Annotated in this window: 111 protein-coding genes, 6 tRNA genes, 3 rRNA genes and 1 pseudogene (1 of these 121 running past the window's edge); 44 read left to right on the forward strand and 77 right to left on the reverse strand. The window is 63.9% G+C overall.

The annotated features are described in order from the left end of the window. From HMPREF1224_RS24055 to tyrS, 13 genes are all read right to left on the reverse strand, one after another. A partial coding sequence (locus HMPREF1224_RS24055; protein ID WP_010793478.1) for a GTP-binding protein occupies positions 1–209 on the reverse strand: 209 nt, incomplete at its 3' end. An 84-nt stretch (positions 210–293) separates the two neighbouring features. Further along, positions 294–369 (reverse strand) — tRNA-Thr (locus tag HMPREF1224_RS24060). A 19-nt stretch (positions 370–388) separates the two neighbouring features. Further along, positions 389–462: transfer RNA gene (locus HMPREF1224_RS24065), tRNA-Gly, on the reverse strand. A gap of 26 nt (positions 463–488) precedes the next feature. Beyond that, positions 489–573 (reverse strand) — tRNA-Tyr (locus HMPREF1224_RS24070). A gap of 147 nt (positions 574–720) precedes the next feature. Then, a complete protein-coding gene (locus tag HMPREF1224_RS24075) occupies positions 721–1,425 on the reverse strand; it encodes an SPOR domain-containing protein (RefSeq protein ID WP_003118935.1) in 705 nt (234 codons plus the stop codon). A gap of 8 nt (positions 1,426–1,433) precedes the next feature. Then, a complete protein-coding gene (locus HMPREF1224_RS24080; protein ID WP_010793479.1) occupies positions 1,434–2,180 on the reverse strand; it encodes a pantothenate kinase in 747 nt (248 codons plus the stop codon). Continuing rightward, positions 2,177–3,115 (reverse strand): bifunctional biotin--[acetyl-CoA-carboxylase] ligase/biotin operon repressor BirA, encoded by a 939-nt coding sequence (gene birA, locus HMPREF1224_RS24085; RefSeq protein ID WP_003117986.1) that lies wholly within the window; start codon positions 3,113–3,115, stop codon positions 2,177–2,179. The genes HMPREF1224_RS24080 and birA overlap by 4 nt, the downstream gene beginning before the upstream one ends. A 161-nt stretch (positions 3,116–3,276) precedes the next feature. Beyond that, positions 3,277–3,392 (reverse strand): 5S ribosomal RNA (gene rrf, locus HMPREF1224_RS24090). A 144-nt stretch (positions 3,393–3,536) separates the two neighbouring features. Continuing rightward, positions 3,537–6,427 (reverse strand): 23S ribosomal RNA (locus HMPREF1224_RS24095). Between the two features lie 225 nt (positions 6,428–6,652). After that, a tRNA-Ala gene (locus HMPREF1224_RS24100) sits at positions 6,653–6,728 on the reverse strand. Positions 6,729–6,756: 28 nt separating this feature from the next. Further along, positions 6,757–6,833, reverse strand: a tRNA-Ile gene (locus HMPREF1224_RS24105). A 64-nt stretch (positions 6,834–6,897) separates the two neighbouring features. After that, positions 6,898–8,433 (reverse strand): 16S ribosomal RNA (locus HMPREF1224_RS24110). Together the 16S, 23S and 5S rRNA genes with 2 tRNA genes alongside form the textbook arrangement of a ribosomal RNA operon. A 539-nt stretch (positions 8,434–8,972) precedes the next feature. Beyond that, positions 8,973–10,172 carry a tyrosine--tRNA ligase gene (gene tyrS / locus HMPREF1224_RS24115; protein ID WP_003113167.1) on the reverse strand — a complete coding sequence of 400 codons (1,200 nt, stop codon included), beginning with the start codon at positions 10,170–10,172 and terminating at the stop codon, positions 8,973–8,975. A gap of 188 nt (positions 10,173–10,360) precedes the next feature. On the opposite strand from tyrS, the gene HMPREF1224_RS24120 reads away from it, so the two are divergent. Both HMPREF1224_RS24120 and HMPREF1224_RS24125 read left to right on the forward strand, forming a co-directional pair. Beyond that, positions 10,361–11,800 (forward strand): peptidoglycan DD-metalloendopeptidase family protein, encoded by a 1,440-nt coding sequence (locus HMPREF1224_RS24120; protein ID WP_003085274.1) that lies wholly within the window; start codon positions 10,361–10,363, stop codon positions 11,798–11,800. Between the two features lie 2 nt (positions 11,801–11,802). After that, on the forward strand, positions 11,803–12,894 hold the full coding sequence (locus HMPREF1224_RS24125) for an anhydro-N-acetylmuramic acid kinase (RefSeq protein ID WP_003113168.1): 1,092 nt from the start codon (positions 11,803–11,805) through the stop codon (positions 12,892–12,894). A gap of 53 nt (positions 12,895–12,947) precedes the next feature. Here the strand turns inward: HMPREF1224_RS24125 and erpA are convergent, their stop codons facing one another. From erpA to argC, 4 genes are all read right to left on the reverse strand, one after another. Next, positions 12,948–13,298: an iron-sulfur cluster insertion protein ErpA gene (gene erpA / locus HMPREF1224_RS24130; protein WP_003085254.1), complete on the reverse strand. Its 351-nt coding sequence runs from the start codon at positions 13,296–13,298 to the stop codon at positions 12,948–12,950. Positions 13,299–13,375: 77 nt separating this feature from the next. Beyond that, entirely contained in the window at positions 13,376–13,798 is a 423-nt protein-coding gene (locus tag HMPREF1224_RS24135; protein WP_003120826.1) for a bactofilin family protein, read from the reverse strand. After that, positions 13,799–14,518 (reverse strand): DUF6776 family protein, encoded by a 720-nt coding sequence (locus HMPREF1224_RS24140; RefSeq protein ID WP_003085249.1) that lies wholly within the window; start codon positions 14,516–14,518, stop codon positions 13,799–13,801. Further along, positions 14,518–15,552: an N-acetyl-gamma-glutamyl-phosphate reductase gene (gene argC / locus HMPREF1224_RS24145; protein ID WP_003113169.1), complete on the reverse strand. Its 1,035-nt coding sequence runs from the start codon at positions 15,550–15,552 to the stop codon at positions 14,518–14,520. The genes HMPREF1224_RS24140 and argC overlap by 1 nt, the downstream gene beginning before the upstream one ends. Before the next feature lie 290 nt (positions 15,553–15,842). Between argC and hemJ the strand changes: the two genes are divergently transcribed. From hemJ to HMPREF1224_RS24165, 4 genes are all read left to right on the forward strand, one after another. Beyond that, positions 15,843–16,265, forward strand: a complete 423-nt coding sequence (gene hemJ, locus HMPREF1224_RS24150) for a protoporphyrinogen oxidase HemJ (RefSeq protein WP_003113170.1) — start codon at positions 15,843–15,845, stop codon at positions 16,263–16,265. A gap of 16 nt (positions 16,266–16,281) precedes the next feature. Next, positions 16,282–17,250 (forward strand): NAD(P)H-dependent flavin oxidoreductase, encoded by a 969-nt coding sequence (locus tag HMPREF1224_RS24155; RefSeq protein WP_003085244.1) that lies wholly within the window; start codon positions 16,282–16,284, stop codon positions 17,248–17,250. Positions 17,251–17,371: 121 nt separating this feature from the next. Then, complete coding sequence (locus HMPREF1224_RS24160) at positions 17,372–18,454, forward strand: DUF805 domain-containing protein (protein WP_003085240.1); 1,083 nt, start codon at positions 17,372–17,374, stop codon at positions 18,452–18,454. A gap of 60 nt (positions 18,455–18,514) precedes the next feature. Beyond that, positions 18,515–19,315, forward strand: a complete 801-nt coding sequence (locus HMPREF1224_RS24165) for an SDR family NAD(P)-dependent oxidoreductase (protein ID WP_010793480.1) — start codon at positions 18,515–18,517, stop codon at positions 19,313–19,315. Positions 19,316–19,354: 39 nt separating this feature from the next. Here the strand turns inward: HMPREF1224_RS24165 and HMPREF1224_RS24170 are convergent, their stop codons facing one another. Continuing rightward, on the reverse strand, positions 19,355–20,836 hold the full coding sequence (locus HMPREF1224_RS24170) for an AAA family ATPase (RefSeq protein ID WP_003121853.1): 1,482 nt from the start codon (positions 20,834–20,836) through the stop codon (positions 19,355–19,357). A gap of 78 nt (positions 20,837–20,914) precedes the next feature. Here HMPREF1224_RS24170 and HMPREF1224_RS24175 point away from each other — a divergent pair, with 78 nt between their 5' ends. Then, a complete protein-coding gene (locus HMPREF1224_RS24175) occupies positions 20,915–21,253 on the forward strand; it encodes a histidine triad nucleotide-binding protein (protein ID WP_003085225.1) in 339 nt (112 codons plus the stop codon). 99 nt (positions 21,254–21,352) lie between these two features. Then, positions 21,353–22,000 carry a 2-polyprenyl-3-methyl-6-methoxy-1,4-benzoquinone monooxygenase gene (gene coq7, locus HMPREF1224_RS24180; protein ID WP_003085224.1) on the forward strand — a complete coding sequence of 216 codons (648 nt, stop codon included), beginning with the start codon at positions 21,353–21,355 and terminating at the stop codon, positions 21,998–22,000. Between the two features lie 54 nt (positions 22,001–22,054). Here coq7 and speD read toward each other — a convergent pair whose 3' ends face one another. Together speD and HMPREF1224_RS24190 are read right to left on the reverse strand one after the other, a co-directional pair. Beyond that, on the reverse strand, positions 22,055–22,849 hold the full coding sequence (gene speD, locus HMPREF1224_RS24185; RefSeq protein WP_003101641.1) for an adenosylmethionine decarboxylase: 795 nt from the start codon (positions 22,847–22,849) through the stop codon (positions 22,055–22,057). A gap of 319 nt (positions 22,850–23,168) precedes the next feature. Then, positions 23,169–23,591, reverse strand: a complete 423-nt coding sequence (locus tag HMPREF1224_RS24190; protein ID WP_003085219.1) for an OsmC family protein — start codon at positions 23,589–23,591, stop codon at positions 23,169–23,171. 271 nt (positions 23,592–23,862) lie between these two features. Here HMPREF1224_RS24190 and crp point away from each other — a divergent pair, with 271 nt between their 5' ends. Beyond that, on the forward strand, positions 23,863–24,507 hold the full coding sequence (gene crp / locus HMPREF1224_RS24195; RefSeq protein ID WP_003085214.1) for a cAMP-activated global transcriptional regulator CRP: 645 nt from the start codon (positions 23,863–23,865) through the stop codon (positions 24,505–24,507). A gap of 61 nt (positions 24,508–24,568) precedes the next feature. Here the strand turns inward: crp and trpC are convergent, their stop codons facing one another. The 37 genes from trpC to HMPREF1224_RS24370 all read right to left on the reverse strand — a co-directional run bounded on the left by trpC (position 24,569) and on the right by HMPREF1224_RS24370 (position 55,925). Next, the gene (gene trpC / locus HMPREF1224_RS24200; RefSeq protein ID WP_003113174.1) at positions 24,569–25,405 is read right to left on the reverse strand and encodes an indole-3-glycerol phosphate synthase TrpC; all 837 of its coding nucleotides are present in this window, start codon (positions 25,403–25,405) and stop codon (positions 24,569–24,571) included. Continuing rightward, on the reverse strand, positions 25,402–26,451 hold the full coding sequence (trpD, locus tag HMPREF1224_RS24205) for an anthranilate phosphoribosyltransferase (RefSeq protein WP_003085203.1): 1,050 nt from the start codon (positions 26,449–26,451) through the stop codon (positions 25,402–25,404). Before trpD ends, trpC begins: the two co-directional genes overlap by 4 nt. Position 26,452: 1 nt before the next feature. Further along, entirely contained in the window at positions 26,453–27,058 is a 606-nt protein-coding gene (locus HMPREF1224_RS24210) for an aminodeoxychorismate/anthranilate synthase component II (RefSeq protein ID WP_003085194.1), read from the reverse strand. 418 nt (positions 27,059–27,476) lie between these two features. Continuing rightward, a complete protein-coding gene (locus HMPREF1224_RS24215) occupies positions 27,477–27,707 on the reverse strand; it encodes a hypothetical protein (protein WP_003118930.1) in 231 nt (76 codons plus the stop codon). Then, complete coding sequence (locus tag HMPREF1224_RS24220) at positions 27,704–28,006, reverse strand: hypothetical protein (protein WP_003113177.1); 303 nt, start codon at positions 28,004–28,006, stop codon at positions 27,704–27,706. The genes HMPREF1224_RS24215 and HMPREF1224_RS24220 overlap by 4 nt, the downstream gene beginning before the upstream one ends. After that, complete coding sequence (locus HMPREF1224_RS24225; RefSeq protein WP_010793481.1) at positions 28,006–29,058, reverse strand: pyocin knob domain-containing protein; 1,053 nt, start codon at positions 29,056–29,058, stop codon at positions 28,006–28,008. The genes HMPREF1224_RS24220 and HMPREF1224_RS24225 overlap by 1 nt, the downstream gene beginning before the upstream one ends. Before the next feature lie 957 nt (positions 29,059–30,015). After that, positions 30,016–31,320 (reverse strand): IS1380-like element ISPa33 family transposase, encoded by a 1,305-nt coding sequence (locus HMPREF1224_RS24230; protein ID WP_010793081.1) that lies wholly within the window; start codon positions 31,318–31,320, stop codon positions 30,016–30,018. A 79-nt stretch (positions 31,321–31,399) separates the two neighbouring features. Next, the gene (locus tag HMPREF1224_RS45380; protein WP_155951714.1) at positions 31,400–31,609 is read right to left on the reverse strand and encodes a hypothetical protein; all 210 of its coding nucleotides are present in this window, start codon (positions 31,607–31,609) and stop codon (positions 31,400–31,402) included. Then, on the reverse strand, positions 31,609–35,262 hold the full coding sequence (locus HMPREF1224_RS24235) for a TipJ family phage tail tip protein (protein WP_010793483.1): 3,654 nt from the start codon (positions 35,260–35,262) through the stop codon (positions 31,609–31,611). Before HMPREF1224_RS24235 ends, HMPREF1224_RS45380 begins: the two co-directional genes overlap by 1 nt. Before the next feature lie 58 nt (positions 35,263–35,320). Next, positions 35,321–35,923 (reverse strand): tail assembly protein, encoded by a 603-nt coding sequence (locus HMPREF1224_RS24240; RefSeq protein WP_003113183.1) that lies wholly within the window; start codon positions 35,921–35,923, stop codon positions 35,321–35,323. 54 nt (positions 35,924–35,977) lie between these two features. Further along, positions 35,978–36,748, reverse strand: a complete 771-nt coding sequence (locus tag HMPREF1224_RS24245) for a C40 family peptidase (RefSeq protein ID WP_003113184.1) — start codon at positions 36,746–36,748, stop codon at positions 35,978–35,980. Positions 36,749–36,750: 2 nt separating this feature from the next. Further along, positions 36,751–37,446 (reverse strand): phage minor tail protein L, encoded by a 696-nt coding sequence (locus tag HMPREF1224_RS24250; RefSeq protein ID WP_010793484.1) that lies wholly within the window; start codon positions 37,444–37,446, stop codon positions 36,751–36,753. A gap of 7 nt (positions 37,447–37,453) precedes the next feature. After that, complete coding sequence (locus tag HMPREF1224_RS24255; RefSeq protein ID WP_003113186.1) at positions 37,454–37,795, reverse strand: phage tail protein; 342 nt, start codon at positions 37,793–37,795, stop codon at positions 37,454–37,456. Beyond that, positions 37,788–39,623, reverse strand: a complete 1,836-nt coding sequence (locus HMPREF1224_RS24260; protein WP_003113187.1) for a phage tail tape measure protein — start codon at positions 39,621–39,623, stop codon at positions 37,788–37,790. The genes HMPREF1224_RS24255 and HMPREF1224_RS24260 overlap by 8 nt, the downstream gene beginning before the upstream one ends. Before the next feature lie 46 nt (positions 39,624–39,669). After that, positions 39,670–39,924 (reverse strand): hypothetical protein, encoded by a 255-nt coding sequence (locus HMPREF1224_RS24265; protein WP_003113188.1) that lies wholly within the window; start codon positions 39,922–39,924, stop codon positions 39,670–39,672. Between the two features lie 29 nt (positions 39,925–39,953). Further along, positions 39,954–40,301, reverse strand: coding sequence for a phage tail assembly chaperone family protein, TAC (locus HMPREF1224_RS24270; protein WP_003113189.1), 348 nt, complete (start codon positions 40,299–40,301; stop codon positions 39,954–39,956). Positions 40,302–40,312: 11 nt separating this feature from the next. Beyond that, on the reverse strand, positions 40,313–40,807 hold the full coding sequence (locus HMPREF1224_RS24275) for a phage tail tube protein (RefSeq protein ID WP_003113190.1): 495 nt from the start codon (positions 40,805–40,807) through the stop codon (positions 40,313–40,315). 315 nt (positions 40,808–41,122) lie between these two features. Further along, a complete protein-coding gene (locus HMPREF1224_RS24280) occupies positions 41,123–41,380 on the reverse strand; it encodes a hypothetical protein (RefSeq protein WP_003118919.1) in 258 nt (85 codons plus the stop codon). Next, on the reverse strand, positions 41,377–41,739 hold the full coding sequence (locus HMPREF1224_RS24285) for a hypothetical protein (RefSeq protein ID WP_003118918.1): 363 nt from the start codon (positions 41,737–41,739) through the stop codon (positions 41,377–41,379). Before HMPREF1224_RS24285 ends, HMPREF1224_RS24280 begins: the two co-directional genes overlap by 4 nt. Further along, the gene (locus tag HMPREF1224_RS24290) at positions 41,736–42,365 is read right to left on the reverse strand and encodes a glycoside hydrolase family 19 protein (protein ID WP_003113192.1); all 630 of its coding nucleotides are present in this window, start codon (positions 42,363–42,365) and stop codon (positions 41,736–41,738) included. Before HMPREF1224_RS24290 ends, HMPREF1224_RS24285 begins: the two co-directional genes overlap by 4 nt. 32 nt (positions 42,366–42,397) lie before the next feature. Continuing rightward, positions 42,398–43,387: a phage late control D family protein gene (locus tag HMPREF1224_RS24295; protein ID WP_010793485.1), complete on the reverse strand. Its 990-nt coding sequence runs from the start codon at positions 43,385–43,387 to the stop codon at positions 42,398–42,400. 57 nt (positions 43,388–43,444) lie between these two features. Continuing rightward, positions 43,445–43,651, reverse strand: coding sequence for a tail protein X (locus HMPREF1224_RS24300; RefSeq protein ID WP_003101635.1), 207 nt, complete (start codon positions 43,649–43,651; stop codon positions 43,445–43,447). Then, positions 43,626–44,498, reverse strand: coding sequence for a phage tail protein (locus HMPREF1224_RS24305; RefSeq protein ID WP_010793486.1), 873 nt, complete (start codon positions 44,496–44,498; stop codon positions 43,626–43,628). Before HMPREF1224_RS24305 ends, HMPREF1224_RS24300 begins: the two co-directional genes overlap by 26 nt. 9 nt (positions 44,499–44,507) lie before the next feature. After that, entirely contained in the window at positions 44,508–46,745 is a 2,238-nt protein-coding gene (locus HMPREF1224_RS24310; RefSeq protein ID WP_010793487.1) for a hypothetical protein, read from the reverse strand. A gap of 169 nt (positions 46,746–46,914) precedes the next feature. Next, on the reverse strand, positions 46,915–47,259 hold the full coding sequence (locus tag HMPREF1224_RS24315) for a phage tail assembly protein (RefSeq protein ID WP_003085178.1): 345 nt from the start codon (positions 47,257–47,259) through the stop codon (positions 46,915–46,917). 14 nt (positions 47,260–47,273) lie between these two features. After that, entirely contained in the window at positions 47,274–47,777 is a 504-nt protein-coding gene (locus tag HMPREF1224_RS24320) for a phage major tail tube protein (protein ID WP_003085175.1), read from the reverse strand. 12 nt (positions 47,778–47,789) lie between these two features. Beyond that, positions 47,790–48,950, reverse strand: coding sequence for a phage tail sheath subtilisin-like domain-containing protein (locus tag HMPREF1224_RS24325; protein ID WP_003121848.1), 1,161 nt, complete (start codon positions 48,948–48,950; stop codon positions 47,790–47,792). A gap of 42 nt (positions 48,951–48,992) precedes the next feature. Next, the gene (locus tag HMPREF1224_RS0112180; protein WP_003118913.1) at positions 48,993–49,451 is read right to left on the reverse strand and encodes a phage tail assembly chaperone; all 459 of its coding nucleotides are present in this window, start codon (positions 49,449–49,451) and stop codon (positions 48,993–48,995) included. After that, on the reverse strand, positions 49,448–51,523 hold the full coding sequence (locus HMPREF1224_RS24330) for a phage tail protein (protein WP_010793488.1): 2,076 nt from the start codon (positions 51,521–51,523) through the stop codon (positions 49,448–49,450). The genes HMPREF1224_RS0112180 and HMPREF1224_RS24330 overlap by 4 nt, the downstream gene beginning before the upstream one ends. 1 nt (position 51,524) lies before the next feature. Next, on the reverse strand, positions 51,525–52,058 hold the full coding sequence (locus tag HMPREF1224_RS24335) for a phage tail protein I (protein WP_003129210.1): 534 nt from the start codon (positions 52,056–52,058) through the stop codon (positions 51,525–51,527). Beyond that, complete coding sequence (locus HMPREF1224_RS24340) at positions 52,051–52,938, reverse strand: baseplate assembly protein (protein ID WP_003085151.1); 888 nt, start codon at positions 52,936–52,938, stop codon at positions 52,051–52,053. Before HMPREF1224_RS24340 ends, HMPREF1224_RS24335 begins: the two co-directional genes overlap by 8 nt. Then, complete coding sequence (locus HMPREF1224_RS24345) at positions 52,935–53,261, reverse strand: GPW/gp25 family protein (protein ID WP_003085143.1); 327 nt, start codon at positions 53,259–53,261, stop codon at positions 52,935–52,937. The genes HMPREF1224_RS24340 and HMPREF1224_RS24345 overlap by 4 nt, the downstream gene beginning before the upstream one ends. Before the next feature lie 152 nt (positions 53,262–53,413). Further along, positions 53,414–53,971 carry a phage baseplate assembly protein V gene (locus tag HMPREF1224_RS24350; RefSeq protein WP_003118909.1) on the reverse strand — a complete coding sequence of 186 codons (558 nt, stop codon included), beginning with the start codon at positions 53,969–53,971 and terminating at the stop codon, positions 53,414–53,416. Then, positions 53,968–54,483, reverse strand: coding sequence for a hypothetical protein (locus tag HMPREF1224_RS24355; RefSeq protein WP_003113200.1), 516 nt, complete (start codon positions 54,481–54,483; stop codon positions 53,968–53,970). Before HMPREF1224_RS24355 ends, HMPREF1224_RS24350 begins: the two co-directional genes overlap by 4 nt. 21 nt (positions 54,484–54,504) lie before the next feature. Further along, positions 54,505–54,858, reverse strand: coding sequence for a phage holin family protein (locus HMPREF1224_RS24360; protein ID WP_003101619.1), 354 nt, complete (start codon positions 54,856–54,858; stop codon positions 54,505–54,507). Between the two features lie 459 nt (positions 54,859–55,317). Continuing rightward, positions 55,318–55,677, reverse strand: coding sequence for a PA0613 family protein (locus tag HMPREF1224_RS24365; protein ID WP_003118907.1), 360 nt, complete (start codon positions 55,675–55,677; stop codon positions 55,318–55,320). A 47-nt stretch (positions 55,678–55,724) separates the two neighbouring features. Then, the gene (locus HMPREF1224_RS24370; protein ID WP_003085132.1) at positions 55,725–55,925 is read right to left on the reverse strand and encodes a TraR/DksA C4-type zinc finger protein; all 201 of its coding nucleotides are present in this window, start codon (positions 55,923–55,925) and stop codon (positions 55,725–55,727) included. 457 nt (positions 55,926–56,382) lie between these two features. On the opposite strand from HMPREF1224_RS24370, the gene prtR reads away from it, so the two are divergent. After that, a complete protein-coding gene (gene prtR / locus HMPREF1224_RS24375; RefSeq protein WP_010793490.1) occupies positions 56,383–57,153 on the forward strand; it encodes a transcriptional regulator PrtR in 771 nt (256 codons plus the stop codon). A gap of 99 nt (positions 57,154–57,252) precedes the next feature. Then, positions 57,253–57,567 carry a pyocin genes transcriptional regulator PrtN gene (gene prtN / locus HMPREF1224_RS24380; protein ID WP_003113203.1) on the forward strand — a complete coding sequence of 105 codons (315 nt, stop codon included), beginning with the start codon at positions 57,253–57,255 and terminating at the stop codon, positions 57,565–57,567. Positions 57,568–57,883: 316 nt separating this feature from the next. Here the strand turns inward: prtN and trpE are convergent, their stop codons facing one another. The 10 genes from trpE to HMPREF1224_RS24430 form a co-directional block, all read right to left on the reverse strand. Continuing rightward, positions 57,884–59,362: an anthranilate synthase component I gene (gene trpE / locus HMPREF1224_RS24385; RefSeq protein WP_003085126.1), complete on the reverse strand. Its 1,479-nt coding sequence runs from the start codon at positions 59,360–59,362 to the stop codon at positions 57,884–57,886. A gap of 72 nt (positions 59,363–59,434) precedes the next feature. Then, positions 59,435–60,253 (reverse strand): phosphoglycolate phosphatase, encoded by an 819-nt coding sequence (locus HMPREF1224_RS24390; RefSeq protein WP_003099532.1) that lies wholly within the window; start codon positions 60,251–60,253, stop codon positions 59,435–59,437. Further along, positions 60,253–60,927, reverse strand: a complete 675-nt coding sequence (rpe, locus tag HMPREF1224_RS24395; protein ID WP_003085122.1) for a ribulose-phosphate 3-epimerase — start codon at positions 60,925–60,927, stop codon at positions 60,253–60,255. The genes HMPREF1224_RS24390 and rpe overlap by 1 nt, the downstream gene beginning before the upstream one ends. A gap of 123 nt (positions 60,928–61,050) precedes the next feature. Then, complete coding sequence (locus tag HMPREF1224_RS24400) at positions 61,051–61,881, reverse strand: ABC transporter permease (RefSeq protein WP_003099535.1); 831 nt, start codon at positions 61,879–61,881, stop codon at positions 61,051–61,053. 105 nt (positions 61,882–61,986) lie between these two features. After that, the gene (locus tag HMPREF1224_RS24405) at positions 61,987–63,234 is read right to left on the reverse strand and encodes an ABC transporter permease (protein WP_010793491.1); all 1,248 of its coding nucleotides are present in this window, start codon (positions 63,232–63,234) and stop codon (positions 61,987–61,989) included. Positions 63,235–63,347: 113 nt separating this feature from the next. Beyond that, complete coding sequence (locus tag HMPREF1224_RS24410; RefSeq protein ID WP_003099539.1) at positions 63,348–64,394, reverse strand: ABC transporter substrate-binding protein; 1,047 nt, start codon at positions 64,392–64,394, stop codon at positions 63,348–63,350. Between the two features lie 55 nt (positions 64,395–64,449). After that, the gene (locus HMPREF1224_RS24415; protein WP_003085109.1) at positions 64,450–65,559 is read right to left on the reverse strand and encodes an ABC transporter ATP-binding protein; all 1,110 of its coding nucleotides are present in this window, start codon (positions 65,557–65,559) and stop codon (positions 64,450–64,452) included. Between the two features lie 233 nt (positions 65,560–65,792). Beyond that, positions 65,793–66,827, reverse strand: a complete 1,035-nt coding sequence (locus HMPREF1224_RS24420; protein ID WP_003085106.1) for a polyamine ABC transporter substrate-binding protein — start codon at positions 66,825–66,827, stop codon at positions 65,793–65,795. Positions 66,828–66,955: 128 nt separating this feature from the next. Next, positions 66,956–67,588 carry a response regulator gene (locus HMPREF1224_RS24425; RefSeq protein ID WP_003085103.1) on the reverse strand — a complete coding sequence of 211 codons (633 nt, stop codon included), beginning with the start codon at positions 67,586–67,588 and terminating at the stop codon, positions 66,956–66,958. Between the two features lie 45 nt (positions 67,589–67,633). Beyond that, positions 67,634–70,027, reverse strand: a complete 2,394-nt coding sequence (locus HMPREF1224_RS24430; RefSeq protein WP_003142788.1) for a PAS domain-containing sensor histidine kinase — start codon at positions 70,025–70,027, stop codon at positions 67,634–67,636. 151 nt (positions 70,028–70,178) lie between these two features. On the opposite strand from HMPREF1224_RS24430, the gene HMPREF1224_RS24435 reads away from it, so the two are divergent. Further along, positions 70,179–71,240, forward strand: a complete 1,062-nt coding sequence (locus HMPREF1224_RS24435; RefSeq protein ID WP_010793492.1) for an alpha/beta hydrolase family protein — start codon at positions 70,179–70,181, stop codon at positions 71,238–71,240. Here HMPREF1224_RS24435 and HMPREF1224_RS24440 read toward each other — a convergent pair whose 3' ends face one another. From HMPREF1224_RS24440 to HMPREF1224_RS24450, 3 genes are read right to left on the reverse strand one after another with little or no spacing between them, the layout of a single operon-like run. After that, positions 71,241–71,999, reverse strand: a complete 759-nt coding sequence (locus tag HMPREF1224_RS24440; RefSeq protein WP_003099547.1) for a DnaJ domain-containing protein — start codon at positions 71,997–71,999, stop codon at positions 71,241–71,243. Between the two features lies 1 nt (position 72,000). Then, positions 72,001–72,675: an N-acetylmuramate alpha-1-phosphate uridylyltransferase MurU gene (murU, locus tag HMPREF1224_RS24445; RefSeq protein ID WP_010793493.1), complete on the reverse strand. Its 675-nt coding sequence runs from the start codon at positions 72,673–72,675 to the stop codon at positions 72,001–72,003. Further along, positions 72,672–73,688, reverse strand: coding sequence for an aminoglycoside phosphotransferase family protein (locus HMPREF1224_RS24450; RefSeq protein WP_010793494.1), 1,017 nt, complete (start codon positions 73,686–73,688; stop codon positions 72,672–72,674). The genes murU and HMPREF1224_RS24450 overlap by 4 nt, the downstream gene beginning before the upstream one ends. Positions 73,689–73,814: 126 nt before the next feature. Here HMPREF1224_RS24450 and lptD point away from each other — a divergent pair, with 126 nt between their 5' ends. The 12 genes from lptD (at position 73,815) to HMPREF1224_RS24510 (ending at position 88,411) form a co-directional block, all read left to right on the forward strand. Next, on the forward strand, positions 73,815–76,589 hold the full coding sequence (lptD, locus tag HMPREF1224_RS24455) for an LPS-assembly protein LptD (protein WP_003113209.1): 2,775 nt from the start codon (positions 73,815–73,817) through the stop codon (positions 76,587–76,589). Beyond that, complete coding sequence (locus HMPREF1224_RS24460) at positions 76,570–77,862, forward strand: peptidylprolyl isomerase (RefSeq protein ID WP_010793495.1); 1,293 nt, start codon at positions 76,570–76,572, stop codon at positions 77,860–77,862. The genes lptD and HMPREF1224_RS24460 overlap by 20 nt, the downstream gene beginning before the upstream one ends. Beyond that, the gene (gene pdxA / locus HMPREF1224_RS24465; protein ID WP_003117956.1) at positions 77,859–78,845 is read left to right on the forward strand and encodes a 4-hydroxythreonine-4-phosphate dehydrogenase PdxA; all 987 of its coding nucleotides are present in this window, start codon (positions 77,859–77,861) and stop codon (positions 78,843–78,845) included. The genes HMPREF1224_RS24460 and pdxA overlap by 4 nt, the downstream gene beginning before the upstream one ends. 115 nt (positions 78,846–78,960) lie before the next feature. Beyond that, positions 78,961–79,767 (forward strand): 16S rRNA (adenine(1518)-N(6)/adenine(1519)-N(6))-dimethyltransferase RsmA, encoded by an 807-nt coding sequence (rsmA, locus tag HMPREF1224_RS24470; RefSeq protein WP_003085087.1) that lies wholly within the window; start codon positions 78,961–78,963, stop codon positions 79,765–79,767. 36 nt (positions 79,768–79,803) lie between these two features. Then, positions 79,804–80,184 carry a Co2+/Mg2+ efflux protein ApaG gene (gene apaG, locus HMPREF1224_RS24475; protein WP_003085085.1) on the forward strand — a complete coding sequence of 127 codons (381 nt, stop codon included), beginning with the start codon at positions 79,804–79,806 and terminating at the stop codon, positions 80,182–80,184. Further along, entirely contained in the window at positions 80,184–81,035 is an 852-nt protein-coding gene (locus HMPREF1224_RS24480) for a symmetrical bis(5'-nucleosyl)-tetraphosphatase (protein ID WP_003099572.1), read from the forward strand. Before apaG ends, HMPREF1224_RS24480 begins: the two co-directional genes overlap by 1 nt. A 43-nt stretch (positions 81,036–81,078) precedes the next feature. Further along, on the forward strand, positions 81,079–81,411 hold the full coding sequence (glpE, locus tag HMPREF1224_RS24485; protein WP_003099577.1) for a thiosulfate sulfurtransferase GlpE: 333 nt from the start codon (positions 81,079–81,081) through the stop codon (positions 81,409–81,411). Between the two features lie 278 nt (positions 81,412–81,689). Continuing rightward, the gene (locus HMPREF1224_RS24490; RefSeq protein ID WP_003085078.1) at positions 81,690–83,612 is read left to right on the forward strand and encodes a PrkA family serine protein kinase; all 1,923 of its coding nucleotides are present in this window, start codon (positions 81,690–81,692) and stop codon (positions 83,610–83,612) included. A 100-nt stretch (positions 83,613–83,712) separates the two neighbouring features. Continuing rightward, on the forward strand, positions 83,713–84,984 hold the full coding sequence (locus HMPREF1224_RS24495) for a YeaH/YhbH family protein (RefSeq protein WP_003099579.1): 1,272 nt from the start codon (positions 83,713–83,715) through the stop codon (positions 84,982–84,984). Then, on the forward strand, positions 84,981–86,534 hold the full coding sequence (locus HMPREF1224_RS24500) for a SpoVR family protein (RefSeq protein ID WP_003099581.1): 1,554 nt from the start codon (positions 84,981–84,983) through the stop codon (positions 86,532–86,534). The genes HMPREF1224_RS24495 and HMPREF1224_RS24500 overlap by 4 nt, the downstream gene beginning before the upstream one ends. 94 nt (positions 86,535–86,628) lie before the next feature. Further along, entirely contained in the window at positions 86,629–87,135 is a 507-nt protein-coding gene (locus tag HMPREF1224_RS24505; protein ID WP_003085071.1) for a DUF4136 domain-containing protein, read from the forward strand. Between the two features lie 43 nt (positions 87,136–87,178). Continuing rightward, the gene (locus tag HMPREF1224_RS24510; protein ID WP_003117955.1) at positions 87,179–88,411 is read left to right on the forward strand and encodes a multifunctional CCA addition/repair protein; all 1,233 of its coding nucleotides are present in this window, start codon (positions 87,179–87,181) and stop codon (positions 88,409–88,411) included. On the opposite strand, the gene folK is transcribed toward HMPREF1224_RS24510, so the two are convergent. Both folK and folB read right to left on the reverse strand, forming a co-directional pair. Continuing rightward, a complete protein-coding gene (folK, locus tag HMPREF1224_RS24515) occupies positions 88,384–88,926 on the reverse strand; it encodes a 2-amino-4-hydroxy-6-hydroxymethyldihydropteridine diphosphokinase (RefSeq protein WP_003099585.1) in 543 nt (180 codons plus the stop codon). The genes HMPREF1224_RS24510 and folK overlap by 28 nt on opposite strands. Further along, a complete protein-coding gene (gene folB, locus HMPREF1224_RS24520; RefSeq protein ID WP_031628438.1) occupies positions 88,917–89,270 on the reverse strand; it encodes a dihydroneopterin aldolase in 354 nt (117 codons plus the stop codon). Before folB ends, folK begins: the two co-directional genes overlap by 10 nt. 83 nt (positions 89,271–89,353) lie before the next feature. Here folB and plsY point away from each other — a divergent pair, with 83 nt between their 5' ends. Next, a complete protein-coding gene (gene plsY, locus HMPREF1224_RS24525) occupies positions 89,354–89,923 on the forward strand; it encodes a glycerol-3-phosphate 1-O-acyltransferase PlsY (RefSeq protein WP_003085061.1) in 570 nt (189 codons plus the stop codon). Between the two features lie 78 nt (positions 89,924–90,001). On the opposite strand, the gene tsaD is transcribed toward plsY, so the two are convergent. Further along, positions 90,002–91,027: a tRNA (adenosine(37)-N6)-threonylcarbamoyltransferase complex transferase subunit TsaD gene (tsaD, locus tag HMPREF1224_RS24530; protein ID WP_003129196.1), complete on the reverse strand. Its 1,026-nt coding sequence runs from the start codon at positions 91,025–91,027 to the stop codon at positions 90,002–90,004. Positions 91,028–91,227: 200 nt separating this feature from the next. Between tsaD and rpsU the strand changes: the two genes are divergently transcribed. From rpsU to HMPREF1224_RS45940, 10 genes and pseudogenes are all read left to right on the forward strand, one after another. Beyond that, positions 91,228–91,443, forward strand: coding sequence for a 30S ribosomal protein S21 (gene rpsU, locus HMPREF1224_RS24535; RefSeq protein WP_003085057.1), 216 nt, complete (start codon positions 91,228–91,230; stop codon positions 91,441–91,443). Positions 91,444–91,512: 69 nt separating this feature from the next. Then, positions 91,513–91,962 (forward strand): GatB/YqeY domain-containing protein, encoded by a 450-nt coding sequence (locus tag HMPREF1224_RS24540; protein WP_003085042.1) that lies wholly within the window; start codon positions 91,513–91,515, stop codon positions 91,960–91,962. Positions 91,963–92,044: 82 nt separating this feature from the next. Then, entirely contained in the window at positions 92,045–94,039 is a 1,995-nt protein-coding gene (gene dnaG, locus HMPREF1224_RS24545; protein WP_003118894.1) for a DNA primase, read from the forward strand. A gap of 79 nt (positions 94,040–94,118) precedes the next feature. After that, complete coding sequence (gene rpoD / locus HMPREF1224_RS24550; RefSeq protein ID WP_003085035.1) at positions 94,119–95,972, forward strand: RNA polymerase sigma factor RpoD; 1,854 nt, start codon at positions 94,119–94,121, stop codon at positions 95,970–95,972. Between the two features lie 106 nt (positions 95,973–96,078). After that, positions 96,079–99,816, forward strand: coding sequence for an EAL domain-containing protein (locus HMPREF1224_RS24555; protein ID WP_010793497.1), 3,738 nt, complete (start codon positions 96,079–96,081; stop codon positions 99,814–99,816). A 16-nt stretch (positions 99,817–99,832) separates the two neighbouring features. Beyond that, positions 99,833–99,909 (forward strand) — tRNA-Ile (locus HMPREF1224_RS24560). A 153-nt stretch (positions 99,910–100,062) separates the two neighbouring features. Then, positions 100,063–100,197 (forward strand): annotated as a pseudogene (locus HMPREF1224_RS0112185) (integrase); the annotation flags it as partial. Between the two features lie 261 nt (positions 100,198–100,458). After that, positions 100,459–101,580 (forward strand): Fic family protein, encoded by a 1,122-nt coding sequence (locus tag HMPREF1224_RS24565; RefSeq protein ID WP_003117952.1) that lies wholly within the window; start codon positions 100,459–100,461, stop codon positions 101,578–101,580. 92 nt (positions 101,581–101,672) lie between these two features. After that, positions 101,673–102,008, forward strand: a complete 336-nt coding sequence (locus tag HMPREF1224_RS24570) for a nuclease-related domain-containing protein (RefSeq protein WP_010793498.1) — start codon at positions 101,673–101,675, stop codon at positions 102,006–102,008. Further along, positions 102,005–102,130: a hypothetical protein gene (locus HMPREF1224_RS45940; protein ID WP_255319218.1), complete on the forward strand. Its 126-nt coding sequence runs from the start codon at positions 102,005–102,007 to the stop codon at positions 102,128–102,130. The genes HMPREF1224_RS24570 and HMPREF1224_RS45940 overlap by 4 nt, the downstream gene beginning before the upstream one ends. A 204-nt stretch (positions 102,131–102,334) precedes the next feature. On the opposite strand, the gene HMPREF1224_RS45385 is transcribed toward HMPREF1224_RS45940, so the two are convergent. Further along, positions 102,335–102,478 carry a hypothetical protein gene (locus HMPREF1224_RS45385; protein WP_152959728.1) on the reverse strand — a complete coding sequence of 48 codons (144 nt, stop codon included), beginning with the start codon at positions 102,476–102,478 and terminating at the stop codon, positions 102,335–102,337. A gap of 99 nt (positions 102,479–102,577) precedes the next feature. Between HMPREF1224_RS45385 and impA the strand changes: the two genes are divergently transcribed. The 5 genes from impA (at position 102,578) to HMPREF1224_RS24595 (ending at position 107,449) form a co-directional block, all read left to right on the forward strand. Then, the gene (gene impA / locus HMPREF1224_RS24575) at positions 102,578–105,349 is read left to right on the forward strand and encodes an ImpA family metalloprotease (protein WP_031628440.1); all 2,772 of its coding nucleotides are present in this window, start codon (positions 102,578–102,580) and stop codon (positions 105,347–105,349) included. Between the two features lie 190 nt (positions 105,350–105,539). Further along, positions 105,540–106,154, forward strand: a complete 615-nt coding sequence (locus HMPREF1224_RS24580; protein WP_010793500.1) for a DMP19 family protein — start codon at positions 105,540–105,542, stop codon at positions 106,152–106,154. Next, on the forward strand, positions 106,144–106,491 hold the full coding sequence (locus HMPREF1224_RS24585) for an SMI1/KNR4 family protein (protein ID WP_003113222.1): 348 nt from the start codon (positions 106,144–106,146) through the stop codon (positions 106,489–106,491). Before HMPREF1224_RS24580 ends, HMPREF1224_RS24585 begins: the two co-directional genes overlap by 11 nt. A 13-nt stretch (positions 106,492–106,504) precedes the next feature. Further along, on the forward strand, positions 106,505–106,975 hold the full coding sequence (locus HMPREF1224_RS24590) for a hypothetical protein (protein WP_010793501.1): 471 nt from the start codon (positions 106,505–106,507) through the stop codon (positions 106,973–106,975). A gap of 15 nt (positions 106,976–106,990) precedes the next feature. Next, positions 106,991–107,449: a DUF6985 domain-containing protein gene (locus tag HMPREF1224_RS24595; protein WP_003084991.1), complete on the forward strand. Its 459-nt coding sequence runs from the start codon at positions 106,991–106,993 to the stop codon at positions 107,447–107,449. 9 nt (positions 107,450–107,458) lie between these two features. Here HMPREF1224_RS24595 and HMPREF1224_RS24600 read toward each other — a convergent pair whose 3' ends face one another. Beyond that, complete coding sequence (locus tag HMPREF1224_RS24600; protein ID WP_003084988.1) at positions 107,459–107,617, reverse strand: YqaE/Pmp3 family membrane protein; 159 nt, start codon at positions 107,615–107,617, stop codon at positions 107,459–107,461. A gap of 187 nt (positions 107,618–107,804) precedes the next feature. Between HMPREF1224_RS24600 and HMPREF1224_RS24605 the strand changes: the two genes are divergently transcribed. Further along, positions 107,805–108,320 carry a hypothetical protein gene (locus HMPREF1224_RS24605; RefSeq protein ID WP_003142767.1) on the forward strand — a complete coding sequence of 172 codons (516 nt, stop codon included), beginning with the start codon at positions 107,805–107,807 and terminating at the stop codon, positions 108,318–108,320. Here the strand turns inward: HMPREF1224_RS24605 and HMPREF1224_RS24610 are convergent. Then, positions 108,310–108,648 carry a carboxymuconolactone decarboxylase family protein gene (locus HMPREF1224_RS24610; RefSeq protein ID WP_003084980.1) on the reverse strand — a complete coding sequence of 113 codons (339 nt, stop codon included), beginning with the start codon at positions 108,646–108,648 and terminating at the stop codon, positions 108,310–108,312. The two genes, HMPREF1224_RS24605 and HMPREF1224_RS24610, sit on opposite strands and share 11 nt — an antisense overlap. 117 nt (positions 108,649–108,765) lie before the next feature. Here HMPREF1224_RS24610 and HMPREF1224_RS24615 point away from each other — a divergent pair, with 117 nt between their 5' ends. From HMPREF1224_RS24615 to HMPREF1224_RS24625, 3 genes are all read left to right on the forward strand, one after another. Next, positions 108,766–109,677: an AraC family transcriptional regulator gene (locus HMPREF1224_RS24615; protein ID WP_010793502.1), complete on the forward strand. Its 912-nt coding sequence runs from the start codon at positions 108,766–108,768 to the stop codon at positions 109,675–109,677. 177 nt (positions 109,678–109,854) lie between these two features. Further along, positions 109,855–110,208 (forward strand): DUF805 domain-containing protein, encoded by a 354-nt coding sequence (locus HMPREF1224_RS24620; RefSeq protein ID WP_003084974.1) that lies wholly within the window; start codon positions 109,855–109,857, stop codon positions 110,206–110,208. Positions 110,209–110,336: 128 nt separating this feature from the next. Beyond that, positions 110,337–111,011 carry an HAD family hydrolase gene (locus tag HMPREF1224_RS24625; protein ID WP_010793503.1) on the forward strand — a complete coding sequence of 225 codons (675 nt, stop codon included), beginning with the start codon at positions 110,337–110,339 and terminating at the stop codon, positions 111,009–111,011. A gap of 1 nt (position 111,012) precedes the next feature. Here HMPREF1224_RS24625 and HMPREF1224_RS24630 read toward each other — a convergent pair whose 3' ends face one another. Beyond that, positions 111,013–111,367 carry the final stretch of a hypothetical protein gene (locus tag HMPREF1224_RS24630; RefSeq protein WP_003118883.1) on the reverse strand. 800 nt of this gene lie beyond the right edge of the window, so 355 of the gene's 1,155 nt are visible here — the last part of the coding sequence; its start codon lies off the right edge, out of view; its stop codon occupies positions 111,013–111,015.

Raw genomic sequence — 111,367 nt, forward strand, 5'->3', positions numbered from 1 at the left:
TATTCAACGTGCGAGGTGTTGATGGTGATACCGCGGGCCTTTTCTTCCGGCGCGTTGTCGATCTGATCGAAAGCACGAGCGGAACCACCCCAGGTGTCGGAGCAGACCTTGGTCAGTGCAGCGGTCAGAGTGGTCTTGCCATGGTCAACGTGACCGATGGTGCCGACGTTGACGTGCGGCTTGTTCCGTTCAAATTTTTCTTTAGCCATGGAGACCATCCCCTTCAAGGAATTGAGCGGATCACGCTACCATTAGAACAAGGGCAGATATTTTCATATCTGCCCCTGGATAAATGGAGCTCATGAGCGGATTTGAACCGCTGACCTCACCCTTACCAAGGGTGTGCTCTACCAACTGAGCTACATGAGCGAAACACAAGCAACTTGACTGGAGCGGGTAGCGGGAATCGAACCCGCATCATCAGCTTGGAAGGCTGAGGTTCTACCACTGAACTATACCCGCGGAGCCCGAAGCTCACGCTTTTAAACTGGTGGAGGGAGAAGGATTCGAACCTTCGAAGTCTATGACGTCAGATTTACAGTCTGATCCCTTTGGCCACTCGGGAATCCCTCCAAACTGGTGGGCGGCATTCTCTACGTCTGCCACCTTGCTGTCAAGAGTTTTCTCTTAAAAAACCTGAACTTAGGTTTCAACAGCAACTTCATGGTAGGAGTCTTTCAGCCTTCCCCCTGCGAAGCGGGCGCCATTCTATGCAAACCATCAGGGGGATGCAACACCTTTGCACGACATTATTTGATGCTGCAATCCCTTGAAGTCCCGAGCCAGCTCCTGGAGCAGTTGCTCATCCACCAGACGCCGGCTGCCGGGTGCCACCCTTACCCAGAAATCACGCTGCCCGCGGGGCAATTCCTTCAGCTCCGCCTCGTAACCTGCCGTCTTGAGACGGGCCTGCGCACTTTCAGCCGAATCCCGCGCGGAAAACATCCCCAAAGAAATGCCATTGGCCAGCACTCCCTCGCCAATCAGGTAGCTGTCGATATTGCGCGCCTGAAGCTCCTTCAACTGACGAAGCGCAGCCTCCCGCGAGGCTAGCGGAGGAAGATAGACCCAGTAATCGACGCTCATCTCCCCACGGGCCTCGACCTCCGCCTCGATATCCAGGCCCAGCAGGCGCTGCTGCAACCTTCGGGCATCCGCCTCCTCACCGCCTCCGCCAAGATAGAGACAGGCCGACTCGGATGCGATCGACTCTTCGGCAGCCGGAGGCACACTCGGCGCCGGCACCTGCGATCCCGAGCGCGCCCTGGAAGCAAGGTTGCTCTCGGCCAACAGCAGAATGTTCTTCTGCCCATCCTTATAGAGTTCCAGCGGTGCGATTTCCTTGGCCCGTAGCGGGGATTGCTGCTGGTGCCAGACGTAGTAGAAGACGTTCAGGGCCAGGAGAAACAGGAAGAACCAGCGCATAGATCCTCTCACTCAATCGGGCAAGCCAGTGCCAGCCCTACGAAAACCAGGTCCGGCATGATCCGGGCGCCAGCCAGTTCGTCGCGAACCAGTTCGGCATCCCCACCCGTCAGGAATATTTCACAATCCGGACCGAGCAGCTCGCACGCCATGGCGTACTGCTCACGAACGAACCCCCTGAGCATGAGCAGACAACCCCGCTCAACCGCCTCGGCCGTGGCCTGCCCTGGCTGGAGACTGGCAAGCGCCCGACGGGCCTCTGCATCGTCGTAGCGGATACGTCGGGTATGGGTGCGCAACTGGCTTCTCATCAGGGTCATGCCCGGGCATATGTAGCCCCCCAGATGCACTCCATCCGCCGCGACCAGGTCAGAGGTGACCGCGGTCCCCAGATCGATGACCAGGCAGGCCTTCTTAGCCAGATGATGAGCCGCGACGAGGGCCAGCCAGCGGTCGAGCCCCAGGCGCTGGTAATCGAGATAGCCGTTGCGCACACCCGCCAACTGCTTGCCGGATGATGCAACCAGCGCCGAAACCGGGAACAGCTGCTCCAACCGTGCGACCAGTTGCGAGGTTTCCTGCTCGCTGCGAACGCTCACCAGGCGACAGGCTCGCACTGGCAGCGCTTGCTGCGACGTTAACTGTTCGACCAGGGCATCATCGGACTCCGCAAGGCCACCGGCGATCGACCGCGCCGCCCCCTCGATGACCCGCCACTTGATCAGCGAGTTTCCACAGTCGAGCTCAAGAATCATTGACGCAACCTCAAACTAAGCTCCCCTCCACTGAACCCCTGCTCCACGCCATCCACCTCGAGACGCAGCGCTCCTCGGCTATCGACACCCAGCACACGACCCTCGATGGAACTCAGAGCAGTCGAGAGAATGACCTGGGCACCCTGCCAGAGATTGCAGGACTCCCACTCCTCGCGACTTGCAGCAAAGCCTTCGCGCGAATGCCTATCGAGATAATCGGCCAACTGCCGATTGAGAGCAGAAAGCAGCCGCGAACGATCCACCAGCTCCCCCAGCGCTTCGCGCAGGGAGGTCCAAGGCTGGCCGATATCAGTGGCGGTCTTCATGTTGACGTTGATCCCTATGCCGATAACGACATGACACAGATCCGCGGGGTCGCCACTCAGCTCCAGGAGAATTCCGGCGATCTTCTTGCCTCCCTGCAGAAGGTCGTTCGGCCACTTCAACCCGGCGTCCCGGACGCCCAAAGACTCCAGGGCCCGGAGCACCGCGAGACCGACAACCAGGCTCAACCCTTCGAGCTCCCGAGCGCCCCCCCTGACAGTAATGGCCAGAGAATAATAGAGGTTCTCTCCGTAGGGACTGACCCAGGCTCGCCCGCGACGTCCACGCCCGGCAGTCTGCTGCTCGGCGACGATAACGAAAGGCGTCGAGGCTCCAGCCGCGAGCCTGCGCATGGCCTCGCTATTGGTCGAATCGACGGTGGGCATGATCTCGACAGGCCAGAGGCTGTCGATCTTCCGCGGATCCAGGAGACTGAGGGGACTCGCCAGGCGGTAACCCCGGCCACGCACCTTGTGGAACTGCAGGCCATGTTCAGCCTCCAGGTGCTGCAAGCGTTTCCAGACTGCACTGCGACTGATGCCCAGTACCGCCCCCAACTCCTCACCGGAGTGGAATCGCCCGTCTTGAAGTAGTTTCAGCAAGGTCTGCATAGACGCCCCACACTAGCCAGGCACGCATCATATAGAGGCACTTGCGCTTTGCCTACGAAAAGCCCTGCCGTATAGCTGCCTTTTCCCTGGATTTTCGCAGACTTTTCCGCACGCAAAAGCAAAACCCCTGGTCATCGCTAACCAGGGGTTTTGGGATAGGAGCTTGACGATGACCTACTCTCACATGGGGAGACCCCACACTACCATCGGCGATGCGTCGTTTCACTTCTGAGTTCGGGAAGGGATCAGGTGGTTCCAACGCTCTATGATCGTCAAGCAATTCGGTTGGATATCCGTTCGCTTGGGCTTACGTCTATCCGGATTCAGGTATGTGATTTCAAGGTGTTTTGCGGTTCATGCGAACTTTCGGTTCGTCGACTTCACCTTACAACACACAATCGTCAGATTGTTTGGGTGTTATATGGTCAAGCCTCACGGGCAATTAGTACTGGTTAGCTCAACGCCTCACAACGCTTACACACCCAGCCTATCAACGTCGTAGTCTTCGACGGCCCTTCAGGGGAATCAAGTTCCCAGTGAGATCTCATCTTGAGGCAAGTTTCCCGCTTAGATGCTTTCAGCGGTTATCTTTTCCGAACATAGCTACCCGGCAATGCCACTGGCGTGACAACCGGAACACCAGAGGTTCGTCCACTCCGGTCCTCTCGTACTAGGAGCAGCCCCTCTCAAATCTCAAACGTCCACGGCAGATAGGGACCGAACTGTCTCACGACGTTCTAAACCCAGCTCGCGTACCACTTTAAATGGCGAACAGCCATACCCTTGGGACCGGCTTCAGCCCCAGGATGTGATGAGCCGACATCGAGGTGCCAAACACCGCCGTCGATATGAACTCTTGGGCGGTATCAGCCTGTTATCCCCGGAGTACCTTTTATCCGTTGAGCGATGGCCCTTCCATACAGAACCACCGGATCACTAAGACCTACTTTCGTACCTGCTCGACGTGTCTGTCTCGCAGTCAAGCGCGCTTTTGCCTTTATACTCTGCGACCGATTTCCGACCGGTCTGAGCGCACCTTCGTACTCCTCCGTTACTCTTTAGGAGGAGACCGCCCCAGTCAAACTGCCCACCATACACTGTCCTCGATCCGGATCACGGACCAGAGTTAGAACCTCAAGCATGCCAGGGTGGTATTTCAAGGATGGCTCCACGCGAACTGGCGTCCACGCTTCAAAGCCTCCCACCTATCCTACACAAGCAGGCTCAAAGTCCAGTGCAAAGCTACAGTAAAGGTTCACGGGGTCTTTCCGTCTAGCCGCGGATACACTGCATCTTCACAGCGATTTCAATTTCACTGAGTCTCGGGTGGAGACAGCGCCGCCATCGTTACGCCATTCGTGCAGGTCGGAACTTACCCGACAAGGAATTTCGCTACCTTAGGACCGTTATAGTTACGGCCGCCGTTTACCGGGGCTTCGATCAAGAGCTTCGCTTGCGCTAACCCCATCAATTAACCTTCCGGCACCGGGCAGGCGTCACACCCTATACGTCCACTTTCGTGTTTGCAGAGTGCTGTGTTTTTAATAAACAGTCGCAGCGGCCTGGTATCTTCGACCAGCCAGAGCTTACGGAGTAAATCCTTCACCCTAGCCGGCGCACCTTCTCCCGAAGTTACGGTGCCATTTTGCCTAGTTCCTTCACCCGAGTTCTCTCAAGCGCCTTGGTATTCTCTACCCGACCACCTGTGTCGGTTTGGGGTACGGTTCCTAGTTACCTGAAGCTTAGAAGCTTTTCTTGGAAGCATGGCATCAACCACTTCGTCATCTAAAAGACGACTCGTCATCAGCTCTCGGCCTTGAAACCCCGGATTTACCTAAGATTTCAGCCTACCACCTTAAACTTGGACAACCAACGCCAAGCTGGCCTAGCCTTCTCCGTCCCTCCATCGCAGTAACCAGAAGTACAGGAATATTAACCTGTTTCCCATCGACTACGCTTTTCAGCCTCGCCTTAGGAACCGACTAACCCTGCGTCGATTAACGTTGCGCAGGAACCCTTGGTCTTTCGGCGTGGGTGTTTTTCACACCCATTGTCGTTACTCATGTCAGCATTCGCACTTCTGATACCTCCAGCAAGCTTCTCAACTCACCTTCACAGGCTTACAGAACGCTCCTCTACCGCGTCACTTACGTGACACCCGCAGCTTCGGTGTGTGGTTTGAGCCCCGTTACATCTTCCGCGCAGGCCGACTCGACTAGTGAGCTATTACGCTTTCTTTAAAGGATGGCTGCTTCTAAGCCAACCTCCTAGCTGTCTAAGCCTTCCCACATCGTTTACCACTTAACCACAACTTTGGGACCTTAGCTGGCGGTCTGGGTTGTTTCCCTTTTCACGACGGACGTTAGCACCCGCCGTGTGTCTCCCATGCTCGGCACTTCTGGGTATTCGGAGTTTGCATCGGTTTGGTAAGTCGGGATGACCCCCTAGCCGAAACAGTGCTCTACCCCCCAGAGTGATACATGAGGCGCTACCTAAATAGCTTTCGAGGAGAACCAGCTATCTCCGAGCTTGATTAGCCTTTCACTCCGATCCACAAGTCATCCCCTACCTTTTCAACGGGAGTGGGTTCGGTCCTCCAGTCAGTGTTACCTAACCTTCAACCTGCTCATGGATAGATCGCCCGGTTTCGGGTCTATACCCAGCGACTAAACGCCCTATTAAGACTCGCTTTCGCTACGCCTACCCTATACGGTTAAGCTTGCCACTGAATATAAGTCGCTGACCCATTATACAAAAGGTACGCAGTCACCTAACAAGTAGGCTCCCACTGCTTGTACGCATACGGTTTCAGGTTCTATTTCACTCCCCTCTCCGGGGTTCTTTTCGCCTTTCCCTCACGGTACTGGTTCACTATCGGTCAGTCAGTAGTATTTAGCCTTGGAGGATGGTCCCCCCATGTTCAGACAAAGTTTCTCGTGCTCCGTCCTACTCGATTTCACTTCAAAGATCCTTTCGCGTACGGGGCTATCACCCACTATGGCCGCACTTTCCAGAGCGTTCCGCTAAAATCAATGAAGCTTAAGGGCTAATCCCCGTTCGCTCGCCACTACTAAGGGAATCTCGGTTGATTTCTTTTCCTCAGGGTACTTAGATGTTTCAGTTCCCCTGGTTCGCCTCTTGCACCTATGGATTCAGTACAAGATACCTAGGTTATCCTAGGTGGGTTCCCCCATTCAGAGATCTCCGGATCAAAGTCTGTTTGCCGACTCCCCGAAGCTTTTCGCAGGCTACCACGTCTTTCATCGCCTCTGACTGCCAAGGCATCCACCGTATGCGCTTCTTCACTTGACCATATAACCCCAAGCAATCTGGTTATACTGTGAAGACGACATTCGCCGAAAATTCGCGCTTGAACTCGCAAATTTTACCTTGACTTGAATGATCACCAGTGAAAGAGATCATTCAGTCTTACTTCTATCACATACCCGAATTTTTAAAGAACAGTTCTGGTGCAAAGACCAGAAATCAATGTTCATCTACGAACATTCATTTCTGAGCTTTCGACGATTGTTTGGATGGTGGAGCCAAGGAGGATCGAACTCCTGACCTCCTGCGTGCAAAGCAGGCGCTCTCCCAGCTGAGCTATGGCCCCGTATCGGATCACGCAGCACACCAACAATTGGTGGGTCTGGGCAGATTCGAACTGCCGACCTCACCCTTATCAGGGGTGCGCTCTAACCAACTGAGCTACAGACCCAATCGTCTAACCAGTGAATCAAGCAATTCGTGTGGGAGCTTATGAAGAAGCTGAGATCTTCGATTAAGGAGGTGATCCAGCCGCAGGTTCCCCTACGGCTACCTTGTTACGACTTCACCCCAGTCATGAATCACTCCGTGGTAACCGTCCCCCTTGCGGTTAGACTAGCTACTTCTGGAGCAACCCACTCCCATGGTGTGACGGGCGGTGTGTACAAGGCCCGGGAACGTATTCACCGTGACATTCTGATTCACGATTACTAGCGATTCCGACTTCACGCAGTCGAGTTGCAGACTGCGATCCGGACTACGATCGGTTTTATGGGATTAGCTCCACCTCGCGGCTTGGCAACCCTTTGTACCGACCATTGTAGCACGTGTGTAGCCCTGGCCGTAAGGGCCATGATGACTTGACGTCATCCCCACCTTCCTCCGGTTTGTCACCGGCAGTCTCCTTAGAGTGCCCACCCGAGGTGCTGGTAACTAAGGACAAGGGTTGCGCTCGTTACGGGACTTAACCCAACATCTCACGACACGAGCTGACGACAGCCATGCAGCACCTGTGTCTGAGTTCCCGAAGGCACCAATCCATCTCTGGAAAGTTCTCAGCATGTCAAGGCCAGGTAAGGTTCTTCGCGTTGCTTCGAATTAAACCACATGCTCCACCGCTTGTGCGGGCCCCCGTCAATTCATTTGAGTTTTAACCTTGCGGCCGTACTCCCCAGGCGGTCGACTTATCGCGTTAGCTGCGCCACTAAGATCTCAAGGATCCCAACGGCTAGTCGACATCGTTTACGGCGTGGACTACCAGGGTATCTAATCCTGTTTGCTCCCCACGCTTTCGCACCTCAGTGTCAGTATCAGTCCAGGTGGTCGCCTTCGCCACTGGTGTTCCTTCCTATATCTACGCATTTCACCGCTACACAGGAAATTCCACCACCCTCTACCGTACTCTAGCTCAGTAGTTTTGGATGCAGTTCCCAGGTTGAGCCCGGGGATTTCACATCCAACTTGCTGAACCACCTACGCGCGCTTTACGCCCAGTAATTCCGATTAACGCTTGCACCCTTCGTATTACCGCGGCTGCTGGCACGAAGTTAGCCGGTGCTTATTCTGTTGGTAACGTCAAAACAGCAAGGTATTAACTTACTGCCCTTCCTCCCAACTTAAAGTGCTTTACAATCCGAAGACCTTCTTCACACACGCGGCATGGCTGGATCAGGCTTTCGCCCATTGTCCAATATTCCCCACTGCTGCCTCCCGTAGGAGTCTGGACCGTGTCTCAGTTCCAGTGTGACTGATCATCCTCTCAGACCAGTTACGGATCGTCGCCTTGGTAGGCCTTTACCCCACCAACTAGCTAATCCGACCTAGGCTCATCTGATAGCGTGAGGTCCGAAGATCCCCCACTTTCTCCCTCAGGACGTATGCGGTATTAGCGCCCGTTTCCGGACGTTATCCCCCACTACCAGGCAGATTCCTAGGCATTACTCACCCGTCCGCCGCTGAATCCAGGAGCAAGCTCCCTTCATCCGCTCGACTTGCATGTGTTAGGCCTGCCGCCAGCGTTCAATCTGAGCCATGATCAAACTCTTCAGTTCAATACTGCTTGGGTTTTGAGAAAACCCTAAACTTGGCTCAGCAATCGCATTCTCTTAAAAAGAGATAAAACTCTCGAATTCACGAGTGTTACTTGCGTTGCTGATAATCTTGCGATCACCAGTCTTACATCACAAGCACCCACACGAATTGCTTGATTCGACTTGTTAAAGAGCAGTTGGTCAAGGCTTTCGTCTCAACCGAGGCCGCGCATTCTACAGCAACCTCTCGTTCCGTCAAGCGTTATTTTCGAAAATTTTCTTTTCTACTCAACCGCTTGCGCCGACCTTCAAACCATCTTCCGATCAGCGGGAGGCGCATTCTACAGCGTTCAAATTCGCTGTCAAGCACCTCGATAAAGCTTCGTTTCGAACCCCTTCCGGGACCGAACCGCTGCGGCGAACAACCTGCCGGAGCGCTTCACCACCCCCGGAGGAGAATCCGTAAATCCTTGATTTTCAAGCATTTACTCTTCATCGTCGCCGGAAGTGGTGCGCATTATAGGGAGATAGAAACTGGCGTCAACACTTATTTGAAAGAATTATTCAGCTTTCAGCGTGATGCGCGCGAAAGCCTTCTTCCCTGCCTGGAACACACGGGTTTCACCCAGCGCCAGCATGAAGGTGCGGTCGACGACCTGCCCATCCACCTTGACGCTGCCGGCACCCAGGAGATCGCGAGCCGCAGCCGCATTCTTCACCAACCCCGCCTTATTAAGGACAGAGGCAACGGGCATATCCTCGGGGGACGACAGCTCGATCTCCGGCAGGTCTTCCGGCAGCTCGCCCTCCTTCAGGCGATTGCCGGCCGACTTGTGTGCGCTCGCCGCCGCCTCCTCGCCATGGAAGCGGGCGACGATCTCCTCGGCCAGCTTGATCTTGATGTCACGCGGGTTGGCGCCCGCCTCGACGTCCTTGCGGAAGCTATCGATCTCATCCAGGGAACGGAAGCTGAGCAGTTCGAAGTAACGCCACATCAGCGTGTCAGGAATGGAGACCAGCTTGCTGTACATGACACCCGGCGCTTCCTGGATACCAATATAGTTGCCCAGCGACTTGGACATCTTCTTCACGCCATCCAGCCCTTCCAGCAACGGCATGGTCAGGATCACCTGGGCCTCCTGGCCATAGGCACGCTGCAGCTCGCGCCCCATCAGCAGGTTGAACTTCTGGTCGGTGCCACCCAACTCGACGTCCGCCTTCAGCGCGACGGAGTCATAGCCCTGGACCAGCGGATAGAGGAACTCATGGATAGCGATGGGCTGATTGCTGGCATAGCGCTTGCTAAAGTCATCGCGCTCCAGCATGCGCGCAACGGTGTACTGAGAGGCAAGACGAATGAAGTCAGCCGGGGTCAGCTGGTCCATCCAGGTGGAATTGAAGGCTACTTCGGTCTTGGCTGGGTCGAGGATCTTGAAGACCTGGGACTTGTACGTCTCCGCATTCTCCAGAACCTGCTCGCGCGTCAGGGGAGGACGGGTAACACTTTTCCCACTGGGGTCACCGATCATCCCAGTGAAGTCACCGATGAGGAAGATCACCTGATGTCCCAGGTCCTGGAACTGGCGCAGCTTATTAATAAGCACGGTATGGCCAAGATGCAGATCGGGAGCGGTCGGGTCGAAGCCGGCCTTGATCCGCAAGGGCTGGCCTCGCTTCAGCTTGGCCACCAGTTCCGCCTCTACCAGGATCTCGTCTGCACCGCGCTGGATCAGCGCCAGCTGCTCTTCAACCGACTTCATTTACAGGTTCTGCCCAATTGCCAAAATCGAAAGGGAACCAACCATACAAGATCGCAGACTAAAAACAAATTTTGCCGACCGTCAGGGGGACGGAGCCAGGCCAGACGCGACTTTTGGCTTGATTCAAGGAGATTTTGGTTATATTTTAGGCAGTTATTTATTCACAATCCAAAAACACCAATCACGCCATGACGCAATCCGATCAGAAAGCGCCGCCGTATTACCCGAAAAGCCACTTGTTGGCCGCCAGCGGTGTTGCAGCGCTCCTCAGTTTGGCACTACTGGTGTTCCCCTCGAGCGAAGTCGAGGCCAAGAGGACCACGCTCAATCTGGAGCTTGAAAGCAACACCGATCGCCTCCTTCAGGAGAAAGACGACCTCCTGCCGCAATCGGTCACCAATTCCAGCGACGAAGGCACGCCTTTCGCTCAGGTAGAAGGCGCCTCCGACGACAACACCGCCGAGCAAGACTCGGACAAGCCGGGCGCATCTGTAGCCGATGCCGACACCAAGCCCGTCGATCCCGAGTGGAAGACCATCACCGTCGCCAGTGGCGATACGCTGTCGACCGTATTCACCAAGGCAGGCCTTTCCACCTCGGCCATGCACGACATGCTGACCAGCAGCAAGGATGCCAAGCGCTTCACCCATCTGAAGGTCGGCCAGGAGGTCAAGCTCAAGCTCGACCCCAAAGGAGAGCTGCAGGCGCTGCGAGTCAAGCAGAGCGAACTCGAGACCATCGGCCTGGACAAGACCGACAAGGGCTACTCCTTCAAACGCGAGAAGGCCCAGATCGACCTGCATACCGCCTATGCCCATGGCCGCATCACCAGCTCGCTGTTCGTTGCCGGTCGTAACGCCGGCCTGCCCTATAACCTGGTCACGTCGCTGTCGAACATCTTCGGCTACGACATCGACTTCGCCCTCGATCTGCGTGAAGGCGACGAGTTCGACGTGATCTACGAACAACACAAGGTCAACGGCAAGCAAGTGGCGACCGGCAATATCCTCGCCGCCCGCTTCGTCAACCGTGGCAAGACCTACACCGCCGTGCGCTATACCAACAAGCAGGGCAATACCAGCTACTACCGCGCCGACGGCTCCAGCATGCGCAAGGCATTCATCCGTACGCCGGTGGATTTCGCCCGTATCAGCTCGCGCTTCTCCCTGGGCCGCCGCCACCCGATCCTGAACAAGATCCGCGCACACAAGGGCGTCGACTACGCAGCCCCCATCGGCACTCCGATCAAGGCCACCGGAGACGGCAAGATCCTCGAAGCCGGACGCAAGGGGGGCTACGGCAACGCCGTGGTGATCCAGCACGGCCAGCGCTATCGGACCATCTACGGACACATGAGCCGCTTCGCCAAGGGTATCCGCGCCGGTACCAGCGTGAAGCAGGGCCAGATCATCGGTTACGTAGGCATGACGGGCCTGGCCACCGGCCCGCACCTGCACTACGAGTTCCAGATCAATGGCCGTCACGTCGATCCGCTGAGCGCCAAGCTGCCCATGGCGGACCCGCTCGGTGGCGCAGATCGCAAGCGCTTCATGGCGCAGACCCAGCCGATGATCGCGCGCATGGATCAGGAGAAGAAAACCCTCCTGGCCCTGAACAAGCAGCGCTGATCGTGCCGCGCTACCTGGGGTTGATGTCCGGAACCAGCCTGGACGGCATGGACATCGTCCTGATCGAGCAAGGTGATCGCACCACCTTGCTCGCTTCCCATTACCTACCCATGCCGGCCGGGCTGCGCGAAGACATCCTCGCCCTGTGCGTCCCCGGTCCCGATGAAATCGCCCGCGCCGCCGAAGTCGAGCAACGCTGGGTCGCCCTTGCAGCACAGGGCGTGCGCGAACTGCTGCTCCAGCAGCAGATGAGCCCCGACGAAGTCCGTGCCATCGGCAGTCATGGTCAAACCATCCGGCATGAACCCGCTCGCCACTTCACGGTGCAGATCGGCAACCCCGCCCTGCTGGCGGAGCTGACCGGCATCGATGTCGTCGCCGACTTCCGCCGCCGTGACGTCGCAGCCGGCGGCCAGGGCGCCCCGCTGGTACCGGCCTTCCATCAGGCGCTGTTTGGCGATGATGACACCTCCAGGGCGGTCCTGAACATCGGTGGCTTCAGCAACGTTTCGCTGCTCAGCCCCGGAAAGCCGGTACGCGGCTTCGACTGCGGCCCGGGCAACGTGCTGATGGACGCCTGGATTCATCACCAGCGCGGTGAACATTTCGACCGGGACGGTGCGTGGGCCGCCAGCGGCCAGGTGAACCACGCACTGCTGGCAAGCCTGCTGGCGGATGAATTCTTCGCCGCGCGTGGCCCCAAGAGCACCGGGCGCGAGCGCTTCAACCTGCCCTGGCTGCAGGAGCACCTGGCTCGTCACCCTGCCTTGCCGGCAGCGGATATCCAGGCAACCCTGCTGGAACTGAGCGCGCGCAGCATCAGCGAATCGCTGCTGGACGCCCAGCCGGACTGCGAAGAGGTGCTGGTATGCGGCGGCGGCGCCTTCAATACGGCGCTGATGAAGCGCCTGGCCATGCTGATGCCCGAAGCTCGGGTCGCCAGTACCGACGAATACGGCATTCCCCCTGCCTGGATGGAGGGCATGGCATTCGCCTGGCTAGCCCATCGGTTTCTCGAGCGCCTGCCCGGCAACTGCCCTGATGTGACCGGTGCGCTCGGTCCCAGAACTCTGGGCGCGCTGTATCCCGCCTGAAACGAAAACGCCGCGCATATAAGCGCGGCGTTTTCGTAGCGGCCCCATCGACGTCAGATCGAGAACGACTGTCCGCAACCGCAAGTCGTGGCGGCGTTCGGGTTCTTGATGACGAACCTCGAACCTTCCAGGCCTTCCTGGTAGTCGACTTCCGAGCCCGCCAGGTACTGGAAGCTCATCGGGTCCACCACCAGGCCCACGCCATCGCGCTCGATCACGGTATCGTCATCGGCGATATCTTCGTCGAAGGTGAAGCCATACTGGAAGCCCGAGCAACCGCCGCCGGTGACGAATACACGCAGTTTCAGGCGAGGATTGCCCTCTTCGTCAATCAACGTCTTCACCTTGTTGGCTGCGCCTGGGGTAAAGAGCAGGGGCGTAGGGGTGAAGGTCTCGATGCTCATGTTTCCGAATCTCCCGGCTTGAGGCCGTGCGTTACAACATTACGCCCATTATCCTCTTGTCCCAGAAAAATGGTCAACTAATCCACAGTTTCCACGCTGGCAGGCAGTTCCAGCGGGCGCGGACTGGCCTCGGTCATCGGGCACAGGCGGCCCTCGATCTGGGCCCCCATGGCGGTTTCGATCAGCCCATAGTGAAGATTGCCCTTCACCCGGGCCTGGGCCCCCAGCTCCAGGCGTTCGATGGCATGGATGTCGCCATCCACCTGACCGTCGATGATCACATGGGGGGCCCGGATTTCGCCATCGACTCGACCGCCGGCGCTGACCCGCACCAGCCCTTCGTGCGCCTGCAACGCTCCGCGGACGGTGCCGTCGATCTGCACCGCGCCCTTGAGGTTCATGTCACCGACCAGTTCGGCGCCGCTGGCGATCAGGCTGGTCTGCCCGGTGAAACGCTGGACGTCGGCCCGGCCTTTGTTCTTGCTCCACATAATGCTCACTCACTGCTTCGGCCAATCGAAACGGCGCTGTAGCGGTTTGGACTGGCCATTCAGCTCCGCACGTACGTCGATCAGCTTCGGGATGAAGTTCTTCGGCAGCTCCAGCTCGGCGAAACGCCCCCCTTCTGGGATCGACTGGAAATGCCGGAGGGAAATCGACAGCCCTGTCTTGCCCAGTTCCGGCGAGAGCTGTTCGAGGTCGTAGGTAGCGTCCTTGCGCGCCAGCTTGCCGCTGATGCGGACTTTCAGCCGCCCATCCAGCTTGCGGTCGTCCCTGCCCAGGCGGCTGAGCATCACCTTATAGCGGAAGCGCTGCGGGTCGTCCGTGCCCTGCACCTCAAAGGCACGGATTTCCAGCGCATCCGCCTTGCTGGCCGGCGCGACTACCCCCTTGTAGAACGCGATGTCCTGTTGCTGCTTGAACACCTGGTCCTCAAGCAGCTTGATGGTCTGCCGGCTCTGTTCGGTGGCCTGCTGGCTGAGGCGTTCTCCGCTGCGCAACACCTCGATTTCGGTACGCAGGCGCTCCAGCTCGGCCTTCTGCTCGCCGATCAGGGTTTCCTGGCGTTGCGCATCGGCCTCGCTGCGAGCGGCGTCCGCCCCGGTCGACCAGCGACCGCCGAGAAACGCCAGCGGAACCGCCAGCAGCAGCGCACCCACCCCGAGGCGGACCAGCCAGGCCCGCCGTGGATCACGGAACTGGAGTTCCCAGCCGGACATCAGGGGAGCAGGGCCGCATGCGAGAGGCCCAGGCGCTCGTCCAGCCCGAACAGGATGTTCATGTTCTGGAGCGCCTGACCCGAGGCGCCCTTGACCAGGTTGTCGATCACCGACAGCACCACCACCAGGTCGCCGCCCTGGGGGCGATGCACGGCGATTCGGCAGACATTGGCGCCACGCACGCTGCGGGTCTCCGGATGGCTGCCGGCCGGCATCACGTCGACGAAGGGTTCGTCGGCGTAGCGCTTCTCGAACAACGCCTGGAGGTCGACCGAGCGATCCGCGACATGGGCATAGAGGGTTGCATGGATACCGCGGATCATTGGCGTCAGGTGCGGTACGAACGTCAGCCCGACGTCGCCGCCGGAGGCCCGACGCAGGCCCTGGCTGATTTCCGGGAGATGCCGATGCCCTTTGACCGCGTAGGCCATCATGCTTTCGCCCGCCTCGCAGAACAGCGAGCCAACCTTGGCGCCCCGACCGGCACCGCTGACCCCGGACTTGCAATCGGCGATCAGCCGCGAGGCGTCGGCCAGGCCGGCTTCCAGCAGCGGGATCAGGCCCAGCTGGGTCGCGGTCGGGTAGCAGCCCGGCACGGCGATCAGGCGGGCCTGGCGGATCTTCTCGCGGTTCACTTCCGGCAGGCCGTAGACAGCCTCGTCGAGCAGCGCCGGAGCGCCATGCGGCTGGCCGTACCAGCGCGCCCACTCCTCGGCGTCCGCCAGGCGGAAGTCAGCGGACAGATCGATGACCCGGGTCCCGGCGTCCAGCAGTTCGCCAGCCAGCGCGTGCGCCACGCCGTGCGGCGTGGCGAAGAACACCACGTCGCAGGCGCCGAGGCGCTGCGCGTCCGGCACGCTGAACTGCAGGTCGTCATAATGACCTCGCAGGTTCGGGTACATGTCGGCGACCTTCACCCCCGCCTCGGAACGCGAAGTGATCACTTCCACCCGGGCCTGCGGATGCTGCGCCAGCAGGCGCAGCAGTTCCACGCCCGTATAACCCGTACCGCCAACGATGCCGACCTTGATCATCTGTCCATCACTCCGCGCGCTGAGGCAAGCTAGCCAAAAGAGGCCAATGATAAGAGCCGAGCGCCGGCATGAACAGCGCTGGGCGTCCGGCTTTGCGACCGGTTCGGCCCTTCGGTCGGCAGTCTAGCCCCCGGGGTCGTCGGGCAGAAATTGCTGCGAGGCCCTATCCGAATGTTCCTACCTGTTATGCGGCCATATCTGCCGGCAAATCAGACAGCGGCAAGCCGCCAGGGTGACGCGTTCCAGCCATCCCTCTACTATCGGGGCACCGTGATCAAGAGGATGTCCTGATGTACATGTGGCTCAAAGCCTTCCATATCATCGCCGTGGTCTGCTGGTTCGCCGGCCTGTTCTACCTGCCGCGCCTGTTCGTCTACCACGCCATGAGCGAGGACCAGACCAGCCGGGAACGCTTCTGCGTCATGGAGCGCAAGCTCTACCGAGGGATCATGATGCCCTCGATGCTCGCCACCCTGGTCCTTGGCCTCTGGATGCTCTATCTCACCCCCGGCTGGCTGAGCCAAGGCTGGCTGCACGCCAAGCTGACCCTGGTGGTCCTGCTGATCGGCTACCACCACGCCTGCGGCGCCATGCTCAAGCGCTTCGCCCGCGGCGAGCCGGGGCGCAGCCATGTGTTCTACCGCTGGTTCAACGAAGTGCCTGTACTGTTCCTGCTGCTGATCGTCCTACTGGTGGTGCTCAAACCTTTCTGACCCAGGAGTCCTGTCCATGTCCTTGCCCGCCCTGCTCGACCAACGCCTGCGACTGCCGATGGTGGCCGCGCCAATGTTCCTGGTATCCAACCCGCAGTTGGTGCTGGCCTGCTGCCGCAGCGGCATCGTCGGCAGCTTCCCGGCGCTCAACCAGCGCGAGAGCAGCGGCTTCGAGGGTTGGCTGGAGGAAATCGGGGCCGGCCTGCAGGCGCTGGACAATCCCGCGCCCTATGCGGTGAACCTGATCGTCCACAACACCAATCCGCGGTTGCAGGCCGACCTGCGGATCTGCGTCGAGCACCGCGTACCGATCGTCATCACCAGCCTCGGCGCAGTGCGCGAAGTGGTAGACGCTGTGCATAGCTACGGCGGCCTGGTGTTCCACGACGTCACCACCCGCCGCCACGCCGAAAAAGCCGCCGAGGCCGGGGTTGACGGCCTGATCGCGGTGGCGGCCGGCGCGGGCGGGCACGCCGGGACCTGGAGCCCTTTCGCGCTGGTCGCGGAAATCCGCCAGTTCTTCGACAAGACCCTGCTGTTGGCCGGCTGCATCAACCACGGCCACGAGATTCTCGCCGCACAGATGCTCGGCGCCGACCTGGCCTATCTCGGCACTCGCTTCATCGCCACCCGCGAGAGCAATGCCTCCGACGCCTACAAGCAGATGATCCTGGAGGCACGCGCCGCCGACATCGTGCACACCCCGGCGGTGTCCGGCGTACCGGCCAGCTTCATGCGGCAAAGCCTGGAGGCCGCCGGCTACGATCTGAAGCGCCTGACCGACAAGGCAGACATGAACTACGGCGAGAAACTCAAGCCGGTGAACGACGAGGCCAAGGCCTGGAAGACCGTGTGGTCCGCCGGCCAGGGCGCGGGCAACATAGACGACTTGCCCGGCGTCGACGAGTTGGTCGCCCGCCTCGACCGGGAATATCGAGACGCCCTGCGGAACATGGATAGCCTGGCCAACCGCTGGCCGCGCTGAAACCGCCGGGTCACGGCGCCCTGGCTTGTGCGGGAGTTCTCATCTCGCGCTTGTGGGCGCCAAGGCCGCCGATTAGGCTGTCGGCTGCATTTCTCTCACCCCAGCTGACAAGGATGCCTGCATGACCGACCAACGCTTCAAGATCGTCTTCTCCGGCGAGCTGATGCCCGACGCATCGCTCGAAACCGTGAAGGACAATCTCGCCCGCCTGTTCAAGAGCGAACCGGGCAAGATCGACGCCCTCTTCGGCGGTCGCCCGGTGGTGCTGAAACGCGAACTTCCAGAGGCCGAGGCGGAGCGTTACCTGACCGCCCTGCGCCAGGCCGGCGCCAATGCCTACAAGGAAGTCGACCTGGCGGCCAGCCTGAGCCTGGTGGAAACGCCCGATCACAACCCCCAGGTCGCGGAGGAAACCCCAGCGCAAGACCTGCCTCCCATGACCTGCCCGAAATGCGGCCATGAACAGCCCAGCGGAGCGGAATGTTCGGCTTGCGGCATCATCATCGAGAAGTACCTGGCGCGCCAGGCGCAGCTCGGCGAAAACGCCGCGCCTGCGGCCTCCGCGGCCGCGGGCGCGGGCGCGTCTCCCTACACACCACCCAGCGCCCAGGTCGGCGAAGCCCTCCCCGAGTTCGGCGAGCTGAACGTGTTCACCACCAACGGCCGGATCGGACGCCTGCGCTATCTCGGCTGGTCGATGGCGATGACGCTCTGTTTCCTCGTCATCATGGGCCTGGGCTTCCTGCTCGGCGAAACCGTCGGCGTGGCCGTCACCGCCCTGGCCTCGATCGCCTTCATCGTCATTGCCGTGATGATCGGCGTGCAGCGCCTGCATGACCTCGGCTGGTCGGGCTGGCTCTGGCTGCTCAACTTCGTCCCCTTCGTCGGCAGCGTGTTCGGCATCCTGATGCTGGTCCTGCCCGGCAGCACCGGCGCCAACCGCTACGGTCCGCCGCCGCCGGCGAACAGCACCGGGGTGAAAGTCCTGGCCAGTCTGATCATCCTGCTGCCGATAGTCGGTATCATCGCCGCCATCGCCCTGCCGTCCTACCAGGGTTACCTGGAGCGCGCGAACTATGACGGCGGCGCCAGCGCTCCAGCCGACCCGTACACCACGGACGAGCAGGCCGCCGCAGCGGCGGCCGAAGCCGATGAAGCCGCCACGGCGGCGGCAGAGGCCATGGAAGACGACGACCAACAGTAGCCACGCAACCCCTCGCGACGGGCGGGGTCCAATTCCCCGTCCGTTTCGGAGAAGTCTCGAATGCCCCGTTATGCCCTGATCACCGGCGCTTCCAGCGGTATCGGCCTGGCCCTAGCCGAAGCCCTGGCCCGGCGCGGTCGCGCCCTGATCCTGGTGGCGCGCCAGCGCGACGCGCTGGAGAGCATCGCCTATGAGCTGGCGCAGCGTTTCGGCGTGGAAGTGCTGTTCCGCACCTGCGATCTTTCCGAGCCGCTGCAACTGTCAGGGTTGTTGCACGAACTGGAACAGGGCGAACGACAGATCGACCTGCTGGTTAACAATGCCGGGATCGGTACCTCCGGCCCCTTCATCGACCAGGAATGGGCGCGGGAACAGGAGCTGATCGAACTCAACATCCTGGCCCTGGCCCGCCTTTGCCACTCCCTCGGCGCCCGCATGGTGGCACAGGGCGGTGGCCAGATACTCAATATCGCCTCGGTGGCCGCCTTCCAGCCCGGCGCCTGGATGAGCAACTACTACGCCAGCAAGGCCTACGTCCTGCACTTCTCGGAAGGCTTGCGGGAAGAACTGAAAGAGCGCGGCGTCAAGGTCTCGGTGCTGTGCCCTGGGCCAACCCGCACGGCATTCTTCCGGGAAGCCGGGATGCGGCTCGGCAGGCTCGACCGGAGCAAGCTGATGATGACCCCGGAGGAAGTCGCGCTGCTGGCCCTGCGCGGGCTGGACAAGAACCGCGCCCTGATCGTCCCCGGTTGGCGCAATCGCCTGCTGGCGCTGAGCCCACGCCTGGCGCCACGCTGGCTGGTGCGCCGACTCGCCGCGCGGGTCAACGCCTCGGCGGTACCCTCCGTCCCACGGGGTTGATCGGCCTCTCCTCGCAGGGCAACGAGGTTAGCCGTCGGCTCAATCTGCCGGCACCGCCCGCCCCTTGGCCCAGGTCCGCAGCGCGGCGAGCTTTTCCGCCATCAGCACCGACAGCGGCGAGGTTCGCGACAGCTCCCTGAGCAACAGCTCCTGATCCACCGCCTGCTGTCGCGCCTGCCCGGCGTACAGTGCCGCCACCACCGCCTGCTCGATCTCCGCCCCGCTGAAACCCTCGCTGGCAGCCGCCAGCAGAAGGAGGTCGAACTGTGCCGGCTCCAGCTCGCGGCGTTGCAGATGGATGCGGAAGATCTCGGCGCGAACCTCCGGCGTCGGCAGGTCGACGAAGAACAATTCGTCGAAGCGTCCCTTGCGGATCAGTTCGGGCGGCAGGCGGTCGATAGCGTTCGCGGTGGCGACCATGAAGACCGGCGCCTCGCGCTCGGCCATCCAGGTCAGCAGGGTACCCAGCACGCGCTGACTGACGCCGTTGTCCTGGTCGCCGCCAGAAATGCCCTTCTCCACTTCATCCATCCACAGCACGCAGGGCGCCATCTGTTCGGCCAGGCGCAGCGCCTCGCGCAGGTTGCGCTCGGTTTCGCCGAAGTACTTGTTGTAGAGACAGGCGAAATCCAGACGCAGCAACGGCAAGCCCCAGAGGCCGGCCACCGCCTTGGCCGCCAGGCTCTTGCCGGCGCCCTGCACGCCGACCAGCATCATGCCCTTCGGCTGGTCGCCAGGCTTGCCGGCGAGGAACGCCGACTGACGCTCGCCGAGCCAGCGCTTGAGCGCGGCAAGCCCGCCGACCTCGGCGAAGCGCGCGGTGTCGTACTCGAAGCTCAGCACGCCCTCCAGGTCGAGTAGCTGGAACTTGGTGCGGTTCAGCTCGGGCAGGTCCTCCTGGGTGATCGCCCCATCGTTGCAGATCACGTTGCGCGCCAGCAGTCGCGCCTCGGCATGGCTGAGTCCGCGCAGGTTCTTCACCACCTGCTGCAGGGTGCGGTTGTCGGTGCGCACGCGGGCACCACGGTTGCGCTCGCTCCAGCGCGTCGCTTCCTCGCGGACGATGCCGAGCAGTTCGTCCTCGCTGGGCAGGGACAGCGAGAACCGCGCGGCGAAGCGCTGCACTTCGGCCGGCAGCTTCAGCGCATGGGACACCAGCACCACGGTCGGTCGATGATTGCCTTCGGCCATGGCGATTTCCTTGAGCAGGCGCACCAGGGTCGGGCTGTCGCCAAGGAAAGGATGCAGGTCGCAGAGCACGTAGAGATTCGCCTGCTGATCGTGCTTGATCAAGCGCAACGCCGCGACCGGGTCGCGGCTCTCCTCCCCGCCCAGCGGCTCGCCGCCGAAGCCCAGGCGCTGCACGCCCTCGGTCACCGACCAGGCATACAGGCCAAGGCCGCGCCTGACCGCCAGGCCGGTGAGGGTTTCCATCACCTTCGGCTCGTCCCAGGACTCGATCAGGATCAGCTTGACCCGGGAATCCAGGACCAGGCCGAGGTCGTGTATGTCGTTCTTCACTGCGGCTCCTTCACGCTTGGGCGGTCGCGACGGGCACCGCTACACTCGGGAAAGCACCCGAGGCCGGAGGAATCGCCCATGGACTGTCTGTTCTGCAAGATCGTGGCGGGGGAAGTTCCCGCGCGCAAGTTCTACGAAGACGAGGAAGTTGTCGCGTTTCACGATATCGGCCCGCAGGCGCCGGTGCACTTCCTGGTCATCCCGAAAAGGCACATTCCCACCCTCGAGCACCTGACCGAGGCAGACCGGCCGCTGGCAGGCCATATCCTCTTCACCGCCCAGCGCCTGGCCCGGGAGCAGGGCTGCGAGGAAGGCTTCCGTGTGGTGATGAACTGCAACGACCTTGGCGGGCAGACCGTGCACCACATCCACATGCACGTGCTGGGTCAACGCCAGATGCACTGGCCGCCGGGCTGAGTCCCTGCTGGCGCTGCGACATCGCAGCCCGTCCGCAACATCCTGCTATCAGCGCACTTCCGGTAAACTGGTGCGATCTTTCGTTTCCGGAGGTGCGCCATGTCCGCCGACCGCCACTATTCGCCCATCGACCGTTTCCTGCTGCAGGCCGACTCCGCCCTGCGCACCCTGCTGCCGTTCAGCGGCCAGCCGGCGCGACCGTCGCCGGCCATCGTGGAACCCGATGGCGAACTGAGCGAGGAAGACACCCGCCATATCGCCGGCCTGATGCGCATCAACCACACCGGCGAGGTCTGCGCCCAGGCGCTGTACCAGGGCCAGTCGCTGACCGCCAAGCTGCCCGAGGTCCGCGAGGCGATGGAGGAAGCCGCCGAGGAGGAGATCGACCACCTGGCCTGGTGCGAGCAACGCATCCGCCAGTTGGGCAGCCGTCCCAGCGTCCTCAATCCGATCTTCTACGGCCTGTCCTTCGGCGTCGGTGCCGCCGCCGGGCTGGTCAGCGACCGGGTCAGCCTGGGCTTCGTCGCCGCCACCGAAGACCAGGTGTGCAAGCATCTGGACGAACACCTGGCGCAGATTCCCCAGGAGGATCGGAAATCCCGTGCCATCCTCGAGCAGATGCGTATCGACGAGGAACAGCATTCGAGCAACGCCCTGGCCGCCGGCGGCCTGCGCTTCCCGGCACCGGTGAAGCTGGGCATGAGCCTGCTGGCGAAGGTGATGACCAAGAGCACCTACCGCATCTGAATCGCACGCATGAAAAAGCCCGCTCGAAGCGGGCTTTTTCTTCCTCGTGTGCGATCAGCGCGGCATGTTGCGCGCGTAGAAGATCTCCAGCATTTCGTGCTTGAGCCGTTCCGTGACCTGCTCACGCTGTTCCGCCGAGAGCGTCCGGGTAGCGTCGCCGAACAGGTAGTTCTCCAGTTCGAAGTCCTTGAGCAGCATCTTGGTGTGGAACAGGTTCTCCTGGTACACGTTCACGTCGGTCATCTGGTAGGCCTCGCGCGTGTCGTCGGAGAGATAGTTCTGGATCGAGTTGATCTCGTGGTCGATGAAATGCTTGCGCCCCTCGATGTCGCGGGTGAAGCCGCGGACCCGATAGTCGACCGTGACGATGTCCGAGTCGAACTGGTGGATCAGGTAGTTCAGGGCCTTCAGCGGGGAGATCACTCCGCAGGTGGACACATCGATGTCCACGCGGAAGGTCGCGATGCCGTCCACCGGATGGATTTCCGGGTAGGTATGCACGGTGATGTGGCTCTTGTCCAGGTGCGCCAGGATGGTGTCCGGCAGCGGGCCCGGGGACTCTTCGATCTGGCTGTCGGTCGGAGTGACCGGCTGCTCGGAGATCAGGATGGTCACGCTGGCGCCCTGGGGGTCGTAGTCCTGACGCGCGATGTTCAGGATATTGGCGCCGATGATGTCGACAACATCGGTAAGAATCTGCGTCAGACGCTCCGCGTCATACTCTTCGTCGATGTACTGCACGTAGGCCTGGAGGTCTTCGGGCGTCTCGGCGTAGCAGATGTCGTAGATGTTGAAGCTCAAGGTCTTCGTCAGGTTGTTGAACCCGTGGAGCTTGAGTTTGCTTTTCACCGTGGGGAACTCTCTCGGTTGCTTGCGGCTCTGCCGCAGGGTTGGGGCATGCCCGTCAGATGCGAACGACGCACCTGCGTAGGACGGTTAACACCTCTTCGCGATGGCGATTGTGGTTTGTTGAGTTGCACGGGCGCCGGCTGGCGCCATTGGTCACCCGACCGGGATGGCTCGGGAAACGTCTATCAGAGCGGAAGAATCTTCCGAACTGAACGGCCGCCCGACGGAATCGCGCGGCACGAAAAAAGGGGCGCATTATGCAGAGCCAATCAAGCCTCCGCCAGAGTTTGCGCCCCTTTTATGATGACCGGATGTCGTCTCAGCCGAGTTCGACGATCTCGTAGTCGTGGGTGATCTCCACCCCGCCGCGACCGAGCATGATCGACGCCGAGCAGTATTTCTCCGCCGACAGCTCCACCGCGCGCTTGACCTGGGCCTCCTTGAGACCGCGGCCCTTGACCACGAAGTGCACGTGGATCTTCGTGAACACCTTGGGCTCCTCGTCGGCCCTTTCGGCCTCGAGGAAGGCTTCGCAGCTCTCCACCGGCTGGCGCGCCTTCTTCAGGATGCTGACCACATCGAAGTTGGTGCAGCCGCCGAGGCCGATCAGGACCATCTCCATAGGGCGCACCCCGAGGTTGCGTCCGCCATGGTCCGGCGGACCGTCCATGACCACCACGTGGCCGCTACCGGACTCGCCGAGGAACATCGCCTCGCCCGCCCACTGGATACGCGCTTTCATCGTTCAGACTCCCGCCGGCAAAGGGCGCCAGCTTAGCACAGGGCCCAAGGACAGTACGGGATCACAGTCCTGATAGCTGCGTCGCAAAATCACATCGACCTTCATGGTCCGTCTGTTAAGCTGGACGCGGTTTACTGGCACACTTCCTGATCTGCCCGGTTGGGGGGAGCTCTCCGCTGAGCTCCCGGGCCCTGGCAGGTCTCTCCATAAGAACTCAAAAAAACATCGCCTTGTACGTCAGGCATATTCTTTATTCTTTCGGGACTCGGGCATGGTAGCTATTACCCACACACCCAAACTCAAACACCTAGACAAGCTGCTCGCACACTGTCACCGCCGCCGCTACACCGCAAAGAGCACCATCATCTATGCCGGCGATCGCTGCGAAACGCTGTTCTTCATCATCAAGGGTTCGGTCACCATCCTCATCGAGGACGACGACGGCCGCGAAATGATCATCGGCTACCTCAACAGCGGTGATTTCTTCGGCGAGCTGGGATTGTTCGAAAAGGAAGGCAGCGAACAGGAACGCAGCGCCTGGGTTCGTGCCAAGGTGGAATGCGAAGTCGCCGAGATCAGCTATGCGAAGTTCCGCGAACTGTCGCAGCAGGACTCGGAGATCCTCTACACCCTCGGCAGCCAGATGGCCGACCGCCTGCGCAAGACCACCCGCAAGGTGGGCGACCTGGCCTTCCTCGACGTCACCGGACGCGTCGCCCGCACCTTGCTGGACCTGTGCCAGCAACCGGACGCCATGACCCACCCGGACGGCATGCAGATCAAGATCACCCGCCAGGAGATCGGCCGGATCGTCGGCTGCTCGCGGGAAATGGTCGGACGCGTGCTGAAGAGCCTGGAGGAGCAGGGCCTGGTGCATGTGAAAGGAAAGACCATGGTGGTCTTCGGCACCCGCTGAACAGCACCCATGAAAAAGGCCGGTCGCAACCGGCCTTTTTCATGGGGTTCGACAGCGCGGATCAGTCAGGATCGGCGCCCAGCACCACAGCACCACGCTCCTGGAAGAACAGGCGCTTCAGCTCGAGGCCAGGATCGTCGGCCCGCATGAACGCCTCGCCAACCAGGAAGGCGTAGACCTCGCTGACTTCCATCAGCTCCACGTCGGCCCGGTTGAGAATACCGCTCTCGGTGACCACCAGGCGGTCGCGGGGAATTTCCGGCAACAGGTCGAGGGTGGTTTCCAGGCTCACCTCGAAGGTGTGCAGGTTGCGGTTGTTGATGCCCACCAACGGCGTGTCCAGGGTCTTCAGTGCACGTTCCAGCTCGGTGCCGTCATGCACTTCGACCAGTACGTCGAGACCGACCGACTTGGCAGTCGCCGCCAGTTCGGCCATCAGCACGTCGTCCAGCGCCGAGACGATCAGCAGGATGCAGTCGGCACCGATCGCCCGCGCCTCGACGATCTGGTACGGATCGATCATGAAGTCCTTGCGGATCACCGGCAGCGCACAGGCGGCCCGCGCTTCCTTCAGATAGGCATCGGCGCCCTGGAAGAAGTCCACGTCGGTGAGCACCGACAGGCACGCCGCGCCACCCGCCTCGTAGCTGCGGGCGATCTCCGCCGGGACGAAGTGTTCGCGCAGCACGCCCTTGCTCGGCGATGCCTTCTTGATCTCGGCGATCACTGCCGGCTCCTTGCGCTTGGCCCGCTCCAGCAGGGCATTGGCGAAGCCGCGCGGCGCATCGGCGCTACGCGCCAGCCGCTCGACCTCGGCCAGGTTGACGCGCGCACGGCGCTCGGCGACCTCCTCGGCCTTGCGGGCGAGGATCTTCTGCAGAACCGTCGGCACACTCACTGTGCGTTCTCCTCTCTGTAAACGGCGGTGAAGGCCACCAGTTCGTCCATCTTCTCCCGTGCCAGCCCGGTGTGCAGGGCATCGTGGGCCAGTTGAATGCCCTCGTGCAGGCTGGTCGCCAGATCGGCAGCGTACAGTGCCGGGCCGGCATTCATCACGATCAGCTCGGCGGCCTTCTGCCCAGCCTCGGTCTTGCGCCGCCCCAAAGCGTCGCGGATCAGTTCCAGCGAGGCCTGCGGACTGTCGACCTCCAGCCCCATCAGGGTCTGGCTCTTGATCCCGAAGTCCTCGGGACGCACTTCGTACTCGCGTACCTCGCCGTCCTTCAACTCGGCAATGTGGGTCGCCGCGGCCAGACTGAACTCGTCCAGCCCGTCGCGCGAATGCACCACCAGCACATGCTCGCTGCCGAGACGCTTGAGCACTTCAGCCAGCGGCTTGCACAGTTCCTGGGTGAACACCCCGACCACCTGGTGCCTGACTCCCGCCGGGTTGGTCAGTGGGCCAAGCATGTTGAACAGAGTCCGCAAGCCCAGCTCGCGGCGCGGACCGGCGGCGTACTTCATCGCCTTGTGGTGGACCTGGGCGAACATGAACCCGACGCCGACGGTGTCGATGCAACGCGCCACCTGTTCGGAGGTCAGTTCCAGGTAGATGCCGGCGGCTTCCAGCAAGTCGGCGCTGCCGCTCTTGCCGGAGACCGCGCGGTTACCGTGTTTGGCGACCTTGCCGCCAGCGGCGGCGACCACGAAGGACGCCGCCGAGGATACGTTGAAGATGTTCGCGCCATCGCCGCCGGTGCCGACCACGTCGACCACATGCTTCAGCGTAGGCAACTGCACACCGTCGGCCAGTTCGCGCATCACCGCCACCGCGCCGACGATCTCGTCGATGGTTTCGCTCTTCATCCGCATGCCCATCAGGAAGGCGCCGATCTGCGCGTCGGTGCACTGCCCGGTCATGATCTGGCGCATGACCGCCTGCATTTCCTCGGTGGTCAGGTCGAGCTGGTTGACGATGCGATTGAGGGCTCCCTTGATATCCATCTCAGTTGCCCTCCCCACGCACACCGCCCTGCTGGCGGAGGAAGTTTGCCAGCAACTCGTGGCCCTGCTCGGTGAGGATGGACTCGGGATGGAACTGCACGCCCTCGACATTCAGGGTCTTGTGGCGTACACCCATGATCTCGTCGAGCGATCCGTCGGCATGTTGGGTCCAGGCGGTGATCTCCAGGCACTCCGGCAGGCTCTCTCGCTTCACCACCAGCGAGTGGTAGCGCGTCACCGTCAGGGGATTGGCCAGGCCGGCGAACACGCCGAGGTTCTTGTGGTGGATCGGGCTGGTCTTGCCGTGCATCACCTGCCGCGCCCGCACCACTTCGCCGCCGAAGGCCTGGCCGATGCTCTGATGGCCAAGGCAGACACCGAGCAGCGGCAGCTTGCCGGCGAAGCGCTCGATAACGGCCAGCGAGACGCCGGCCTCGTTGGGGGTGCAGGGACCGGGGGAAAGGACGATGCGCTCGGGCGCCAGGGCCTCGATCTGTTCCACGCTCAGTTCGTCGTTGCGCACCACCTTGACCTCGGTCTTGAGCTCGCCGAAGTACTGCACCAGGTTGTAGGTGAAGGAGTCGTAGTTATCGATCATCAGCAGCATGCTGGCTGTAACCTCTTGATTTCATTCCTATGCGAATCGCATCACCCGGCTTTCGCCACACCCGTTTCCCGGCGCGCACGCGGAGGAGGGGAGAGTGGAACGTCGGCATTATGCCTGTGGAAAACGGGGGACGCAGGGAGACGTGACCGGCCAGGCCGGCGAAAAAGAAGTCAGGCGCGCCAGCGCCAACGGGCGAATGCCTTGATGAGGGAGGTGATGATGCTGCTGAGGTGGATCACGATAGCGGTCTCACGGAGCCATGTTGGGGAACATAGCCCAGTGGGGAGGATGGGTGCAACAGCGGGATGTCGGAAGAAAGAGGCTTAAGAAGCGGAAATTGTTTACCAAGCAGAGGCCCGACAGTAGCGATCTAAAATGGCGAAGCCTACACGAGGCAGGCTTGCGTCCATCAGCTAGGTCAGATGCGCGGGAGCGGATATCTGGCCTTGATCTCTTCGACCTTGGCAAGCCAGGCGGCGTAATCCGTCTCCACACCTGCACGGATCGAATCGAACTCCACTTCCGTTTTGATCGGATCGCTTTCCAAACGGTAGGCCTCGGCACGTCTGGCCAACACAGCATCATATTCTTGCTGAACCCGCTCTCTGGAAACCTGATCCGGTGTTTTCATCATTTTCCAATCGATCACTTGGGCAACTCCACGGTTCCGTCTTCAACGATATGGATGGGGACAGGGAATTTGGCAGCTTCGCTGTAGCTCCCCCGGATGGGAAACACCAATGTCAGGCATATCTCTCCGCCTGCCCTGGTAACCCTCCCGGAAAAAGGCCCCTCATGGATGGCAGAGGCTGGCAGATATCCCCCCTCCGGTAACTGCGAGAAGTCGTACATGACACCCGAGACGGCTATCGAATCTCCGGAAACCATGACATCCATATCAGTCGAGTCCTCGGGCAGGACTACAACCGGACTGAGTTCGATACGCATCAGTACCACCTCCCCACAGCCATCACCGTAATGGTGTCGTTAGCCCCCAGTGCCTGCGCCGTCGCGAAAGAAACAGAGCTGCTACCGTTGAGATAGGCTCCACGAACCCCCTGCCCTGCAGTGGCAGGCCATCCGCTGGAGGGAATCCAATTGCAGGTCACCCCGGTATTGAAGCCCGTAACGAAGGCAGCTGGTAGCTGTATCACGTTAGCTCCAAACGAAAGGCCCGGTTCGGATCTTGCCGCTGCCATCTGGGTACCATCCGCAAAGCGAACGTACCAGCCGTTGGAAGTTGTCCCGCTCTCCATCACAGCCCCGGTGGGCTTACCCGTAACAAGTCGCCTCGTTACGGTCCCCACGATATTGTCTGTCGTATAAAACCTGACCCATTCCTTCCAGGTTCCATTGGTACAGCTCCTGTACCAAACCTCTGGGAGGTTGGTATTTCTCACGAAGAACAGCTGATAGCGGGTACTGGCGTCGAATACCATCGACAGAGCGACATGGCCGTTCACACCGCTGATATTGTTGTTTCCGAGAGGCACGTTGTAAGTATTGGGGGTTATCGAGAACCATCCGCTTTCGTTCACCGTGTCCATATCCAGGGCCATGGGGGCTTGGGTCTTGGAAACACCTCCCAAAAACCCCAATGCATTGCCTACGGTAGAGGCTCCATTGATAGCACGGCCAACTTCGGTGATCCCCATGTCAGCCTGCGCCTGCGAACCGGTAGACGCTATCGCCCACGGCTTTATGCCCGCAAGGGTCGCCCCCCAGTCCATCGCGATCTGGTTGAAACGATCTGATAGGTCCTTGTCGTAGCCCAGGATCGGCGCCACTGCATAGGGCTGGCCGCTGGCCGTGCTGCCCTGGTAGTTGGGCTTGATCGAGATGACCGTCGAACTGGCGACGTTTGTGACCTCGTACCAACGACCATCGGGCCCGCGAAATGCATCGCCGACCCGGGCATTGGACGAGAACTGTGTGCCAGTACCGGTAACGGTCGGGCTATTTGCGGTCACCGCTACGGTGCCGGTTGAATACCATACCATGAACTTTCCTCATTAAAGAGAGGTAATATCGACAATCATTACGGCGGAATCTCCACCACTGTAGTAAGTTTGGTTTGTCACTCCGCCCTGTAAAAGCCTGTTGTATACCGTTACGCGCTCAACTGTCAGAGTGCTTCCAGAGATTCGAGATGCGCTTGCATCCATCAACTCAATCCGCCATTTCGGCGGAAAGGGAGGCGGAGGATTCGGTGGCGAAGGAGCGGGACCTACTTGAGTAGAATATGACGAAGCCAGAGGGACTATCGCATAGACCCTGCCAGGGGGAAGCTGGTAAGTAGCGACACCTGTTCCCTTGGGGGTGACATACACCCCAACAACTTTCAAGTAATCAAGATCACTATCGAAAGTCACTACATCTGTGGCTGCGTTTCTTAAAACAAGACTGCCAGCAGCGGAAGTTGATGATGGGTCATCGAAAATATAATACGAAACACTCCCCTCGGACTGAGTTGCCACCTTCCAAGAAACTGATGTGCCATTCCTTTGCACCTTCGACAGATACACAAGCTGATTCGAGGATAGCGCCAGTATCGGCAGTCTGCTAGAACTGATCGCGGTGTGCGAGACCACCGCCGAAATGACTCCATTGCCATCATTCGCAGTAGTCACCGCCCCCTTTGCTTTCAGTGCCGTATTTACAAAGCTGTCGTCAATAACGACCGCCCCGCTTGGATTTCTGACAATAACCCGCGCCATTAATAAATCCCATAGACGATACTAATCGACCTTGGCGGAGTCGACCATGACAAGGTATTACCAGACACAGTAATACTAGCCCGGATTTCTCATGAGGCCGGCAGGCGTGGCCGGTGAAGCCTCGGTGTATCAACAACCTGCCTTCCACCGCTAAAAATTGATCGTTTTTTATTCAATTCCCGCGTATGGGGCGCACTGCCCCCTTTCCCCCATTGAGCCGGGCCGGGGGCGCCCGCCTGTTCAGGTCGGCTTGAGGCGGGCAACCAGCCCCGCAAAGAGTTCCTGATGCGGATAGGCCTCGCTGATCAGCACGCGGATGCGCCGGCTGTTGCGAATGATCACCGCACCGATCTTGAGCAGTTTCAAGCGCAGGTTATGGATGCTCATGCGCGCCAATGCGGTGCCCTGGAGATGATCGCGTAGCCGTTCGAACAGCACATAGGCAAAGGCCGACAGCATCAGCCGCCACTGGTTGGTCCACCAGCGTGGGCTGGAGGTGCGGTCGGCGAACAGATCCAACTGTTGGTCCTTGATCCGATTCTCCATGTCGCCACGGCCGCAGTAGTCTTCGTAGTACTGCTGGGCAGCATCCTCGGCAAAGCGGGACACGACGATGAAGCGTGGATTGGCACCCTGCTCGCCATGTTCCAGGCGCGACACGACCAGGCGGCGCCTACGCCAACTACCGGCCTGATAGAGGAAGCGATACACGCCGGACATCTTCTGCCCGGTTTCTTGGTAGGCCTCGGCGACAGCTTGCATGGCCGGCGCCGCCATCCGCTGCAGGCGGGTGTTGCGGGCCAGACCCACCACATAATCCACCTGCTTGCGGTCACACCAGTCGAGCATGCGATGTCGGCAAAAACCGCCGTCACCGCGGAACACGATGCGGGTCTCTGGCCAGAAGCGGCGAATGAACTTGACCAGCAGTGCCAGGATGGCCCAACTGTGTCGGGCGCCATCGATGTTGCTCGGGCGCAAATAGCTCACCAGCAGATGGCGACCACAGAACACATAGAGCGGCAGGAAGCAGTAATGGTCGTAATAGCCATGGAAGAAGCGCCCTTCCTGATCACCATGCACCGGCACATCGGTCGCATCGAAGTCGAGCACGATCTCAGCCGGCGCCTGGTCATGCTGGGCGATGAAGTGCTCCCACAGCAGGCGATGGGCTTGCACCACCGTTTCGCGATCGGCTTGCTGTTCCAGGCGCCCCAGAGTGGATTTGCCGGCCAGCGGTTGCAGGCGGTTGACCGCAGTCTGCAGCGCGTAGTCATGGCGCAGGCCGTCATGATCGTTGAGATCCTCGTAGCCGGCGGCCAGTGCATAGATACGCTGGGCGAGCAGTGTCTGCAGTCCATGCTGGACACGCCCAGGATCACGCCGATCGGGAACGATTTTGGCCAGGCGGCGGGTCAAGCCATGTTGCCGGTCGACCTCGCGCAGCAGCAACAAGCCCGCATCCGAGGTGATGTGACCACCGGTGAAAGAGGCCTCGACGAGGCGGCGAGAGAGGGGTGAAAAGTGGAGTTTTTCTGGTAGCATTTTGTGCGCGGCTGAAGACTTATGGGGCTTTGTTTGGCGACAAGAATCATAAGGCTTTCAGCCGTTTTTGTTTATGCGGTCATGAGAAATCCGGGCTAGGCAGATTGAAGGTGACAAACTCAATATCTGGAATCCATGACCACCAGGGGCTGCCGCCAGAAAACTCTGGAACAACAATACTGCCTGCCGAATTACCAGTTGAGATAATTCCCAACTGTTTGGTAATACGACTCGACAGATCAACCTTAACCCTCCCTGTCAACCTGTCACGAATAATGAATGTCGCCATCAGACTGATATCTCCACAACAACTATATTTGTCGCATTATCAGTAATCGTCCACTTCCCCCCGGTAAAGCGTGACGTTGCGTTTACTGATGATGCATTGAGCTCTATGCCCCCGGTTTTATTTATCTGCCAACCTGTCTGACCAGACACATAGTTGTTCGACTGAATCACGTTGCCGATCTTCGCGTTGGTGATCGATCCGTCCTGAATCATCGCGTTGTTGATGAACATCTGGCCGCCAACGATCGAAACCGGCGCCACGGTCTGCCCGCTGGAACTGTTGAACCAGAGGAACCGATCAGCCTGGAACGCCATGGTCGTCACGCTCGTACCGCTGTCGAAGCCCAGTTGCCAGCCAGCGGCGTACTTCTGCCCGTTGGCATGCGCCTGGAGCCTCACGCTGTAGAGCGCCTTGACGTTGCCATCCAGCGAGGTAACCGCTTGAGAGGTGGTCTGGATGTTCGCCTCGTTGGTATCGGTGCGCGCGCTGACGGTATCCACCCGCTGCCCCAGGGCGCTGTCCGCGTTGGCACGGACGGTCTGTTCGGTGCTGATCGCTGAGGTGTTGCTCGCAACCTGGCCGGTGAGCTGATCCAGGCGCTGGACGGTTACAGCATTGTTCGACGCAACGACCGACTCGACGGTGGCGATCCTGCCTTCCGCCGTCCCGGTCCGCGCCTCCAACAAGCTGGTTCGCTTCGCCTGCGCTTCGTTCTCGTTCGCCCGCACGGTGACTTCGGTGGCAGCTCGAGCAATGGTGTCCCAGCCCTTCAGCGCATCCGCCTTCTCTCCGGTCGCCGGTTCCCCGCGGGCGGCAGCTTGCAGCACATCCAGATTCGATGCCGCTGCTTCGATCCTGCCGTCGAGTTCGCTGATTTCAGCGGTATGGCTCGCCACCTGCTGCGCCAGCCCGTTGGCGGTTTCCAGCGACTGGCCGATATCGGACCAGTAGGCCGCGTTCGGCGGCGCCGTCTTCGCCGGCACAGCCTTCAGTGCCTGGTACAACCGCTGCCCCTGTCGCACCATGTCGTTCTTCGCGTAGACCTTGGCCGGGTCGTACAGCAGAACGTCGGCGAGGTCGCCGACCTGCTTCTGCAAGCCCCCGATATCCACCTGCATCCGTTCGATATCGGAGAAGAACTGCTGGCCCAGCGCCGACTCGACGTACTCCTGGGTGATCAACTGGTTGTATTCGCTGGCGTCGCTGGAGCTGGTGCCGGTGACCCAGTTCGACCAGGCGCCGACGTTGCCGCTACGGTCGATCAAGCGACCGCGGAACGCCAGCCGTTCGCCGGCCGGTATCGGCGATACCAGGTGGGTATTGCCTGGGTAGGCGAACAGGCCCAGCGCCCGTGCGGTCTCCTCGCTGCCGCCGGGCGTGGCGGACTGCTGGATCTCGGTGTAGGCGGTGTCCGCTGCGCCGCTGGTCGGGAACCCCCACTCCAGGCCGATGCGCCAGGGGCCGGCCACGCAGCGCAGGTAGGCCAGCGCCGGCGGCGGCGTGGTCTTGCCCTCAAGAGCGGTCTCCACACTGCTGGCGTAGACCGAGCCGACCTCCATCACGTTCAAGGCGCGTACCCGCACCAGATAGCGACCGGCATAGATGCCCGGCACGTCGAAACCGAGCGCCGAGGTTCGCGGCACCCGCACCCAGTTGCCCGAGTCCTTGCGCCATTCGGCCTCGTAGGCCACCGCGTTCGGCGCGGCATCCCAGGAGGCCGACAGGCTGGTCACCGCCAACCCCTGGTCGACCTTGGTGAAAGCCTTGATCCGCACGTTCTGCGGCGGCGCCTGCACGCCCGGCGGAATGCTGGTGACCGGCGGCAGCTCGATGCGCGCACCGTTGTCGATGGCGTCGAACTTGCTCGCGTTGTGTTGCAGCGCGGTGATCTCGAAAAGATTGTCCTCCGGCCGGGTGATGCTCATGATGCGGAAGCGCTGGGTGGTCAGGCTGTTGCTCTGCAGCGCCCACTGCCCCTGGGGCCGAGGCGTCTCCGAATAGGCGGCGGTCACGGTCAGCACGCGGCCTACCACCGACTGGACGCTGCGCGCCTCGGCCTTGCCGTTCGGCAGGTTGACCAGCAGGCGATCGCCGGGTCGGGCCTCGACGTCGCGGTCGAGGGTCAGCGCGCGGCCATCCACCGCGCTCAGGCGTCCGCCGATCTGCTTGCCGGACTTGACCGGGTCGGCTACGGCGATGATCTTCCCCGGCGCCAGCCCACGGCCATCCATGCCGGTGCGGAAGGTCACCGCGTCCTGCTCCAGCTCCTCGGTCAGCAGCGCCCACTGGCCACGCCGCTGCGCCTCGCCCTCGGAGGTGCAACCGATCGCGGTGATCTCCAACTGGCTGATGCCGTAGCGGCGCTGCGCGCGGTCATTGTTCACCGCTACCGGTTGGCTCTGGTAACCGTTGCCCGGATTGTCGTAGTTGACCAGGGCCAGGGTGTGGCGATCGCGCTGGCGGCTGCTGCTGTAGTTGAAGTGGCTGCCGTCGTCGCCACGCACGGTGTTCGACGGCGAGAAGGTGTAGGCCTCGTCCTCCGGCATGTCGGATACCGCCACCATTTCCGCGCCGGACCAGTAGGACATGCCGCGGAAGATCGCTGCCAGGTCGCGCAGCACGGTCCAGGCTTCGGCGCGACTCTGCAGGTACAGGTTGCAGCTGAAGCGCGGCTCCTGGCCGCCCTTGCCGTCGGGCACCGACTGGTCGCAGTACTGGGCGATGCGGTACAGCGACCACTTGTCGACCATGCTCGCGTCGATCCGCCGACCGAGGCCGAAGCGCTTGTGCAACACGATGTCGTACCAGTGCCAGGCCGGGTTGCTGGTCCAGGCCGACTTGAACGAGCCGTCCCAGGTGCCGCTGTAGCTACGGGTCTGCGGATCGTAGTTGCTCGGCACCCGCACCCGCCGGCCGCGCGCTTCCACCGATATCTGCGGAATGCTCTGGAACTGGCTGGCATCGAACTCGACGAACAGCAGCGCGGTGTTCGGGTAGCGCAGCTTGGCGTCGATCACCTCGGTGATCGCCTCGACCCGCATGGTGTCGGCGACGCGGTTGTTGTTCTGGTTCGGCGTCAGGCGGCGCACGCGCACCTGCCAGCCGCTCCGCGCCTCCGGCAGGTCGACACGGTGGGAGCGCTCGTAGCGGCTGGTGGACTTGTCGTCCAGCGAAGCCTTCAGCGCTTCCTGCCAGGCACCGCCGTCGACGGCGATGTCGATCGCGTAGTCGATGCGGTAGCCGACCACGTCACCGTTTTCCTGCTGGCGCTGGATGGCCGGCCAGGACAGGCGCAGGCGCACCGCCGAGAGCTGGGTGTTGTTCACCGCGCGGACCCAGGGCGCGTCACTCTTGAGTTCGACGCCGACCGCCAGTTCGTTTTCCACGGCGGGCACACCGGCAATGTGTTCCTGGTCCACCGAGCCCGGACGGAACTCCCAGGTCACTCCGGGGAAGTTCACCGAGCCGTCCGCCGCCAGCAGCGGCGTATCGTCCAGGTAGATCGAACGGCCGTCGACGCCACCGTCGAACTCGCCTTCGCCCAGTGCCAGGAGAATCTTCGCCCGCGCGATCGAGCGCACCGAGTCCGGCATCTCCACCGGCTGGCGCGGCTTCTTGCTGCCACCCTTGTGGCCCGTGATGGTCTTGTTCATGACGTTCCTTCAGGCAAAAAAACGCCCGCGCATGGCGGGCCTGTTACGGCGTTGCCGGCTACAGCCGGTCCTCGGCATAGATGCCGGCGCTGATCACCGCGCCGCCGATGCGGCGCTTGCCGTAGAGCACGCCGACCGGATGGCCCTGGGCGATGGTGTTGACCGGGCCGCCGAAGGCATAGCTGGGGGCGTTCTCGGGGGCCTCGCGGCCCTTCAGGCCCTTGGGTTGGGGACTGAGCATCTGCATGACGCCGCCCGCCAACATGCTGACTCCAGCGGTTACCAGGAACGAACTGGTTCCACCGGAGAAGAACGTCGTGAATCCACCCACGACAATCAAGGCAGCCCCCAGAATCGTCTGGAAAAGCCCCGCCTGCTTGCTCCCGATCACCAACGGCACGATGCGGATATCCTCGCGTCCGCGCATGTCCAGTTGCTCGCCGGACAGGTTGGTACGCCCACGGAACACGGCGAAGGTCAGCCCTTTCGATTCCGCCTCGCGCATGAACGTCTCGAATCCCTCCATGGTGTGCTTCAAGGCACTCATCGCCTCGCGTACCGTGCCGCTTTCCAACAATCGGCCGTGCATGCGGCCGAAGCGCTTGCCCAGAACCCCGTACAGACGGATGGTGGTGAGGCCCTGACTCAGGGTGTCACTCATGGACCTGTTCCTCTCGTGAAGAGCCGATTCCGACGGCTCGCTTGAATATGTCGTTCACTGCGGCATCCGCGTGTGCCGCAAGACCAGGCGCGTGCGTTCGATCCAGGGTCCGCCGAACACGTCGCGGGTCGACAGCCGTCCGTACAGGTGGTGCAGCAGGAACGGTCCGTCGCCGCCGAGCGCCTGGACCGGCTCGCTGTCCAGACGCCAGTCATTGCCCAGGTAGATGCCCGCGTGGTTCGGGTGCAGCGCCCTCCCGACCTGCATCACCAGCATGTCGCCGCGGCGGATTCCGGCCAGCGGCACCGGCCGGAATCCAGCCGCCGCATAGTGCTGCTCGTAGAGGCTCTCGCCGGTTTCCCACCAACCGTCGCGGCGCGGATAGTCCGGAAGCTCCAAACCTGCCTCGCGGCGGTACCAGTCGCGACAGAGGCTCCAGCAGTCGAGCACGCCGTGGGCGAACTCGCGGCCGAGCAGCGGCGCCCGATAGCCCTCCGGCGCTAGATGCGCGACATCGCCTTCCGGCCAGGACAGGATCACCCAGGGCAGACCATGCAGTTCGCAACTGACCCGATCGGCCATGCTCGGCGTGGCCGGAACGTCCGGGTGGCTGTGGACGATGGCCAGGACCTCGCCCTGGTCCTCGGCAGCGCACCAGTCCTGGTGATCGATCACGAAGTGCTCGCTGGGCGATCCGGCTGCGTTGCGACAGGCCACGTAGCGGCGTTGACGCACACCGCGAACGATCAGCCCGCAGCATTCGCGCGGATGCTCGCGGGCGGCGTGTGCGGCGATGGCCCGCTGCAGGCTGCGGCTCAGTTCCATGCTCACATCCTGACCAGGCCGGCGCCGGCGAAGCCGCCGTGGGACAGCGGGTTGTCCGCGCCGAAGCGCAGCTTGCAATCGCTGACCCGGCCGCCGCAGCGGTCCAGCGCCGGATCGTCCACCGGATTGCCGTCGGCATCGAACATCGCCGTACCGGTGTAGTTGCAGTCCTGCCCGCGGTACTCGTTGGTGATGCACCAGTGGCACAGCGAGGTGATCTGGCGCGCCGGGATCTGCTGGCCCTGGAAGTCCGGCGGAGCGGACAGCTCCCAGGTCACCTGGACGCTGTTCTCGGCGGTCTTCTGCTCGAGGAACCAGATGTTCAGGCGCTCCTGGGAGGGGTCGGCCTGCGGGTTGCCTTCGGCGAAGTTGGCCGCATCCAGGTAGTGCGCATAGGTCTCGCGCACGATCAGGCGCGCGCCTACCAGGCCATCGAAGAACAGGCAGAGCGCGCTGATGCTGCCGTCGATGTTGCCCACGCTAAGGGTCGGCGAACTGGCCCGGCCGTCACCGCGCTGCTCGAAGCCGCGCGCCTCCAGTGGCCAAGCTTGGTAGGCGTTGCCCTGCCAGTGGATCGGCCCCTGCTGCAGGTGGCCGTGGAAGCGCAGCATCTCGCCGCCGAACCCGGTGCAATCCAGGTCGAACAGGCGCACCAGCGCACCAGGCTCGAGGGCCTGGTCATCGGCTGTGATGGTCATGCTTACCTCACGGATTGAAGACTTGCTGGAAGGTGGTGTTCAGGGTGAACACGCCGTTGCCGCGCGGCCGCAATTGCCAGCCCTGGGCGCGCACCCGTACCGGTTCGCCAGTGGGCAAGGTCCAGAGGAACGAGCGGTAGCCGCCGTGGCGCTTGAGGAAATCGCGGATCGGGCCGATCAGCGCGAGATCGCCGGTACGCGAAACCTGCCAGGTCTCGCTGAGGTTGTTCAGCCCGTCGCCGAGCGCCTGGCTGTAGCCGCCGCCGTACTGCACCTGACGTACCAGTTGGTTCGCCTGGCCGGCGGAATCGATCGAGATGTCCCAGGTAAAGCGTTCCAGATCAGCCATTCACCATCCTCCATACCAGGCCGCCGGGGCGCAGCTCCTGCGCCACCACGTTGCGCGCGGCATCGTTGATCATTCCCGCCAGCTGCTGTCCCGTACCGTCGTCGCCGCTGGCCGTCGCCGCGCCCTCGCGGCCACCGCCCAGGCTGACGCTGGTGGAGAAATTGAAGACGTTGCCCCCCTCGCCGCCGCCGAGCGCGCGCACGCCGAGCACGCCATCGGAACCGCGACTCAGCGGCATGATGGCTTCCGGCCCACGCTCGCCGATCAGCGCCGGACGACCGCCGGCCATGCTGAACAGCGCCGGCGCGCTCTGGATGCCATCGTTGAAGGCACCGCCCCTGGCGAACCCAGGCATGCCTCCGGCGCGTTGCTTGCTGACCCAATTGGCCATGTCCGAGCCGGTATAGTCGGAAATCCGCGAGCCCGCCGTTGCGCCGCTACCGAAGAACCCGCTGACCGCACCGACGATGCTGCCGATGATCTGCAGCGTCGCCTGCCGCGCGGCGATCCGCGCCATATCCTGGATCACCGAGTCGGCGAAATCCTTGAACGACAGCTTGCCCGTGGTGGCAAAGGTGAACAGGGCGTTCTCCATATTGGTGAAGGCGTTGGTAAACAGCATGTCCATCATTCCCGAGACGTCCTGCGCCTGGTCGCGCAGGCTCGCCCAGGAGGCGTCCATCTGTTCGACCCAACTGCCCACCGGCTTGCCAGCGGCCGAAGCCCCTCCAGCCGAGACCTTGGAACCGTCCCCGGTCTGCCCGGAAGCAGTGGCCACCATCGCGCCGACATCCATCGCCGCTGCCGGCATTGGCGCGGCACCCTGGGCCGCGGGAGCGCCCGCTGCCGCTTGTCCCGCAGCTGCGCGGGCCTTTTCCAGTAGCGAGGTATAGGGCTTCTGGCTGGCCAGTTGCGCCTCGGTGATGCCGGCCTTGCCATTCATCCAGCCGAACAATCCGTCCAGGGCGAGCATTGAAAGCTGCCGCGCGGCGATCCGGGCGACATCGTCGATCACCGTCTTGGCGAAGTTGCTCAAGGACAGCTTTCCGCTAGTGGCGAAATTGAACAGCGACTTCTCGAGCTTCTCCGACGCATTCCTGAACAGCTCGTCGGTCATCCCGGAGATATCCTGCAGGGGCGCGCGGTAGGCGCCCCAGACACTGTTCATCTGCAACAGCCACTGCTTGAAGACCTGCGACTGGAGCGACGGCTGTTCCTTCTCGTCGTCGCCAGCCTTCGCCTGTCCCTTGCCCGCCTTGTCGTCGACCTTGGGCTTCTCGGTACCGACGCTGGCGACCCAGCCAAACAGCCCGTCCAGCAGCATCAGGGTCATCTGCCGCGAGGCGAGGCGCGCAGCATCGGCGTAGGCGGCCTTGCCCACGTTGGCAAGCGACAGCTTGCCGGTCTCGCTGAGATTGAGCAGCGCCTTGTCGAGCTTGTCGGAAGAGTTCTTCAGTAGTGCTTCGTTGAGCTTGGACAGATCCTGGAGTGGTTCGCGATAGCTCTTCCAGGCTTCGCCCAGCTCCTTCTGCCGGGTCTTCCACTCGGCCAGTACCTTGTCCTGGGCGCTCTGCACAGGCTTCTTGGCCTGACCCGCCTGGCGACTGGTCCTGCCCAGCATGTCCAGCGCCTGGTCCAGCACGCTGCTGGCAATCAGTGCCGAACTGTCCAGGCTTTTGCCGATAGCCTTGCCAGCCTTTTCCGCGCGCGCCTCCATGGCGCGCATTTTCTGATCGTTGATCCTGCCAACCTTGTCCATCCCGGCCCTGTACCCTTCGCTGCGAAGGACCAGGTCGAGCGTCAGGCTGCCGTCGGTATTCGTGGCCATGATTCATGTCTTCCAGAAAAAGACCCCGCCGCAGCGGGGTGGCCTGTCATGCCCATTGATCCATCGCCTGGTGCAGCGAAAGGGGCTGGAGAGCCATATGCGGACGGAACGCGTCGGGATCGGCGTCCGCTCCCAGCGCATGCCCGAGCAACGCAGCGATCCGAGCCAGCGCAAGCTCCAGCCGGTGTCCCGGATGGAGCGAGCCGCGCTTGTTCAGATAGGCGACCCAGGCGCGGTACTCGGCGTAGCTGAGCCGCTCCTTGGCCTCGGCAATGGTCGACCCGCCGACGCCGTTCAGCACCAGTTCGTGCCAAACCTCGTCGGCGGGGGTCAGTTTTTTTCCGCGTCCTCGACCCGGTTGACCTCACCGACCGCCTGCAGCAGCAGGAAGCCCAGCGCCGGGTCGAGGTCGTAGGCCTGTTCGTAGGTCAGGCTTTCCTCTCCCGTCTCGCCCAGGCGAATGCATTCGGCGAGGTAGCGCGCGTTGCGGCTCTGCTGGTCGCCTTCGGCGGAGAACAGGCGCTCCACCGCGCCAAAACTGTTGCGTCGGACGAACACCTGGAAGGTGTCGCTGACCGCCTTCTTCCTGCCGGCGGGAACGCGGGTCCAGGTAATCTCCTTGCGCACCAGCGCCGACTCGATGAAACCGCCCGCCGCACGAAGTTCGTTGAGATTCATCTACGCGCTCCTCAAGCCGACTTCGGCGTCCACTTGCCGGCGCCGGAACGCTGGATGGTGGCCTGGGTAGCGACCAGCGTGTTGCTGGCGAAATCGAAGGGGAAGTCGCTGACGTAGCCTTCGAAGGTGAACCAGGTGCGCGCCGGCGGCAGCACGAAATCGTCGCCTTCGGTGCTGACGGTCGGCTTTACGTCGATTCCGTCGGACCAGCCGATGGCCCACTTGACGCTCGTCTCGCCATCTTTCTCGGACAGCTGGAACAACCGAACGTGACTGGCCAGGCGTGGATCGGCGTTGATGCCGAGTGTCGCCTGGCCAGGGGTGCGCAGGCCTTTCTTGTACTTGCGCGAAGTGTCGCTCAGGCACGGGTCTTCGATCTGGTCGGCCGGATTGCCGCCCGGGTTGAACGAGGTCACGCCTTCGATCTCCAGGACGGTAGCGGCACCGGTACCGGATACCGGCGGAACCAGGGCGTAGATCTGGGTACCTTGAGTCAGGATGGACATGGAAAACTCTCCTTTATGCACATGAAAAGACCCGCACCAGGCGGGTCGTCTGGCCCCGCCTCCAGGACGGTCAGCCGTGGCGCGGTACGCGGTCGGCGAGGAGCCTCCACGTCCCGAGCCGTTGTCGGATGCAAACGAAAAAGCCCGGCACACTGGCCGGGCTCTGAGGTTGCAGGTGACATCCCTGGGGGGACACACCTGTACAAGCATGACTACGTTGTACCGACCGATTCCCGGCTCGACAACGCTGCGGAATCAATACACGGCAATATGCGCCGGACACACGTCCATCGACGTCCATATGCGCCCAGTGTCTCAGCGGCAGGCACGCAATGCCGCCTGCAATTCGAGTTCGTAGCCCTGCCGCTGGCGGCGCTCGGCGAGCAATGCGCGAACCTTGGCCTGCAGCGAATCGCCGGCCTTCAGCGTGGCGCCGGCCCAGCTCGGCGGGCGCACGTCAGGTACACGGCAGGGCACTGCCAGGGGAACCTCGACGCGCACTGGGCGAGGTGTCGTCGGTGAGGCTGCGCAGCCCGCGAAAAGCAGACAAAGCCCCAGCAGGAGACGAGTCATAGTCCCAGCTCCCGGTCGATCGCCGCACCTGCCGCCTGGCAGTCCGTGCCAAAGTCGGGTTCTTGGAGCAGACGCACGGCCGCGGCATACTGCTCCGCGGCCTGCGCCCTGGCCTCGCCGAGTGCCTGCTCGACGTCCTTCGCGCGCCTCTCGGCGCTCGCCCGCACCGCCGCCAGCGCGCGCTGCTGCTCATCGAGCAAAGCCTCGAGCTGGCCGCTGGCGACGCGGCTGGCAGTGAGTTGTCCCAGGGCCTCCTCCAGTTGCGGACGATAATGGCGGGCAACCAGGCCGCCGCCGAGCAAGGCGCCGGCCAGCAGGACCAACAACACGGCCGGCAGGAGCAGAGCGAGCCGGCTCATGACAGCACCGCCCTGGCCCGCTGCCACAACGCCAGGCGCTCCGCCTGGCCATTCAGGCCGCCGTTAATGCGGCGGGTGATGGCAGCGAACTCGCCGCGGTCGGCCAGCTCGTTGAGCCCGTGACCGGCCCACCACCAGGCGGCGCTGCGGGCCGCCGGCACGGGCTGCTCCAGGCGCCAGGGCTCGGCTTCCAGCGGCTCGCCGAGGGCCTCGCCGACCAACCGGTAGTTGGCACGCCCGGTGATTTGTAGCAAGCCACGCCCGCGGAAGCGCCAGCCATCGCCGGACGCTTCGTCGCCATTGCCGTTGCGCGTGGCGTAGGTGTTGTCGGCAATCGCCTGCGGATTGCGCGCCAGCCGCAAGGCCAACGCGTTGGGCTGCCCGTCGGGGCCGAGATAGCGACCCGGCCAGGTCGCCGCCAAGCCTTGGGCGCTGTAATTGAGGTTCTCCACCAGCCGGGTCAACTGGCTGCTTTCGTGGCCGACCTGGGCGAGAAACGCGGCACGCCGCGCCGGTGTGTCGATCTCCCTCTCGTCCATGGCCCGTTGCAACGCCACAACGAAAACGCCCGCGACGAGGCGGGCGTTGGGAAAAATGCGCAGCAATTGCTGCTCGGTCAGTTTCATCGATCCTCCTGCACTCCGATGGGTTTCAGGCGTCACCCCTTGCCGCCTCGGCCGCCGTTGCATTGCACGACAGTGGTCCATCCGCTGGAGCTGTAGGTGTGCTCCACCGAGTCGATCAGGAACTCGCCGTCGATTCCCGCCTTGAAGCCTTGGAGCAGCAGGCTGCGCTCGGCGAACAGGTCGCCACGCCCTGGCAGTTCCAGGCGCACACTGGCGCTGGAGCGGCTGAAGCTCGCCAGGCGAGCCTTCGCCGCCTGCTCGGCCTCTCCACGGCTGGCATAGAGATGCCGGTCGACATGCTCGCCCATAGCCGTAGCCGGTGCCTTCGGGTTCTTCAGCTCGACGCTCTTGACCTCGCCGCTGCCGGGCAATTGGTAGCGGGTCTTCACCGTTCTCATCAGGCTGCGGTCGTCGTAGGTAACGTCGAAGCTGCCGACGTCAGCACGTCCCAACACCAAAGGTTCGATCCGACGCCCCGTGGCGCTCTGCCCGCTCTGTCGCGGCAGCACCATGAGCATGCCCTCGGCCAGCTTGGCGGTGCAGTCGTACTGGCGCGCCAGACGGGTGACGAAGTGGTAGTCGGACTCATTGACCTGGTCGACCCGGGCGATCGCCACCTGCAACGGACACTCCACGCGCCAGCCGTTGCGTGCGCCAACATCGCGGCAGACCTGAGCCAGGGTAGTGCCCTCCCAACCGCCGCTGCGTATCGTCTTGCCACTGCCGCGCATGTCGCCGGCCTTGGCAGTGACGGTCAGGCAGTCCGGCGGACCAGCCCACTGCAAGGTGTCCACGGTAAAGCGTCCCATGCGCATCAGTGGCTCGCCGGCATAGCCGAGATGAACCTCCAGCACCGCACCGCGCCTGGGTAAGGCCACCTGTCCATCGCGATCGTCGATCCTCAAGGTCAGGCTGTCGGACTCCATGCCCGGCTTGTCCAGCAGGGTCAGCTTGAGCAGGCGGTCATTCAGCCGCTGGGTGACGTCGGTGCCGTCGGCAACGATACGGAAACTCGGTTGCACCTGATCTCTCCAGAAAAGAAAAACCCCGCCAAGGCGGGGTTGCGGGTGAGCGGTCGATCAATCCCACAGGCGCACCTGTTCGACATTGACCACCGGCATGTCAGGGAAACTGATCAGCAAGCCGGCGCGGAATGGCTGCTGCTCATCGGCCAGCCCGGGATTGGCGTCGAGGGTCGCCTCGACGCAGCCCAACAGATGGCCATAGACGTGGTAGCAGAGGCTGTCCAGCATGTCGCCGTCAGCGGTTCGGCAGGTCGTCGCCATAGCGCTTGAACTCCAGGTCGAAGGTTTGTTTGCGGGGAGCGCCGTTGCCCAGCAGGGCGCTCTGGTTCTCGCTGATCCGCACCAGACACCAGAGGCCCATCTGCACCTCGCCGTAGCCGCTGCTCAGGATCAGCGGCTCACGCCGCTCCGCCAACCGGCGCAGCGCTTCGAGCTGCTCCAGACCGACGACCTTTTCCTGGTTGCCTACCTGTCGACGCAGCGGGAATACCGCACCCTTGAGCAGGATGCTCTCCTCGCCCATGCCGACGCTCTGCAGCGCCGGCCGCCGGCCCAGGCGCACCTGCCCGCTCCAGTTGTAGGCACTGTTGCGCTGCAGGGCGTCGAAGGCGGCAGTATTCAGGTTGAAGTAGAACGGTTGGGCATTGGCGGTCAGCGGCTGCAGTACCAGCAGGTGCGGCAAGGGCGCTACGGCCTCGCTCGAGGGCGTCGCCGAGGGTGCCAGCAGCCACGACGGCAGCACCCCCGCCAGCGTCGGACTGATGTCGCCAGCGACCTTGCCGACCGCCTGCGCGGCACTGTTTACCTGGACCTTCAGCGCATCCACGCGTTCGTCGATACCAAGCAACGCCCGGCTCGCCCGGTCATAGGTGGAGACCACGCGGTTCACCTTGCCCTGCGCCTGGCCGATGCCGCGCATGGCACGCTGCAGCCGGGCAGCCATTTCCGGCGATACGCCGGGCAGGTTCTCCAGCTCCGCGGCTGCGCCGCGGATCTCGCTGATCGCACCGTTCACCGGAGCGACCACCTTGTCCAGACTCTTGCGTCCGGACTCGCCGGCGCGACCCAGGTACCTCAGGCCGGCCTGCAATTGTTCCAGATATGCCATGGGGACTCCTTAGACCATCGCCGGATCGTAGAGGCTGCGCCGCTGCCGCTCGTCGGCGAAGTCGACAAGCATGCGTTGCAGGTAGGGCAGCAACTCGTCGGCCAGGCGCTGCGGCTCGTGTACGTTGCCTTGCACCGTCAGGTTGATCTGCGGCGCGAAGGTCCAGTTGGGCGCAGCCGCGACGGGCTCGGCCTGTGGTGCGGGCACCGCCGGCTTGTTGTCCGAGGCCGCCGGCGGATCGCCAGCCAGACTGCGTCCCAGACGCCCCCCCAGTTCGCTACCGCCCCAGGCGCCGATAGCGCCGCCAACCAATCCACCGATCAGCGTACCGACCACCGGCACCACCGAGCCGATGCTCGCTCCCAGAGCGGCGCCAGCCAGGGAACCAGCCAGGGAGCCACCGGCCTCGCCATAGGCGATGGTCTTTTCGCTCTCCGACAGGTCGCTGGAGTAAACCTCAGCAACATCGATCAACGACGAGGCCACTTGCAGCGGCGCGTTGCGTATGGGCAAACGCGACAGGCGCGGCAGCTTTCCTGCCATCGCCCCCAAGCCTCCTCCAGCCGAGAAGCCAAGGGATGGAAGGGAGCGGGCCTTCACCCCACCGCCCTTGCCTCTCTTCCTGCGTGGTGTTTGACCGCGCTTTCGTTGTGCCGGCCTCCTCGCGGACTCCAGCGTAGAGTCGCTTCCCGGCACCGGCCAGTTGGTAACGAACACGCGCTGTATTTCGCTACCACCCGATACCCGGCCTGCGCCCTGTTCGATCAGATCGCCGACGGCAGCGCTCCCTCGCCGACCGAGCCGACCGCCACGCAACACGTCGATAGCGCCGCGCCCTCCCTTGTAGGCGAGATACCCGGATAACACCGCACCTGCGGCGGCGGTAAGACCGGCCGTCGTCCGCGGATAGGCTTCGAGCAGCTCCGCAGTCGACTCGCCGAGTACCGCGCTCCCCTTGGCCAGGTTGTCCAGATATGGATTCAGGGCGCTGCCCAAAGCGGTCTGCGCCCTCTCCCAACTGTCGCTGGAAGCCTTCCACAGCTCCTGGGACATCCCCTTGCGACGCTGCGCATCGCGCTCCGAAGAGCCTACGGAAGACTGCTGGGATTCGAGCAAGCCCTGGAACTCGCCGCGCGACGCTCGATAGGCTTCAAGCGCCGGCGACGCCACGCCGGCGCTGAGCTTGCCGCCCTTATCCCGATAGCGCGCAGCCAGCTCCAGGTTGGCCTCCAGCAGACTCGCTCCGTCCTTGCGCAGCGCTTCCAGGTCCCGGTCGTAGTCCTGGCCATAAGCGCGTTTCAAGCTGCCGCTGCCGACGAACTCCAGCCAGGCCTTCATCCGCACGTCCGCTTTGTCTGGCGTGGTGTTCTTTGCCTGAATCTCCAGCAAGGCACCCAGTGCACCGACATCGCCGGCCGTGGCCTCTCCCGCATTGCCCAGCGCTGACAACAAGGCAGGCAGGCGACGCGCCAGGGCCTCACTGCCGACTCTGCCTTTACCCAGGACGACCAGACGGTCGAGGGAGGCGGACAATTGCTCTGGCGAGTCCGAACCCTGGGCCAGTTGCAACGCTCGAACCAGCCCCGCAACCTCGGCTGAAGCAATCCCTTGGCCAAAGCCGAAGCGGCCCGCCAGTCCCAGATTCATTTGCGCGGCGGCGAACCCCATGCCGGTGGCGTTCAAGTGCTCCAGCATGTCCAGCGTCGCCGTGCGTCCCAGGCCGCTCTGGTTGGCGCTGTCCTGGATCAGGGATGCCAAGGCTGGCTCCCGGCCGACGTCCAGGCCGTTGCGGATCGCCAGGTCGCGCAACCGCGCTTGATAACCGGCAGCCGTCTTGCTGGCTTCCACGACCAGTCCGGAAAATGCGCTAGCCAATGGCATTGCCTGGCTGGCCTGCTCCAGCCGTTGCAGGCCGCGGACCTGCATATCCAGGCCACGCTGCATCTCGCCCAGTCGAGCGTAGGCATCGCCCGCGGCCCTGGCCTCGATGCCGAGTCGCTTCAGTTGCTCCTGGCGTTCGCCAAGCTGCCGGGCATGCTCAGCAACGCCGCGGTCCCCGACCTTGCGCATATCGGCGAGCTCTCGCTCCAGGCGTATGGCGTCTCCCAGCACATCCCTCAGGCTGGAAGCCTGGCGGGAACGTTCCTGGAGACTGTCGAGCCGTGCCTTGACGGTCTCGAATGCCTTGCCCAAGGAGGGGTCGGCGATGCCGCCGATGGAGACCACCAGGTCCATGTCTTTACTCATGACGGTTCGTCTCGTCTGTTATCGATGTCCGCCTCCGCGGACCTACTGAAGTAGCGCGGGCGCCGCTCGCCTGGCGGACGGCGCCGTCGCTCACTCCTCGCCCTCGGCGAGCCACCAGAGCAGGTCGCCCAGGGTCATGCGCTCCAGTTCGCTGGCCTGGAAGCCCAGCTCAATGGCCAGGCGCCTCGCCAGTTGACGCATACGCGAAGGTGTCGTCCGTGTCGTCTTGCACCAGGCGAAAGTAGGCGCCTTGCAGCCGCTGGTAGTCGCTCAGCTTCAGCCCCTCCAGGTCCTGGCGGCTGACCTGCGCCAGCGAGGCGAACAGTTGCAGTTCGCGCTCCTCGGCATCGTCGCCGGCCACCTTGCCGGCCAGGCGGATATCACGCACGGTGGGTGCACGCAGGGTCAGCGTGTCGACGCTGACCCCGTTGCACTGTGCCGGACGCGAGAGACGAACGAGGGCGGCGTCGGCATCCAGCGTCAGCCAGCCCGGCAGTCGATTCTCTTGGGTCATGTCCGGAGCTCCTCTTACAGGCCGAGGTCGTTGCGCATGCCGGCCAACTGGTCGACACCGTTGATCGCGCGGACACCGTTGACCGGATCGATCTCGTAGACCTCGCGGCCATCGACTTCCAGCTTGTAGTAGCTGACCGCAACGGCGTACTTGAACTCGGCTTTCTCGCCGGCTTTCCAGTCGCCCGGGTCGACCTCCTTGAGCAGGCCGCGCAGGGTAGCCACCACTGGCACGCTGGCGCCCTTCTGGCCCTTGAAGGAGCCACGGAACACGCCATTGAAAGCGCTCTGGTCGGCCAGGCCGAAGAAATTCAGCGCTTCTCGGCGGGCACCGTTGGTGGAGAACTTGGCTTCCATCGCCTCCAGGCCCATGTCGATGGATACCGGCGCATCCATGCCGCCGGCACGGTATTGCTCGGTCTTCACAGCCAGCTTGGGCAGGGTCAGGGATGGCACGTCACCGGCGAAGCTCACGCCGTCGATGAACAGATTGGTATTGGTCAGGGTTTGCGGAATCATCACGGGCGCTCCTTAGGCGACATCCAGAACTTCGGTGAGCCACTGATCGGTCACCTCGACACGGAAATTGGGGTTCTCGGCAGGCGGCACATCGGTGAAACGGATGTTCCAGTACACCTTGCCCTGGGCCAGCTGGCTGGCGCTGTTCAGGTCCGGGTCGGCATAGACCTCGAAGTTGATCACCGCTCCCTGGTTCTTCAGATCGCGCATGAAGGCGCGCAGGCCCTCGGTGACATCCTTCACGTAGGTCTTGGTGATACCGCGGTCCACCGCCCACTTGTGCCCGGCGAGGATCGCATCCATTACCAGGTCCATGGTCCGAACACGGGTGACGAAAGCCCACTTGCTGTCGCTGGACAAGGTGCGGTTGCCCCACAGGCGATAGCCATCGTCGCGAATGATCGTCGCGATATTGGCGTTGTTGAGCAGGTTGGCGCGACAGGTCTCATCGCCGTCGAGGAACTCCACCGGACGGCTGGTGCCGGTGACGCCCTTGATCTCCTTGTTCGACGGCGAGGACCAGAAGCCGTACTCGGCGTCGGTCCAGGCGAACAGGCCGGCGGCGTAGGCCGAAGCCGGGGCGTTGCGCGCGGCATTGGTGGCGCTGTCCCAAACCTGAACGCCCGGGTCGACCATGAAAAGGCGCTTGCTGCCGAAGTTCTTGGCGTAGGCGACGGCCGCCTCGTCGGTGCTATTGGGACCATCGAGAATGGCGATGGCCCGCAGTTTCTCGGCCAGCCCGTCCATGGCGGTGGCCACCGCTTGCTGGGCCGAATGACCCGGCGCAACTAGTAGACGTGGCTGGGCATTGAAGCGGCTCTTGCCGTCGAGCAAAGCCTGCAGCCCGGTGCGCTCGCCGGCGGCACTGATACCACCTATGACGGCGCTGGCCTGGGCCTCGGGAGTCTCCGCGGCTTCCACGCCCACCGCCACGATCACGGCCTGGGCACGGTTATAGATGGCCTCGCAGGCCAGGTAGATAGACGAGCCGATGCCGAACGCCGCGGCGGCGTCCTTCTTGCTGGTGAGCAGCACCGGGACGTTGGGCTTGGCGCTTGCCTGCGCCCCCGGCGTGAACACATCGCAGAGGCCGATGACGGAACTGGCCGGCAGCGCGATGGTGCGCGCACCGATATCGACGTTGGTTACCGTAACGCCGTGGAAGAAACTCATAGGTAGATCTCCATTAATGAAAAACCCCGCACAAGGCGGGGTTCAGGGGGTGACATAACGTCTGAGCCAATCTGGTACGGACGGACGTCCGCCACTGTCGGGAAATAAAGGCTCTTCCGGCCAATCCCGTAAGCTGGCTCTGTACGACATGAGTTCATGGTATTGGACAGGGAGTAAGGTCGTTTCCTTTCCGGTTTCCAATTGATCTCGATGGCGAACAACTAGGCCGTCGGTCGCCAACAGCTGACTATCCCGCCATCTCCGCTCATGGGCGCTACGTTGCTGACGGGAAAGCGGAGGGCGCTCGATCGCTACTGGGTTCCCATTCACGTCGGAACTGATTGCTCGGCCTGCCGCCTGTTCGTTCATCAGTTGTTCATGTAGCTCTGCGCTGACCCACTCGCCATCGACTGGCCAGCAGCCTGCGTATTCATAAACCTCTCGCAAGGAGGCCGGATAGAATGCCACCTGGCTTGGAGAGAAATAATATTCGCCCTTCATCGTCCAAATGCCTCCCATGAAAGAACCGCCTGAGCAAAGTAGCCATTGCGAATCACCGCGGTAGTGGTAGTCGCTCCACGGAAACCTGTACTGGCATCCGTTCCCGGATGGAAAGCACTCGTCTGATTCGCATATCCGCCGAGGCATAGCGTAGGGAAAGGAATCGGGAACGTAATCGAAGCATCGGCATCGGCGGGGCAAGTGACCTGCCCCCATTGCCTAATGAGGCCAGTGTCATTGTCCCGCCACCATCCGCTCGCCCCAAGGGAAGCAGTCGCAGGAACCCCTGCTCCGATAGTGCTACGTGCTCCCGCTGCCGTATTCGAACCGACGCCGCCACGTGCCAGGGGGAGAATGCCCGAAGTAAGCTGTCCGACGTCATGGTTATGTGCGGATGGTGGAAAAGTGGCAGGTTTTCCCGGTAACGCATTCCAATAGAACCCCGACTTCAACAGATAGTCACTGGGGTTGAAGTCTCCGCCATGCCACATGCGACGCCAGGGAAACCAGGTATTTGAATGCCGGCACCGGAAATAGAAACTCTCACCATCGTAGGCTTGATACGTCTGATAGATGAAATTGCTACTCGCGGCGTACACATGAAGCAGGCCGGCCCGAACTATAGGGTAGTTGGCTCCACTGGCAGCTTGGGCAGTAAAACTCTGGCTCCACCACCCTGAGGTCACCATCGAATCCAGGTTGACGCCTCCAGGCAGTTCACCATCGGCCTCTTTGGTGAAGGAACCTCCAATGTCGCAGCGCTGCCAGGGCAACCACTCCCGGATGCTAGGGTTGGCCGCGTAGGACACCCGTACATACATCTCGGATGTAGCGTTGTAGCTCGTTGCAATCTGCGAAGCATTGCCGTTCTGATCCGGATAGAACATCGACTGGATGTAGAAGTATCGTCCGGCAACAGGTCCGTTCGCATGATTGGTCAGCATCAACGGCACGGTCGCGGTGTTCGGATCGCTACTGTTCGAGACAGCAGTAGCCAACCCGCGCGCGAATACCGGCAAACGCTGCTCGGCCAGCACCCCGCTGACCAGCTTCGACGCATCCAGCCCGGGAATGTCCGTCGCCGCCAGCGCCATTCCAGCAGTCACCCTTCCCTTCGTATCCACGGTCACCTTCGGATAGCTGCCCGCCGCCACACCGGTAGCGGAAAGACTCAGCGGCGCAGAAACATTGGCACTGCCGTCGAAGGTCACCGACCAGGAGGCATCGCCACTGGCTGCCAGGCTGCGCGGTGCGGCCAGCCTGCTGGATGACACGGCGTTGCCATCGACTCGCAGCGCATCGGTGATGCCATAGCCGGCCAGGGTGGTGGCCTTGTTCGCTTTCTGCGCCATTTTTCCGTCGGTATCGGCCTTGGTATAGGCATCTCCGATCGCATAGCCGGCCAGGGTGGTCGGATTGCTGCCCTGGGTGACCACCCCGTTGGCGTTCACCGTGACCGAGCGATAGCTGCCCGCCGTCACGCCGGACGGCGCCAGGCCAATGCTGCGGTCGGCAGAAAGATCGCCCCCACCGACCAGGCCATTGCCAGCCAGGATCCTGCGGCCCTTGAAATCGGCAGCGACCTTTTCCTTCACCCAGTCCTGAGTGGCGTAGATGATGCCGTTGTCGATCAGCAGCTGGACATTCTCCAGCCCGGAGAGTGCGATGTTCACCCGAATGGTCTGGGTCCGCGCACTGCCACTTTCCATTGCTGCCTTGTAGCTGGGCGGGCAGTTGGATACCGCGACGAACTTGCCGTCGACATCCTGCAGGCCGATCTCGCGGATCCAGAAGCCACCTACCTCAACTGGCAGCACCACCTCGGCAACCAAGGTATTGGCGTTCTTGTCGGAAACGAACAGCCGATTCAACTGGGCCCGATGGCGTTGGTTGATCAGGCTCTTCTGCGCCGCCGAAGGCAATGGATCCGGCGTGTCGCCCGGCGCACCGCCAGCATCGCCGATCAGCATATGAGTCGGCTGCCATTTCTTGCCTGCTGCGCTGGCCGCAGCCAGCGCAGCGGCACCTATGTCGGTGAGCAGGCCACCGTATTTCGGAGTATTGGTCGTCATGTCACTGTTTCCAGGGGAAGATTTCCAGGGTGTCGCCGTCGGTCACGGCCAGTCCGTGACGGGACCGGATTACCGGGGTGATGCGCAGGTCCAGGCGGGTCAGGTGTCGACTCACCGGGCGGACGTCATCGAGCAAGCGCTCCAGCTCCAGTGCGGTGCCTTCGTCGATGCCACGGTCACTGACGTCCACGGTGATCTCGAAGGTCCCCGGCACGCCGGTCGGGCTTCGCTGCCACCATTCGGTGACCTCGCTCAGCGCACCGATCGGCTCGACCACTTGGCGCAACGCGGTCAGCGTGCCTTTGCGCTGGTGCAGGACGAAGGACGTCGCTACCGCATTGCGCTTGGCCTCGTCGCTCCAGTCCGGGTCCCAGCGGTCCACCGAGCGCGTCCAGGCCAGGTAGGGCAACAAGGCCGCCTCACAGCGTGCCGGATCGTGAAGCTCACGAAGCGGCACCGGCAGTTCGGCAGGCAATACATCACCCAGAGAGCGTTCCAGAGAACTCCTGTTTGGCGGCAGCAGTCGGCTACTCATCGACGCCTCCCAAGGTGATCGCGTACCCCGTGCAATAGGCCGCCTGGGTTTCATCCAGGACCACGTCGGCCGCAGGCTCCTGCAGTTCGACGCGCTGCACGCCTTCGACATGCAGGGTGGCGAACAGGGCCGAACGCCGGATGTCGCGGCCCAGGCGGCGCTGGGCGGAAATGTAGTCGCGCAGCGAAGCCTCGGCGGCGGCACGGATCAGTTCGGCCTCGGGACCGGGAAACAGGTAGAGCTGCGCCTTGACCTGATAGGGAACGATTCCTGCCGAGCGCACCGTTACCCGATCCGCGACAGGACGCACGTCCTCCGCGTTCAGCGCCAGGCGCACTGCCTGCAACACCGCTTCCGGTGCCTGCCCGTTGCCTTCCACCCCGAGCACGCTGATCAGCACTTCGCAGGGCGCCGGACTGGTCGCAGAGGCATCCGCCACCCTTCCATCCGCGCCCAGCGCATGGGCTATATAGGCGTTCCGCGGTCCTGCGACGGATAGCTGCTCGAACGCGAGCTGGATGCGATTGCGCAGCGACTTGTCGCTCTCGTATTGCGCCTCCACCGGCGGTACCGCCTCGGGCTGAGCGGGCCTGATCAGCAAACGCTGCACATTGAAGCCGGCACCGATCTGGTCGAGATCGGCACCGCTGGCGTATGCCAGCATCACCGCCCGCGCCGCATCGTTGATCCGCGCCCGCAGCAGCAGTTCTCGATAGGCCGCCAGTTGCAGAAGCTTGAGAACCGGATCGGACTCCACCTCCGCTGTCCATTCGCCAGCCATGGCTTCGCGGAAGTCGCCCAACAGCTCTTGGTAAATCGTCTCGAAATCGAGGTTTTCGATAACCTCTGGCTCCGGCAACTGGGAAAGATCGATGATCACGCCGAGACCTCCATATTGATGTTCTCGCCCTCGAACACGCCGCTCAGGAGCAGATCCACGCGGCCATCGACGACCGCGACGACTCGCACGGCAGACAATGCGATGCGCGGTTCCCAGCGCCCCAGGGAACGGGCTACCTCAGCCTGCACGGCGCTTTTCCAGCCTTCGCTCACCGGCATGTCGACCATCCGCCGCAGCTTGCTGCCGTACTCGGGGCGCATGCGCCTGCTGCCCAACGGGGTGGTCAGGATGTCCTCGACGGACTGTTTAAGATGAGCCAGGCCGGACAGGGGCAGCCCGCTACGGCGATCCATCCCGATCATCGCCCTGCCCTCCCGCTCCGGCAGAGACAGGCCGCGCCTGGCTCCGAATGGCTGTGAGTGTTGCCCATGGCGAACTCCGCAAACGAAAAGGCCCGCTCGCGCGGGCCGGTTGAATGTTCGACGGACCGCCCTTCGGCCGCCCCGTCGTATGTTCAATGGGTGTGGTGGTTGCTGTTGCCGACGGTGTCGATGATCGAGCCGCCGCCGAGGATGTCTCCGCTGACCGTCAGTGTCCCGGCGATCTCCACCGGTCCTTCCAGGCTGATCTTCGGCGCCTTGAGACTGACCGCCCCGTCGCTGACCCGCACCTCGCTGGCGCCGACCCTCACTTCCACGGTGCCGCTGGGCAGCTCGACGCGGTAGCGATGCGCAGCCCAGTCGTAACTCAACGAGGCGCCGTCGTCGAAACGCCAGGTCTCACTGCTGGCGCTGTTGTCCGGCGCCGTGCCCGCATCGCCGTACAGACCGGGAATAAAGGTGCCCATTGACACTCCGCCCGACGGGCTGAGCAGTATCCCCTGTTCGCCTATGCTCGGCGCACGCCAGTGGCGAACCTTGCCGGCTGCCAGGGAGTGCCAGCGCAGCCAGCCGCTGGTCCAGTCGCCGGAGCGCACCCGTACCCGCGCCGCTGCCAGGTCCACGGCGACCACCACGCAGGGCAGGATCATCGCGGCGAGCATGCGGTCATGCTCCGCACTGACATAGCTCATGCCAACGCCTCCGGAGCGAAGTAGTCCGGCTCATGGCCGGGGCCGGTCTGCGGGTCGAAGCCCAGCATCAGGCTGCCCGGCGGCTGGTCCTCCCAGGCCCACTCCGGGTCTCCGAGACGCAGCGACTGCGTCCACTCGACCAGCCAGACACGCAGGCTCTTCAGCTCCTCGCGACTGCCGTCGACGGCCGAGCGTACGAAGCGCGCCGGCTGCAGAGACAGGTTCCAGGTCTGCTCGCGCAATGTCCGAACGATTCCGCAAGCAATGGATACCGCCTGGCGATCGGCACCAGGCGGCACCATTATCCGCGCCTGCAGGCGGCACAGCAGGGCACTCTCGCCGGTACCGGGATCGCGCTCGGGCAGTAGCTCGGCTATCTCCAGGGAAACCGCCGGGGTATTTTCCGGCACGCCTGGCCAGAAGCCGATCAACTGCGCCTCCGGCAGACGCTCACGCAGTACCTGCTCGATGGCCGCGTACAGAGCCTCGAGCGTAACAGCCTGTTCAGGCATGGTTGACTCCTTCGATCAGTTTCAATGCGGGCCACGGTCGTCCGACTGTTCCTCGGGCAGCTCGCAAACCCCCAGGCGCCGGGCGGCCCAGCGTTCGTAGAGACCGACTGCGATCTCCGCGCCGGCCGCGGCGGTCAGGCTGCCCAGCGCCGCGGCGAACAGCAGCGCGGCGCCGCAAGCCAACGCCAGCAGCATCACCGCCACGCCGCAGACGATCGACGCGCCGGAGCGCAGCGCCAGGCGCCGCAACAAGGCCCAGCCGCCGAGACCGGCCTTGTCGGCACGCCACATCTCGCCGCTGACGCCGCCCAGCGCGGCGAGCAGGATCAGTACCCAGAGCGGCATTTCCGTCAGTGTCTGCGGTTCGTTGCCCATGGGTCCCTCCTTGGCAGGCAGCGCCGGGCACGTCCGCACGAACGTTTTCCCGGGCAATAAAAAACCCGGCGCCAGGGCCGGGTTCCGGTGCTTCACGAGTGCCTCCCTGGGGACGCACCTTTACAAGAATGACTACTTTTTACCGCCCGATTCCCAGCCCGGCAATGCCTTCTCGACAATCCACTGCAATAGGAGGGAGACGCACCACGATATGAGGGTGATATACCGCCCTGGGAACCTTCGCCAGGCATCCGGGCAAGCGCGTACCCACTTCCGATATGGAAAAGCCCGGCATCGACTGACGAAAAGGATGGCTCCGCCAGCCCGACCCCGCCTCTACCGTGCAGGGTCCGCTGCTGTGCATGGGGCTCGCCGCCTCCATGGGCGACAGGCATAAAAAAACCGGCTCGAAGGCCGGTTGGAAAATTCCAGGGGGGACACGGTATCCAGTCCAGGAACTCAGGCCACCCGCCGCAGCAGGCCGTCCTGGATACCCTGGTGCGCCACATGCAGGCGCAGATAGAAGGTGTTGCGGCTGCAACCGCAGTGGCGGTACTTCTGCTCGGGGAAGCTGTCGCGATTGAGATAGTGCTCCACCACCACGTTCTTCAGTTCCTCGGGTAGGCGATTCACCAGGCGATCGACCTCCGCCACACGGTCGAGGATCACCCGGCTGCCACGGTGGCCGCGGACCACCTCGCCCTTGCTGGCGATCAGCATGGCGATCAGGTTGCCGCCGGCGTAGCCGCCTCCGTTGCTGCCTGGCGCGTGCATTTCCTCGGCCCAGAGCTTGAGCATTTCATCGATGGCTTTGATCACGGTCGTGTCTCCTTTCACTGCCCGCGAGGGCTCGGCATGAGGTCGGTTCAACGGCGCTCGTGGCGGTCCTGGCAGTCGATGCAGCGACTGCAACCCGGTGCCGCCCGGCGGCGCGCCTGGGGAATGGGCTCGCCGCAGTCCTCGCAGTCTTCCGCGGACTCGCGGATGGCCAGCGCCGGGCGCGCCGCCAGGAGGCCGTCGAGGCGAGCCAGGACCAGTTCGTTGGCGTGATCGGCAAGGTCAGCCATGGAAAGCCTCCCTGGCGTGCCCGACGCCCGACGGCCGAATGGATGGAACATGACAGATGCGCGGCGCCGGTTCGGCGACCTGCGTTCCTCTGCGCGGAAATGGCGAGTGCGTATCTCGCGACATGGCAATGACTCCCTGTACGACGCCGCCGTACCTGAAGCAGGTCGGCGACAGAATTAATGAGCGGGCCGGAGCGTCTGCATGGACGGCGCTCCGGCCCTTCAGGTGCCGGAGCGCTTTCCCATGGCCCCGGCACCCAAGCAGTCGGCACTTGCATCGTCGGTCGCCGACAACCGGGTGCGTCCCTGCACCCATGTGAAATCTCTGAAAGGCGGGTAGGAAGTTGTGGAACTCACCCCTTCCGCTTTCTGACGGAAGAGAAATTACAACCAAAGCTATTTATCGTCAACACCTAGGCTCTTTACAGAAAATCCATCGGTCTGTAGATTGCCGAGCATGGACAAGAGCACCCAGATCCCGCCCGACAGCTTCGCCGCTCGCCTCAAGCAGGCCATGGCGATGCGCAACCTGAAGCAGGAAACCCTCGCCGAAGCGGCAGGGGTTTCGCAGAACACCATTCACAAGCTGACCTCGGGCAAGGCCCAGAGCACCCGCAAGCTGATCGAGATCGCGGCGGCCCTGGGCGTCTCGCCGGTCTGGCTGCAGACCGGCGAAGGCGCTCCAGCCGCGCGCAGTGCCGTGTCCGTGGCCGATGGCAGCCCATTGGTGCTGGAACCGCTGCATCCGTGGGACAGCGACACACCGCTGGACGAAGACGAAGTGGAACTGCCGCTGTACAAGGAAGTGGAGATGTCCGCCGGCGCCGGACGCACTGCGGTACGCGAGATAGAGGGGCGCAAGCTGCGTTTTTCCTACGCCACGCTGCGTGCCTCGGGCGTCGATCCGTCGGCGGCGATCTGCGCCCAACTCACCGGCAACAGCATGGAACCGCTGATCATGGATGGCTCCACCATCGGCGTGGACACCGCCACCACCCATATCACCGATGGCGAGATCTACGCCCTCGAACATGACGGCATGCTGCGGGTGAAGTTCGTCTATCGCCTGCCCGGCGGCGGCATTCGCCTGCGCAGCTTCAACTGCGAGGAATATCCGGACGAGGAGTACTCGCCGGAGGACATGCGCAGCCGCCAGATCAGCATGATCGGTTGGGTCTTCTGGTGGTCCACCGTACGCCACCGGCGCGGCCCGTCCCTGGTGCGGTGAGCGCCTGGCGCTCGCCCGCTCTACAACTTCAGCTATTGAACAAAAAAACAACCTGAGCTATATTTCCCTCAACGACGTGTAGCCGCAGGAGGGAATACCATGCAGCCATCCATCGCCCCTAGCACTCCGATTCCACGCCAGGAAACCGTGGAATTGGTCTACCGCATCTTCGGCGACGTCCTGGTGCCGCTGGAGCAGGTTCGCGAACGCTGGTTTCGCAACCTGAACAAGGAAAACTTCAGCAAGGCCCTGGCATGCGGGCGGATCGCCCTGCCGGTGACGACCCTCGACGATAGCCACAAGGCCATGCAGTTCGTGGCCCTCGATCACCTCGCCGCCTACGTCGACCAGCGCGCGAACCAAGCCGGAAGCGCCCGTCGAGCACAGCCGGGCGCTGACAGCATCGCATCCTGAGCGGCCCGCCGTTGCCAGCATCGTAGGGAGCGACACCATGCTCCGCCTGGCGGATATCGCGTGGTGATGTCCCCCCTACGAAAGCGCCTTCTGCGTGGGCAAGTAATGCCGAAGGCGTCATCCGCCAACCGGACATATCGATCACTTCACCTTGAGGCGGGTTCGGCGTCCTGCCCCCTGGCGGATATCGCGCCGCGATATTCGCCCTACGAAAGCGGTGCCGCGTAGGGCGAAGCCAATGCGTGGGTCCAGCCGGGCATAAAAAGGCGGATGACGCAAACGCCATCCGCCTTCTTTTCTTCCGCCTCGCGCCGTCTTATTCGACGCTCTGCTCGGCCAGCGCCACGGCGCGGAACATCGCCCGGCGCTTGTTGATGGTTTCTTCCCACTCCAGCGCGGGCACCGAGTCGGCAACGATACCGCCGCCGGCCTGCACGTGGAGTTCACCGTTCTTGATCACCGCGGTGCGGATGGCAATGGCGGTGTCCATGTTGCCGTTCCATGCCAGGTAGCCGACCGCGCCGCCGTAGACTCCACGCTTGACCGGCTCCAGCTCGTCGATGATCTCCATGGCGCGGATCTTCGGCGCGCCGGATAGAGTGCCCGCCGGCAGAATCGCCCGCAGCGCGTCCATCGCGCTGAGCCCCTCGCGCAATTGCCCGGTGACGTTGGACACGATGTGCATGACGTTGGAGTAACGTTCGATCACCATTTTTTCGGTGACCTTCACCGCGCCGATATCGGACACCCGCCCCACGTCGTTGCGCCCCAGGTCGATCAGCATCAGGTGCTCGGCGATCTCCTTGGCGTCCGACAGCAGATCCTGCTCCAGTGCCAGGTCGGCCTCTTCGTTGATCCCGCGCGGACGGGTACCGGCGATCGGGCGCACCGTCACCAGGCCATCCTCGACCCGTACCAGCACCTCCGGCGAGCTGCCCACGACATGGAAGTCGCCGAAGTTGAAGAAGTACATGTAGGGCGTCGGATTGAAACAGCGCAGCGCGCGGTACAGGTCGATGGGCGCCGCCTTGAATTCGATGGACATGCGCTGCGACGGCACCACCTGCATGCAGTCGCCGGCCAGGATGTAGTCCTTGATCCTTCCTACCGCGTTTTCATAGTCCTCGCGGGTGAAGCTGGCACGAAACGCCGGCTCACGACCCTGGGCCGCCTCGAGGTCGAGGCCGCGACGCGGGGTGATCGGCTGGCGTAGACGCTCCAGCAGCTCCTCCAGACGTGCCTGGCCGCGCTCGTAGGCATTTTCCTCGGAGGGATCGGCGAGGACGATGGCGTGGATCTTCCCGGCCAGGTTGTCGAATACCACTACGGCATCGGACACCATCAACAGGATATCCGGGTTGCCCAGCGGGTCCGGGTTCGGACAGGTGGCCAGGCGTTTTTCCACGTAGCGCACGCAGTCGTAACCGAAGTAGCCGACCAGGCCTCCATCGAAACGTGGCAAGCCGGGCACGGTGGGCACCTGGTAGCGCGCCTTGAACTCCTCGACGAAAGCCAGCGGGTCGGCGCAATCGAAGCGCTCGGTTTCCATGCCATCGATGCTGATCCGTACTTGATGGTCGTAGACCCGCAGCACCGTGCGGCACGGCAGGCCGATGATCGAATAGCGCCCCCATTTCTCGCCGCCCTGCACCGACTCCAGCAGGTAGGAGTTCGGCGCGTCGGCCAGCTTCAGGTAGATCGACAGCGGCGTGTCGAAGTCGGCAAGGGTCTCGAAGGACAGCGGGATGCGGTTGTAGCCATCGGCGGCCAGCCGCAGGAATTCTTCGCGATTCATGATCAGCCTCATCGGAGGAGAGAACGGTCAACAGAGTGCAAACGCGCGCCGGCTATCCGGCGGAGGATGATGTCAGGCGCGCCAGCGCCAACGCGCCAGGGCCTTGATGACCTTCATCCAGAGTTTGCTGACCGCCACGGCTTGATCTCGCTGGTCGGAGGGGGAAAGGGAGTCGTCCGGCAACACTATCTCAGCGGCCTGGTCGGCGCAAGGCAGCAGGTCGCGCAGGTTGTCGATGACCAGGGTGGGCGCTTCCTCGGCGATCGGCCGGCCGTGGTTGTAGCCATAGGTCAGCGCCGCGCAGCGCACGCCGGCAGCTTTGGCGGCGAGCACGTCGTTGCGCGAGTCACCGACGAACAACGCATCTTCGGGCTCGATGCCGGCCATCTTCATCACGAACAGCAGCGCCGCCGGGTCGGGCTTCTGCTGCGGCAGGGTGTCACCGCCGATGATCCAGCGAAAATAGCGACCCAGCTTCATCTCATCCAGCAGCGGAGCGACGAAGCGCTCCGGCTTGTTGGTGATCAGCGCCATTTCCACGCCGTTGCGCTTGAGCCACTTGAGGGTGTCGACGACGCCGGGGTAGACCTCGGTGAGCGCATGACTGTCGGCATAGGCCTCCATGAACAACGCCAGCGCGGCTTCGGTTTCCTCCTCACCGATGCCGTCGTGCTCGATGCTTCCGGCCAGGGCGCGACGCACCAGGACGCGTGCGCCGTTACCGATCCACTGGCGGACCTTCTCGATGCCCGCCGGCGGCCGCCCGAGGCTGGCGAGCATGCTGTCGACCGCGGCGGTGAGGTCGGGAACGGAATCGACCAGCGTGCCATCCAGGTCGAACATCACCAGACGCGGCAGGCGCGTGGCGAAGAACGGCTCCGCAGCGCTCATTACTGGTGCGCCTGGGCCAGTTCGGCATGCATGGCGCGGATGACCTCGGCGTAGTCCGGGGCGTTGAAGATGGCCGAGCCGGCGACGAAGGTATCGGCGCCCGCCGCGGCGATCTCACGGATGTTCTTGACGTTGACGCCGCCATCGATCTCCAGGCGGATCTCGCGACCGGAGGCATCGATCAGGGCGCGTGCCTCGCGCAACTTGTCGAGGGTACCGGGGATGAATTTCTGCCCGCCGAAGCCGGGGTTGACGCTCATCAGCAGGACCATGTCGACCTTGTCCATCACGTACTTCAGCACCTCCAGCGGAGTGGCCGGGTTGAACACCAGGCCCGCCTTGCAACCGCCGTCGCGGATCAGTTGCAGGGAACGGTCGATGTGCTGGGAAGCTTCCGGATGGAAGGTGATGTAGGTGGCGCCAGCTTCGATGAAGTCGCCGATGATGCGATCCACCGGGGACACCATCAGGTGCACGTCGATCGGCGCGCTCACGCCGTACTTGCGCAGCGCCGAGCAGACCATCGGGCCGATGGTCAGGTTCGGCACGTAGTGGTTGTCCATCACGTCGAAGTGAACGATGTCGGCACCGGCGGCGAGCACCTTGTCCACGTCCTCGCCCAGGCGGGCGAAATCGGCGGAAAGGATCGACGGAGCGATGGCGAAGGGTTGCATGGCGCACCTCAAAGGGGATCACGGAAGGCGCGCATTGTAGCCGTTATCGGTTTTTGGCGGTGAAAATGACGACTTTTCGCCGCAGCAGCCGACGCCCGGACCAAGCCGGGCGCGCCCTGCGCCTCAGCCGCCGGGTTGTGCGGTACGCATCTTCTCGCTGCGCCCGCGCAGCCATTCCAGGGTCAGCAACAGCAGTACGGAGAAACCGATCAGCAAGGTCGCCGCGGCGGCAATGGTGGGGCTCAGGTTCTCGCGAATGCCGCTGAACATCTGCCGCGGCAGGGTGGCCTGCTCGGGACCGGCGAGGAAGAGGGTCACTACCACTTCGTCGAACGAGGTGGCGAAGGCGAACAGCGCGCCGGAAATCACTCCCGGAGCGATCAGCGGCAGGGTCACCCGGAAGAAGGTGGTCAGCGGCGGCGCGCCGAGGCTGGCGGCGGCGCGCACCAGATTGTAGTTGAACCCCTGCAGGGTCGCGGAGACGGTGATGATCACGAACGGCACGCCGAGCACCGCATGCACCACGATCAGCGACAGGTAGCTGTTGCCGAGCCCCAGTGGAGCGAAGAACAGGTAGCTGGCCACGCCGATGATCACCACCGGCACCACCATCGGCGAAATCATCAGGCTCATCACCAGTGCCTTGCCGCGGAACTCGCCGCGGGTCAGGCCGATCGCTGCCAGAGTGCCGAAGACCATCGCCAGCAGGGTCGCCGCCGGAGCGACGATCATGCTGTTGGTCAACGAGCGCATCCACTCGGCGGACTGGAAGAAGTCGGCGTACCAGCGCAGGGAGAACCCTTGCAGCGGGTAGACCAGGAAGGTGCCGGAGTTGAACGACAGCGGCACGATGACCAGCACCGGCAGTACCAGGAACAGCAGTACCAGGCCGCAGAGGATGCGCAGGGAGTAGAACCACAGGCGCTCGACCGGGGACATGTAGGGACTCAGCATGACTCGCTCTCCAATGTGTTTCGTGCGGATCCCCCTCTCCCCGCCCTCCGGGCAACCTTTTTTCCGAAGGCAGAGGGGAATCGGTTGGCCTTCTCGGAAGGCCCTCTATCCCAGGCGCAGGCGGCTGGCGCCCACCAGCCAGCTGTAGACGACGTAGAGCACCAGGGTAGCGAGCAGCAGCAGGCCGCCGAGGGCGGTGGCCATGCCCCAGTTGATGGTGCTGTTGGTATAGAAGGCGACGAAGTAGCTGACCATCTGGTCGTTCGGGCTGCCCAGCAGCGCCGGGGTGATGTAGTAGCCGATGGACAGGATGAACACCAGCAGGCAACCGGCGCCGACGCCCGCGACGGTCTGTGGGAAATACACCCGCCAGAAGCTGGCGAACGGGTGGCAGCCGAGGGAAATCGCGGCGCGCATGTAGCTCGGCGAAATGCCTTTCATCACGCTGTAGATCGGCAGGATCATGAACGGCAGCATGATGTGCACCATCGCGATGTATACGCCGGTGCGGTTGAACACCAGTTGCAGCGGCTGGTCGATCAGGCCAAGCTTGAGCAGCGCGCCGTTGATCAGGCCACCCGATTGCAGCAGGACGATCCAGGCGGCGACACGTACCAGGATCGAGGTCCAGAACGGCAGCAGGACCAGGATCATCAGCAGGTTGCTCTTGCGCGTCGGCAGGTTGGCCAGCAGGTAGGCCAGCGGGTAGGCCAGCAGCAGGCAGATGACGGTGATCACCGCACCCATCCAGAAGGTGCGGGCGAAGATGTCCAGGTAGATGGCCTGGTCCGGGGTGGCGCGCGCCACTTCGCCGAGATCGTCGATCCGGTGGTCGAGGGCTGCGAGCAGGTAATAGGGCGTATAGCTGCTGGCGTTGCGGCGGATCACCTGCCAGTAGGCGGGGTCGCCCCAGCGCTCGTCGAGCTGCTCCATGGCGTCCTTGTAGGAAGCGGGCTCCTCCTTGAACGGCAGCTTGCGCGCGGTCTTCGCCATCAGGCTGCGATAACCGGCCAGTTCCATGTTCAGGCGCTTGGAGAGATCGCCGATGGTCTGGTTGCGACGAGCCTCGGCGAGATCCTGGCTGAGCGCCTTGTAGACGGAGTCGGCCGGCAGCGACTTGCCGTCCCAGGCGGAGATGGCTTCTACCGTCAGCGGCAACGAGCGAACCACTTCCGGGTTGGACACGCTCTTGTAGAGCAGGGCGGCGATCGGCACCAGGAAGGTCAGGACCAGGAAGGCCAGCAGGGGCAGGATCAGCGCCTGGGACTTCAGGCGGTTCATCCGCTCGGCGCGCGCCAGGCGTTGCTTGAGGGTGCTGCCGGCGGCCTGGGACATGGGCACAGCTGTGGCCATAGCGAACTCCGGAAAAAAAGCGGGCCGTCGGGGCGACCCTGGAAAGTGTGGAACGGTAGGAGGAGCCGCCGCGCGGCGGCCCCTCCGGCCCTCTCTGGAGGGTCAGGCGAGGATTACCTGGCCGCCCAGGCGTTGAAGCGCTGTTCCAGTTGTTCGCCGTAGTCGGCCCAGAAGGTCACGTCCATTGCCACCTGGTTCTGGATGTTTTCCGGAGTGGTCGGCATGTCCTTCAGCAGGGCCTTGTCCAGCAGCGGCACCGCCTGCTTGTTGGCCGGACCGTAGGCGATGTTTTCCGAGTAAGTCTTCTGCTGCTGGGGCTGCACCGAGAAGGCGATGAACTTCAGGGTCTCTTCCCGTTTCTTCGCCCCCTTCGGGATGGCCCAGGCGTCGAAATCGTAGATGCCGCCGTTCCATACCACCTTCAGGTTGCTTTCCTTCTGCACCGCGGCGATCCGACCGTTGTAGGCAGAACTCATCACCACATCGCCGGAAGCCAGGTACTGCGGCGGCTGGGCGCCCGCCTCCCACCACTGGATGCTCGACTTGATCTCGTCGAGCTTCTTGAAGGCACGATCCTGGCCTTCCTTGGTGGCGAGCACGCCGTAGACGTCCTTCGGCGCCACGCCATCGGCCATCAGGGCGAATTCGAGGGTGTACTTGGCGCCCTTGCGCAGGCCGCGCTTGCCGGGGAATTTCTTGATGTCCCAGAAGTCCGCCCAACTGGTCGGCGCGCTTTTCAGCTTGTCGGCGTTGTAGGCGAGCACCGTGGACCAGACGAAGAAACCCACGCCGCACGGTTGGATGGCGCCGGGCACGAAGTCCTCGGTCTTACCGAACTGCGCCGGGTCGAGTTCCTCGAACAGGCCTTCGTCGCAGCCGCGCGACAGCTCCGGCGACTCCACTTCCACCAGGTCCCAGGACACGCTGTTGGTATCGACCATGGCCTTGACCTTGGCCATCTCGCCGTTGTATTCGCCGGCGACGATCCTGTTGCCGGTGGCTTTCTGGTAGGGCTCGTAGAACGCCTTGATCTGGGCGCTCTTGTTGGCCCCGCCGAAGGACACCACGGTCAGGTCCACCGCCATGGCCTGGGCCGCGCAGGCCAGGCCGGCCGCCAGGGTGGCGAACTTCAGGCTGGCCGCTTTCAGGGATTTCGACATTATTGTTCTCTCCACAGTGCAGGGTTGCTTCGGTACGGTTCGGGACTGCCGGCGCTCACGCCGCCGGCAGAGGGTCGAGCGCCCTCACATGCTCGACCTGCCAGCCCAGCGGAACCACATCACCGACGCTCAGCGTCGGGTCCAGCTCGGCGATCGGCTGCTTGACGAAGAAGTCGTCGCGGCCGCAAACCTCCAGGCGCACACGCACGTGGTCGCCCAGGTAGACGAATTCGGCCACGCGGCCGGAGAAACGGTTGACGCAAGACTCGCTGGCACCGTTCAGGCGCACCCGCTCGGGGCGGATCGACAAGGTCACCGGCTCGCCCGGCTGGCCGACGTTGACCGCCAGCGCCTCGACCTTCTCGCCGCGCGGCAGTCCGACCACGCAGCGCTCGCCGTCGCAACTGAGAAGCTGCCCGGATAGACGGTTGTTCTCGCCGATGAAGTTGGCCACGAAGGTGTTGCGCGGCTGCTCGTAGAGATTGCGCGGCGGCTCGATCTGCTGGATTTCGCCCTGGTGGAACACCGCCACCCGGTCGGACATGGTCAGCGCCTCGCCCTGGTCGTGGGTGACGTAGACCACGGTGACGCCGAGGCGCTGGTGCAGATGCTTGATTTCCATCTGCATGTGCTCGCGAAGTTGCTTGTCCAGCGCTCCCAGGGGCTCGTCCATCAGCACCAGTTGCGGCTCGAAGACCAGCGCGCGGGCCAGCGCCACGCGCTGCTGCTGGCCACCGGAAAGCTGCGCCGGATAACGCCCGGCGAAGGCGTCGAGCTGGACCATCGACAACGCGCGCTTGACCCTTTCCTTCACGTCGGTCTTGCTCATGCCGCGGACGCTGAGGGGAAAGGCCAGGTTCTCGGCCACGGTCATGTGCGGGAACAGCGCATAGTTCTGGAACACCATGCCGATGTCGCGCTTGTGCGGAGGGACATTGTTGATCGAGCGACCAGCCAGGAGGATTTCGCCGGCGGTGGGGGTTTCGAAACCGGCCAGCATCATCAGGCTGGTGGTCTTGCCGGACCCGGAGGGGCCGAGCAGGGTGAGGAATTCGCCCTTGCGAATGTCCAGGTTGAGATCCTTCACGATGAGGGTCTCGCCGTCGTAGCTTTTCTGCACGCCACGGAAGCTGACCAGCACATCGCCGCCTTGAGTCTCGGCCATAACCGCACCTTTGTTCGTTTTATGGATGCTGTGCGAACAGCCTAGAGAACCCGGCGCAGGACGCAAATCGGCCGGCAAGAGAGTTTTCTATCAGGGGAAAGGAAAGCTCTTTGTAGGAATCGCCCTACAAAAAAGATGCCCCCCGGAATGGGCCAGACCGCTCTGGGAAGGAGCTTTCGAGAAGAGCAAAGGTTTGCGCGCCAGCGCTCTCCGGCTGGCGCGCAACGGCCTCCTCAGCGCTTGGCCCAGTTCTGGAAACGCTGCTCCAGGGCCTCGCCGTGCTCCGCCCAGAAGGCCACGTTCATACCCACCGCGTTCTGCATGTTCTGCGGCGCGGTCGGCAGGTTGGCAGCCACTTGCGGATCGAGCAGGCCTACCGCCTTGCGGTTGGCCGGGCCGTAGGCGATGTTCTCGGCGAAAGCCTTCTGCTGCTCCGGCTGGCTGGCGAAACGGATGAACTCCTCGGCCAACTGCTTCTTCCAAACCCCGACCGGCAGCGCCCAGAAGTCGAAATCGTAGACGCCGCCGCTCCAGACCATTGCCAGGCGCTGCTTCTCGGCCTGCGCCGCGGCGATCCGCCCGTTGTAGGCCGAACTCATCACCACCGTGCCATCGGCCAGGTCGCGCACAGGGTCCTGCCCGGACTTCCACCAATGGATATAGGGCTTCAGCTCGTCGAGCTTGCGGAATGCCCGCTCGACGCCGGCGGGCGTCGCCAGCGTCTGGTAGACGTCCTTCGGCGCCACGCCATCGGCCATCAGGGCGAACTCCAGGCTGTACTTGGCGCCCCAGCGCAGGCCGCGCTTGCCGGGAAACTTCTTCACGTCCCAGAAATCCGCCCAGCCCTGCGGGCTGCCCGCAACCTTGCCGGGGTTGTAGGCAAGCAGCGTGGTCCAGACGAAGATGCCGACTCCGCAGGGCTGCACCGCGCCGGGAACGAAATCCGCGGGATCGCCGACCTTCGCCATGTCCAGCTTCTCGAACAGACCTTCCTCGCAACCGCGCGCCAGCTCCGGCGCCTCGACTTCCACCACGTCCCAGGAGACGTGGCTGATCTCCACCATGCGCTTGAGCTTGGCCAGGTCGCCATTGTAGGAGCCATGCACCACGCGATTGCCGGTGGCGCTCTTGAAGGGTTTGTAGAACGCGGTTTCCTGGGCTTCCTTGTTGGCGCCGCCGAAGGAAATCACGGTCACGTATTCCGCCCAGGCGGGCGCGGTAACTCCGAGAAGGGCGCACAACAGGCCCGTCCTCATGGCTGGCAACATCGTTTCTTCTCCTTATCGTGTTGGCCGGCAAGCATCATTCCCTGCCGCGCGGAAGCCAGGTAGACAGCAGATCGCGAAAACCGGACCTGGCGCACAAGCCGCGAGCAAAACCTGGGCGAACGCCCCTGTCAGAGCAGGCGGTGCTCCATCGCGTAGCGCACCAGGTCGGCTACCGAATGCGCGTTGAGCTTCTGCATCAGGCGTGCCTTGTGGGTACTGATGGTCTTGTTGCTGACCGCCAGTTGCTGGGCGATCTCGTTGACGTTGGCGCCCTGCACCAGCCGCTCGAACACCGAGAACTCGCGCTCGGAAAGCAGCGCATGGGGCGGACGCGAATCGGTCAGGCCGACCTCGAAGACCATCCGATCGGCAAGGTCCGGGTCGATGTAGCGTCCGCCGCCGGCGACCCTGCGGATCGCGGTGAGCAGCAATGCCGGATCGCTGTCCTTGGTGGCATAGCCGGCAGCACCTATCTTCAGGGCGCGGGCGGCCATCTGCGCCTCGTCGTGCATCGACAACACCAGGATCGCCGGCGGCTCGTTCAGCGCGCGAATCCGCGGAATCGCCTCGAGGCCATTGACGCCGGGCATGGAGATATCCAGCAGGACCACCTCGCAAGGCGTTCCGCGCAGGGTTTCCAGCAACTGCTCGCCATTGGTGGCCTCGCCGACCACCTGCAGGTCCTTGGCCATGCCAATCAGTTGCTTGATGCCTTCCCTGACGATCGTGTGGTCTTCAGCGACCAGGACTCGGATCACCACTCTTTGCTGCCTCACGCTGTTCCGCCTTGCCGGCGGTTGTTCTTGTCACGGGCCCGCGACGCCCAGCGGAATCCTCACGCTGAGCGTGGTGCCCTCGCCGGGGGCACTGTCGATGTCCAGCGTACCGCCCATCATCAGCACCCGCTCGCGCATGCCGACCAGGCCGAAGGAACTGCCACGCCCCACCGTGGCAACATCGAACCCGCGACCGTCGTCGCTGACGCTCAGGCACAGCTCGTCGCCCTCGCGCAGCAGACGCAGTTGCACAGTATGCGCCTCGGCATGCCGCATGACATTGGTCAACGCCTCCTGGAGGATGCGGAACAGGCCGATAGCCTTGGCGTCGACCAACTGCGGCGAGTTCTCCGGCACCTCCACCAGGCAGGGAATTTGCGTGCGCGCCTCGAAGCGCCGCGCCTGCCACTCCACCGCCGAGCCGATTCCGGCGTCGAGGATCGGCGGGCGCAGTGCGGTAGCCACGTCGCGCACCAGCTGGAACAACTGGGCGATCAGCTTTTTCATGTTGCCCAGGCGTTCGCGCAGGCCCTCCTGGGCATCGGCATAGGCCAGCTCGCACATCGAGGTTTCCAGCTTCAGCACCGTCAGCACCTGGCCCAGCTCATCATGGACCTCGCGGGCGATACGCGCCTTCTCCTCCTCCCGCACCGACTCCAGGTGCGCCGACAGCTCGCGGAGCTGGGCGCGCGACTCGCCGAGTTCGAGTTCGATCTGCTTGTTCGCGGTGATGTCCCAGACCACCCCGTCCCAGACCGCACGACCATCCTCGAAACAGCGCGCCGAAGCCTTGATGTCGGCCCAGCGCAATTCGCCCTGGCGGGTGAGGATGCGGCCCTGCCAATGCCAGTCGCGATTCTCGTCGAGGGCAGCCATCTGGCTCGACCAGTAGCGCTCGCGGTCGTCGGGATGGACCAGGCCACGAATGCCGCGGCCGCTTTCGATCAGTTCGCGAGCGCTGTAGCCGACCAGCGCCTCGCTGCCCTCGCTGATATAGGCGAAGTCGGAAAACGCGCCGGCCCGCGGGCGCTCCAGGCGGAAGACCATGCCCGGCACGTTGGAGGCGATGCCCTTCATCCGCGCCTCGCTTTCCTGCAATGCCTCGCGGGCACGGCGGCGCTCGGTGACGTCGCTGAGGAACACCACCAGATACTCGGACGTGCCGAAGCGCAGGAAGCTAAGCGAGACGTCGGCCGGCAGCCAACTGCCGTCGGCGCGCAGGCAGCGGGTCTCGAAGCTGAGCGGGCCCTCCTCGCTATTGCGCGCACGACGCCAAAGATTCAACCAGCGGTCCATGTCCAGGCCGGGCTCGAAGTCGGCCAGCGGACGGTCCACGAGTTGACCGTCGGCATGGCCGAGCATCTGTTCGGCGGCGCGGTTGGCGTAGCGTACGCGGCTGTCCCAGTTGACCCAGAGGATGCCCAGGGTGCTGTTGTCGATGGAGAACTGGGTCAGGCGCAGCGCCTCCTCGGCCGCCTGGCGCAGCTCCAGGTCGCGGCGGGCGCCGTACAGCCGGGCTTCCAGCGCATGCTGCTGGCGCCGCTGGAGGAACACCGCCGCCAGCGCGCCGGCCAGCAGCAGGCCGAGGAGGATCGACAGGTTCTGCCAGAACCCCGGCGACTCGCCGAGGCGCGGATACTTGGGTTGCAACCAGCGCTCGTGCAACTGGTCCAGGGACTTGCGCGGCAGCGAGCGCAACGCCTGGTCGACCACCATCGCCAGTTCCGGCCAGTCGCGACGGGTCGCCACCCGTAGAAGCTGCGGGTAGCCGATATCGCCAACCACCGCTAGCTCGGCGAACTCCGGTTCGCGGGTCAGGCGGCTGAGTTGCGCTTCGTCGATCACCGCGTAGCGTGCCTGTCCGGCGAGCACGGCGCGCAGCACCTCGCGTTCGGAATCGGCCGACACCCATTGCAGGCCGCTATAGGTGCTGCTGAGGTAGTCGGCTACCGAACTGCCGGCCCGCACGGCAACCCGGGTATCGCGCTCCAGTTGCTCCAATTCGACGCTGCCGCTGCCATCGCGCTTCCCCACCACCAGCCGGGAAACCCGCAGGTAGGGATCGGAGAACAGCCACAAGCGCAGCCCGGCTGGGGTCTGGCTGAGGCCGGGAGCGATATCCACGCGCCCAGCGCGCAGGGCATCGTCGAGCGCCGCCTGGTCGGGATAGCCCTGCCACCGCAAGGTCACCTGCATTGCCGTGGCCAGCCAGCCCATCAGCTCCACGTTGGCCCCGGAATACTGTTGCAGGCGGCGGTCGTACTGGGCATAGGGCGCTTCGGTGACCACCCCGACGCGCAATTCCCGATGCTCCGCCAGCCAGGTCCGTAACTCCGCCGCCAGCGGCAAGGCGACCGACTCCTCCGCTCGCACGGGCAGGCTCAACAGCAGACAGAAGAAGAGCAGACAGCAACGACGCAACATGCCGGCGACACTCCACGGAATACACCGCAACGGAAGGAAAAGCGGGCATACCTTACCGCGAGCGCGACCGGCGAACCATGCGAAGGCTCGGCCTGACAAAGAAGTGCTCTGGGTTTAGGCTGCCTTCTGGATTGTCTATCGGGAATTTCCAATGCCGGCCTTCTCTCTACTGCCGAAGCCCTCCGCCCTGCTGCCGCTGCTATTGGCCGCCGCTTTCCTGCCGCCGGCTTTCGTTCATGCCGAAGAGGAGGCCGCCAAGGACCAGCCGCAGGCCCCCGTGGAACGCCCGGCGGTCAGCGAGCGCAGCCAGGACGAGGCCAAGGGGCTGGAGCGCCAGTTGCCGGAGGACGGCCAGCAGATCCTCAAGGCCGGCGACGAAAGCTTCCTCACCCTCTGGTTGCCAGCCAACACCGCCGAGGCCGAAGGTGTGGTGATCCTGGTTCCCGGTGATGGCGAAAGTCCGGACTGGCCGCAAGCCATCGGCCCGCTAAGGCGCAAACTGCCGGATGCCGGCTGGCAGACCCTGAGCCTGGCCCTGCCCGACCCGCAGAGCACCGCGCCGGTTACCCGCCCTGCGGAATCCGCCGCCAGCGCCAGCGCCGACAAGGACGCCAGCGCCGCGGACAGCGCAAGCAAGCCTGACGTGAAAGGCGAAAGCGGCAACGCGCCGGCGCCGGAAAGCACCGCCGAAGCCGGCAGCGGCGAACCGGCGCAGAGCGAGGACCAGGCCCCTCCCCCAGCCATCGATCCGGTCGAGCAGCGCAAGGCGCACGCCGAACGGGTCATGGCGCGCCTGCAGGCGAGCATCGACCTGGCCCTGCAGCACGAACCGAAAAGCGTCGTCCTGCTCGGTCATGGCACGGGCGCCTATTGGGCGGCACGCTACCTGGCGGAGAAGGAGCCTGCGGAAATCCACAACCTGCTGCTGGTTGCCGCGGAGATACCGCGCGATTTTCGCCCGGCGCTGGAAGATATGGTGCCGAAGCTGAAACTGGCGACCGGCGACTTCTATTACCGCGACGCCCGCGCCGACCGCGAGGCGGCCAGGCTGCGCATGCAGGCCGGCAAGCGGCAGAAACACCCGGCCTACGTACAAATCGCGATGCAGGCGCTACCGGCCGACCCCAAGGCGGAGCAGGAGCAACTGTACCGACGAATCCGCGGCTGGCTCAGCCTTCACCTGCAGGCCGATGCGCAGAAACCTGCGGAGTGATCAGCGGAACCCCTCACGCTCTCGGACCAGGGCGTAGGCCGCCTGCAATTCACGGGTTTTCTCGGTAGCCGCACGCACGCGCTCGACGCTGGCGCCGGCTCCCGCCAGTTTGTCCGGATGGTGCTGGCTGATCAGCTTGCGATAGGCGCGTTTGATCAGCGCCGGCTCGCTTCCGGCCTCCACGCCGAGCAGCAGCAGGGCCTCACGGTAGCTATCCCGGGCGACAGCGCGCGTCCGCTTCGGCATGACCCGCGCCGACAAGCGTTCCGTTCGCTCCGCCGACCAACCCAGCCAGCGCCCCCATTGCAACACCAGTTGCCGCGCCGACTGGCTGAGCACGCCGCCAGCCCAGGCCATCCGCCAGCAGGCGAGCAATACTGCCTCCGCACGTTCGCCCTTCAGACGCGCGACCTCCGCCTGCAGATGGGCGATGCCGGCCTTGCCCTTGCCGAAGGACGCGATGGCACGCCGCTGGGCTCGCCTATCGAGCTTGCGCAACGCCATCTCCTCGCGCGCCTGGCGGATATGCATCTCCTCCACCCGCCCGCCGCTCTTGGCCAGATAGCCGAGCAACTGGAACAGCAGGTCGTCCTCATCGTTCACCGCCCGCCCGCGCAAGCGCGCCAGCAGGCCGCGCCAGGACTCCAGGCGCAACCTGCGGTCCAGCAGTTGCCCCAGCAGGCCGCCGAGCAGGGCGCCGGGGATGCTGGCCAGGGCCCAGCCGGCTCCGGCTCCGATCAGCGTAGCGGGCCAGAGCATCTCAGGCGTGCTCCGCCAGCAATCGCTCGACTTCCGCCAGGCGCTCGTGGGTACCGACGTCGACCCACTGCCCACGATGGTGTTCGCCGCTGACCCGCCCCGCGGCGATGGCCTTGCGCAATAGCGGCGCCAGCTTGAAGGTGCCCGGCTGGCAGCCCTCGAACAGCGCGGGATGCAGTACGGCGATCCCGCTGTAGGTCAGGTTGCCGCCCGCTTCGCGGGTCTCGCCCACCCGTCCGCCGGCATCCAGGTGGAAATCGCCGGCGGGATGGTGCGCCGGGTTGTCGACCAGCACCAGATGCGCCAGGTCGCCGTCGGCAAGATGCAGCCGAGAGTAGTCGAAGTCGCTCCAGACATCGCCGTTGAGCAACAGGAACGGCTGCTCGCCGAGCAACGGCAGGGCACGGAAGATTCCGCCACCGGTTTCCAGCGGTTCACCCTCCGGGGAATAGGCGATCCGCCCGCCCAGGCGCGAACCGTCGCCGAGATAGGCCTCGATCTGCTCGCCAAGCCAGGCATGGTTGATCACCCAGTCGTCGACTCCGGCCTGGCGCAGCGCCAGCAACTGACGCTCGATCAATGGCACGCCGGCGGCCTCGATCAGCGGCTTGGGCGTGTGCAGGGTGGTCGGCCGCATGCGCTCGCCACGCCCGGCGGCGAGGATCATCGCCTTCATGCCTCGGCTCCCTGCGGCAGCGAGGCCAGCAGCTCGCCCAGTTCGGCCAGCTCGGGACGGCGCGCCACGGCGGTTTCCAGATAACGGAAGAAGCGCGGCACGTCGCCCAGGTAGCGCGGTTTGCCGTCGCGGTGACAGATACGGGCGAAGATGCCAATTACCTTCAGGTGGCGCTGCACGCCCATCAGGTCGCTGGCGCGGAGGAAGTCCTCGAAGCTTGGCGGCAGCGGGATACCGGCCCAGGTCGCCTTCTTCCAGTAACGGTTCAGCGCGGCATGCACGCGCGGCTCCGGCCAACTGACGAAGGCGTCCTTGTACAGGCAGGTGACATCATAGGTGACCGGGCCGTGCAGGGCGTCCTGGAAATCGAGGACACCCGGGTTGGGCTCGCTGAGCATCAGGTTGCGCGGCATATAGTCGCGATGGACGAACACCCGCGGCTGCTCCAGCGCGCTGCGTACCAGCAGGTCGCAGATCCGCTGCCAGCGGGCCAGCGTCTCGCCCTCCAGTTCCACGCCGAGGTGGCGGGCCAGGTACCAGTCGGGGAACAGCTGCAGCTCGCGGCGCAGCACCGCTTCGTCGTAGGCAGGCAGGACACCGGCGACATCGACCTTCTGGAAGGCGATCAGCGCATCCAGGGCCGGTTCGAACAGCTCGTCGGCATTCCCGGGATGAAGCACGTCGAGGTAGGTCTGCCGGCCCAGGTCACTGAGCAGCAGGAAACCATTCTCCAGGTCCTGGGCGAGAATCCTCGGCACATGCACGCCGGCTCCGGCGAGCAGTCCGGCGACCTTGACGAACGGTCGGCAGTCTTCCTGGGGCGGCGGCGCGTCCATCACCACCAGGCTGCGGTCCCCTCCCTGCCAGCGGAAATAACGACGGAAGCTGGCGTCGCTACTGGCCGGGATCAGTTCGGCGGGGGGCACTTCCCCCCAACCTTCGGCAACGAACAACTCGGGCAAACAAGAGTCCAACCAGCGATTCAGCTGCTGGAAACGGGCATCATCAGACATTTACGGGGTTCTCCACGGCCCTAGCCGTTGCGCAGGTCATGCTTTATTATCCAGCATCTTTTTCAGCCCATCGAGAGGCGTGCGGCCCACCGGGCCGATGGCGCGCAGGAAGCCCGGATTAACAAGATGGCAGTGAAATCCCTCGTGTTTCGAAGAAAGTTTCCCCTGCTGGTCACCGGCAGCCTGCTGGCTCTGCAGCCGGTCGCAGCATTGACTGTACAGGCCGCCGATCAGTTCGACTGCAAGGTATCGGCCACCGGCGGCTGGGATTGCTCCCCGCTGCAGAACGCCAATGCCAACCTGCCACCGCGCCCGGCGCATACCGCGACCTCGGTCAGCACCGCCGCGGCGGGCAGCAGCGTGTCCGGCAGCGGAGGCGAAACCGTCGAGGCAGAGCCGACCCAGCGCCTGGTCACCGAGTCCGGCGGTCGCGCGCTGAAATCCCGCAGTGCGGACTACTCGCACCTCGACTGGATTCCTCGGGAAAAACTGACCGCCGCCCAGTTGGCGGAAATCGGCCCCTATTGCGGCGGCTCCTACATCGAGCCGGTGCGTCCGGGCATGGATGACGGCGCGCCCAGCGACGAGAGCCCGACCTACGTATCCGCCAAGGCTTCGCGCTACGAGCAGGAAAAACAGATCGCCACCCTCGCCGGTGACGTGGTCCTGCGCCAGGGCAGCATGCAGGTGGAAGGCGACGAGGCCAACCTGCACCAGCTGGAAAACCGCGGCGAACTGGTCGGCAACGTCAAGCTGCGCGACAAGGGCATGCTGGTGGTCGGCGACCACGCCCAGGTCCAGTTGGACAACGGCGAAGCCCAGGTCGACAACGCCGAGTACGTGATCCACAAGGCCCATGCCCGCGGCAGCGCGCTTTACGCCAAGCGCAGCGAGAACGCCATCATCATGCTCAAGGATGGCACCTACACCCGCTGCGAACCGAGCAGCAACGCCTGGACCCTGAAGGGCAACAACGTCAAGCTGAACCCGGCCACCGGCTTCGGCACCGCGACCAACGCGACCCTGCGGGTCAAAGATTTCCCGGTGTTCTACACCCCGTACATCTATTTCCCGATCGACGACCGCCGCCAGTCCGGTTTCCTGCCGCCGAGCTTCAGCAGCACCAGCGACACCGGCTTCACCCTGGTCACCCCGTACTACTTCAACCTGGCGCCGAACTACGACGCCACGTTGTACCCGCGCTACATGGCCAAGCGCGGCATGATGCTGGAAGGCGAGTTCCGCTACCTGACCCACAGCAGCGAAGGTATCGTCAACGCTGCCTACCTTAACGACAAGGACGATCACCGCGAAGGTTTCCCGGACTACAGCAAGGACCGCTGGCTGTACGGTCTCAAGAACACCACCGGCCTCGATTCGCGCTGGCTGGCCGAGGTCGACTACACGCGGATCAGTGATCCCTATTACTTCCAGGATCTGGATACTGACCTTGGCGTAGGCAGCACTACGTACGTCAACCAACGGGGCACTCTGACCTATCGCGGGGACACCTTTACTGGCCGTTTGAATGCGCAGGCGTACCAGTTGGCGACCACCACCGATGTAACCCCGTACGACCGGCTGCCACAGATTACCTTCGACGGTTTCCTGCCCTACAACCCAGGTGGAATGCAATTCACCTATGGCACCGAGTTCGTTCGATTCGATCGAGATCTAGACGAAAATATCTATTTCAATGACGACGGCAGCATCCGCGGCAAACGCCCAGATGCGTCACTTCAAGGCCTTGCCCGAGCAACGGGAGACCGTATGCATCTGGAGCCGGGCATGAGTTTGCCAATGACGCGCAGCTGGGGTTATGTGACACCCACATTGAAATATTTGTATACAAAGTACGATCTAGACTTGGATAGCCAGGGCAAGACCGACCTGAATAAAAGAGATGAGTCCTTTGACAGCAATCAGGACCGTTCGCTCCCTTTGGTTAAGGTCGACAGCGGCCTGTATTTCGACCGAGACACCACCTTTGCCGGCACACCATTCCGCCAAACTCTCGAGCCGCGTGCCATGTACTTGTACGTTCCATATAAGGACCAAGACAGCCTGCCGGTCTTCGATACCAGTGAACCGTCCTTCAGTTACGACTCTCTGTGGCGCGAGAACCGCTTTACCGGTAAGGATCGTATCGGCGATGCCAACCAGTTGTCCCTGGGCGTCACCAGTCGTTTCATCGAAGAGAACGGTTTCGAACGCGCCAGCATCAGTGCCGGCCAGATTTACTACTTCCGTGATCGTCGCGTCCAACTACCAGGCCTAACCGAGAAGGATCTGAAGCGACTCAACCTAGATCCCAGCGGCTTGGACAATGACAGCTGGCGCTCTCCCTACGCCTTTGCCGGCCAGTACCGTTTCAACCGCGACTGGCGCATCAACTCCGACTTCAATTGGAACCCCAACACCAGTCGTACTGAGTCCGGTAGCGCCATCTTCCACTACCAGCCCGAAGTCGATCCGGGCAAGGTGGTCAACGTTGGCTATCGCTATCGTGCAGATGCTCGGCGCTTTGATTCCTCCCGCGGCACATTCCGATATGGCAACGAAAACGACATCATCAAGCAGCACGATTTCTCGGTCATCTGGCCGCTGGTGCCGCAGTGGTCCGTGCTCGCCCGCTGGCAGTACGACTACAACAAGAACCGCACCCTCGAGGCCTTCGGCGGCTTCGAATACGACAGCTGCTGCTGGAAGCTGCGCCTGATCAACCGCTACTGGCTGGATGTGGACGATGACGCCTTCCTCGTGCAGAGCGAGAAGGCCGACCGCGGCATCTTCCTGCAGATCGTCCTGAAGGGCCTCGGCGGCATCGTAGGCAACAAGACGGAAATGTTCCTCGACAAAGGCATCCAAGGTTATCGTCAACGTGAAGATCAAGCTATGTAACCGGCTGCGCCCCCTTGCATTGGGCGCAGCACTCCTTTGCTCCTTCGCGCATGCCGAAGTGGTACCACTGGACCGGGTCGTCGCCATCGTCGACAACGATGTGATCATGCAGAGCCAGCTCGACCAGCGCCTGCGCGAAGTGCACCAGACGCTGCTCAAGCGCGGCGCGCCGCTGCCGCCCGAGCACGTGCTGACCCAGCAGGTGCTGGAACGCCTGATCATCGAGAACATCCAGCAGCAGATCGGCGACCGCTCCGGCATCCGTATCTCCGACGAGGAGCTGAACCAGGCGATGGGCACCATCGCCCAGCGCAACGGCATGAGCCTGGAGCAGTTCCAGGCCGCCCTCACCCGCGACGGCCTGTCCTACGCCGACGCCCGCGAGCAGGTCCGTCGCGAGATGGTGATCAGCCGTGTGCGTCAGCGCCGGGTCGCCGAGCGCATCCAGGTCAGCGAGCAGGAGGTGAAGAACTTCCTCGCCTCGGACATGGGCAAGATCCAGCTTTCCGAAGAGTACCGCCTGGCCAATATCCTGATCCCGGTGCCGGAAGCCGCGTCCTCGGACGTGATCCACGCCGCCGCAAAGCAGGCCCAGGAGCTTTACCAGCAGCTCAAGCAGGGCGCCGACTTCGGCCAACTGGCGATTTCCCGCTCGGCCGGCGACAACGCCCTGGAAGGCGGCGAGATCGGCTGGCGCAAGGCCGCCCAGTTGCCGCAGCCGTTCGACAGCATGATCGGCTCCCTGGCCGTCGGCGACGTCACCGAGCCTGTCCGCACCCCCGGCGGCTTCATCATCCTCAAGCTGGAAGAGAAGCGCGGCGGCAGCAAGATGGTCCGTGACGAAGTGCATGTCCGCCATATCCTGCTCAAGCCCAGCGAAATCCGCAGCGAAGCGGAGACCGAGAAGCTGGCGCAGAAGCTGTACGAGCGCATCCAGTCCGGGGAAGACTTCGGCGAACTGGCGAAGAGCTTCTCCGAAGATCCGGGTTCCGCCCTCAACGGCGGCGACCTGAACTGGATCGATCCGGAAGCCCTGGTGCCCGAGTTCCGCCAGGTGATGAACGATACCCCGCAGGGCGAGCTGTCCAAGCCGTTCCGCTCGCAGTTCGGCTGGCACATCCTGCAGGTCCTCGGCCGTCGCGCCACCGACAGCAGCGAGAAGTTCCGCGAGCAGCAGGCGGTAAGCGTACTGCGCAACCGCAAGTATGACGAGGAACTGCAAGCCTGGCTGCGGCAGATCCGCGACGAGGCCTACGTGGAAATCAAGCAGTGAGCCTGCGCTTCGCGCTCACTCCCGGCGAGCCGGCAGGTATCGGACCCGATCTGTGCCTGCTGCTCGCCCGCTCCGCCCAGCCCCACCCCCTGATCGCCATCGCCAGCCGCACGCTCCTGCAAGAGCGCGCCGGCCAACTGGGCCTGGCGATCGACCTTAAGGACGTTTCCCCGGCCGCCTGGCCAGAGCGACCGGCCAAAGCCGGCCAACTGTACGTATGGGATACGCCCCTGGCCGCCCCGGTCCGGCCCGGGCAATTGGACCGAGCCAACGCCGCCTACGTCCTGGAAACCCTGACCCGCGCCGGCCAGGGCTGCCTCGACGGGCACTTCGCCGGGATGATCACCGCACCGGTGCACAAGGGCGTGATCAACGAAGCCGGCATCCCCTTTTCCGGCCATACCGAATTCCTCGCCGACCTCACCCACACCGCCCAGGTGGTGATGATGCTGGCCACTCGCGGCCTGCGCGTGGCCCTGGCGACCACCCATCTGCCGCTGCGCGAGGTCGCCGACGCCATTAGCGACGAGCGCCTGTCCCGGGTCGCGCGCATCCTCCACGCCGACCTGCGCGACAAGTTCGGCATCGCCCATCCGCGCATCCTGGTCTGCGGACTCAACCCGCACGCCGGCGAAGGCGGTCACCTGGGCCGGGAAGAGATCGAGGTGATCGAACCCTGCCTCGAGCGCCTGCGTGGCGAAGGCCTCGACCTGGTCGGCCCGCTGCCGGCCGACACCCTGTTCACTCCCAAGCATCTGGAGCATTGCGACGCGGTGCTGGCGATGTACCACGACCAGGGTCTCCCCGTGCTCAAGTACAAGGGCTTCGGTGCCGCCGTGAACGTGACCCTCGGCCTGCCGATCATCCGCACCTCTGTCGACCACGGTACCGCGCTCGACCTGGCCGGAAGCGGCCGCATCGATAGCGGCAGCCTGCAGGTCGCCCTGGAAACCGCCTACCAGATGGCGGCCAGCCGCTGCTGACGGCGGTCGGCCATCGTTTAGCCCTGCCGGCCCGACGCTTCGCTGTTAAAATGGCGCCCTTTCGCATCCGCGCCTCCCGCCTTGGCCTGGGGCCCGCAGCCTGGAACCGTTTCCAATGTCCGAGCTTTACCAACACCGCGCGCGCAAGCGCTTCGGCCAGAACTTCCTGCACGATGCCGGGGTGATTCACCGCATCCTCCGTGCCATCCATGCCCGCGAGGGTCAGCGCCTGCTGGAGATCGGCCCGGGCCAGGGCGCCCTGACCGAGGGACTGCTGGGCAGCGGCGCACGCCTGGACGTGATCGAGCTCGACCAGGACCTGATCCCCCTGTTGAAGCTGAAATTCGGCCTCGAGTCGCGCTTCAGCCTGCACCAGGGCGACGCCCTCAAGTTCGATTTCACCTCGCTGGTGGAGAGCGGCGAGAAGCTGCGAGTGGTCGGCAACCTGCCCTACAACATCTCCACGCCACTGATCTTCCATCTGCTGGAGCACGCGCCGGTGATCGAGGACATGCACTTCATGCTGCAGAAGGAAGTGGTCGAGCGCCTGGCGGCCACGCCGGGCGGCGGAGACTGGGGCCGGCTCTCGATCATGGTCCAGTATCACTGTCGGGTGGAGCACCTGTTCAACGTCGGCCCCGGCGCGTTCAACCCGCCGCCCAAGGTCGACTCGGCCATCGTCCGTCTCACCCCCTTCGCCGAGCCGCCCCATCCGGCACGCGACCCGAAACTGCTCGAACGGGTGGTCCGCGAGGCCTTCAACCAGCGCCGCAAGACCCTGCGCAACACCCTCAAGCCTCTCCTGAGCGTCGAGGACATCGAGGCCGCAGAGGTCGATCCGACCCTTCGTCCCGAACAACTCGACCTGGCCGCATTCGTCCGCCTGGCCAACCGGCTGGCCGAGCTGCCAGGCAATCGTTAGTCTGGTGAGACACTCGTCAGGAATCAGGCAAGCCGTATGAGCGATACCCAGCACCAGGTCAACGTCAGGGTCGACACCCGCTACCTTCCGGAACAGTCCGCCCCGGAGCAGAACCGTTTCGCCTTCGCCTACACGGTGACCATCGAGAATCAGGGCGAGGTTCCGGCCCAACTGCTGTCGCGCCACTGGATCATCACCGACGGCGACGGCCGTACCCAGGAAGTTCGCGGCGCCGGCGTGGTCGGCGAGCAACCGCTGATCGCCCCCGGCGCGCAACACACCTACACCAGCGGCACGGTGCTGGCGACCCGGGTCGGCAGCATGCGCGGCAGCTATCAGATGCTCGGCAGCGACGGAATCGCCTTCGACGCCGCGATCCCGGTGTTTCGCCTGGCCGTACCGGGAGCGCTGCACTGATGGCGGTCTACGCGGTAGGCGACCTGCAGGGTTGCCTGGATCCCCTGAAATGCCTGCTGGAGCGCGTCGCCTTCGACCCGACCAAGGACCGCCTGTGGCTGGTCGGCGACCTGGTCAACCGCGGCCCGCAGTCCCTGGAGACGCTGCGCTTCCTCTATGCCATGCGCGAGTCGGTGGTCAGCGTCCTGGGCAACCACGACCTGCACCTGCTGGCGGTGGCGCACAAGTCCGAGCGCCTGAAGAAGTCCGACACGCTGCGGGAAATCCTCGAGGCGCCGGACCGCGAGCCACTGCTCGACTGGCTGCGTCGCCTGCCGCTGCTGCACTACGACGAACAACGCAAGGTCGCCCTGGTGCATGCCGGCATCCCCCCGCAGTGGAGCCTGGAAAAAGCCCGCCTGCGCGCAGCCGAGGTGGAGCAAGCATTGCGCGACGACCAGCGCCTGCCGCTGTTCCTCGACGGCATGTACGGCAACGAGCCGGCCAAGTGGGACAAGAAGCTGCATGGCATCGACCGCCTGAGGGTGATCACCAACTACTTCACCCGTATGCGTTTCTGCACCGAAGATGGCAAGCTCGACCTGAAGAGCAAGGAAGGCCTCGACACCGCGCCGCCCGGCTACGCCCCCTGGTTCAGCTTCCCTTCGCGCAAGACCCGCGGTGAGAAGATCATCTTCGGCCACTGGGCGGCCCTCGAAGGCCACTGCGACGAGCCCGGCCTGTTCGCCCTGGACACCGGCTGCGTCTGGGGCGCGCGGATGACCCTGCTGAACGTCGACAGCGGCGAACGCCTGAGCTGCGATTGCGCCGAACAGCGCGCGCCGGCCAGACCCGCCGCCACGCCCGCATGAATCCCCGGCGTCCGGTGGACGCCCTGTACACAGGTACCCCGACATGAGCGACACCTTCCAGCGCATCGCCCCCGAACAGGCCCGCCAGCTCCGCGAAAACGGCGCCCAGGTGGTCGACATCCGCGACCCGCAGAGCTTCGCTGTCGGCCACATCAGCGGCTCGCGGCACATCGACAACCACTCGGTGGCGGACTTCATCGCCGCCGCCGACCTCGACGCTCCGCTGGTGGTGGTCTGCTACCACGGTAACTCCAGCCAGAGCGCCGCCGCCTATTTCATCCAGCAGGGCTTCAGCGACGTCTACAGCCTCGACGGCGGCTTCGAGCTATGGCGCAGCGTCTATCCCGCGGATACCAGCAGCGGCGAAGCGGAGTAGGCCGCGCCGCTACCCCGCCAAAAAAACTGTAACTTCTCTCGCCTTTCTTCCTTTACTCCGTCCAGAACGAACTATTCTTTTCCTCAGGCCATCCAAAACAGGGGAGAGCCGGCACACCGGCTTCCGGGCCATCGGCTGTGACCGTTAGGAGCGCTGGCGGAAAGGGAAGCACCGTGCAGCGACGGAGTCTGGGGGATTCTCGCCGGCCTGGCTGGCGGCCCCCCCGCACCCGCACGACCGATCCCGCGCCGGCTCACTGCATCGAGCGAGGAGACGTCATGAGCATTTTCAGTCACTTCCAGGAACGCTTCGAAGCGACCCGCCAAGAGGAATATTCCCTCCAGGAATATCTCGACCTCTGCAAGCAAGACAAGACAGCCTATGCCTCTGCCGCCGAGCGCCTGCTGATGGCGATCGGCGAGCCGGAATTGCTGGACACCTCGGTGGACTCCAGGCTGTCGCGGATCTTCTCCAACAAGGTGATTCGCCGCTACCCGGCGTTCGCCGACTTCCACGGCATGGAGGAATGCATCGACCAGATCGTCGCGTTCTTCCGCCACGCGGCCCAGGGCCTGGAGGAGAAGAAGCAGATCCTTTACCTGCTCGGCCCGGTCGGCGGCGGTAAATCCTCCCTGGCGGAAAAACTCAAGCAACTGATGGAGAAGGTGCCCTTCTACGCGATCAAGGGCTCACCGGTCTTCGAGTCGCCGCTGGGCTTGTTCAACCCCGACGAAGACGGCGCCATCCTCGAGGAGGACTACGGCATCCCGAGGCGCTACCTGCGCTCGATCATGTCGCCCTGGGCAACCAAGCGCCTCAACGAGTTCGGCGGCGACATCAGCCAGTTCCGCGTGGTCAAGCTGTACCCCTCGATCCTCAACCAGATCGCCATCGCCAAGACCGAACCCGGCGACGAGAACAACCAGGATATATCCGCGCTGGTCGGCAAGGTCGACATCCGCAAGCTGGAGGAATACCCGCAGAACGACGCGGACGCCTACAGCTATTCGGGCGCCCTCTGCCGGGCCAACCAGGGCCTGATGGAATTCGTCGAGATGTTCAAGGCCCCGATCAAGGTCCTGCACCCGCTGCTGACCGCGACCCAGGAAGGCAACTACAACAGCACCGAAGGTCTCGGCGCCCTGCCCTACAGCGGCATCATCCTGGCTCACTCCAACGAATCGGAATGGCACAGTTTCCGCAACAACAAGAACAACGAGGCCTTCATCGACCGCATCTACATCGTCAAGGTGCCGTACTGCCTGCGCGTGGCGGACGAGATCAAGATCTACGACAAGTTGCTGGTCAACAGCTCGCTGGCGCATGCCCACTGCGCGCCGGACACCCTGAAGATGCTCTCGCAGTTCTCCGTGCTGTCGAGGCTGAAAGAGCCGGAAAACTCGAATATCTACTCGAAGATGCGGGTATATGACGGCGAAAACCTGAAAGATACCGATCCCAAGGCCAAGTCGATCCAGGAATACCGCGACTCGGCCGGGGTCGACGAAGGCATGGCCGGGCTTTCCACCCGCTTCGCCTTCAAGATCCTCTCCAAGGTATTCAACTTCGACCCGCACGAGGTAGCGGCCAACCCGGTACACCTGCTCTACGTCCTCGAACAGCAGATCGAGCAGGAACAGTTCCAGCCGGAAACCCGCGAGCGCTACCTGCGCTTCATCAAGGAATACCTGGCGCCGCGCTACGTCGAGTTCATCGGCAAAGAAATCCAGACCGCCTACCTGGAGTCCTACAGCGAATACGGTCAGAACATCTTCGACCGCTATGTGCTGTACGCCGACTTCTGGATCCAGGACCAGGAATACCGCGACCCGGAAACCGGCGAGATCCTCAACCGCGCCGCCCTCAACGAGGAACTGGAGAAGATCGAGAAACCCGCGGGCATCAGCAACCCGAAGGACTTCCGCAACGAGATCGTCAACTTCGTGCTGCGCGCCCGCGCCGGCAACAACGGCAAGAACCCGAGCTGGCTGTCCTACGAGAAGCTGCGCGTAGTGATCGAGAAGAAGATGTTCTCCAACACCGAGGACCTGCTTCCGGTCATCAGCTTCAACGCCAAGGCCAGCAAGGAGGACCAGCAGAAGCACAACGACTTCGTCAAACGCATGGTCGAGCGCGGCTACACCGAGAAGCAGGTCCGCCTGCTGTCGGAATGGTACCTGCGGGTTCGCAAGTCGCAGTAGTCTGCCATCGGTACGGTCGCTGCGACCGTACCGGTCGCCGTCGCATTCGGACCTCGGCGCCTCCGCTCCGGCGGGGCGCCACAGGCCCTGAGGAGCATTCATGAGCTACGTCATCGACCGGCGTCTGAACGGCAAGAACAAGAGCACGGTGAACCGCCAGCGCTTCCTGAGGCGCTACCGTGAACACATCAAGAAGGCCGTCGAGGAGGCCGTCAGCCGGCGTTCCATTACCGACATGGAGCACGGCGAGCAGATCAGCATTCCCGGGCGCGATATCGACGAACCGGTGCTGCACCATGGCCGTGGCGGGCGGCAGACCGTCGTCCACCCCGGCAACAAGGAATTCACCGCCGGCGAGCACATCGCCCGTCCATCCGGCGGCGGGGGCGGCCGCGGCGGCGGCAAGGCCAGCAACAGCGGCGAAGGCATGGACGACTTCGTCTTCCAGATCACCCAGGAGGAATTCCTCGACTTCATGTTCGAGGACCTGGAGCTGCCCAACCTGGTCAAGCGCCACATCACCGGCACCGACACCTTCAAGACCGTCCGCGCCGGCATCAGCAACGACGGCAACCCGTCGCGCATCAACATCGTCCGCACCCTGCGCTCGGCCCATGCGCGGCGCATCGCGCTGTCCGGCGGCAGCCGGGCCAAGCTGCGCGCGGCGCTGAAGGAACTGGAGCGGATCAAGCGCGAAGAGCCGGACAACCTCGGCGATATCCAGGAACTCGAGCTGGAAATCGCCAAGCTCCGCGCGCGCATCGACCGGGTGCCGTTCCTCGATACCTTCGATCTCAAGTACAACCTGCTGGTCAAGCAGCCCAACCCCACCTCCAAGGCGGTGATGTTCTGCCTGATGGACGTCTCCGGCTCGATGACCCAGGCGACCAAGGACATCGCCAAGCGCTTCTTCATCCTGCTCTACCTGTTCCTCAAGCGGAACTACGAGAAGATCGAAGTGGTGTTCATCCGCCACCACACCAGCGCCCGCGAGGTCGACGAGGAGGAGTTCTTCTACTCCCGCGAGACCGGCGGCACCATCGTCTCCAGCGCGCTGAAGATGATGCAGGAGATCATGGCCGAGCGTTATCCGACCCATGAGTGGAACATCTACGCCGCCCAGGCCTCGGACGGCGACAACTGGAACGACGACTCGCCGGTGTGCCGGGACATCCTCCTCAAGCAGATCATGCCGTTCGTCCAGTACTACACCTACGTCGAGATCACCCCGCGCGAACACCAGGCCCTGTGGTTCGAGTACGAGCGCGTGCGCGAAGCCTTCGAAGACAGCTTCGCCCAGCAGCAGATCGTCTCGGCATCGGACATCTACCCGGTGTTCCGCGAGCTGTTCCAGAGGAGGCTCGTCGCATGAGCAAGCGCCAGCCCATCGCCACCGGCTCGGAATGGACCTTCGAGCTGATCCAGCAGTACGACCGGGAAATCAGCAGGATCGCCGAGCGCTATGCCCTGGATACCTATCCGAACCAGATCGAGGTGATCACCGCCGAGCAGATGATGGACGCCTACGCCTCGGTGGGCATGCCGATCGGCTATAACCACTGGTCCTACGGCAAGCACTTCCTCAGTACGGAAAAGAACTACAAGCGTGGCCAGATGGGCCTGGCCTACGAGATCGTGATCAACTCCGATCCCTGCATCGCCTACCTGATGGAGGAAAACACCCAGTGCATGCAGGCGCTGGTGATCGCCCACGCCTGCTACGGGCACAACAGTTTCTTCAAGGGCAACTACCTGTTCCGCACCTGGACCGATGCCAGTTCGATCATCGATTACCTGGTGTTCGCCAAGCAGTACATCATGCAGTGCGAGGAGCGCTACGGGATCGACGCGGTGGAAGACCTGCTCGACTCCTGCCACGCCCTGATGAACTACGGTGTCGACCGCTACAAGCGTCCCTACCCGATTTCCGCGGAAGAGGAGCGGCAGCGGCAGAAGGAGCGCGAGGAACTGATCCAGCGCCAGGTCAATGACCTCTGGCGGACCATCCCGCGCGTCGGCGGCAAGGACAAGGAACAATCCATGGCGCGCTATCCGAGCGAGCCGCAGGAGAACATCCTCTACTTCATCGAGAAGAACGCGCCGCTTCTGGAGCCCTGGCAGCGCGAGGTGATCCGCATCGTGCGCAAGATCGCCCAGTATTTCTACCCGCAACGCCAGACCCAGGTGATGAACGAAGGCTGGGCGACCTTCTGGCACTACACGCTGCTCAACGACCTCTACGACGAAGGCCTGGTCAACGACGGCTTCATGATGGAGTTCCTGCAATACCACACCAGCGTGGTCTACCAGCCGTCCTTCGACAGCCCCTACTACAGCGGCATCAACCCCTACGCCCTGGGCTTCGCCATGTACCGCGACATCCGCCGCATCTGCGAGGAACCTACCGACGAGGACCGCCGCTGGTTCCCGGATATCGCCGGCAGCGACTGGCTGGCCACGCTGAAGTTCGCCATGAAGAGCTTCAAGGACGAAAGCTTCATCCTGCAGTTCCTCTCGCCCAAGGTGATTCGCGACCTGAAGCTGTTCAGCATTCTCGACGACGACCAGAAGGACGACCTGCTGGTCGCGGCGATCCACGACGAAGCCGGCTACCGCACCATCCGCGAGACCCTGGCGGCGCAGTACAACCTCGGCAACCGCGAGCCGAACATCCAGATCTGGAACGTCGACCGTCGCGGCGACCGCTCGCTGACCCTGCGCCACCAGCAGTTCGACCGCCAGCCGCTGAGCGATTCCACCGCCGACGTGCTCAAGCACCTGCATCGCTTGTGGGGCTTCGATATCCACCTGGAGACCCTACAGGGCGACCAGCTCGTGCAGACCCACCACATGCCGCCCAAGGGCGCCAGCGAGGGCGAGGAAGGCTACCCGCGCCTGGACCTGATCATCCCGCCCATTTGATCGGTTGACGTCCACCCCGACCGCCGGCCAGCATGCCGGCACGGTCGGGGCCGCCCACAGCAGAACAAGAAGCCGGCCGTCCACGGGAGCCGCCATGCGCCTGTTCGCCATCGTCCTGCTCTGCCTCGTCCTGGCCACCTGCGCCAGCCACATCCCCAGCGCCCGGGTGACCCATCCGGCCAGCGCCGGACTGCCCGGCCTGCAAGGTTTCCAGTTGATGCCGCCGGAACAGGCGGTCGACGCCCTGCCCTACCGCAACCGCTATCCGCTGATAAACGCAGAGCTGCGCCAGGGACTGGCGGCCCACGGCTACCACGAGAGCGCCACCCCGCAATTCCGCGTCTACTACTGGCTGGCGCTACGCGACGCACCGCTGGAATTCCGCCCCGACCTTCCGCCCACCTCCGGCATGGGGCCTTATCTGGCGATCCACCGTCTGCGCGACGAAACCGGGACATTGCGCGTGCGCCTGGTCGACCTGGAGGAGCGCGTTCTCTGGGAAGGTATGGTAAGCACCGGCCTCAGCCCCGCCAGGGCCAATCCGGAACAGCTCGAACTGGCGGTCGGCGCCCTGCTCCGGCAGCTTCCACGCGCCCGCTAGGACACCCTGGGGTAGACTTCCGCCTATCACGCGGAGGATTCCCATGCAGATTTACAAGGTCGGCGGCGCCGTGCGCGATCGCCTTCTCGGCCGTCCGGTCACCGATATCGACTGGGTGGTGGTCGGTGCCAGCAGCGACGAGATGCTCGCCCGCGGCTACCGCCCGGTGGGCGCCGACTTCCCGGTCTTCCTTCATCCGCAGAGCGGCGAGGAATACGCCCTGGCGCGCACCGAGCGAAAGAGCGGGCGCGGCTACGGCGGCTTCACCTTCCATGCCAGCCCCGAGGTGACCCTGGAGGAAGACCTGACTCGCCGTGACCTGACCATCAACGCCATGGCCGAGGACGAACAGGGCCGGGTAATAGACCCCTACGGCGGCCAGGCCGACCTCGAGGCGCGCCTGCTGCGCCACGTTTCCCCGGCGTTCGCCGAGGATCCCCTGCGGGTCCTGCGCGTAGCGCGCTTCGCCGCCCGCTACGCCGGCCTGGGCTTCCGGATCGCCGCCGAAACCCTCGCCCTGATGCGCCAACTGGCGGAATCCGGCGAGTTGCAGGCGCTGACCCCGGAGCGCAGTTGGAAGGAAATTTCCCGAGCCCTGATGGAACCCAACCCCGAGGTCTTCATCCAGGTCTTGCACGACTGCGGCGCCCTGGCCGAACTGATCCCGGAAGTCGAGGCGCTGTTCGGCGTACCGCAGCCGGCGGCCCACCATCCGGAAATCGATACCGGCGTCCATGTCCTGTCGGTATTGCAGCAATGCGCCCGCCACCGGCAGCCGCTCAGCGTACGCTGGGCCTGCCTGCTGCACGACCTGGGCAAGGGACTCACCAGCGAAGCGGACTGGCCCCGCCATATCGCCCACGAGGCTCGCGGCGTGCCGTTGATCGATGCGGTGAACCAGCGCTTCAGGGTGCCGCGCGACTGCCAGGAACTGGCGCGCCTGGTGGGCGAGTACCACACCCACGCCCATCGGGCGCTGGAGCTGCGCCCGAATACACTGCTGGAGCTGTTGCAGAGCTTCGACGTGTATCGCCGCCCGCAGCGTTTCGAGGAGTTCGTCGCCGCCAGCGAGATGGACGCACGCGGCCGCCTCGGCCTGGAACAGCGGGACTATCCGCAGGCCGCCTACCTGCTCGGCGCGGCGCAGGCAGCGCGGGCAGTCAGCGTGAAGCCGCTGGTGGAAAAGGGCTTGAAGGGCGCGGAACTGGGCGAGGCGCTGAAGCGTGCGCGCCTCGCCGCACTCAAGGCCTACAAGGAAGAACGCGGAAAGGCCTGAAGCAGCGCTTCGGGAGTCAACGCCTGGCCACGCCATTCGAATGGCGCCGGCCAGAGCTTCTGCTGGATCCTCGTCTCGCGCCAGAGATCGCCCAGCGGCTGGCGGGCGACCGGATGCTCCAGGTTCGGCGCCAGCTCGGACAAGGGCCAGAGCACGAAAGCGTTCTTCAGCACTTCGGCGCGCGGCAGCACCAGGCCATCGAAATCGCCCACCAGGTCGCCGTAGAACAGCACGTCGATATCCAGCGGCAGCCCCTTGCGCTCTGGCGCATAGCGGCCATTGTCGGCCTCGATGTGCTTGAGTCGCAGGCTCAGTTCGGCCAGCGGCAGATCGGTGCGGGCAGACACCACCAGGTTGAAGAACGGCCCGCTCTTGATACCCACCGGCTCGCTCTCGAATACCGGCGAACAACGCAGGTCATGAAGGAAAGCGGCCAGCGCATCGAGGCCGGCATGCAGATGGCGCTCACGCTCGACATTGCTGCCGAGGCCGAGGTAGACCGGGATCAGCGACATCCGCGTTCGATCTCCACGCCAACGCCACGGGCCGCCGGCACCGCGCCGGGCTTGGTCACGCGGATGCGCAGCCAGGGAATGCCGCGCTCGCCCATCAGTACCTCGGCGAGGCGCTCGGCGAAGGTTTCCACCAACTGGAAATGCGATTCCCGGGCGAACTCCTGCACCCGCTCGGACAACGCGGCATAGTCCAGCGCCAGGGCGAGATTGTCGCCCGCGGCGGCCGGACGGTTGTCCCAGCCCAGGGTCAGGTCCAGGCGCAGGCACTGACGGATGCCGCGCTCCCAGTCGTACACGCCGATGACGGTATCGACCTCCAAGCCTTCGATAAAAACTCTGTCCACTTCGCTACCCGCTCCAAGGGATGCCACGACAAGCGTGCGCCGCCCCGTTAGAATCGAGGACATCCTCGTCCTCGGTGGAATCCATGGTCTGGCTACTGGCGATCCTCGCCTACCTGCTCGGTTCCCTCTCCTTCGCCGTCCTGCTCAGCCGCTGGTTCGGCACCCAGGACCCGCGCGCCAGCGGTTCCGGCAACCCCGGCGCGACCAACATGCTGCGCGTCGCCGGGAAGAAACTCGCCATCCTGACCCTGCTCGGCGACGTCGGCAAAGGCCTGCTGCCGGTGCTGGTCGCCCGCTGGCTGGGGCTCGGCGTGATGGAGGAGGCCTGGGTCGGCATCGCCGCCGTGATCGGCCACCTGTACCCGCTGTACTTCAACTTCCGCGGCGGCAAGGGTGTCGCCACCGCCGCGGGCATGCTCCTCGGCCTCTATCCGCCGGCCGTACTGCTGGCCGCGGCGGCCTGGCTGCTGACCTTCAAGCTGTCGCGCACCAGCTCGCTCGCCTCGCTGGTGGCCACCCCGCTGACCCTGCCGTTGCTGGCCTGGCAGCAGCCCGGAGCGCTGCTGCCGATGACCGTGCTGACCGGCCTGATCGTCTGGCGGCACCGCGCCAACTTACGCGATCTGTTCGCCGGCCGCGAACGGCATTTCTAATCCATAAAAGGAAAAAACTTCATGCAGTCTGGCCCAGCTGCGTCATCGACACCTGCCTGACTGCGACCTGGCGGCCACTCAGACCGCCGGCAGCGACTCCATCGGCCAGCGCGGCTGGACGCTGATCGCCGGGCCGTCATGCTGGCCGGCGAGCAGGCGCTGGCAGCCGGCGTAGGCGATCATCGCGCCATTGTCGGTGCAGAAGCGCGGGCGGGCGTAGAACACCTGCCCCTTCATTTCGCCGAGCATCTTTTCCAGGCCGCTGCGCAGCGCCTGGTTGGCGCTGACGCCGCCGGCGATCACCAGGTTCTTCAGGCCGGTCTGCTTCAAGGCGCGACGGCACTTGATCAGCAGGGTCTCGACCACCGCGGTCTGGAACGCCAGGGCGATGTCGCAGCGGGTCTGCTCGCTGTCGTCGCCGGCCTCGACGCAACGCTGCCAGGTGTTCAGGGTAAAGGTCTTGAGCCCGCTGAAGCTGAAGTCCAGGCCGGGGCGATCGGTCATCGGCCGCGGGAACACGAAGCGGCCAGGAGTGCCGAGCTCCGCCAGGCGGGCGATTTCCGGACCGCCGGGATAGCCCAGGCCGATCAGCTTGGCGGTCTTGTCGAAGGCTTCGCCGGCGGCGTCGTCCACCGATTCGCCAAGCAACTGGTAGCGACCGATGCCGTCCACCCGCACCAACTGGGTGTGACCGCCGGAAACCAGCAAGGCGACGAACGGGAACCGCGGCGGCTGCTCTTCCAGCATGGGCGCCAGCAGGTGCCCTTCCATGTGGTGCACGCCGACCGCCGGCACGCCCCAGGCGAAGGCCATCGCCTGGGCACAGGAAGCCCCCACCAGCAGGGCGCCGACCAGGCCGGGGCCGGCGGTATAGGCGATCGCGTCGATATCCGCCGGCGTGCAGCCGGACTCGTCGAGCACCTGGCGGATCAGCGGCAGCATGCGCTTGACGTGGTCGCGCGAGGCCAGCTCGGGCACGACGCCGCCGTAGACGCGATGGAGGTCGATCTGACTGAACAGCGCGTCGGCCAGCAGGCCGCGTTCGCTGTCGTAAAGGGCGACGCCGGTTTCGTCGCAGGACGTTTCCAGTCCCAGCACGCGCATGGGCTTGAGCCTTAGAGCTTGGCAAATACGAAGCCGCGCATGATAATCGGCGGCTTTGCGCCAGACCAGTGTTTTTCGATCGGAGGCTTTGCATTCCTCCGGCCGAACCGTTAATATCCGCAACCCTTGAAAACCGACGTATCCGCGCCACCTTGCCGGAGTACGTTCAACCCCCGGTAATCAGTGAAGGTACGACCTGGATGCCAGCCGTCAAAGTAAAAGAGAACGAACCCTTCGACGTAGCCCTGCGTCGTTTCAAGCGCTCCTGCGAAAAAGCAGGTGTACTGGCTGAAGTTCGCAGCCGCGAGTTCTACGAGAAGCCCACTGCCGAGCGCAAGCGCAAGGCCGCTGCCGCAGTGAAGCGCCACGCGAAGAAAGTACAGCGCGAACAGCGCCGTCGCGAGCGCCTGTACTGATCCACTCGACGCCCACGCGTCAGTGATCGTGCCTCAGCCCGGCCCCGGCCGGGCTTTCGGCTTTCCGCCATGAGCGAAATCAAATCCCGCCTCCTCGACGCCGTCAAGGTCGCCATGCGCGCCCAGGACAAGCCGCGGCTGACCACGTTACGCCTGGCCCTCGCGGACATCAAGCGCGTCGAAGTCGACGAACGCATCGAGGTGGATGACGCCCGAGCCCTGCTGATCCTCGACCGGATGATCAAGCAGCGCCGCGACGCCCAGCGCCAGTTCAGCGACGCCGGCCGCCAGGACCTCGCCGAGGTCGAGGCTGCCGAGATCCTCGTGCTCCAGGACTTCATGCCCAAGCCCCTGGACGACCATGAGATCGACGCCCTGATCGAGCGCAGCATCGTCGACAGCGGCGCCCAGGGTCCGCAGGACATGGGCAAGGCGATGAACCTGCTGCGACCGCAGGTCCAGGGTCGCGTCGACATGGCACAGGTCAGCCAGCGCCTGAAGGCGCGCCTCTCCTCCTGAAACACCGCGCCGGCCTGATCGGCCCGGCGATAATTGCTATGCTGCCGCTCTGCGCCCACGCGCCGTCGTTTTCGAGAACACCATGGCCGGCCTGATACCGCAAAGCTTCATCGATGACCTGCTGAACCGCACCGACATCGTCGAGGTGGTGAGTTCACGCATCCAACTGAAGAAAACCGGCAAGAACTACAGCGCCTGCTGCCCGTTCCACAAGGAAAAGACTCCCTCGTTCACCGTCAGCCCGGACAAGCAGTTCTACTACTGCTTCGGCTGCGGCGCCGGCGGCAACGCGCTCGGCTTCGTCATGGACCACGACCAGCTGGAGTTCCCCCAGGCGGTCGAGGAACTGGCCAAGCGCGCCGGCATGGACGTGCCGCGCGAGGAACGCGGCGGACGCGGGCACACGCCGCGCCAGCCGACCGACTCGCCGCTCTACCCGCTGCTCAGCGCCGCCGCCGAGTTCTACAAGCAGGCGCTGAAAAGCCACCCGGCGCGCAAGGCCGCGGTGAACTACCTGAAGGGCCGCGGCCTGACCGGCGAGATCGCCCGCGACTTCGGCCTCGGTTTCGCCCCGCCCGGTTGGGACAACCTGCTCAAGCACCTGGGTGGCGACAACCTGCAACTCAAGGCCATGCTCGACGCCGGCCTGCTGGTGGAGAACAGCGACACCGGCAAGCGCTACGACCGCTTCCGCGATCGCGTGATGTTCCCGATCCGCGACAGCCGCGGGCGGATCATCGCCTTCGGCGGCCGGGTGCTCGGCGACGACAAGCCGAAGTACCTGAACTCCCCGGAGACTCCGGTCTTCCACAAGGGCCAGGAACTCTACGGACTCTACGAGGCCCGGCAGAAGAATCGCGACCTCGACGAGATCATGGTGGTCGAGGGCTACATGGATGTCATCGCCCTGGCCCAGCAAGGCATCCGCAACGCGGTGGCGACCCTCGGCACGGCGACCAGCGAGGAACACATCAAGCGCCTGTTCCGCCTGGTACCGAGCATCCTGTTCTGTTTCGACGGCGACCAGGCCGGGCGCAAGGCGGCCTGGCGCGCCCTGGAGTCGGTGCTGCCGAACCTGCAGGACGGCAAGCGCGTGCGCTTCCTGTTCCTCCCCGAGGGCGAGGACCCGGACAGCCTGGTACGCGCCGAGGGCGAGGATGCCTTCCGCGCACGCATCACCCAGCAGGCCCAGCCGCTGGCGGAGTACTTCTTCCAGCAACTGATGCTCGAGGCCGACCCCGCCACCCTGGAAGGCAAGGCCCACCTGGCGACCCTCGCCGCGCCGCTGCTGGAGAAGATTCCCGGGAACAACCTGCGCCTGCTGATGCGGCAACGTCTGTCGGAAATCACCGGCCTGTCCGGCGAAAACATCGGACAACTGGCGCACCACAGCCCGCCACCGTCGTCCATGGATCACGGAGCGAGCGGCGCCTTGGACGGCGACGACTATTTCGCCGCCAGCGCCTACTACGAGAACGAGCCCTCCCATGCGCCGTTCGACGCTGCGCCAGGCTATGGCGAGGCGCAACCGCGCAAGAGCTGGAACAAGGACAAGAAGCCCTGGGACGGCAAGAAGTGGGATGGCAAGAAGAAGTGGGACAAAGGCGGCCGCGGCGACTTCAAGACTCCGCAACGAACGCCGGTCAGCGTGGAGTCCACCACCCTCAACGCCCTGCGCACCTTGCTGCATCATCCGCAGTTGGCCTTGAAGGTCGACGATGCGGGCACCCTCGCCAGGGAGCAGGATACCTACGCCCAGTTGCTGGTGTCCCTGCTGGAAGCCCTGCAGAAGAACCCGCGGCAGAGCTCGATGCAACTCATCGCGCGCTGGCACGGCACGCCCCAGGGCCGCCTGCTGCAGGCCCTGGGCGAGAAGGAGTGGCTGATCGTCCAGGAGAACCTTGAAAAGCAGTTCTTCGACACCATTACTAAACTCTCCGAGAGCCAGCGTTTCGGCGAGCGGGAGGAGCGTTTACGCAGCGTCATGCAGAAGAGCTACAGTGAACTGACCGATGAAGAGAAAGCCTTGCTCAGAGAGCACTACAGTGTTGCCGCTTCATCGCCTTCCCAGAGCTGAACTGGCGCCTCAGCCCAGGCATCAGGTATAATCCTCTGCTTATTTTTTGCCCGCCAAGACCTTCAGTGGATAGGGTGTTATGTCCGGAAAAGCGCAACAGCAATCTCGTCTGAAAGAGTTGATCGCCCGAGGCCGTGAGCAGGGATACCTGACTTACGCGGAGGTCAACGACCACCTGCCGGAGGATATTTCCGATCCGGAACAGGTGGAAGACATCATCCGCATGATCAACGACATGGGGATCAACGTATTCGAGACAGCCCCGGATGCGGATGCCCTGTTGCTGGCCGAGGCGGATACCGACGAAGCCGCAGCGGAAGAAGCCGCAGCGGCCCTGGCCGCGGTGGAAAGCGACATCGGTCGCACCACCGACCCGGTGCGCATGTACATGCGTGAAATGGGTACCGTGGAACTGCTGACCCGCGAAGGCGAGATCGAAATCGCCAAGCGCATCGAGGAAGGCATCCGCGAAGTGATGAGCGCCATCGCCCAGTTCCCGGGCACGGTGGACAGCATCCTGGCCGACTACAATCGCATCGTCGCCGAAGGCGGTCGCCTCTCCGACGTCCTCAGCGGCTATATCGATCCCGATGACGGCAGCCTGCCCGCCGAAGAGGTGGAGCCGGTCAACCTGAAGGACGATTCCGCCGACTCGAAAGAGAAGGACGACGAGGAAGAAGAAAGCGACGACAGCAGCGACAGCGACGACGAAGGCGACGGCGGTCCGGATCCGGAAGAAGCCCGCCTGCGTTTCACCGCGGTCTCCGAGCAGCTCGACAAGGCCAAGAAGGCCCTGAAGAAGCACGGTCGCGGCAGCAAGCAGGCCACCGCCGAACTCACCGGCCTGGCCGAGCTGTTCATGCCGATCAAGCTGGTGCCCAAGCAGTTCGACGCCCTGGTCGCCCGCGTGCGCTCCGCCCTGGAAGGCGTGCGCGCCCAGGAACGCGCCATCATGCAGCTCTGCGTGCGTGACGCGCGCATGCCGCGTGCCGACTTCCTGCGCCTGTTCCCGAACCACGAGACCGACGAGAAGTGGGTCGACAGCGTCCTGAAGAGCAAGCCGAAGTACGCCGAGGCCATCGAGCGCCTGCGCGACGACATCCTGCGCAACCAGCAGAAGCTGGCGGCCCTGGAAAGCGAGGTCGAGCTGACCGTCGCCGAGATCAAGGAAATCAACCGCGCGATGTCGATCGGCGAAGCCAAGGCTCGCCGGGCGAAGAAGGAAATGGTCGAGGCCAACCTGCGCCTGGTGATTTCCATCGCCAAGAAGTACACCAACCGCGGCCTGCAATTCCTCGACCTGATCCAGGAAGGCAACATCGGCCTGATGAAGGCGGTGGACAAGTTCGAATACCGTCGCGGCTACAAGTTCTCCACCTACGCCACCTGGTGGATTCGCCAGGCGATCACCCGTTCGATCGCCGACCAGGCACGCACCATCCGCATCCCGGTGCACATGATCGAGACGATCAACAAGCTCAACCGCATCTCCCGCCAGATGCTCCAGGAAATGGGTCGCGAGCCCACCCCGGAAGAGCTTGGCGAGCGCATGGACATGCCTGAGGACAAGATCCGCAAGGTACTGAAGATCGCCAAAGAGCCGATCTCCATGGAAACCCCGATCGGTGACGACGAAGATTCGCACCTGGGCGATTTCATCGAGGACTCCACCATGCAGTCGCCGATCGAGATGGCGACCAGCGAGAGCCTCAAGGAATCCACCCGCGAAGTCCTCGCCGGCCTCACTGCCCGGGAAGCCAAGGTGCTGCGCATGCGCTTCGGCATCGACATGAACACCGACCACACCCTCGAGGAAGTCGGCAAGCAGTTCGATGTGACCCGCGAGCGGATCCGCCAGATCGAAGCCAAGGCGCTGCGCAAGCTGCGCCATCCGTCGCGAAGCGAGCACCTGCGCTCCTTCCTCGACGAGTGACGAACGAACCCCCGGCCTGAAAAACCGGGGGTTTTTCTTTGCCGCTTGCCCCGCCGCCCGGCGTCTACACTTCCGCTTATATTCCCGTCCACCGCGAGACCGCCTCATGCAGCGTCTACAGGCCGTGCTTCTCCTGTGTCTGGCCTGCTGCTGGCCGGGGCTGGCCGACGCACTCACGCTCACGCCCGAGGAACGGGCCTGGCTGGCCGAGCACCCGAGCATCCGCCTGGGCGTGGACACCTCCTGGCCGCCATTCGAGTTCCGCGACGAACAGGGCCGCTACCAGGGACTCGCCGCCGGCTACGTCAGCCTGCTGCAGGAACGCCTGGGCGTCAGCCCGACGCCTGTCGAACCGAAGACCTGGACGCAGGTCCTGGAGCAGGCCAAGGACGGTCGGCTGGACCTGCTGCCCGGCATCATGGCTACCCCGGAGCGCCAGGAGTACCTGAGCTTCACCCGGCCCTACCTGGACTTCCCGATCATCATCCTGGCACGCAAGAACGGCACGATGCCGAAGCGCATCGACGAGCTCTACGGACTCAAGGTCGCGGTGGTCGACCACTATGCTCCTCACGAACTGCTGATCGCCCAGCATCCCGACCTCACCCTGCTGCCGCTGCCTTCGGTAGCGGCAGCCCTGCAGGCGCTGGCCACCGGCCAGGCCGACGCCTTCGTCGGCGACTTCGCCTCCAGCGTATGGAACCTCCGCCAGCTCAAGCTCAACGGCCTGGAGATCAGCGGCGAGACGCCATACCGCTACCAACTGGCGATGGCCGTGCCGCGCGGACAACCGATCCTCGCCGGGATCGTCGACAAGGTCCTCGCCGACCTCAGCGCCGAGGAGATCGAGCGACTCCAGGCCCCCTGGGTCGGCGGCCTGCTCGACCGACGTCCGGCCTGGCGCGAGATGGCGACCTACGGTCTTCCCATCGTCCTGCTGATCCTGGTCTCGGTCGCCATACTGCTGGCCATGAACCGCCGCCTGCGCCGCGAGGTGAGTCGCCGGCGGCAATTGGAGCGCGAACTGCGCGACAGCGAACAGCACTACCGGGGACTGGTGGAAAGCCTGAATGCCATCGCCTGGGAAATGCGCCTCGAGGAGAACCGCTTCACCTACGTCTCGCCCCACGCCGAACGCCTGCTCGGCTATCCCCTCGGCGAATGGCTGCAGCCGGGCTTCTGGCAGCGGACCCTGCACCCCATGGACGCCGAGTACGCCATCCACTACTGCATGAGCGAAAGCCAGGCCGGACGCGACCACAGCTTCGACTACCGGATGCTCGCCGCCGACGGCCGGGTAGTCTGGATTCGCGATCTGGTCACCCCGATCACGCAAGGCCGGGACCTGCTCCTGCGCGGTCTGATGATCGACATCACCGAGGCCAAGCTCACCGAGCAGGCCATGCGCCTGTCCGAACAGAAGTTCGCTTCGGTGTTCCACCACTGCCCGGACATGGTGGTACTGGCCAACGGCGCCGACGGCCGCTTCCTCGCGGTGAACAGCACCTTCGAGCAGCAGATCGGCATCGCCGCCGACGACGCCATCGGCAAGACCGCCACCGAACTGGGCATCTGGGCACTCCCCGGCCTGGGCCCGCAGGTCCTGGAAAAGCTCGGCCACGGCAACCTGACCAACCTCGAGGTGCCCCTGCGGCGCCGCAATGGCAGTACCTTCAGCGCGCTGCTCAGCGCCCAGCACGTGGCCCTCGACCAGACCCCGGCGCTGGTGGTGGTGATCCGCGACATCACCCACCTGGTGGAGACCCAGGAACTGCTGCGGATCTCCGAGGAGAAGTTCGCCAACGCCTTCCATGCCTACCCCGACGGTCTGCTGATCAGCCGCCTCGAAGACGGCACGCTGATCGACGTGAACGAAGGCTTCACCCGTCTCACCGGCTACCGCCGCGACGAGGTCATCTCCCGCTCCACGCTCGAACTCGGCCTGTGGGTCGACACCGAGGACCGCAAGCGCCTGATCTCGCTGGTACGCCACCACACCCTGACCCAGGGCTTCACCGCCCCTGTACGGGACCGCAACGGTGGCATCCGCCAGTGCGAGATGTCCGCCCACCGGATCAGCATCGATGGCGAGGACTGCGTGCTGACCATCGCCCGCGATATCACCGAGCGCCAGCTCATGCAGGAGAAGCTGCAGCAGGCCGCCACCGTCTTCGAAAGCACCGCCGAAGGCGTGATGATCACCGATACCCGCCAACGCATCACCGCGGTCAACCGCGCCTTCAGCGAGATCACCGGCTACAGCGAGCAGGAGGCGCTGGGACGCTCGCCCAGCCTGCTCTCCTCCGGACAACACGACTCCAGCTTCTACCTCGCCATGTGGAACCAGCTGGAGCGCGACGGGCACTGGCAGGGCGAGATCTGGAACCGACGCAAGACCGGCGAGCTGTACCCCGAATGGCTGACCATCAGCGCGGTACACAATCCGCAGGGCGAGATCACCCACTTCGTCGGCGTCTTCGCCGATATCTCCACCCTCAAATACGCCCAGGCCCGGCTCGACTACCAGGCCCACCACGATCCGCTCACCGGCCTGCCCAATCGCCTGCTGTTCGAGAGCCGGCTCAATCACGCCCTCGACGAGGCCCGCGAAGAGAGTCGTCCCGGCGCCGTGCTGTTCATCGACCTGGACCGCTTCAAGCACATCAACGACAGCCTCGGCCATCCCATCGGCGACCTGCTGCTCAAGGCCATCGCCGAACGCCTGCGCGACCAGTTGCGCGACGTCGATACCGTGGCCCGCCTGGGGGGCGACGAATTCATCATCCTGCTCCCCGGCCTGCACCAGGAAAGCGACGCCGAGCACGTCGCGCGCAAGCTGCTGAATGCCTTCACCGCGCCGTTCCAGGCCGACGGTCATGAATTCTTCGTCAGCGCCAGCGTCGGCATCGCCCTGTTCCCCAAGGACGGCGACGACGCCCCGACCCTGGTGAAGAACGCCGACGCCGCCATGTACCGCGCCAAGTCGCGGGGCCGCAGCCGCATCGAGTACTACACCCGCGAACTGACCTACCTGGCCACCGAGCGCATGGCGCTGGAAACCGAACTGCGCCGCGCCCTCGAGCGCGACGAGTTGCAGCTCTACTACCAACCCAAGCTGAGCCTGGAGAGCGGCTTGCTGGTCGGCGCCGAGGCACTGGTGCGCTGGTACCATCCGCTGTTCGGGGAAATTTCCCCGGAGCGCTTCATCCCCCTCGCCGAGGATTGCGGCCTGATCCTGCCCCTCGGCGACTGGGTGCTGGAACACGCCTGCCAGCAGATGGGCGAATGGCAAAAGCTGCACGCGCCGTTCGGCCCGCTGTCGGTCAACCTCGCCGGCGCCCAGCTCGGCCAGCCGCAACTGATCGAACGCCTCGAGCAACTGCTGGAGCAGTCCGGCCTGGAACCGTCGCGGCTGCAACTGGAAATCACCGAGAGCTTCATCATGAACCAGACCGAGGAGGCCCTCGCCGTCCTCCACGGCCTCAAGCGCCTCGGCGTACAGCTGGCGATCGACGACTTCGGCACCGGCTACTCCTCGCTCAGCTACCTCAAGCGCCTGCCGCTGGACATCCTGAAGATCGACAAGTCGTTCATCCGCGGCCTTCCCGACGATCCCCACGATGCCGCCATCACCCGCGCCATCATCGCCCTCGGCCGCAGCATGCAGCTCACGGTGATCGCCGAAGGCGTGGAAACCGAAGGTCAGCAGAGCTTCCTCACCCACGAAGGCTGCGAGCAGATCCAGGGCTTCGTCCTCAGTCCGCCGCTGCCCGCCGAGCTGTTCGCCAGCAAATTCCTCAAACCGCGCCAGCCGATTGGCGCTCCCCGAGAAGCGCCGGTATAATCCGCCGACCTTCTGGGGGCCTATAGCTCAGTCGGTTAGAGCAGAGGACTCATAATCCTTTGGTCCACGGTTCGAGTCCGTGTGGGCCCACCACCTTCAAAGCCGCGCACTGCGCGGCTTTGCGCTTTCTAGGGTAGTGGCCTCATAAACGACTCCATGGCCAAAAGGTACAAAGTCGGTACAGTACTGGTTAGCCAGTTTGCCTTTGGAGTCCTTATCTGATGGCAACAGTCGTCCCCCCTTCCCGTGGGCCGCAAAACGGATTGGCCGACCAACGAAAAAACCTTCCGCACCAAGCGCGACGCCGAAGACTGGGCACGCCGCACCGAAGACGAGATGGTACGCGGCGTGTACATCCAGCACTGCGGCTCCGAGCGCATGTGACCTGCCCCCATTTTGTAGCCCGAGAGCTACATGTCCCTGCATCAAATTTTATCGATGCCCAAGGGGTACGGCCGACCTCTGTCCACAAGGTTTTTGACGTGCTGAAACAGGCGCTTTAGCTGACTCAGTCACCCTGAACAGGCATGCTCATCAAGCTATCAACCCAGCTTGAGAATTAGACAGTGAGCCGAATAGTTGCCATTATCGGCTCACAAAATGAGCCGAATAGGCTCTCTAATCGGCTCATGAATATCCCTTATGAACGACCCACTCTGGATCTGGCAGCAGCCCGACTGGCCGCAGTTCAACTGGCAAGCCGAAGCGCTTGCACCACTGCTGCGCTCCTGTAGCCAGGCTCAGGGTCGTTTGTTAGGAATGCTCGGTGCCGTGGGGAGTGACACCGAAGTGCAGAGCAGCCTGGATGCCATGCTGCAGAACATCGTCACCTCTTCAGCCATTGAGGGAGAGCAACTGAATGTCGGTTCGGTGCGCTCATCACTGGCACGGCGACTGGGATTGCACGAAGAAGGTCGAACCACCTCTCGCTCCGAAGGCCTGGCGGAACTGCTGCTCGATGCCACCCACGCACATCAAGAGCCGCTAGACGAACAGCGACTGTTCACCTGGCACCGTTGGCTATTCCCCACTGATGAGCAACTGCTGACTCGACCGCTACACATCGGTGCACTGCGTGGCGAAGAGCCCATGCAGGTGGTTTCCGGTCGCATCGACCGCCCGACAGTCCATTTCGAAGCCCCTCCCCGCGCGGGGCTGGAAGCGCAACTGGCGGACTTTCTCGCCTGGTTCGAGAGCAGCCGCCGCGATGCCAGCCTCGATCCCTTTCTGCGCGCCGGCATCGCCCATTTCTGGTTCGTGACCCTGCACCCCTTCGACGACGGCAACGGTCGCCTCACCCGCGCTATCACCGATCTGGCATTGGCTCAGGGTGAGCAGCAAGCCATTCGCTTCTACGCCATGTCTGCGAGCATCCTCGACGACCGCGCCGGCTATTACCGCATCCTAGAAGCCAGTCAGAAAGGCGGGCTGGATATCACCAAGTGGCTGCAGTGGTTTCTCGAAACCTTGCTCAAGAGCCTGGAGCAAGCCCTTGCCCGTATAGACCGCGTGCTGGTCAAGGCGCGCTTCTGGCAGGCACATCGCAGCCAAACGCTATCGGCGGAGCAGATCAAAGTGCTTAACCGCCTGCTCGATGGCGGCGAAAGGGGGTTCGAGGAGGGCATCAGTGCGGCGCAATACCAAGCTGTGGCCAAGGTTTCCAAAGCCACAGCGACCCGCCACCTGAGCGACCTGCTGGAAAAGGGCTGCATCGAGCGACTGCCCGGCAGAGGGCGTAGCACCCGTTACCAGATAGCACGCTGAGCGCCTGCACCGGGCTCATCAGTCCTTGATGCGTCATCGCGCCATAGGACAATGGTCGCCTCTCCATTAAGCAGCTCGGCTCAAGGAAGAAAGTGGATTACAGCCCGATAGTCGCCCAGGTCTGGGGCATGCTGACCTGGTTTATCCCGGCAGCCCTGCTGATTGGCCTGTTCAAATCGCCTTGGGCCAAGGGGCAGGTCGGTGAACTGCTGGTGCGACTGTTCGCCCATTGGCAACTGGACAAGCAAACCTACCGCCGCCTGCACAACGTCACCCTGAACACGCCGGACGGCACGACACAGATCGACCACGTATTTTTCTCACCCTACGGCATCTTCGTGCTGGAAACGGCAGGTTTCCAGCACCTGCCGATAGGTCTCTACCGTTGCAACGGCGAGCCGTGCTGCAGGTCACAGGCTTTGGTGTGAATCGCCCCCCACTGCGCGATCAATCGCAGGGTGTCGGCGGCAGCAGCGCAAGTTTCGGCGAAGGCGAACTGGCGCTGGCGGAGCGGAATCCGATGAATGTGGCGGCTCTGCTCGCCGCCTGAGCGTGGGAAGGCACTTATCAGGCACTTCCGAAGGCACTACCGGACGATATCGACTCCATCGCCAACGCGGTAACTTCGAAGTACCTAAACCTTCATGAAACTGCAACTTCCAACTCTATCGACAGCTCTGGAAGTACATCCTCGGTATTTTCCAAGACCCTAACCAAAGTCTGGATCGTTTCGTCACAGGAAACGCTGGAGCGCCTATTCCAGAGCGCTTCGAACAATCGGTAAAAATAAAATCAAAATAATCAGACGTAGTTCAAAAACAACCAGAACAGATAGTTTTTCCGCCTTTCCCAACATGCTCCTCTCGCCTTGACTCGTTCGATGCAGCGGATCGCCCATGCGTATTTCCGGCATTGTCCGAGGCCCATTCCCTGTTCGACGCGATACCCGGCGCACCCATAACAATATGCCGCCCTCCACGGGCCGATAGCGCCAGTTGTGAGCCTGTCCACCACTGCATTTCCCTCACTGCAAGGAGAGAACATGAGTCGCTCACCCATCCCTCGCCACCGAGCGTTGCTGGCCGGTTTCTGCCTGGCGGGCGCGCTGTCCGCCCAGGCGGCCACCCAGGAAGAAATCCTCGATGCGGCACTGGTCAGCGGGGATTCCTCGCAACTGACCGACAGCCACCTGGTCGCCCTGCGCCTGCAGCAGCAGGTCGAGCGCATCCGCCAGACCCGCACCCAGTTGCTCGACGGTCTCTACCAGAACCTCAGCCAAGCCTATGATCCTGGCGCCGCCAGCATGTGGGTCCTGCCGGCCAACCCGGACAATACCCTGCCCTTCCTCATCGGCGACAAGGGCCGCGTGCTCGCCAGCCTGAGCCTGGAGGCCGGCGGCCGCGGGCTGGCCTATGGCACCAACGTGCTCACCCAGTTGAGCGGGGCCAATGCCGCCCACGCGCCGCTGCTGAAGCGGGCGGTGCAGTGGCTGGTGAACGGCGACCCGGGCGCGGCCACTGCGAAGGACTTCAAGGTCAGCGTGGTCGGGGTGGACAAGACCGCCGCCCTCAACGGCCTGAAGAGCGCCGGCCTGCAACCGGCGGACGCCGCCTGCAACGCGCTGACCGACGCCAGTTGCGCCAGCACCAGCAAATTGCTGGTACTGGGCAACGGCGCCAGCGCCGCTAGCCTGAGCGCCACGGTGCGCGCACGGCTACAGGCCGGGCTGCCGATCCTCTTCGTGCACAACAATGGCTGGAACCAGAGCAGCACCGGCCAGCAGATCCTCGCCGGCCTGGGCCTGCAGGAAGGCCCCTACGGCGGCAACTACTGGGACAAGGACAGGGTGCCATCCAGCCGCACCCGGACGCGTTCGGTCGAGCTGGGCGGCGCCTATGGCCAGGACCCGGCGCTGGTGCAGCAGATCGTCGACGGTAGCTGGCGCACGGACTACGACTGGTCGAAATGCACCTCCTACGTCGGTCGCACCACCTGCGACGACGTGCCGGGACTGAGCGACTTCAGCAAGCGCGTCGATGTACTGAAAGGCGCCCTCGACGCCTACAACCAGAAGGCGCAAAACCTCTTCGCCCTGCCCGGCACCACCTCGCTGCGGCTCTGGCTGCTGTGGGCCGACGCGGTGCGGCAGAACATCCGCTACCCGATGGACAAGGCCGCCGACACGGCGCGCTTCCAGGAAACCTTCGTCGCCGACGCCATCGTCGGCTACGTGCGCGAGGCCGGCGCGGCGCAGAAGGAACTGGGCAGCTACGCCGGCCAGCGCCAACAGTCGATGCCGGTATCGGGCTCGGAGGAAACCCTGACCCTCACCTTGCCGTCGGCCCAGGGCTTCACCGCCATCGGCCGCATGGCGGCGCCGGGCAAGCGCCTGAGCATTCGCATCGAAGACGCTGGCCAGGCCAGCCTGGCGGTCGGCCTGAACACCCAGCGCATCGGCTCGACGCGGCTGTGGAATACCCGCCAGTATGACCGCCCGCGCTTCCTCAAGAGCCCGGACATCAAGCTCCAGGCAAACCAGTCGGTGGCGCTGGTATCGCCCTACGGCGGCCTGTTGCAACTGGTCTACAGCGGCGCCACGCCGGGTCAGACGGTAACCGTCAAGGTAACCGGCGCGGCCAGCCAGCCGTTCCTCGACATCCAGCCGGGCGAGGACAGCAGCCAGGCGATTGCCGACTTCATCCAGGCGCTGGACGCCGACAAGGCCGACTGGCTGGAGATCCGCAGCGGCTCGGTGGAGGTCCACGCCAAGGTGGAGAAGGTCCGTGGCTCGATCGACAAGGACTATGGCGGCGACGTCCAGCGCTTCATCCGTGAGTTGAACGAGGTGTTCATCGACGACGCCTACACCCTGGCCGGCTTCGCCATTCCCAACCAGGCGAAGACTCCGGCAATCCAGCAGGAATGCGCGGCGCGCGGCTGGGACTGCGACAGCGAGACCCTGCACAAGCTGCCCGGCACCCAGCACATCAACGTCGACCAGTACGCCCAGTGCGGCGGCGGTTGCAGCGGCAACCCCTACGACCAGACCTGGGGCCTGAACCCGCGCGGCTGGGGCGAAAGCCACGAACTGGGGCACAACCTGCAGGTGAACCGGCTGAAGGTCTACGGCGGGCGCTCGGGCGAAATCTCCAACCAGATATTCCCGTTGCACAAGGACTGGCGCGTGCTCCGCGAGTTCGGGCAGAACCTCGACGATACGCGGGTCAACTACCGCAACGCCTACAACCTGATCGTCGCCGGACGCGCCGAGGCCGATCCGCTGGCAGGCGTATACAAGCGCCTGTGGGAAGACCCGGGCACCTACGCGCTGAATGGCGAGCGGATGGCCTTCTATACCCAGTGGGTGCACTACTGGGCCGACCTGAAGAACGATCCGCTGCAGGGTTGGGACATCTGGACCCTGCTCTACCTGCACCAGCGCCAGGTGGACAAGTCCGACTGGGACGCCAACAAGGCTGCCCTCGGCTACGGTACCTACGCCCAGCGCCCGGGAAACAGCGGCGATGCCAGCAGTACGGACGGCAACGACAACCTGTTGCTCGGCCTGTCCTGGCTGACCCAGCGCGACCAGCGGCCAACCTTCGCGCTATGGGGCATCCGTACCTCGGCAGCGGCCCAGGCACAGGTGGCGGCCTACGGTTTCGCCGAGCAGCCGGCGTTCTTCTATGCCAACAACCGGACCAACGAATACAGCACGGTGAAGCTTCTGGACATGAGCCAGGGGTCGCCGGCGTGGCCGTTTCCGTGAGTCGTAGCTGAGGGGGCTGGCGCGGGGTGATGCTTCTCGCTCCGCGCCGGTCCTCATGCCCCTCTCCCCGAAGGGAGAGAGGGTCGGCCATGCCAGCGGGCAATGCCGTGCCAGGCTGGCAAGCCAAACTGTCGTTCAAGCTGAACGATCCTGCGCAATAATGAGCCCCTTCCACCAGCAAGGACCGCTCATGACCGACCGCCTTCCCTGCCGCGCCTGCGGCCATCTCATCCTCCCGACCACGGCGGCGAGGAACGACGGACTGTGCATGCCCTGCAAGGGCGGCTACCGGCAGAACATCGAGGATGGCAAGCGCTTCCACGCGGAGCGACGGCGCTACCTGGCGAGTCCGCAGGCGCTGTACTGGAGCGCGCTGGTGAATCGCGTCTACGATGGCCGCGAGGGATTCGCCGGGCTGTCGCCGGCCGAACGGAGCTACTACGCAGTGAGCGTGCTCAGCGGCGAAGTGCACAACGGCGGCTTCGACCAGTACTTCGGCAACTCCTCCGGCGACCAGTACCAGGCGGCGCGCGCGGGTCTTCGCGAATTGGAGGCGGAGGACGCCCTGGCCCTGCTGGAGCGAGCCGCCGCCCTGCTGTTCGGCGACGGTCCGGTGCCAGTCTCCCAGGCCGAACGCCAATTGCGCATGCCGACCTGGGCCGATGAACCCGACCGCGACTGCGAAGCGGCCCTGGATGCGCTGGACACGCGCTTCTACGCCCTGGCCGACGCGCTGGACGAACGCCTGCTGGCCCATGCCCGCCACCATGCATTGTTCGCCCTTGACGAGCCCGATGAAGCCTGAATTGGATGCCCTAGAGGCCTGGCTCGGACGACCGCTGCCGGCTGCCTTCGTCGCCGCTCTGGAGCAGCACGGCGGCCGCCTCGTCGAGCCGGGCCTGCTGCTCTACGCCGCCGACGAGTTGCTGGAACGCAACCGGGCCTTCGAAACCTCTCTCTACTGCCCCGGCTACCTGGCCATAGGCGACGACAGCGGCGGCCGCGCCGTGGTGATGGCCCTGGACGATCACCGGCAGGCGCTGTTCCTGGTCGACCATGGCGCGATGACGCCGGACTGCTTCGAACCCCTGGCACCCAGCCTGGAGGCCTGGCTGGAAGCCGGGCCCTGCCTGCCCGAATGACGGAGAAACGCCCATGATTCCTTTCGGCCTCAGCCCCGAACAATTCCGCGAGCGCTACCGCCGCGACCTGCAACGCGCCGCGCCGGGCGTGATCCAGCGCCTGCGCGAGCTGCTCCGGCAACCCCTGGAGGAAGGACTGCGCGACGGCGAGATCCAACTGTTCCTCGGCGAGGACGGACGCGACGCAGCGGAAGCGTGGTTGTACATAAATGGCGCCAGCAACCGGGTGGACGCCAGCGACCCGCGCCTGTTTCCCGGCAAGGCGCTGGACCTGGCGCTCGGCCTGGGACATGCCCCGGATTTCGACGAAGCCTATTTCGCCGACGGCTTCGGCGGCGTCGACCTGCTCGCCGATACGCTGCAAGCCTGGTTCGCCGAGTGCTGGTGGAAGGCCGGCGGCTGGGCCTGGCCGATCCCGCTATGGCTGCACGTACACGATGGCTTCGGGGACGGCCGTGGCATCGCCCTCACCGAACGCTGCTGAACAGGGAGACCACGCATGGAACTGATCCGCAACCTGGACGATGCGAACATGGGCGAAGTGTATTGGCGCCTGTACCGGCGCTACATCAGCCTGTTCATCGAGAACGAGGCCGACGACGCCTACGCCTGGCGCTGCGCCCGAGCCCTCGACGAACTGGATGACGCCGTGGTCGAGCGGCTTTGTGCCGCCAGCCTGCGCTACCGCGCCGCGCGCCTGGAGCGGCTGGGCGAGTCTGCGGAGGAAGTCGCGCCGGCGCGCGGGGTGCTGGAACGGATCGAACCGGGCGAGCTGATCGTGCCCGACCCGGAACAGGGCGACGAAGCGGTGATCCACCTGTCGCTGAACTGCGAATGGGACCGCGAACACGGTATGGAATGGATCGTCCGGGGCGGCGAGGTGCTCTATGTCGGCCCCTTCCACGGCGAAGACCCGTGGCGGGACTTCACCGTGAAGGAACCATGGAACTACGCCTGAGCAGGGGCCTCAACGCTTGGCGATGATGTACACCGCGTGGACGATGCCCGGGATGTAGCCGAGCAGGGTGAGCAGGATGTTCAGCCAGAAGGCGCCGCCGAAGCCGACTTGCAGGAACACGCCCAGCGGCGGCAGGAGGATGGCGATGAGGATGCGGATCAGGTCCATGAACGGAACTCCTTGGTCCAGGGTCGATACGGTGTCCGGCGCGTGAGCCGGCGTTTTTTCGCGTCACCCTATGACTGACTCCCGCCATTCGCGGAGGGTTCAACCGCAACGGTACTCGCCGCCTGTCACGCGCAGCGGTACGCTTGAGCCTACGCTCATGCGAGCGGAGAACCCGCAAGGAACATCCATGTCCGACCTGCCCCCGCGTCCCGCCTTCTGGCCGTACCTGCCGGGCTACGCCCTGTTGCTGCTTTCGGTGCTGCTCTGCGCCAGCGGCAGCTACCGTTTCGTCACCCCGATGGCGCTCGCCGACGGCGTCGACCTGGTCTACCTCAGCCAGGGCCTGGCGCTGTTACCGCTGGGTACCGGGCTGGTCGGCCTGCTCGCGGGCTTCCTCCTGCATGTCCGCGGGCGCTGGCTCGGCGCGCTGCTGGCGCTGCTGCCGGCGGCGCTGATCTGCGCCTGGAACCTGTACAACTATGCCGCCCACGGCGACGAGGCGTTGTCGCCGAGTTTCGCCCAGTACACCCAGGCGCTGCTCGGCCTGCTGCTGCTCGGCGGCGTGCTGAGCCTGGTCGACCTGCTCCACGGCAGGCCCTCGACGCTGCTGCGCAAGGGCCTACTGGGGCTGGGCTGGCTGGCCCTGGTGGCCTGGCTGGGGTTGCTGTTCTACCTGCAGCGCCTGTACGGCCTCACTTTTTGAACTGGTCGTAGGCTTCCAGCGCGCGCAGCGAATAGACATAGGCGGCGCCGGCATTCAGGGAGATGGCGGTAGCCAGGGTCTGGGCGATTTCCGCCTCGCTGGCGCCGGCCTTCAGCGCGGCCTCGGTGTGCACGCCGATGCAACCGTCGCAACGGGTGGTAATGGCCACGGCGATGGAGATCAGTTCGCGGGTCTTGGCATCCAGGGCGCCCTCGGCGCTGGCTTCCTCCAGCGCGCCATAGGCGGCGAGCATCTTCGGGTGTTGCTTGCCCAGGGCACCGAAGGCTTTTTTCACGGCGGGGACGAACTCGGTCCAGTTGTTCAGCATGGTGATATTCTCCGTTGCTTTCGCGCCGGGAGTGGCGCGTCGGGTTACCAGTCTCGACCAGTCTGGACCGTGCCGCCTGCCCATGCGTCTCTACTTTCGACCTGATCGGCTCATCCCATGGACCCACTCGACCGGCTCATCCAGCTCGCCAACCTGCAGGGCCGCCTCGACCAGCGCTGCCAGCTACAGGGCAGCTGGGCGCTGGAGCACCCGCAAGCGGTGCCCGGCGAGGCGACCTTCCATATCGTCATGGCCGGCACCTGCTATTGCGAATTCCTCGATGGCGCTCGCCTCGACCTGCATCCCGGCGACCTGATCCTGTTGCCACGCGGCACCCCGCACCTCCTGCGCAGCGACAGCCCGGCGCAACCCTGCGAACCCACCGTGGAGCACCGCGGCAGCATCCCGCTGTACCAGTTGAACGGCCCCGGCGAGGCCCTCGACATGCTTTGCGGCAGCTACCGCTATCACGCCGGTGCCAGCCTGTTCGGCGCGCTCCCCGAGCGCCTGCTGGTGCATATGGACGAGTCGACCCAGCAGCCCCTGCGCGCGCTGATCGGGTTGATGCGCGAGGAAGCCGAGAGCACCCGCAGCGGCGCCCGCTCGATCATCGACGCGCTGGCCACCGCGCTGTTCGCCCTGGCCCTGCGCGCCTACCTGGACCGCCAACCGCTGGGCGACGGCCTGTTCGGCCTGCTGGGCGACGCCCGCCTGGGACGAGCCCTGCGGGCCATGCTGGAACGCCCGGAGCATGCCTGGACCCTGGAACAGCTTGCCCAGCAGGCGGCGATGTCGCGGGCCAGTTTCGTCCGCGCCTTCTCCGCCCTCGGCGGGACCTCGCCGTGGAACCTGCTGACCCGCATCCGCATGGAAAAGGCCCGCGGTCTGCTGCGACAAACGCAGAAGAGCCTGCTGGATATCGCCGCCGAGACCGGCTACCAGTCGGAGGCGGCGTTTTCCCGCAATTTCCGCCAGGCCTTCGGCGAATCGCCGGGCCGTTTCCGCCGCCAGGCCGACTCCGCTCGCTGAAAGCGCTACCGGCGCACATTTCGGCGATCCGCTGCTATGCAATGTGAATGATTTTCGCAACATCCTGTACGAATTCACTGACAGTACGGCTACACTGTGCTTTCCCGGCAAGGAGGCGCGGGGGTACTTGTCGCGGCACCCACTCTCCCGCTTTACCAGTACGCCCAGGAGGCAAACATGGAATGGTTTCTGAAATGCGTGAAGGAACACTACTTCGACTTCAACGGGCGTGCCCGTCGCAAGGAATACTGGATGTTCACCCTGGTGAACATCATCATCTCCGTCGCGCTGAGCGTCGTGCTCGGCCTGATCAGTGAAAAGCTCCTGCCGATCGCCAATCTCTACTCGCTCGCCGTGCTGCTGCCGGCCCTGGGCGTCACCGCCCGGCGTCTGCACGACATCAACAAGAGCGGCTGGTGGATGCTGATCGCGCTGATCCCGATCGTCGGCCTGTACCTGATCTACCTGCTGGCCAAGGACAGCGACGCCGGCCAGAACCAGTACGGCCAGAACCCGAAAGGCATCGCCTGATTCCTTCCCGCCGGGCCGCACGGCCCGGCGTTCTCCCTCTCCCTGTTTCCCTTCCCGCCCCTGACCGGGGTTAGAATGCCTCGCTCCCACTCCGGCGCCCTGCGCCAACGCCCGCAGCGAGGTAGCCCATGCCCCATCCCATCGACGCACTGATTTCCGACTGCGACGGCGTCCTGGTCGACAGCGAGGTCATCGCCGAGCGCGTGATGTACGAGGCGCTCAGCGCCTACGCGCCGCTGGAGGAGCTGCAGCGCCTGCTGGAAGGCACCTTCGGCCTGACCAGCCGCGACATCCTCGATCGCGTCGAGAAGCACTTCGGCCTGCGCATCCCCGACAGCTTCAACCGCGAGGTGCGCCAGCGCAGCGAGGAGATGGTCGCCCAGGTCCAACCCATTCCCGGCGCACGCGAGGCGCTGCTGGCCCTGGATCTGCCCGTCGCGGTGGCCTCCAACAGCCGCCGCCACAGCCTGGAGCGCTCGCTGGCGCGCGCCGGGCTCAGCGAACTGATCGGCGAACGCCTGGCCAGCGCCGATATGGTCGCCCTGCCCAAGCCCGCACCCGACGTCTACCTGCACGCCGCCAGCCTGCTCGGCGTCGCCCCCGAGCGTTGCCTGGTGGTGGAAGACAGCAGCACCGGCACCCGCGCCGCCCTCGCCGCGGGGATGCGGGTGATCGGCTTCGTCGGCGCCGGGCACATTCCCGCCGGGCACGCCGAGGTACTGCGCGAGCTGGGCGCCATCGCCATCGTCGAGCACATGCGCGAACTGCCGGAGATCGTGGCGCGCCTGCGCCGGACAGTCTGAGTCAGGGCTGCCCGCAGAGGGTTGCGAACAAGGCTCCCGTTCCCGTCAGCACGAAGAAGGTCCAGTGGAAGGGCACGGCAAGATTCAAGCGCTGGATCGCCGCGACTATCCAGCAAACGCCCCCCAGAACAGCCAAGAGAATCCGCATCAGCGCCTCTCCCAACGTTCTCGCCGAGGAAAAGACTCGGAGCAGGCAATGCAAAAGCGTGCAAAGAAGCAGCACAAGCAGGGCAACGAGCCACAGCACAAGCTTGCCGATGGCGCTTCTCCACTCCTCGTAGAAGAAGTCGACCATGGAGTCGACCGCCCGTAGCACCCTGCTGTTGGCACTGGGGTTCGCCGGTTTCACTCCGTCC

The organism is Pseudomonas sp. P179, from assembly GCF_000478485.2.
GTDB lineage: Bacteria > Pseudomonadota > Gammaproteobacteria > Pseudomonadales > Pseudomonadaceae > Pseudomonas > Pseudomonas aeruginosa.

Bases quoted from the DNA above. Each gene is read 5' to 3' on its own strand.
- HMPREF1224_RS24075 (WP_003118935.1), bottom strand. From the start codon at position 1,425: ATGCGCTGGTTCTTCCTGTTTCTCCTGGCCCTGAACGTCTTCTACTAC.
- HMPREF1224_RS24080 (WP_010793479.1), bottom strand. From the start codon at position 2,180: ATGATTCTTGAGCTCGACTGTGGAAACTCGCTGATCAAGTGGCGGGTC.
- birA (WP_003117986.1), bottom strand. From the start codon at position 3,115: ATGCAGACCTTGCTGAAACTACTTCAAGACGGGCGATTCCACTCCGGT.
- tyrS (WP_003113167.1), bottom strand. From the start codon at position 10,172: ATGAAGTCGGTTGAAGAGCAGCTGGCGCTGATCCAGCGCGGTGCAGAC.
- HMPREF1224_RS24120 (WP_003085274.1), top strand. From the start codon at position 10,361: ATGACGCAATCCGATCAGAAAGCGCCGCCGTATTACCCGAAAAGCCAC.
- erpA (WP_003085254.1), bottom strand. From the start codon at position 13,298: ATGAGCATCGAGACCTTCACCCCTACGCCCCTGCTCTTTACCCCAGGC.
- HMPREF1224_RS24140 (WP_003085249.1), bottom strand. From the start codon at position 14,518: ATGTCCGGCTGGGAACTCCAGTTCCGTGATCCACGGCGGGCCTGGCTG.
- argC (WP_003113169.1), bottom strand. From the start codon at position 15,552: ATGATCAAGGTCGGCATCGTTGGCGGTACGGGTTATACGGGCGTGGAA.
- hemJ (WP_003113170.1), top strand. From the start codon at position 15,843: ATGTACATGTGGCTCAAAGCCTTCCATATCATCGCCGTGGTCTGCTGG.
- HMPREF1224_RS24155 (WP_003085244.1), top strand. From the start codon at position 16,282: ATGTCCTTGCCCGCCCTGCTCGACCAACGCCTGCGACTGCCGATGGTG.
- HMPREF1224_RS24160 (WP_003085240.1), top strand. From the start codon at position 17,372: ATGACCGACCAACGCTTCAAGATCGTCTTCTCCGGCGAGCTGATGCCC.
- HMPREF1224_RS24165 (WP_010793480.1), top strand. From the start codon at position 18,515: ATGCCCCGTTATGCCCTGATCACCGGCGCTTCCAGCGGTATCGGCCTG.
- HMPREF1224_RS24175 (WP_003085225.1), top strand. From the start codon at position 20,915: ATGGACTGTCTGTTCTGCAAGATCGTGGCGGGGGAAGTTCCCGCGCGC.
- coq7 (WP_003085224.1), top strand. From the start codon at position 21,353: ATGTCCGCCGACCGCCACTATTCGCCCATCGACCGTTTCCTGCTGCAG.
- HMPREF1224_RS24190 (WP_003085219.1), bottom strand. From the start codon at position 23,591: ATGAAAGCGCGTATCCAGTGGGCGGGCGAGGCGATGTTCCTCGGCGAG.
- crp (WP_003085214.1), top strand. From the start codon at position 23,863: ATGGTAGCTATTACCCACACACCCAAACTCAAACACCTAGACAAGCTG.
- trpD (WP_003085203.1), bottom strand. From the start codon at position 26,451: ATGGATATCAAGGGAGCCCTCAATCGCATCGTCAACCAGCTCGACCTG.
- HMPREF1224_RS24210 (WP_003085194.1), bottom strand. From the start codon at position 27,058: ATGCTGCTGATGATCGATAACTACGACTCCTTCACCTACAACCTGGTG.
- HMPREF1224_RS24220 (WP_003113177.1), bottom strand. From the start codon at position 28,006: ATGCGTATCGAACTCAGTCCGGTTGTAGTCCTGCCCGAGGACTCGACT.
- HMPREF1224_RS24225 (WP_010793481.1), bottom strand. From the start codon at position 29,058: ATGGTATGGTATTCAACCGGCACCGTAGCGGTGACCGCAAATAGCCCG.
- HMPREF1224_RS24230 (WP_010793081.1), bottom strand. From the start codon at position 31,320: ATGCTACCAGAAAAACTCCACTTTTCACCCCTCTCTCGCCGCCTCGTC.
- HMPREF1224_RS45380 (WP_155951714.1), bottom strand. From the start codon at position 31,609: ATGGCGACATTCATTATTCGTGACAGGTTGACAGGGAGGGTTAAGGTT.
- HMPREF1224_RS24235 (WP_010793483.1), bottom strand. From the start codon at position 35,262: ATGAACAAGACCATCACGGGCCACAAGGGTGGCAGCAAGAAGCCGCGC.
- HMPREF1224_RS24240 (WP_003113183.1), bottom strand. From the start codon at position 35,923: ATGAGTGACACCCTGAGTCAGGGCCTCACCACCATCCGTCTGTACGGG.
- HMPREF1224_RS24245 (WP_003113184.1), bottom strand. From the start codon at position 36,748: ATGGAACTGAGCCGCAGCCTGCAGCGGGCCATCGCCGCACACGCCGCC.
- HMPREF1224_RS24250 (WP_010793484.1), bottom strand. From the start codon at position 37,446: ATGACCATCACAGCCGATGACCAGGCCCTCGAGCCTGGTGCGCTGGTG.
- HMPREF1224_RS24255 (WP_003113186.1), bottom strand. From the start codon at position 37,795: ATGGCTGATCTGGAACGCTTTACCTGGGACATCTCGATCGATTCCGCC.
- HMPREF1224_RS24260 (WP_003113187.1), bottom strand. From the start codon at position 39,623: ATGGCCACGAATACCGACGGCAGCCTGACGCTCGACCTGGTCCTTCGC.
- HMPREF1224_RS24270 (WP_003113189.1), bottom strand. From the start codon at position 40,301: ATGAATCTCAACGAACTTCGTGCGGCGGGCGGTTTCATCGAGTCGGCG.
- HMPREF1224_RS24275 (WP_003113190.1), bottom strand. From the start codon at position 40,807: ATGTCCATCCTGACTCAAGGTACCCAGATCTACGCCCTGGTTCCGCCG.
- HMPREF1224_RS24280 (WP_003118919.1), bottom strand. From the start codon at position 41,380: ATGACTCGTCTCCTGCTGGGGCTTTGTCTGCTTTTCGCGGGCTGCGCA.
- HMPREF1224_RS24285 (WP_003118918.1), bottom strand. From the start codon at position 41,739: ATGAGCCGGCTCGCTCTGCTCCTGCCGGCCGTGTTGTTGGTCCTGCTG.
- HMPREF1224_RS24290 (WP_003113192.1), bottom strand. From the start codon at position 42,365: ATGAAACTGACCGAGCAGCAATTGCTGCGCATTTTTCCCAACGCCCGC.
- HMPREF1224_RS24300 (WP_003101635.1), bottom strand. From the start codon at position 43,651: ATGGCGACGACCTGCCGAACCGCTGACGGCGACATGCTGGACAGCCTC.
- HMPREF1224_RS24305 (WP_010793486.1), bottom strand. From the start codon at position 44,498: ATGGCATATCTGGAACAATTGCAGGCCGGCCTGAGGTACCTGGGTCGC.
- HMPREF1224_RS24310 (WP_010793487.1), bottom strand. From the start codon at position 46,745: ATGAGTAAAGACATGGACCTGGTGGTCTCCATCGGCGGCATCGCCGAC.
- HMPREF1224_RS24315 (WP_003085178.1), bottom strand. From the start codon at position 47,259: ATGACCCAAGAGAATCGACTGCCGGGCTGGCTGACGCTGGATGCCGAC.
- HMPREF1224_RS24320 (WP_003085175.1), bottom strand. From the start codon at position 47,777: ATGATTCCGCAAACCCTGACCAATACCAATCTGTTCATCGACGGCGTG.
- HMPREF1224_RS24325 (WP_003121848.1), bottom strand. From the start codon at position 48,950: ATGAGTTTCTTCCACGGCGTTACGGTAACCAACGTCGATATCGGTGCG.
- HMPREF1224_RS0112180 (WP_003118913.1), bottom strand. From the start codon at position 49,451: ATGAAGGGCGAATATTATTTCTCTCCAAGCCAGGTGGCATTCTATCCG.
- HMPREF1224_RS24330 (WP_010793488.1), bottom strand. From the start codon at position 51,523: ATGACGACCAATACTCCGAAATACGGTGGCCTGCTCACCGACATAGGT.
- HMPREF1224_RS24335 (WP_003129210.1), bottom strand. From the start codon at position 52,058: ATGAGTAGCCGACTGCTGCCGCCAAACAGGAGTTCTCTGGAACGCTCT.
- HMPREF1224_RS24345 (WP_003085143.1), bottom strand. From the start codon at position 53,261: ATGATCGGGATGGATCGCCGTAGCGGGCTGCCCCTGTCCGGCCTGGCT.
- HMPREF1224_RS24350 (WP_003118909.1), bottom strand. From the start codon at position 53,971: ATGAGCTATGTCAGTGCGGAGCATGACCGCATGCTCGCCGCGATGATC.
- HMPREF1224_RS24355 (WP_003113200.1), bottom strand. From the start codon at position 54,483: ATGCCTGAACAGGCTGTTACGCTCGAGGCTCTGTACGCGGCCATCGAG.
- HMPREF1224_RS24360 (WP_003101619.1), bottom strand. From the start codon at position 54,858: ATGGGCAACGAACCGCAGACACTGACGGAAATGCCGCTCTGGGTACTG.
- HMPREF1224_RS24370 (WP_003085132.1), bottom strand. From the start codon at position 55,925: ATGGCTGACCTTGCCGATCACGCCAACGAACTGGTCCTGGCTCGCCTC.
- prtR (WP_010793490.1), top strand. From the start codon at position 56,383: ATGGACAAGAGCACCCAGATCCCGCCCGACAGCTTCGCCGCTCGCCTC.
- prtN (WP_003113203.1), top strand. From the start codon at position 57,253: ATGCAGCCATCCATCGCCCCTAGCACTCCGATTCCACGCCAGGAAACC.
- trpE (WP_003085126.1), bottom strand. From the start codon at position 59,362: ATGAATCGCGAAGAATTCCTGCGGCTGGCCGCCGATGGCTACAACCGC.
- HMPREF1224_RS24390 (WP_003099532.1), bottom strand. From the start codon at position 60,253: ATGAGCGCTGCGGAGCCGTTCTTCGCCACGCGCCTGCCGCGTCTGGTG.
- rpe (WP_003085122.1), bottom strand. From the start codon at position 60,927: ATGCAACCCTTCGCCATCGCTCCGTCGATCCTTTCCGCCGATTTCGCC.
- HMPREF1224_RS24400 (WP_003099535.1), bottom strand. From the start codon at position 61,881: ATGCTGAGTCCCTACATGTCCCCGGTCGAGCGCCTGTGGTTCTACTCC.
- HMPREF1224_RS24405 (WP_010793491.1), bottom strand. From the start codon at position 63,234: ATGGCCACAGCTGTGCCCATGTCCCAGGCCGCCGGCAGCACCCTCAAG.
- HMPREF1224_RS24410 (WP_003099539.1), bottom strand. From the start codon at position 64,394: ATGTCGAAATCCCTGAAAGCGGCCAGCCTGAAGTTCGCCACCCTGGCG.
- HMPREF1224_RS24415 (WP_003085109.1), bottom strand. From the start codon at position 65,559: ATGGCCGAGACTCAAGGCGGCGATGTGCTGGTCAGCTTCCGTGGCGTG.
- HMPREF1224_RS24420 (WP_003085106.1), bottom strand. From the start codon at position 66,827: ATGTTGCCAGCCATGAGGACGGGCCTGTTGTGCGCCCTTCTCGGAGTT.
- HMPREF1224_RS24430 (WP_003142788.1), bottom strand. From the start codon at position 70,027: ATGTTGCGTCGTTGCTGTCTGCTCTTCTTCTGTCTGCTGTTGAGCCTG.
- HMPREF1224_RS24435 (WP_010793492.1), top strand. From the start codon at position 70,179: ATGCCGGCCTTCTCTCTACTGCCGAAGCCCTCCGCCCTGCTGCCGCTG.
- HMPREF1224_RS24440 (WP_003099547.1), bottom strand. From the start codon at position 71,999: ATGCTCTGGCCCGCTACGCTGATCGGAGCCGGAGCCGGCTGGGCCCTG.
- murU (WP_010793493.1), bottom strand. From the start codon at position 72,675: ATGAAGGCGATGATCCTCGCCGCCGGGCGTGGCGAGCGCATGCGGCCG.
- HMPREF1224_RS24450 (WP_010793494.1), bottom strand. From the start codon at position 73,688: ATGTCTGATGATGCCCGTTTCCAGCAGCTGAATCGCTGGTTGGACTCT.
- lptD (WP_003113209.1), top strand. From the start codon at position 73,815: ATGGCAGTGAAATCCCTCGTGTTTCGAAGAAAGTTTCCCCTGCTGGTC.
- rsmA (WP_003085087.1), top strand. From the start codon at position 78,961: ATGTCCGAGCTTTACCAACACCGCGCGCGCAAGCGCTTCGGCCAGAAC.
- apaG (WP_003085085.1), top strand. From the start codon at position 79,804: ATGAGCGATACCCAGCACCAGGTCAACGTCAGGGTCGACACCCGCTAC.
- HMPREF1224_RS24480 (WP_003099572.1), top strand. From the start codon at position 80,184: ATGGCGGTCTACGCGGTAGGCGACCTGCAGGGTTGCCTGGATCCCCTG.
- glpE (WP_003099577.1), top strand. From the start codon at position 81,079: ATGAGCGACACCTTCCAGCGCATCGCCCCCGAACAGGCCCGCCAGCTC.
- HMPREF1224_RS24490 (WP_003085078.1), top strand. From the start codon at position 81,690: ATGAGCATTTTCAGTCACTTCCAGGAACGCTTCGAAGCGACCCGCCAA.
- HMPREF1224_RS24495 (WP_003099579.1), top strand. From the start codon at position 83,713: ATGAGCTACGTCATCGACCGGCGTCTGAACGGCAAGAACAAGAGCACG.
- HMPREF1224_RS24500 (WP_003099581.1), top strand. From the start codon at position 84,981: ATGAGCAAGCGCCAGCCCATCGCCACCGGCTCGGAATGGACCTTCGAG.
- HMPREF1224_RS24505 (WP_003085071.1), top strand. From the start codon at position 86,629: ATGCGCCTGTTCGCCATCGTCCTGCTCTGCCTCGTCCTGGCCACCTGC.
- HMPREF1224_RS24510 (WP_003117955.1), top strand. From the start codon at position 87,179: ATGCAGATTTACAAGGTCGGCGGCGCCGTGCGCGATCGCCTTCTCGGC.
- folK (WP_003099585.1), bottom strand. From the start codon at position 88,926: ATGTCGCTGATCCCGGTCTACCTCGGCCTCGGCAGCAATGTCGAGCGT.
- plsY (WP_003085061.1), top strand. From the start codon at position 89,354: ATGGTCTGGCTACTGGCGATCCTCGCCTACCTGCTCGGTTCCCTCTCC.
- tsaD (WP_003129196.1), bottom strand. From the start codon at position 91,027: ATGCGCGTGCTGGGACTGGAAACGTCCTGCGACGAAACCGGCGTCGCC.
- rpsU (WP_003085057.1), top strand. From the start codon at position 91,228: ATGCCAGCCGTCAAAGTAAAAGAGAACGAACCCTTCGACGTAGCCCTG.
- HMPREF1224_RS24540 (WP_003085042.1), top strand. From the start codon at position 91,513: ATGAGCGAAATCAAATCCCGCCTCCTCGACGCCGTCAAGGTCGCCATG.
- dnaG (WP_003118894.1), top strand. From the start codon at position 92,045: ATGGCCGGCCTGATACCGCAAAGCTTCATCGATGACCTGCTGAACCGC.
- rpoD (WP_003085035.1), top strand. From the start codon at position 94,119: ATGTCCGGAAAAGCGCAACAGCAATCTCGTCTGAAAGAGTTGATCGCC.
- HMPREF1224_RS24555 (WP_010793497.1), top strand. From the start codon at position 96,079: ATGCAGCGTCTACAGGCCGTGCTTCTCCTGTGTCTGGCCTGCTGCTGG.
- HMPREF1224_RS24565 (WP_003117952.1), top strand. From the start codon at position 100,459: ATGAACGACCCACTCTGGATCTGGCAGCAGCCCGACTGGCCGCAGTTC.
- HMPREF1224_RS45385 (WP_152959728.1), bottom strand. From the start codon at position 102,478: ATGGGCGATCCGCTGCATCGAACGAGTCAAGGCGAGAGGAGCATGTTG.
- HMPREF1224_RS24580 (WP_010793500.1), top strand. From the start codon at position 105,540: ATGACCGACCGCCTTCCCTGCCGCGCCTGCGGCCATCTCATCCTCCCG.
- HMPREF1224_RS24585 (WP_003113222.1), top strand. From the start codon at position 106,144: ATGAAGCCTGAATTGGATGCCCTAGAGGCCTGGCTCGGACGACCGCTG.
- HMPREF1224_RS24590 (WP_010793501.1), top strand. From the start codon at position 106,505: ATGATTCCTTTCGGCCTCAGCCCCGAACAATTCCGCGAGCGCTACCGC.
- HMPREF1224_RS24595 (WP_003084991.1), top strand. From the start codon at position 106,991: ATGGAACTGATCCGCAACCTGGACGATGCGAACATGGGCGAAGTGTAT.
- HMPREF1224_RS24600 (WP_003084988.1), bottom strand. From the start codon at position 107,617: ATGGACCTGATCCGCATCCTCATCGCCATCCTCCTGCCGCCGCTGGGC.
- HMPREF1224_RS24605 (WP_003142767.1), top strand. From the start codon at position 107,805: ATGTCCGACCTGCCCCCGCGTCCCGCCTTCTGGCCGTACCTGCCGGGC.
- HMPREF1224_RS24610 (WP_003084980.1), bottom strand. From the start codon at position 108,648: ATGCTGAACAACTGGACCGAGTTCGTCCCCGCCGTGAAAAAAGCCTTC.
- HMPREF1224_RS24615 (WP_010793502.1), top strand. From the start codon at position 108,766: ATGGACCCACTCGACCGGCTCATCCAGCTCGCCAACCTGCAGGGCCGC.
- HMPREF1224_RS24620 (WP_003084974.1), top strand. From the start codon at position 109,855: ATGGAATGGTTTCTGAAATGCGTGAAGGAACACTACTTCGACTTCAAC.
- HMPREF1224_RS24625 (WP_010793503.1), top strand. From the start codon at position 110,337: ATGCCCCATCCCATCGACGCACTGATTTCCGACTGCGACGGCGTCCTG.